Source organism: Telluria sp. AC161 (assembly GCF_979258535.1).
The window spans coordinates 1652186-1765996 of the sequence record NZ_OZ409861.1; the positions used below are offsets into that span (position 1 = coordinate 1652186).

The following is a 113811-nucleotide window of genomic DNA, read 5'->3' on the forward strand; positions in this document are numbered from 1 at the left end:
TTTGAGCGTCTCGACGATCTTCTTCAGGTCGGGATTGGTGATCTCGCTGCTGTCGAAGCTGCGCGGCAGCATGATCAGTGCGCCCTGGGGAATGGCGCCGGTATTCGCCGCTGCCGTGTTGTCGGCCGAGGTCGCAGGAAAGACATAGGCAGGGCTGTTGAAGCCATTGGCCAGGCCATTTTTCGTCAGTGACATCGCCAGCGCATGCGGGTAGGCGGCCAGACCATCCTTGATTTCATGCTTGCGAATCAGGCCAGCCGACGCTGGGATGCCCACTGCCCGTGCGCCCTGGTAATAGTGCGCGGGATCGCCCCAGCCATTGCCGGACAGCTTGCTCCACGAGTACAGCGCTGCCGTCCAGCGGCCATCCTTCTGTTTCAACTGCCAGAACGAATGGATGGTCTGCGTCACCGGGTCGACGATGTCGGCATGGCCATCCGTGCCCGAGGCAGGCAACACCCCCGCAGGCCAACGGGGCAGGGTGATGACGCGGTTGCCGCCATTGTCCGGGTCGGCAACCCCCACCGTATGCGCGTCGGTGGAGCCAGGCCCGACGATGGTCATGGGCTTGTCCGTCGTCGACGCCAGGAACACGCCTGTCGAATAGGCACCCGACGCGACGGTAGGGAAGTAGCTCGACCGGGGAATCACGAACGTGCCGAACGTCGGATTGACAGGCCGCGCATTCCATAACGACGTGGCTGCGTAAGGGCGCAGATAACTGCCAAACGGCGCAGCGCTTGCGCTTGCACTCGTACCTGCGGATGCTTTTGCCGCGCTTGCGTGCGCCACGGTGGCGTCATGCACGGATGCCCCGAGGGGGGCGGCTTTTCCCTGCACGGGCAGGTTGCCGCTTGCCGGTGCTGCGTCGGACAGGCCGCCGTGCCGGCTGGTGGCGGGGCCGGCGCCGTCGCAGGCAGCCAGCACCGTACAGACCAGGGGCGCAAGCAGGCGCAGCATCAGCGCATTGGGTGGAAATATCATGGGGATCCCGTCAGGTTGTGGTGGCGGGCGCCATGGCGCCCGCCTGTCAGGCCGGGCACCGTCAGACTGCTACCGGCGCCTTGATGCCAGGATGCGGGTCGTACCCGGTGATCTCGAAATCGTCGAAGCGGTAGTCGAACAGCGAGTCCGGCTTGCGCTTGATGACCAGTTGCGGCAACGCGCGCGTCTCGCGCGACAGTTGCAGGTCGACCTGCTCCATGTGGTTGGCGTACAGGTGGCAATCGCCCCCGGTCCAGATGAAGTCGCCGACTTCCAGGCCCGCCTGCTGCGCCATCATGTGGGTCAGGATCGCATACGAGGCGATATTGAAAGGTACGCCCAGGAAGATATCGGCGCTGCGCTGGTACAGCTGGCACGACAGCTTGCCGTCGGCCACGTAGAACTGGAACAGCGCATGGCAGGGCGGCAGCTTCATCGACGGCACGTCCGCCACGTTCCAGGCCGAGACGATCATGCGGCGCGAATCGGGCGTGGTGCGGATCTGCTCGAGCACCTGCGCGATCTGGTCGATGTGCTCGCCGGTGGGCGTTGGCCAGTTACGCCACTGGTAACCGTACACGGGTCCCAGATTGCCATCGGCGTCGGCCCATTCATCCCAGATCGACACGCCGTTTTCTTTCAGGTACGCGATATTGGTCGAGCCCTGCAGGAACCAGATCAATTCATGGATGATCGACTTCAGGTGCACTTTCTTGGTCGTCAGGAGCGGGAAGCCCTTCTGCAGATTGAAGCGCATCTGGTAGCCGAATACCGAGCGGGTGCCGGTGCCGGTGCGGTCGGTTTTGGTGGCGCCATGCTGCTGGACATGGCGCATGAAGTCGAGATATTGGCGCATTGCGGGTTGTGTGATGAAGGAACTAACAACCCGTCATTCTATCATCCGGTGCAAACGGGGTCGCTCGGGGTGCCGTGGCCGGTAGCCGGTGGCGCAGCCAGGCGATCGGCAAAACGCTGCAACGCCAGGCGCAGCGCGTCATCGGGCATCGCCAGCAGGTTGTCACCAACGTAGATTTCGACGACGCTGGTGCCGGGCAGCGCGCCATGGGCGGCGCGGTTGTACATCCAGATACCATGCTCGGCCGCCAGCGCGTCGCGGATTGCCAGTGCGGCCTCGCGGGATACGGGCAGGTGAAGATGCAGCATATTCGCCTGGGGCGCGGCCGGGTTCACGCGAATCGCCGGGTGCGCGCGCAGCGCGGCATACAATTGCTGCGTGCGCCTGAAATAATCGGGCATGGCCGCCAGGCGTGCATCGAAGTCCATCGCGGCGGCCACCACATACGGTGAGCGGTGAATCACATTGCCGCCCTGGCGCCGGAACCATTCGGCGCAGCGCGCCACAAACTCGCTGCTGCCGGCCAGCATCGCGCCGCCCAGGCCACCGAGGCCCTTGTACAGCGATACGTACACCGAATCGAAGCCAGCCGCGATCTGCGCCACGCTGCGGTCATAGCCAGCCGCCGCTTCCCACAGGCGCGCACCGTCCATGTGCAGATGGATGCCGCGCTCACGGCAGCCGCGCTTGATCGCTTCGAGTTCGTCCCAGGGCGAGAGCTGCCCGCCAATCTCCCGCATCGGAATCTCCAGGCCCACGGCGCCCAGGCGGTCCGGCACGTCCAGCAGATCGGTGGCCGTCCATGGCCGGTGCCGGTCGCCCACGGGCAGTGCCTGGAAATGGTCGAGTAACTGGTAGTTCGCCCGTTCATGGACGAAGATGTGCGAGGTCGGGTGCAGCGCCACCAGGCGGCTGGCGCGCTCGAGGCAGGCCAGGCGCAGCGCCGTCATCTGCGCCATCGTGCCGCTGACGCAGAACACGGCGGCCTCGAAGCCGAGCGTGGCCGCCACCTTGGCTTCAAAGGACTGGATCAGGTCGCCATTGCCATACACGTCGTGATCGATGTCGTGCTGCTCGCACCAGGCAGCCATCGCTGCAAAATGTTCGGCAGGACGGCGCTGGCGATGGCCGGGGAAGATGGTGTGGCAGCGGCGCTGCAGGGCGGATTCTGACAAGGGGCACTCCGAAGGAACAGGAACGCTACTCTACACCGCGCCGGGCCGGCACAGAAAGCGCCCGGCCGGATGCCGGGCGCCGCATGGTCAATCAGCTGTGGGCCAGCGCCGGGCGGCGTGGCGTCGATGCAAGCGCATCGTGGCCGGGATTTGGGCCGTCTTCGGCCAGGCGGAAGCTGCGCACCGAGCGGGCGAGGGCGTCGGCCTGCTCGTGCATTGCCTGCGCCGCGGCGCTGGCTTCTTCGACCAGTGCCGCATTCTGCTGCGTGGTCGTGTCCATCTCGACGACGGCGCGGTTGATTTCCTCGATGCCCTGGGTCTGCTCCTGGCTGGCGTTGCTGATCTCGGCCATGATGTCGGTGACGCGCTGCACGCTCGTGAGCACTTCCTGCATCGTGGTGCCGGCTTGCGCCACCAGCGCGCTGCCGGCGCCCACTTCCTGGTTCGACGCGTCGATCAGGCCCTTGATTTCCTTGGCCGCTGCGGCCGAACGCTGCGCCAGGTTGCGCACTTCGGATGCCACGACTGCAAATCCGCGACCCTGTTCACCGGCGCGCGCTGCTTCGACGGCGGCATTGAGTGCCAGGATATTGGTCTGGAACGCGATGCCATCGATGACGCTCGTGATGTCCGAAATCTTGCGCGACGCAACCGTGATCGAATCCATGCGGGCGACCACTTGCGAGACAGTGTCGCCGCCTTTCTGCGCCACGCTTGACGCGCTGCGGGCAAAGTCATTCGCCTGACGCGCATTGTCCGCGTTCTGGCGAACGGTCGTGGTCAGCTCGTCCATTGACGACGCGGTCGTGGCCAGGCTGGCGGCTTGCTCTTCGGTGCGGCTGCACAGGTCGAGGTTGCCGGTCGAAATCTGCTGCGAGGCGGCGGCAATGTGCTCGGCGCCATCGCGCACTTTGCCGACCACGCCCGACAGGTTCTCGCCGATCTCGTTGATCGCCACCGTCAGGCGACCGATTTCATCGTTGTTGCGTGGCGCGATCCGGGCGGTCAGGTCGCCGCCGGCAATGCGGCGTGCGATGTCTTCGACGGCGGCCAGGGGGCGCGTCACGGTCGAACGCACCAGCAGGTAGAGCAGGGTGGCCAGCACGCCCAGTGCGCCCAGGCCCAGCAGGATGAAGCGGTTGCGCAGTTCCGTGGCGGCAGCTGTGATCTCGTCGATATAGGTGCCGCCGGCGATCACCCAGTTCCAGTCTTTCATGTAGCTGTAGGCCGCGAATTTTTCGCGCGAGGCGCTCTCGCCCGGGTTCTGCCAGTCGTAGCGGACGGTGCCTTCCTTCTTCTCCAGCATTTCCTTGACGAACTCGTGGCCGTTGGCCGACTTGCTGTCGAGGATATTCTTGCCTTCGCTCTTCGGGTGCACGAGCAGGTCGCCGTAGGTCTTGCCAGGCGCTGCCGACAGCACGTAGAAGTAGCCGCTGTCGCCGACCTTGATCGCACCAATGCGTTCCTTCAGGAAGGCGATGTCCTGGCTGATGTTCACGCCCACGTAGAGTGCCCCGACGACCTTGCCGGCGGCGTCGCGCACCGGCTCGTACTGCGTGATGAACTGCTTGCCGAACAGCGAGGCCAGGCCGACATAGGTGCGGCCTGCGCGCAGCGCGGCGTAGGCCGGCGCGCTCTTGTCCAGGGCCGTACCGACGGCGCGGTCGCCGTTTTCCTTCTTGACCGACGTGGTCACGCGCACGAAGTCGTCACCGGCGACGGCGAATACGGTGGCGTTGGCGCCGGTGCGTTCGGTGAAACTGTCGGGGACGGCGAAGTCGAGGTTCAGGGGCTTGCCGTCCAGGCTCAGGGTCGGTACCTGGCGGCCGCCGATGTCCACGGTGGTTGCCTCGTCGAGCGCATATGCGCCCGGCAGGCCGGCGCTGAAGATGCGGCCGAAGCTGACGGCCTGGCTCGACACGGTCTTGTTGAACAGTTCGACCGTGTTGGCCACGCCTTTGAGCTCGCTCGTCACGCTTTCCATGGCGCGCTGTTCCAGCATGCTCGATGTGGACAGCGTGATCGTGCCGATCAGCACGGCGATGATGACGCCTGCTAGGGCGAAAGTAACGGCGCTGATGCGGGTGCCTACGCTCCAGCTGGCTAAACTATATTTTTGGTTGCTCATGGAAGTCGAGTGATGATGGAGGGTATAACCCCGGATCATACGCCCCAACCTTTTCCTAAGGCAATATTTAGTGAGTTTTAGCAGTCTTTTGCGCTGTGTCGATACAACGCTGCAACGGAATGTGACGAGAAGTTACGATTCCGTTGCCAACACCTGCAATACTCTTGGCGCTTCGGTCAGGCCGCCACGGGCGCATGCGCCTGAAACTGCAGCGCAGCCAGGTTCGCGTACACGCCGCGCAGCGCGACCAGTTCGTGGTGCGTGCCCATCTCGACGATTCTGCCGCCATCAAGTACGACGATACGGTCGGCGCGCTGCACCGTCGCCAGGCGGTGGGCGATGATGATCGTGGTGCGCCCGATCATGGCCGCTTCGAGTGCCCGTTGCACGAGGCGTTCCGATTCGGCGTCGAGCGCACTGGTGGCTTCGTCGAGCAGCAGCAGCGGCGGGTTCTTCAGCAGTGCGCGTGCAATCGCGATGCGCTGGCGCTGGCCGCCCGACAAACGCACACCGCGCTCGCCCAGGAACGAGCGGTAGCCTTCCGGCAGGCGCTCGATGAATTCGTGCGCGGCCGCCATGCGCGCCGCCGCGATCACTTCGTCGTCGGTGGCGTCGGGGCGGCCGTAGCGGATGTTTTCCATCGCGTCGAGCGAGAACACGACCGTATCCTGCGGCACGATGCCGACCGCGCCCCGCAGCGTCTGCAGCGTCAGGTCGCGCACGTCGACGCCGTCGAGGCGGATGCTGCCCGATTGCGGATCGTAAAAGCGCAGCAGCAGCTGGAACAGCGTGGTCTTGCCGGCGCCGGACGGACCGACGACCGCCACCGTTTCGCCTGGCTGGATCTCGAGCGCCAGGTGCGACAGCGCCGCTTCCTGCAGGCGCGATGGGTAGGCGAAGGTGACGCTGTCGAGCGTCACGCGCGCGCCATTGGCGGTACGCGCAGGCAGGGCAGCCGGGTGGGGCGGATCCTGAATATCCGAGCGCGCGCCCAGCAGTTCGAGCAGGCGCTCGGTGGCGCCGGCGGCGCGCTGGGCGTCGCCCATCACTTCCGACAAGGCGCCGACCGAACCGGCGACGATGCCGGCGTACAGGATGAACTGCCCCAGCTCGCCGCCAGTCATGGTTCCGGCAATCACGGCGTGCGCGCCCAGCCACAGCACGAACACGATCGCCCCGAAGATCAGCACGATGGCCAGGAGCGTGAGCGTGGCGCGTGCGCGGATGCGGCGCATGGCGGTGGTGAAGGCGCTTTCGACTTCGACGCCAAAGCGCCCGGCCTCGTAGCCTTCACGCGTGAAGGCCTGCACGGTCGGCATGGCGTTGAGGATTTCACCGGCGACGGCCGATGCATCGGCGATGCGGTCCTGCGAATCGCGCGACAGCTTGCGCACGCGGCGGCCGAACAGCACGATCGGCAGCACGACCAGCACCAGCAGGCCAAGAATGATCGACGTCAGGCGCGGGCTGGTGATGAACAGCATCACCAGGCCACCGATGAACAGCAGCGTGTTGCGCAGCGCGAGCGAGATGCTGGTGCCGACGATCGCCTGGATCAGCGTCGTGTCGGTGGTCAGGCGCGACAGCACTTCGCCGGTGCGCGTGGTCTCGAAAAATTCGGGACTCTGGCGCACCACGTGCCGGTACACGGCGCTGCGAATGTCCGCCGTCACCCGCTCGCCGAGCCACGAGACCATGTAGAAGCGCGCGGCCGTGGCTACTGCCAGCACGGCGGCCACGCCGAACAGCGCCAGAAAGGTCGCATTGACGTTCTCGATGCCGCGCGCGGTGGCCGAGGCGCCGAAGCCCAGATCGATCATCTGCTTGAACGCTGCCGGAATGGCCAGCGTGGCGCCGGCCGCGAACAGCAGGGCGATGCCGGCCAGGATGAACTGGCGCCGGTAGGGCGCCATGAACGGGATCAAGCCCTTGAGGGTCGAGAGGCTGCTCTTGCTCGGGATGTCTGCGTCGGGGGAGGCGGTGGAGCTGGTGGTACGCGTCGTCATCGTGTCTTCGTGGGATTCTTATAATTTCATCGGCTGCACATAGCCGGTCATCTCGAGGTAGCCGCGGCCGACGCGGCGCCCGTTCTGCTGGATCGTGACTGCGCCTTCCCAGTACACGGCGCCCGTCGAGCGGCGCGAATCGAGTTCCTGGTCGTTCTGCAGCGGGACGATCTGCCATACCTGGTCGCCGGTGGTGATCGTGGTGGCGATCGGGTAAGTCGCCTGCGTGCGCGGGGACGTCCACAGCGTCTTCGGCGTGAACGTGATCTGCTCCGGCGCGTAATGCGTGACCTTGCCTGCCTTGTCGCGCCGGGTGGCGTGCGCCCATAGTTTACCACCTTGCTTGTCGCGGATCTGGAAAGCCATCAGCGCGCCGCCGTCGTCGAGGTTGGCACCAACCCAGTTCCAGCCCACGGCGTCAGGCTGCAGGGCTTCGCTCGACCACTCGTGATCGAGCCAGGCGCTCCCGGTGACGGCCGTGGCGGCCATGCCGGCGCGGCCCACGCTGCCCGTGACGGCCAGTTGCGGTTCGCTGTAGTAGTAGCTGGCATGCTGCGCGCTCGGGCCCTTGCGCGAGTAGCCGCCCTGGCCCTGTGCCAGCACCGGTTGCGTGGGGCGCAGACGCAGTTCCAGCGTCAGCTGGTTCGAGCGGATGGTGACGCGGTAGGTGCCATCCTGGTCGCGCACCATGCGCCAGTCGTCCAGTTTCAGGTCGGTGTTGCCGGGGCGGGCCCAGGCCAGGCCGAAGCCTTCGCGCGCGCTGCGCTGGTCGTGCACGAGGCGCCCGACCGCCGGGTCGGACAGCGCCGCGTGGCCGATCACCAGCTGGCGCGGCGTGAAGTGGCTCGGATTGGCGCCGTCCACGCCCGTGCGGCTGCGAAAGAACGTGACCTGGAACCCCAGCGGGCGCTTGTCGGGCGTTTCGACCCAGCCGGTGACGTACCACCATTCGGTGCGAAACTCGGGATGGGCACCGTAGTCGCGCGGGAACGTCAGCGCCGCGCCGGGCGTGACGGGGGCAAACACGGGCGGTTCGGCGCGCGCTGGCAGCGCCAGCAACGTCAACAGCGACAGCAGTACACCCAGGATGAAACGCATTACCAATCCTCTCTGACAGCGCGCACCGGACCGCTTGATAAGGCCTGGCGGCCTGACACGAGCGCGGTGGCGATGGACGCGATCACCAGCACCGCGGCCACGCTGCCCAGCAGTGGCCATGGCAGGTGCAGGCCCATGGTCCAGTGGAACGACTGCGGGTTGATCACGAATACCAGGATCAGGCTGATGGTCAGCCCGAGCACGAAACCGGCGATGACGCCCAGGCCGGTGAGCAGGCCGCCTTCGAAGGCGAGCAGCTGCAGGACCTGGCGCCGCGTGACGCCGACGTGGCGCAGCATACCGAATTCTCGCGCCCGTGCCAAAGTCTGGGCCGAAAAACTGGCCGCGATGCCCGATAGCCCGATGGCGATCGCGATCGCCTCCAGCAAGTACGTGACTGCGAAACTGCGGTCGAAAATCTTCAGGCTCGCGGCGCGGATGTCGCCCGGGCGCATGAAGGTGAGCGCCGCGCCGAATGGCAGCGCGCGCAAACGGGTTTCCAGCGCTTCCGCGTCGACGCCGTCGCCGGTCCACAGCGCCGCATCGGTGACATCGCCTTCGCCGGTCAGCTTGCGGTAGTCGGCCAGCTGGATGACGACCGAGCCGCTCTGGTTGGCGTAATCGCGCCAGGCGCCGGCCACAAAGAACGGCGTCTCGGCGCCTCCCAGCGGCAGGCGCAGCATCTGGCCGACGCGCGCGCCATACAGATCCAGCAGCGCCTCGGACACCCAGGCCGGCCGCGCGCCGGCAGGAATCGGCGCGCTGGCGCCCACCAGATACAACAGGCGCGCCGGATCGCGCACGTCGATGTCGCGCGCGATGACGACGACCGGTGGCCGCCCGGGCGCGAGCGACACGCGCCGCGTGCGCAGGAACTGGATCTGCTGCACGCCAGGCAGCGCCGTCAAGGCAGCCTGCTGCGCCGGGCTCAGGTAACCGGTACCGCCGGCATCCAGCGTGCGCACATACAGGTCGGCCGGCAGGATGTGGCCCATCCAGTCGTCGACCGAGACCCGGAAGCTCGAGACCATGATCCCCATCGCCACCATCAGGCTGAAACTGGCCAGGATGCCGCCCAGCGCAATCGAGGCCTGGCCTGGCGCATTGGCCAGGCGCCCGAGCGACAGCGCCAGCACGGGCAGCGGATGCCGCTTCTTTGCCAGCAAGCCTTCGAGCGCGCGGAACGTAACGGCGGCAAAGCGCGGCATCAGGCCGATGCCGCCCACGAGCAGCAACGCGATCGCCAGGTAGCCAAACAGCGGCAGCTCGAACACGGGCGGCGCAAAGGCGAACAGCGCGGCGATCGCCAGACAGGCAAGCGACGGCCAAACGCGCGCCAGGCGCGATAGCGGCGCTTCGTCGGCGCCGGACTTGATTGCCACGGCCGGCCGGGCGCGCGCCGCTTCCCATGCCGGCGCCAGGCAACCAAGCAAGGCCACACCCAGGCCCAGCCCGAAGAAGACGACGGCGGCGCCCGGCGTGAACGCCACCTGCGGGCGAATGCCGGGGAAATAGCCGGCGCCGAGGTCGCCGCCAAAATAATGCAGTGCGGTGGCGGCCAGCGCGTAGCCGGCGCCAATGCCCAGCAGGCTGCCGGCCACGCCCAGGCTCGCGCCTTCGAGCAGCACCTGACGCAGCAACTGGCCCCGTTCGAAGCCCAGCACGCGCAGCAGCGCGAACTGGCTGCGCCGGCGCATGACGGACAGCGCCTGGGTCGAGAATACGAGGAAGGCGCCGGTAAACAGCGCCACCAAAGCCAGCACCGTCAGATTGACGCGGTAGGCACGGCTCATGTTGGACGTGCGGCTTTCCTGGTCAGCGTCGTTCGGCTGGCCGACCGTGAAGCGGCCCGGCCAGGTGCGCTCGAGATCGGCCGCCAGCGCGCGCTGGAACGCGGCGCGGTCGACGCCGCTGCGCAGCTTGAGGTCCACGCGCGAGAGCTTGCCGACGCGTTCGAGGCGCCACTGCAGCGCGCCGATGTCCATCACGGCCAGGCGCTGGCCGCTGCGCGCCCGCTGCACGGGGCCGGCCACGCGCAGCGCGATGACGCCGGTGCCCGCGCGCAGATTCAGTGAGTCGCCACGCCGCTTGCCCAGCCACGCTTCGGCGGCAGGTGACAGGAACAGCGCATCGTCGGCCAGCACGTCCAGCATACGGCCGTTGCCCGGCACACCGGTCAGGTCGGGCGAGATGAAGCCGGCGCGAAAGGCATCGATGCCGATGATGCGCAGCGGCGTGTCCTGGCCCGGCATGCCGGCCTGCACCTCGAGAATGGGGGCGGCCACCGCGACGTCCGGGTGGCTGGCCAGCTGCGGGTACACCGCTTCGTCGAACAGCAGCTCGCGCCCCTGAACCTGGATATCCGCCTGGCCCGACAGGCTCTTGACGGCGGCCGAGAATTCATTGAAGGCTGCGGCGTTGATCAGGTGGATGGCAAAGCCCATCGACACGCCAACGGCAATCGCGGCAATCGCGACGAGCGCGCGGACCGGGTGCGCGCGCCACTCGCCGAGCAGCAGCCAGCGCGTGAGCCGGCTCAACCCGGGCATTCGACCGCCAGTGTTTCAGACATGCGGCGCGCCTTGATGCGGGCGATGGCTTTTGCCGCATCGGTGCTGCGCGTCAGGTCTTCGTCGGCCCAGCGTGCCTGCAGACGCAGCTTGTCGCAGCGCTTGCGCAGGGCCAGCGCGGCACGCGCGGTGCGCTCGAATTCATGGGCATCACGTTCAGCTTGCACTGCGCGTGTCCGGTCGATGGCTGCCAGTGCGGTGCGGGCAGCGGCCAGGCGCGCGGCCTGCACGGGATCGGGCTGCGGGGCAGGCGGCAGCGCGAGCGGCGCGCCGGCGCCACGGCAGGGGTGGTCAGCGTAACTCACGTGCGCTCCGTCATGACATTTATAGACCGCGCCGGCCGTGGCCAGCCGGCACACGGCGCAGCACGCCGCACACAATACAAGGCAACATAGGCACCACGGGCAACGCATGGCAGGCTCCCGGTCATAGTATTTTCCCCGGATTCATGATGCCCAGCGGGTCGAGCGCGGTTTTGATGGCACGCATCATGCCAAGTTCGACCGGCGACTTGGTGCGTGCCAGTTCGTCGCGTTTCAGCGCGCCGATGCCGTGCTCGGCCGAGATCGAGCCGGCAAACGCCACCACCGCGTCGTGCACGATGCGGTTCACGGCATCTTGCTGCAGCAGGAAGGTGTCGTGCGCAACGCCCGGTGGCGGCGCCACGTTGTAATGCAGGTTGCCATCGCCCAGGTGGCCGAACGTGACCAGCACGCAGCCCGGGAACGCCCGGTCGAGCGCAGCGTCGGTGTGCGCGATGAAATCCGGAATCGTCGAGACCGGCAACGAGATGTCGTGCTTGATGTTCTTGCCGGCCGCCGCCTGCGCCAATGGGATGTGTTCCCGCAGGCGCCACAGGCCAAGCGCTTGCTGGCTGGATGTTGCCACGACGGCGTCGCGGGCGATGCCGTCTTCCAGCGCGGCGCCGATGCCGGATTCGAGCAGCGCCTGCGCATGTGCCTCGGATTCATTGCTCGACAATTCCACGAGCGCATACTGCGGGTGGCGCGTGGCGAACGGTTGTGGCAGGGCAGGGAACTGTTGCGCGACCAGGTCCAGGCACACAGCCGACATCAGTTCGAAGCCGGTGAGCGCCGCGCCGCAGCGCGCCTGCAGCAAATTCAGTAGTGCCAGCGCCTGGCGCGGCGAGTCCAGCGCGACAAGGGCTGTGAGCACGCCGCGCGGCGCCGGAAACAGTTTCAACACCGCGGCTGTGATGACGCCCAGCGTGCCTTCGGCGCCGATGAACAGGTCGCGCAGCGCGTAGCCCGTGTTGTCCTTGCGCAGACCGCGCAAGCCATCCCAGACGGCGCCCTCGGCGTTGACGACTTCGAGGCCCAGGCACAGGTCGCGCGTATTCCCGTAGCGCAGCACGGCAGTGCCGCCGGCATTGGTCGACAGGTTGCCGCCAATCGTGCACGAGCCTTCGGCGGCCAGCGACAGCGGATACAGCATGCCGGCCCCGGCGGCGGCGGCCTGGATGTCGGCCAGGATGCAGCCGGCTTCGACCGTCATGGTACGGTTGGCCGGGTCGATCGCGCGGATGCGGTTCAGGCGGCGCAGCGACAGCACGATCGCGTCGCCCGATGTATCGGGCACGCTGCCCATGACCAGGCCCGTGCGGCCGCCTTGCGGGACGATGGGGGCACCGGCGCTGGCGCACAGGCGCACGATTGCAGCGACCTGATCGGTGTCCAGCGGCAGTACGACAGCGCGTGCGCGGCCACTGTAGCGGCCGCGCCAGTCGGCCAGGTAGCCCGCCATGTCGGCCTGATCCGTGATGACATGGCCGACGCCCACGATGGAGCGCAGCCCTTGCAGGAAGGCGACCGCTGACTGGTCAACCATGCGGGACTTTGACCTTGTCCAGCAATTCCTTGGCCATGCGCTGCGCTTCCTTCTTGAACGGGCGCAGGTACAGCAGGGCGCAGACGTAGAACACGACCACCAGCACGACTTCACCGATGGCCATCTGGCGCGACAGCGGGTTGGTATCGGCCCAGGCCCGCACGGCGCCTTCGGCAAAGTAAATCAGGATCAGCATCGACGACCATTGCAGCGTGTACAAGTCGCGCTTGATGACGCCGCGCAGCGGCAGCAGCAACGGCAGCGCTTTCAGTGCCAGCAGCCAGCTGCCCGGCTGGAGCGGTGCGACGAACGCTTCCCACGCCACCAGCCAGCCGATCAGCCAGACCAGGCTGAGTACCGCGCCGATATGAAAGACTCTGCCTTTGCCCATTATTGACCTTCGTGCAGTTTGAGCGCCGCGGTTGCCAGGCGGCGACCAAGCGCGATCGACAAGGCGCGCTCGTCCTCGGTGATGGCGCGTTTGCCATCGACGCCGGCCCAGTGGGTGGCGCCGTACGGGCTGCCGCCGCTGGCGGTGTTCATCAGTTCGGGATGCGTGTACGGCAAGCCCATCACGAGCATGCCGTGGTGCAGCAGGGGAATCATCATCGACAGCAGTGTTGCCTCTTGCCCGCCGTGCAGGCTGCCGGTGGACGTGAACACGACCGCCGGCTTGCCTGACAGCGTGCCATTGACCCACTCGGCGGCGGTGCCGTCGAGGAAGTACTTCATGCTCGAGGCCATATTGCCAAAGCGCGTGGGCGAGCCCAGCGCGAGGCCCGCGCATTCGGCCAGGTCGGCCGCTTCGACATACGGCGCGCCATCTTCGGGGATGGACGGCGCAGTCGCTTCTGCCACCGATGACACACCGGGCACGGTGCGCAGGCGCGCCTCGGCGCCGGGGACGCTGTCGATGCCCTGGGCGATCAGCTCTGCCAGCTTGCGCGTGGCGCCGTGGCGGGAGTAGTACAAAACCAGGATGCTCAAAGGGTTCGTGTTCATCCTTGGTATTATAGTGCGCTTTGTTGAAGTGACATGCCCGGGTTGACGCCCAATTCGTGGCCTGAATCGGGTATTTCCATGGCCATGCCGAACCAATCGCCGCAGCATCCTTCCCACACCGTTACCGACAGCGCCGACGGCAGCCTCGAGCGCAGCCTGACGCGGGCCGAGGCCAAGGATCTGGTGCGCTTTGCGCTGCGCCGCCTGCGCGAAGAGCGCCTGCCGCAGGTTGCCGGCAGCCTGACCTTTACGACCACGCTGGCGCTGGTGCCGCTGCTCACGATCGTGCTGGCCATTTTCACGATGTTTCCGGCGTTCGGCCAGGTACGCACGATGGTCGACGCCTGGTTCGTGCAGAACCTGATGCCGCCGGCCATCGCTAGCACGATCAGCGGCAACCTGACGCAGTTTGCCAGCAAGGCCAAGGGCCTGTCGGCGCTGGGCGCCGTAGCGCTGCTGTTTACGACGGCCGCGACCATGAGCCTGATCGAGCGGGTCTTCAACCAGATCTGGGGCGTGCGCCAGCCCCGTCCGTGGACCCAGCGCCTGCTGGTGTACTGGGCCCTGATCACGCTGGGTCCGATCCTGTTCGGCGCCTCGCTCAGTTTCACGTCACAGCTGGTGGACGTCACCGGTGGGCTGGAGCGCGATGCCAGCGTGCTGGCCACGCTGGCCTTCACGCTGGCATCGATTGCCGCGACGACGGGTGGCTACACGTTGCTGTACGTGGCGGTGCCGAATCGCCATGTCGCCTGGCGCGACGCGTTCTGGGGCGCGCTCGCCGCCGCGATCGCGTTCGAAGTCGCCAAGCGCGTGTTTGGCCTCTTCATCCGCCAGTTTCCGACCTACGCGATCATCTACGGCGCGCTGGCCGCGCTGCCGCTGTTCCTGGTCTGGATCTATGTCACCTGGATGATCACGCTGGTGGGCGCCTTGCTAACGGCGGCACTGCCGGTCGTCAAATACGAACGCTGGTGGTACCAGGCCGCACCCGGCGGCGCCTTCGTCGACGCGATGTCGGTGCTGAAAGTCCTGCACGGCAGTGCAAAGTTGAGTGGCACGGCGCTCGTGTCCGGCAGCACCATCCGCCATCACACGCGCATCGGTTACAACGAACTGGCGCGCCTGCTGCACCGGATGGTGGCCGAAGGCTGGGTCGGGCGCGTGCACGACCAGGCGCCGGCGAAGATCAGCTGGCGCCACACCAAGCGCGCCAGTCAGGAGCACTGGGTGCTGCTGGCTGACCCGGATACGCTGCGCCTGGCCGACGTGTATCGCCTGTTTGTGTTCGACTTCGCGGTGGAGGAGGCCGTGCAGCGCGAAGAAGAGGCCAGCCCCGATACCGCCCTGTCGCTCGACACCGGCGCGCTGGCGCGCCGGGTCGAAGAGGCGGTCGAGGCCGGGCTGGGCGAAACGCTGCGCGAGCATTTCGGCGACTCTGGCGATGCCGGGGACGCCGACGCCGACGCCGACGTGGATGCGACTGCTGCGCCGGTCAGCTGATCAGTCGTTCAGCCTGCGCCAGCAGCGCGTTCGACACCGCCTCGGGCGCTTCCTGCATCATCGCGTGACCCGTATCGACCGTGACGATGGTTGCATGGGTAATCGCGTCAGTCAGTGCACCAGCCTTGCGCGGCGGCGTCATCTTGTCCTGCGTTCCCTGCAAGAACACGACCGGACAGGTCACTGCGGTGGCGGCCGTCATGCCGTTGGCGTACGCATTGCACGCGGCCAGATCGGTGTGCAGCAGCGGCTCACTGCTACCGGCTGCCAGGCGCTGCATCATGTCGCGTGCGGCGTCGGCAACTGACGGGTCGCTCGATGCCGCATGCGACCAGGTCACGACCATGTCAATGGCGGCCTGCTGATCGTCCAGCGCCGTGGCGAGCAGGGCGTCGGCCACCTTTATCGGGAACGTGGCGCCCAGCAAGGCCAGGCCGGCGGCGCGCTGCGGCGCCCGGGACGCCGCTTCCAGCGCGACCAGCGCACCCATGCTGTGACCGGCCAGCAGCGCACGCTCGACGCCCGCCGCATCGAGCAGGGCGATCAGCCAGTCGGCCAGCGCCTCGACCGAGCGCAAGGCCGGCCCGTCACTGCGCCCATGGCCGGGCAGATCGGGCGCCAGCACGGCAAAGCCGCGCGCGGCGAGCGCCCGGCTTTGCTGTGCCCACACCGCGTGGTCGTTCAAGGCGCCGTGCACCAGCACGACCGTGGGCAGCGCCGGGTCGAACGGGTTGTCGCCGGTATGGCAAAAGGCGGTATGCCCGTCGATCGTGAATTGCATGTCAGATAGCCTGTCTGGATGGAAGAGCGCCATCCTAGCAGCGTTGGCCGTTTGCGCAATCTGCACTGCACCATTCTGCGGCCGTGCCCGCACCTTGAGGTGGCGCAATGCTGGATTTTTTACCGGGCATAGGCTACAGTCGGCGTTATGCCTTATACAAATTTATCCAACAGCAGTATTGACCGCGCGGGGGTGGCCAGCATGAAAGTTTCGGAAATCCTGCAAGTGAAGGGCAATATCCTGTACACCGTGACGCCCGACCAGCCCCTGGTCGAGGCCGTAACCACGATGTCCGAGAACGATATCGGTTCGCTCGTCGTCATGGAATACGGCGATCTGGTGGGCATGCTGACGTTCCGCGAAGTGCTCAAGACGCTGCACGCCAATGGCGGCGCGGTGGGCGCCGGCACGGTGCGTCGTCACATGGACGACAGCCCGATCACCGTCACACCGGAGACTGAAGTCAACGAGGTACGCCGCATCATGCTGGAAAAGCATGCACGCTATCTGCCCGTGATGGATGCACGCACGCTGCTGGGCGTGATCTCGTTCTACGATGTGGCGCGCGCCGTGCTGGAAGCGCAAAGCTTTGAGAACCGCATGCTCAAGGCCTATATCCGCGACTGGCCAGCCGAGCAGAACGCGCCGGACTGACCATGTCACCGGTCACGCCGTGCGCGTGACCGGCTCACCAGCCAGCCAGGCCAGCAGCGCCTCGGGCGACAACGGCCGCGAATACAGGTAGCCCTGGGCTAGCGGACAACCGAGTTCGCGCAGGATCTGCGCCTGGCGCTCGTCTTCCACCCCTTCTGCAATCACCGACAAGCCCAGGTTGCGGCCCAGCTGCACCACCATCTGCGCGATGCTGCTGCCGCGCGCCGAGCCGGTAATCTCGGTGACGAACGTGCGGTCGATCTTGAGCCGGTCCACTTGCAGCCGCTGCAGGTGCGACAGCGATGAAAACCCGGTGCCGAAATCGTCGATCGCGATCGACACGCCGGTGCGCTTGACGTGCGCGAGCTTTTCCACGAGCGCGGCCGGCTCTTCCATGGCCATCGATTCCGTGATCTCCAGTTCGATGAAGTCGGGCGGCGCGCCCGTATCGGCAAGCGCGCGGCGCAGCATGTCGAGAAAGTGCGGATGCCGCAGCTGCACCTGCGAGACATTGACCGACATGGTAAATGCCGTGTGACCGGCGGCGCGCAGGCGCAGCAGCTCGGTGCAGGCCTCGCGCAGCACCCATTCGCCGATCTCCACGATCAGGCCCGAGTATTCGGCAATCGGGATGAAGCGGTCGGGCGGGACGAGTTTGCCATCCGGCTGACGCCAGCGCAGCAGCGCCTCGGCGCCAATGGCGCGGTTGGTGGTCAGGTCGATCTGCGGCTGATAATCCAGAAACAGTTCGCCGCGCTGGAAGCCGCTGCGCAGCGCATGCATCATGCGCACCCGCTCGCGAATCTCGACGCCCATGCTGCGCGAAAAATAACAGTGGCCGGCGCGCTGCTGCAGCTTGGCGCGCTTGAGCGCGATGTCGCCATCCTTGAGGGCATCGGCACCGCTGCCATCGTGCTCGCGCAGGCAAACGAGACCCAGCGTGGACGACACCTGGACGTCCTGGCCATCGATGTGGAACGCGTCGAGAAACAGCTTCTGCAGCGCGGCCGGCTGGACCAGCTCGGCACCGCCCAGCACGCAGAAGATGTCGCCGCCGATGCGGCCGATATGCAGGGCCGGTGCGAGACCAGGCGCGACTGGGGACGCCAGGCGCGTGCACAGGCGCCGGGCGACGGCGGCCAGCAGCAGGTCGCCGAAGCGGTGCCCGAGTGCGTCATTGGTTTCTGCGAAGTGGTCGATGTCGACCAGCGCCAGCACAGCGTCGCTGTCGGCGCCCGCGGCCAGCGTGGCGTCGATCAGCTCGATCATGCGCGTGCGGTTGGGCAGGCCGGTGAGCGGATCGTGGAACGCCGACTTGTTCAGGTCGGTCACCAGTTCGCAATTGTCGAGGCTGACGGCCACCATGCCGCAAAAGACCTTCAGCAGGCGCGTCTCGACGTCGCTGATCGGGCGTTCAAGCGGCATGCAGGCCACGAAATCGCGTCCGGCCTTGCCGGGGAAGAACAAGGTCAGCATGCCGTCGTCGGTCGTGCAGCCGCGCTGCGCGATCGTGCGCTCGGCGGCCAGCGCGAGCCGGGTCACGTGCGGATCGTCGTACTGCGCGCCGAGTTCGCAGCCGTCGAGGTCGCGGCTGTCGCCGCAGGCGGCCACCACGCATAGCGCGCCGACTGCGCCAGTGCCATCGCTGAACTCCCGCGTGCAGAGCACGCCGTCGACCGGCTGCCCGACCAGCCCGGCAGCCTGGGCCAGGATGCCGTATGCCACGTCGCGCACGCCGTGCAGTGCCATCAGCTGCGCGCAAGCGGCGACGATGCGCTCCATGCCGATCCGGTTGGCTTCGAGCGCGCAGAGTTGTTCGTACGAGCGGATGGCGGCGGCCACAGCGGTGTAGAGCTTGGTGCGGGTCAGTTCTGACTTTGTGCGGTAATCGTTGATGTCATAGCCGCGGATCGCCTCCATTTCGGGCGCATAGCCAGGCTGGCCGGTACGCAGGATGATGCGCACGTCATGCAGGTCCAGCTCTTCGCGGATGCGGCGCACCAGTTGCAGGCCGGCGTCAGCGCGCTCCATCACGACGTCCAGCAGGATGACGGCGATGTCGTTTTCACGGCCCAGCAGTGCGAATGCCTCGGCGGCCGAGTAGGCATGCAGGAAGGCCAATCCACGGCCCTGCATGACGACGTTGTCCAGCGCGAACGTGGTCGTCGAATGCACATCGGCATCGTCGTCGACAATCAGGATGCGCCACGGTGCCCGTCTGCCGGTGTCGACGGCATCGACTTCGTCGGCAAAGACGAGGTCATCCATCATGGGGTCCTGCAATGGGTCGGCGGTCGGCGTCGAAGCTGGCATGTGCTACGTCTCCAGGGAGGCTTGGCATGTATACGTCAAGTATATAGGCATTTGTAAATAGGAAAGGAAGCCAGCGGTTGTTCAACAGTGATATATCTTGGTAAATATAGCCTGATAGAAACATTTTGGCGAGGGTCGATTGCAGATTGTCCGTTTCTGCTCCCCGGATCGCCTGTTAAAATGCTTTTTCGATCAAACCGCACCCCTTCATATCCATGTCCGGCAATACATTTGGCAAGCTGTTTTCCGTCACCACTTTTGGCGAATCGCACGGTCCCGCGATCGGTTGCGTCATCGATGGCTGCCCACCCGGCATGGCGCTGACCGAAGCCGATATCCAGGCTGACCTTGACCGCCGCAAGCCCGGCACGTCGCGCCACGTCACGCAGCGCCAGGAACCCGACCGGGTCGAGATCCTGTCCGGCGTCTACCAGGGCGTTACGACCGGCACGCCGATCGCGCTGCTGATTCGCAACGAAGACCAGCGCAGCAAGGATTACGGCAATATCGCCGAGAGCTTCCGTCCCGGCCACGCTGACTATACGTACTGGCACAAGTACGGCGTGCGCGATCCGCGCGGCGGCGGGCGTTCATCGGCGCGCCTGACGGCGCCGGTGGTGGGCGCGGGCGCCGTCGCCAGAAAATGGTTGCGCGAGCAGTACGGCACCGAGTTCCTGGGCTGCATGCGCGCGCTGGGCGACATCGACGTGCCATTCGACGGCTGGGAGCACGTGCACGCCAATCCTTTCTTTGCCGCCACGGGCGACGCCGCGCTGCTGGCGCGCATGGAAGATGCAATGGATCAGTTGCGCCGCGACGGCGACTCGATCGGCGCGCGCATCGACGTCATCGCGCGTGGCGTGCCGGTGGGCTGGGGTCAGCCGATCTATGACAAGCTCGATGCCGACATCGCCTACGGGATGATGGGCATCAATGCCGTCAAGGGCGTGGAAATCGGCGCCGGTTTTGCCTCGGTGGCGCAGCGCGGTTCCGAGCATGGCGACGAGCTGACGCAAGAAGGGTTTATTGGCAACCATGCCGGTGGGGTGCTGGGCGGGATCTCGACGGGACAGGACATCACGGTGTCGCTGGCGATCAAGCCGACCTCGTCGATCCGGGTGCCACGCCGTTCGATCGACAAGGAAGGCAATCCGGCGCTGGTGGAAACCTTCGGGCGCCACGACCCGTGCGTGGGCATCCGGGCAACGCCAATTGCCGAAGCGATGCTGGCGCTGGTGCTGATCGATCACGCCCTGATGCACCGCGCGCAGTGTGGCGACGTGAAGGTCGCTACGCCCCGCCTGACGTAACCGTCCGTAGCCGGGGTGGCCAGCACGGCCCCCGGTTGCTCAGACGCGGGTCGCGCTCGCGTCGATCTGGTGACGTCGCTCTACCGTGCGCACAACCAGTGTGCGCAGCTCGTTGAGCAACCCGAACTCCGTCTGGCTCAGGATCACCTGGGGATAGGTGCCATCCCAGTCGCCATAAATGAAGCCGGCCGGCTGGCCGTGCGCGCACAGCGGAATCACGATGAAGCAGCGCGCCTCCGACAGCGTGTCCTTCCACCAGTCCGGCAGCTTGGCCGCGAACTTGGCGTCATGCGCATTCTCGATGAAGATCACGCGGTCGCTCGCCAGCGCCGCGTGGAAGACGTTCGCCTCATAGGTGTCGTCGAAGGTCAGATCCGGCTGCAGCGCCTTGGCATTCTCGCCCAGCGCCAGGCGCGCCGCGTAGCGTCCCTCGCGCCGGTTGCGCAGGAAGGCAAACGAGCGGGTGAACGACAGCCCCTCGTGCATGGTTTCCAGCGCCAGCGACATCATCTGGCCGGCGGTGGCGTCCGGGCCCGCGTCGCGCATGTCGGCCACGCCGCCCATCAGGATCTGGTTGCCGGCGATGCGCTCGCGCGTGGCCGCGGCCAGGCGCGCCCGTTTCTCGGCCGGCCGGGCCAGCGGCGCGATCGACAGATCAGCCGCCGCTTCGATCCGGGCCCGGTCGATCGAGGCCAGGATGCCGGCCGGCGAAATGCCCAGCATCGGGGCGAACTGCTCGGCCAGTTCGGCCACCTTGTCGGCGCCGGTCGCGTCGTCCGCCCACATTGCATCGGCGGCGCGGGTCGACATCGTGCCCAGCGCCGCCAGCCAGTCATCGTGGTCGAAGGCTTCGCCCCGTTCGCCCGGTTCGACCCGGCGCATGCCGGCCACCAGGTTGCCGGGCAGGCCCCAATGGGCCGCGGTGGCGCGGCCCAGTTCCTCGAGATGCAATCCGAGCACGTCATGGGCGGCCGCCGTGTCGTCGCCGCCCGCCGCCCCGGCCTGGATCAGGGCCCAGCGCTCGGGCATGTAGAACGTGATCATCATGCGGCCCAGCGAGTGCAGGATCGAGCAGACCACGGCTTCTTCGGGATTGCGCACCTGGGCGCCGGTGGCCAGTTGCTGCGCCACCATCCCGGCCAGCACGGCTTTTTCCATCTCGATGTGCGCGATCTCGGTGTCCGGCGTGCTGCGCCCGAGTTCCTCGATCAGTTTCAGCCCCAGCGCCAGATGGCCGATGCTTTCGGTGCCCAGCACCAGCACGGCCCTGGAAATCGTGTTGACGTGCTGGCCGAACGCCGCGTACATGCTGCTGTTGGCCAGGCGCAGGACCTTCTGGGTCAGCACGGGGTCGGACAACACGGTCTGCGTCATCGAGAATTCGCGCTCGTCCTCGCCGCGCATCGACGCCAGGATGGCATTGATGGCCTTGGTAAAGCCGGGCATGTCGCCCTGGCGGCGAATGCGTTCCCACAGCAGGGCGAGAGTGGCTTGCGCTTTCGCCGAGCGCGCGGTGGTGATTGGTGTGGTCATGGTTTCCCTGTCCGGGTGTCGGCCGGCAGAAGAGCGGTATAAAGGTTTTCCTTGAGGGCCGTGACGGCCACGTTGGCCGGCATCGGCTTGCCCGTCAGGTAGCCCTGGACATAGTGGCAACCCTGTTCGTCCAGCCAGGCCAGCTGGTCTTCGGTTTCGACGCCTTCGGCCACGACGGCCAGGCTCAGGTGGCGGGCCAGGTCGAGCACGACCTTGCAGATGGCGGCGTCCTTGTGAGAGCCGGGCAGGTCCTTGACGAATGCGCGGTCGATCTTGAGCACCGAAATCGGGAAGCGCTTCAGGTAGGCCAGCGACGAGTAGCCGGTCCCGAAATCGTCAATCGCGATGCGTACCTTGCGCTCGACCATTTTTTCCATGACGGCCTCGGCGTGGGCCGGATCGACCATCAGCGTGCCTTCGGTAATTTCGAGCACCAGCTGGTGCCCTTCGGCGCCGGACATCGCCAGCGCGTCGTCGAGCTCGGACAGAAACCGGTCGCTGCGGAACTGGCGCGGGCTGATGTTGACCGAGATATACAGCTCGCGGCCCGCCACTTCCTGAAACTGGCGGATCTGCATGCAGGCCGCCTTCAGTGCCCAGGCGCCCAGCAGGTTGATCAGGCCATTGTTTTCAGCAATCGGGATGAAGCGCACCGGCGGCACCATGCCAAGCGTCGGGTGCTTCCAGCGCATCAGCGTCTCGAAGCCTTCGATGACTTTCGTGCGGGCGTCGACGATCGGCTGGTAATAGAGCAGGAACTCGCCTTCGCGCACTGCCTTGAACATGGCCGCCTCGAGCGAGATGTCGTGCTCGGGCGGGCCCTGGTCGCGCGGGCTGTACAGCACCGTACGGCCCTTGCCGGTTTCCTTCGCGCGCGACAGGGCGGCGTCGGCCAGCGTCACCAGGCGCACCTCGTCTTCGGCGTGCTCCGGGTACACGGTCACGCCAATCGAGGCGCCCAGGTAGATCGTGTGGCCACCCGTCTCGAACGGCGACTGCAGCGTGGCCATCAGGCGCCCGGTGACGAGCTTGATCTGGGCCTCGCTGAAGGTGCCCGGCAGCACGGCCACGAATTCGTCGCCACCGACGCGCGCCAGCGTATCGCTGTCGCGCAGAACCCGGCGCAGGCGCGTGGCGGCCATTTGCAGCACGGCGTCGCCCAGCGGGTGGCCCAGGCCGTCGTTGACCTTCTTGAAGCCGTCCATGCCGATCGCGACGACCGAAAAGCCCTGACCGGACCGGCGCGCATTCGAGATCACGACGCGGATGCGGTCGGCCAGCAGCAGGCGGTTCGGCAATTCGGTCAGTGCGTCATGGGTCGCCATGTGGCGCAGCCGCTCTTCGGTCGCGTGCTGCGATGACATGTCGCGCCCGATCACGAGGATTTGCGCATCGTCGCCGGTGGTAAGCTGGGCAATGCGCAGTTCGAACCAGATGTCACGCTCGCCGCTGCGAAAGCGCGCTTCGACCAGCGCGGCTTCGTGCGCCGTTGCGGCGCCGTCCAGTGCGTGGCGCAAGGCCGCCTGGTCGACGTCGTGCACGAGCGAGACCAGCGAACAGCCCGGCGCATACCCGTGCAGGCGCTGGGCACGGGTGCCTGCGGCACGGATTACCCCACTTGAAGCCACCCGGAATACGGCGTCGCCCGCGCTTTCCAGCAGACCGTCGAGCAGCGTCGCCGGCGGCAGGTGCGCCGTTGGCGGATGGGAAGCTGCGGAAGGTGGGGTCAGCATGGTCGGTCAGGGCTCTCGTTTCGCGGCATGCTCAAACCATGCCGATATCATCTTGTTATCCGTGCCGGGCAACAAACCAGGGACGAGTCTATCACTGAAAAATTCCGTACTGCATCAGAATGAGCAACGTACGGTGCGTTCGCTGCCCCGACCGCGCGTGCGCGCGCCTGCACGCTGGCAGGCAAGCCCGTCATCTGCGTATTGTCGCTGATTATTGCTGAGTAGAAAATATCTATCGCTTAATTTAATGCTTTAATGCAACCAGATTTGTGTCATCGTGAAACATTCATGCGCTGGACCAGACGACAGGCGTCATCCGGCAACAGGGACGGGGCAGCAGAACGGCTGACGGGCAGGGCGGTGCAGGCGGTCAGCTGCTTCGCGCCGGGGGCGTCGACCCAGAATTATTTCGGCGGGAGCCGGGACAAACCACGTTGTGCCTGTGATAATGCTGGCTTACAAGCTTCATCGACTGCGTCGAGCCCCGCCATGAACCAAGATCCGCGCTTCCCGAACCTCTTCATCCTGAACCACCCGTTGATCCTGCACAAGCTGTCGCACATGCGCGAGCACGACACGTCGACGCGCACGTTCCGCGAGCTGCTGCGCGAGATCACGCTGCTGATGGGTTACGAGATCACGCGCGACTTGCCGCTGACGACGCGCCAGATCCGCACGCCGCTGGTGACGATCGATGCGCCGGTAATCGCTGGCAAGAAGCTGGCCGTGGTGCCGATCCTGCGCGCCGGTATCGGCATGAGCGATGGCCTGCTGGAGCTGGTGCCATCGGCGCGCGTCGGGCACATCGGCGTGTTCCGCGATCCTGATACGCATGAGCCGGTCGAGTACATGGTCCGCTTGCCGGACACGACCGATCGCACCTTCATCCTGTGCGATCCGATGATTGCCACTGGCAACTCGGCGGTGCATGCGATCGATGTGCTGAAAAAGCGCGGCGTGCCGGACGAGCAGATCCTGTTCCTGGCGCTGGTCGCCGCGCCCGAAGGCATCCAGGTGGTGCAGGACGCGCATCCGAACGTCAAGGTCTACGTCGCGTCGCTGGACTCGCACCTGAACGAACACGCCTACATCATCCCGGGCCTGGGCGATGCGGGTGACCGTATCTTCGGCACCAAGTAGGCGGCATGACCATGACGCAGCCGGCTGACCAGCAATTCTTCGCCCGCTTGGCCGAACTGAACGACAAGTTCGCGGCGCGCCTGCCATCCACGTTCGGGCGTCTGGCGCAGTTGTCGCAAGAGCTCGCACCAGCCGGCGCGTCCGGGTTCGACCCGGCCGGGCCGGCCGGTGAGCTGCAGGCGATGCTCCACACGCTGGCCGGTTCGGCAGCGACCTTCGGGTTTCGCGGCCTCGGTCATCACGCGCGCCTGCTCGAACAGCGGCTGCGCGTACTGCGGGCGTTCGATGCCGTCGCCGCTGGCGAGTGGCAAGCCTGGCGCGCCGAGCTCGACGACTATATTGCCGCTGTGCTACGCGACCCCAAGGCACTGACCTGAACTACCGGCAGCGCAAGCCGCGCGCGCAATTGTCGAGCACACCGGAATTTGATCAAGCGCAAACAAATTAACCGTCCTTGCCTCTATTCTTTGCTGCATACCGAATTAAAAAATCCCGCTGTCGTATTTATTGGCATCAGGAATCGTAGGGCTACTTACGTATTTTTATTCAACGAACAGGGCATGCGCGAGAAATATTCGGTATAATGTGGGATCGTTGGGTTCGAGGTAGTAGTGCAGTCTGTCTGTCATTTCTTTCTTGCTTCTTCAAACGATCTAAAACGGGCGCAAGCCCAACTAACCGAAATAGGAAATTGTAATGGCAACTGGCATCGTTAAATGGTTCAATGACTCGAAGGGCTTCGGCTTCATCACCCCTGATGAAGGCGGCGAAGATCTGTTCGCGCACTTCTCGGCTATCCAGAGCAACGGCTTCAAGTCGCTGCAGGAAAACCAGCGCGTCTCGTTCGACGTGACCACCGGCCCTAAGGGCAAGCAAGCCTCGAACATCCAGCCTCTGTAATCGCCTAACAGGCGTTGCGAGACCAAAATCCCCGGAACTGCCGGGGATTTTTTTCGTCTGTACCTTGCGTGTTGTTGCCTGGGGCCGCGCGTCAGCGTTGGCGCCAGTAGTCGGGCGCCGCATAACTGCGACGCAGAAAGTCAACAAAGGCGCGGATGCGCAGTGGCAGATGGCGGCGTTGCGCGAACACGGCGTGGATGTCGTTGCCGGGCGCCGCGAAGGCGTCCAGCACCGTGCACAGTTCGCCACTCGCAATCTGCTCGCCCACTTCCCACATCGAGCGCCACGCCAGGCCCTTGCCGGCCAGCGCCCACGCGTGCAGCACGGCGCCGTCGTTGCACACCATATTCCCGCTGACTTTGTGCGTGACGGGTTTGCCGTTCTCGAGAAAGGTCCAGCCGCGCTGGCTGCCTTCGCTGCTCATTGCCAGGCAGTTGTGGCGCGCCAGGTCCGCTGGTGTGCGCGGCGTCCCGTGGCGCTTCAGGTAAGCAGGCGCGGCAACCAGCACGCGTCCGTTGTCGGCCAGCTTCACGCCCACCAGGTTCGAGTCGCCCAGGCGAGCGATCCGGATGGCGACGTCGACGCCATCGCCAACCAGGTCGATGACGCGGTCGTTCAGGTTCAGGTTGACCGTGACGTCGCGGTGCTCGGCCAGGAACGAGGGCAGCAGCGGCGCGACGTGCTGGCGGCCAAAGCCGGCCGGGGCCGACACCGTCAGGTGGCCCGACGCCCGACCGCTGCGCTCCGAGATCGCCGACTCCGCCTCGTTGACCTCGGCCAGGATGCGCTGGCAATCTTCGAGAAACGCCACGCCCTCGTCGGTCAGGACGAGCTTGCGCGTCGTCCGGCGCAGCAGCTTGACGCCCAGCCGGGCCTCCAGCGCGTCGAGCCGGCGCCCGATCATCGCCGGTGCAATGCCCTCGGCGCGCGCCGCGCCCGACAGGCTGCCGCGCGCCACGACCTCGACAAAGGTGGCCATCTGGGTGAACCTGCTCATGCAAACGATCCTGTTGCTGGCGTTGATTTAATACAAAAACACACAGATGAAGTGCGTATTTGTCTCGTTTAGCGTTACGCGGGTGAATATACTGGATGCCAACAGGAACGCCAAGCAGGGCCCGTCCCGGCGCAGCGTCGCACGTGATTTTCATTCATCTTCAGGAGTCGATATGTCCCTCAGCATCCCCCAAGGCATGGAAATTTCCGGCACGATCCAGCCGGCCTACGAGCAGATCCTGACGCCCGATGCGCTGGCGCTGGTGGCCACGCTGACGCGCGCATTCGAGCCGCAGCGCCAGGCCTTGCTGGCCGCGCGTGCCGAGCGGGCAGCGCGTTTGGACGCCGGCGAGCGCCCGGATTTTTTGCCCGAGACCGCGGCGATTCGCGACGGTGACTGGCGCATCGCGCCGATTCCCGCCGCGCTACATTGCCGCCGCGTCGAGATCACGGGCCCGGTCGAGCGCAAGATGGTCATCAACGCGCTGAACTCCGGCGCCGACAGCTACATGACCGACTTCGAGGATTCGAACACGCCCAACTGGGATAACCAGATCAGCGGCCAGATCAATCTGTTCGATGCGATCCGCAAGACCATTTCGCTCGAACAGAACGGCAAGTCGTACCGCCTGAACGACAAGGTCGCCACGCTGCTGGTGCGCCCGCGCGGCTGGCATCTCGATGAAAAACACGTACTCGTCGATGGCAAGCGCGTCTCGGGCGGCATCTTCGATTTCGCGCTGTTCATGGTCCATAACGCGAAAGAATTGCTGGCGCGGGGCGCAGGCCCGTATTTCTACCTGCCCAAGCTCGAGTCGCATCTGGAAGCACGGCTGTGGAATGACATCTTCGTGATGACGCAAGACCTGCTCGGCATCCCGCAGGGCACGATCAAGGCGACGGTGCTGATCGAGACCATCCTGGCCGCGTTCGAGATGGACGAAATCCTGTATGAGCTGCGCGAGCACAGCGCCGGCCTGAACGCGGGCCGCTGGGATTACATTTTCTCGTGCATCAAGAAGTTCAAGCGCGACAGCGATTTCTGCCTGGCCGATCGCGCGAAGGTGACGATGACGGCGCCGTTCATGCGCGCCTACGCGCTGCTGCTGCTCAAGACCTGCCACGCACGGGGCGCGCCAGCGATTGGCGGCATGGCCGCGCTGATTCCGATCAAGAACGACCCGGAGAAAAACGAGATCGCGGTGGGCGGCGTGCGCAACGACAAGGCGCGCGATGCGACCGACGGCTACGACGGCGGCTGGGTCGCGCATCCGGGGCTGGTGGGCCTGGCGATGGAAGAATTCACCAAGGTGCTGGGCGAGCGGCCGAACCAGTTCGACAAGCAGCGCCCCGATGTCGTCGTGACTGCCGCGCAACTGCTCGACTTCAAACCGGAAGCGCCGATTACCGAAGCGGGCCTGCGCTACAACATCAACGTCGGCATCCACTATCTGGGCGCCTGGCTGGCCGGCAATGGCTGCGTGCCGATCCACAATCTGATGGAAGACGCCGCGACGGCCGAAATCAGCCGCTCGCAAGTATGGCAGTGGATCCGGTCAGCCAAGGGCGTGCTGGAAGACGGGCGCAAGGTCACGGCCGAGATGGTGCGGGCGATGATTCCGGAAGAGCTGGAAAAAGTGAAGCAGGTGGCGGCCGATGGCACGCATGCGAGTTACGAGCGCGCCGCCACCATATTTGAAGAGATGTCCACGGCGGATGCGTTCGCGGAATTTTTGACGCTGCCGCTGTACGAAGAAATCTGACGCCCCATCAGAACGTATTCTTGCATTCCCGCAGCGCCGTAAAGACCTCGAGCGGCGCTGCACCTTCAGCCACACGCCCGGCAGCGACCAGGCTGCGCACGATCGGCGCGCTCGTCGTGCGCAAAAACGGGTTGGTGGCTTTTTCCAAAGCGATCGTTGAAGGAATGGTCGGCTGGCCAGCGGCGCGGCTGGCCCCATCAACCTCCACGCGCGCAGCCAGTGCCGTATTGGCGCCATCGACCGCCTGCGCAAACGCCAGGTTCGACATCGTGTATTCATGCGCGCAGTACACCAGCGTCTCGTCGGGCAGCGCTGCCAGTTGCGCCAGCGACGCGGCCATCTGCGCCGGCGTGCCTTCGAAAAGGCGCCCGCAGCCCGCGCCAAACAGCGTGTCGCCGCAGAACAGCCAGGGCGCATCTGCGTCGCGCCGCACATAGGCAATGTGCCCCAGCGTATGCCCTGGCACGTCCAGCACGTCGAGTGCCAGACCAATGCCCGGCACGGTGATGCGATCGCCCTGCATCAACGGATGCGTCACCAGATCGATCCCATCGTTCTTCGGTCCGAACACCGGCACATCCCATTCGGCCAGCAGGGCGGGCACGCCACCGATATGGTCAGCATGATGATGGGTGAGTAGAATGGCAGTCAGGCGCAGGTCGTGCGCGGCCAGCGCCGCGCGCACCGGTGCTGCGTCGCCCGGGTCGACGACGGCTGCATGCGTGCCGTCGTGAACCAGCCAGAGGTAATTGTCTTTGAAGGCCGGCACTGTCAGTACCGACAGGGCCGGCTGCCGTGGAGGTGTCATGGTCATGTGTATGGTCAAGAGGTGGCATGGATAGCGCTGCCGAGAAATCCATTATAGCGCTCGACAACTGGCTGCAATCGCCAGCGGGCGCGTACGTGCGCGCGTTCGAGCAGGCCTGCCTCGAAGAATTGACGGCGGATATTTTTGGCTACAACGCGCTGCAGATCGGCGTGCCGCAACTCGATGCGCTGGCCGCCAGCCGCATGCCCAACCGGTGGCAGGTTGCCACGCGCACGTCGAATGCCGACGAGCTCGCGTTCGCGTCAAACGGCCGCCAGATTGCGGCCGCGGCCGATTTCACCGAGCTGCCGTTTGCGTCGAGCAGCATCGACCTCGTCGTGCTGCCGCACGTGCTCGAGTTCACCGCCGAGCCGCACCAGGTCTTGCGCGAAGTCGAGCGCATCCTGATTCCCGAAGGGCAGGTGATCATCTGCGGCTTCAATCCGGCCAGCCTGTGGGGCATGCGCCAGGGGATCGGGCGTGTCACGCGCAATGGCTACTTGCCGGACACGGGCGAATTCATTTCTATGCCGCGCCTGAAAGACTGGCTAAAATTGCTCAACCTGAGCGCCACGCGCAGCCACTTCGGCTGTTACGCGCCACCTTGTCGCACCGCTCATTGGCTGAGCCGCTTTGCGATGATGGAATCGGCCGGCGGGCGCTGGTGGCCGTATCTTGGCGCCGTCTACGTTGTGCATGCGATCAAGCGCGTCAAGGGGATGCATCTGATCGGCCCCGCATGGAACAAGAAAACCAGCAAGCGACCGGCGGCAGTGCCGGCAGCGAACCGCATTGAACGAATTGAAAGTGAATAGCAGGGCATGAGCGACTTAACGAGCACAACAACGAGTGAAGTAAAGAGCGACACCAGCCCGACCCGGGTCGAGATTTTCAGCGACGGTGCCTGCAAGGGCAATCCGGGCACGGGCGGCTGGGGTGCGCTCCTGGTGTCGAACGGGCACGAAAAGGAAATCTTCGGCGGCGAGCTCAACACCACCAACAACCGCATGGAATTGCGCGCCGTGATCGAAGCGTTGGGCGTGCTGAACCGGCCATGCGAAGTCGTGCTGCACACCGACAGCCAGTACGTCCAGAAAGGCATCTCCGAGTGGATCCACGGCTGGAAGGCGCGTGGCTGGAAGACAGCGGCGAAAGAGCCCGTCAAAAACGAAGACCTGTGGAAGGCTCTCGACCTGGCCCAGCAGCAGCACGCCGTCGAATGGCGCTGGGTGCGCGGCCACAATGGCCACCCGGGCAACGAGCGGGCCGACGTGCTGGCCAACAAGGGCGCTGCATCGGTACGGCGCTGAGCAGCCGCTGCTGAGCATCCCGCCGCCGCAGTTGTTATACTGCGCCCGCACCCACTTTGAAGAATTGCACCATGCGTCAGATCGTTCTCGATACCGAAACCACAGGCCTGAACCCCCGCACCGGCGACCGCGTCATCGAAGTCGGCTGCGTTGAAATTTTCAACCGCAAGCTGACCGGTAATAACTACCACTGCTACATCAATCCCGAGCGCGAGTCGGACGAGGGCGCGCTGGCCGTGCACGGCCTGACCACCGAGTTCCTGAGCGACAAACCGAAGTTCCACGAGATCGCGCACGAACTGCGTGACTTCATCCAGGGCGCGCAGGTCATCATCCACAACGCGCCGTTCGACCTGGGTTTCCTGAACGCCGAGTTCACGCGCATGGGCCTGCCGCCGTTCGTCCAGTATTGCGACGGCGTCATTGACACGCTGGTGCAGGCGAAAGAGCTGCATCCCGGCAAGCGCAACTCGCTTGACGCATTGTGCGATCGCTACGACATCTCGAACGCGCACCGCAAGCTGCACGGCGCGCTGCTCGACTCGGAGTTGCTGGCCGATGTGTATCTAGCGATGACGCGCGGCCAGAATTCGCTGACCATGGATGTCGAAGAAGAAACGAGCAACGATGGCGAGGCGCTCGAGATCGTGCCGCTGGGCGAGATCATCGTCGTGGCGGCCAGCAGCGATGAACTGGCCGAGCACGATACGGTTCTGGCGGGCTTGGACAAAAGTGTGAAGGGCAACTGCGTCTGGCGGACTTACGCTGCCTGATAATGTGCGCAGACGATGTGCGCTGATTACGCGGTGCAGGGGTGACGCCAAGAAAATTTTGTGCCATAATATGCCTCGCTTCGGGAGGTTAGCTCAGGGGTAGAGCACTGCATTCACACTGCAGGGGTCGCAAGTTCGAAACTTGCACTTCCCACCAAGAATTTTCAAGGCCAGCAGAAATGCTGGCCTTGTTCGTTTCTGCGCAGGTTTTTTACGGTGCGCCGCGCGGATTCGCGCAGTCGATTGCCATTTGGCATAATTTATCGGCTGTGGCATAATACGGCCTCGCTGGGAGGTTAGCTCAGGGGTAGAGCACTGCATTCACACTGCAGGGGTCGCAAGTTCGAAACTTGCACTTCCCACCAACGAATATGGTTGACCAAAAAAGGCTTGCACTTCACTGTGCAGGCCTTTTTTGCATTCTGCCTCCCGCTTTGCGCTGGCCAGCCAGCCCGCCCGCAATCCGGCCAACTCTCAGGCATCTTTTTGACACGAGTAATTGTCAAAAAAACGCGGTCAAACAGGCCGCATAACGACCGGAATTCAACCGCGCCCGTGGCTTCGCCCTGTACACTTGTCGTACAACCACGCGGCATGCGCTGTGCCTTCAGGCACGTGCCGGCATCCGAAACATTCAAGTAACGAAGCTTTCATGGTGAATGGGCATTACCAACCCTGGCTGGTCGCCGTCTCGATTCTGGTCGGCATACTGGCGTCGTACACCGCACTGAGTCTGGCCATGCGCGTCAGGCAGGCGCAGCGGCGTGCACGGTACGTCTGGGTGGCCGGCGGGGCCATGGCCATGGGCAGCGGCATCTGGGCCATGCACTTCGTCGGGATGCAGGCATTTCGCCTGCCGCTGCCGATCGGCTACGACACCACGACGACCTTTGTCTCGTGGCTGTTGCCGGTGGTAGCGTCCGGCCTCGCTCTCTGGCAACTGCGATACCGCACGGTGCGCCCGCGCCATCTTGTCGCCAGCGCGCTGCTGATGGGCCTTGCCATCAATGCCATGCACTACACCGGCATGGCCAGCATGCAAATGCATCCTTCGATCACCTATTCGCCGTGGCTGTTCGCACTCTCGGTCGCGATCGCGATCGGCGCGTCGGCGCTGGCGCTGCAGATCGGCATGCGCATGCAGGAGGGCGCTCGTTCGCGCCGCACGCTGCAACTGGCGGCCAGCGTCGTCATGGGCGGCGCGATCGCCGGCATGCATTACACCGGCATGGCCGCCGCGCACTTTGCGCCGGGCAGTGTCTGTGGCGCGGCGTTGGTGGGCGTCGACCAGGATTACCTGGCGGCGCTGGTAACGATCACGACAGTGGCGCTATTGAGCATCACGCTGCTGGCAACGATTTTCGATGCGCGTCTCGAGGAGCGCAACCAGACGATCGCGGCCTCGCTCGTGGCAGCGGCCGAGCGTCAGAAGCTGTTCCTGATCGAGCAGCAGGCGCGCCTCGACGCAGAAAACGTCAGCCAGATGAAGGATGATTTCCTGGCCACGCTGTCGCACGAGCTGCGCACGCCGCTCAATGCCATGCTCGGCTGGTCGCAATTGCTGCTGCAGGGCGGGCGCGATGACACGTCGCTCAAGCGGGGCCTCTCCACGATCGAGCGCAACGCGCGCGCGCAGTCCGAACTCATCGAAGACATGCTCGACATGAGCCGCCTGCTGGCCGGCAAGGTGCGCATTGACAACGTGCCACTGTCGCCCCCGGACTTCATCAACGCCGCGCTCGATACGACGCGGCCGGCAGCCCTGGCGCGCCAGGTGACGCTGGTCGGCGATCTCGACGCCGGGGCCGGACGCATCCTCGGCGACAGCGGCCGCATGCAGCAGGTGATGGTGAACCTGCTGTCCAATGCCATCAAGTTCAGCGAGCCGGGCGGTGTCGTGACGGTCACACTGCGCACCCTTGAGGACGCCAGCGTGATCACCGTGCAGGATACCGGCGCCGGCATCCCTGCCGCGTTCCTGCCATTCGTGTTCGACCGTTTTCGCCAGGCCGATGGATCGTCCTCACGGCGTCACGGCGGCCTGGGTCTGGGGCTGGCCATTGCGCGCCAGCTGATCGATTTGCAGGGCGGCACGCTGAGCGTGGCCAGCGCGGGCGAAGGGCAGGGGGCAGCCTTCACGCTGCGCATGCCGCTGGCAAGCGGTTGCGCGCCGGCGTCCGCGGTAGCAGCCCCTGCGCCAGGCTTGCCGCTGACGGCGCTGGCACTGCAGGGCCTGACGGTGCTGGTGATCGACGACGCGCTCGACTCGCTCGAACTGGTGCAGGCGGTGCTGGCGCCCAGCCAGGCCAGGATCCTGACCGCCACCGGCGCCCAGGAAGCACTGCACCTGATCGCGCTGCACCGGCCCGACTTGATCATCAGCGACATCGGCATGCCGGTCATCGACGGGTTCGACTTCATCCGCAAAGTGCGCGCCTTGCCGGACCGCCTGATCGCCAGCGTGCCGGTGATCGCGCTGACCGCGTTTTCGCGCAAGGAAGACGAACAGAAGGTGCTGGCGGCAGGGTTCGATGAATTTCTGGCCAAGCCACTGGTGCCGGCGGCGCTGCTGCAGACCGTGGCGGCCGTCAACGCACGCCGCACGCCGCTGCCGGTCTAGGTCCAGGCCCAGGTCTAGTCCAGGTCTACCTTCAGGCCGCCACGCCCGGCAACACCAGGTCGAGTTGCAGGGCGCCTTCCGGACGCCGCAGGCCCGCCACGATATATGCACGGTTGCGGCCCGCTTCCTTGCCCTTGTACATGGCGCGATCGGCCAGGGCAATGGCTTGCTGCCAATCCATCGACGGCGCCGGCGTCTCGTCTTCACCGATCGCAAACGGCAGCGCCACGGCGCCGGCCGTCGCACTGATCGCCAGCAGCGTGCCGTCGGTCAGCCGCACCGGCGCGCTGGCCAGCGCATCGAGGATGCGCTGCACCAGCAGTGGCCGCTGCGCCGCTGTGACGCCCTGCGAATACACGAGGAATTCTTCACCGCCCCAGCGCAGCACCATGTCCGACTCGCGCAGCGTGGCGCGCAGGCGCTTGCCCACTTCGACCAGCACGGCGTCGCCGGCCGCGTGGCCATAGTCGTCGTTGATGCGCTTGAAATGGTCGATGTCGAGCAGCGTGAAGCAGTCCGCGGCGTCCGGCTGCGGCGCCGCTTCGCCGGTACGGCTGCGCATGCGGTCCTGGAACGAGCGCCGGTTGTGCAGGCCGGTGAGCGGGTCGTGCGCCGAATGGTGGGCCAGCTCGGCGTTCAGTTCGGACAGGCGCTGGCCGGTGCGTTCCGATTTGCGGTACAGCCACAGCACGCCAGCGCACAGCAACAGCGCCAGTGCGGTCCCCAGCGAGGCGGCCGTCTGCACCAGTGTGCGGTGACGCAGTTCGGCGTCCTTGGTGGCGTTTTCCAGGCGCAGACTGTCGATCTGGGCAACGCGCTCGCGCGACTTGAACTGTTCTTGCAGCGCCGAGATCGCCTTGTTGCGGTCATTCACGGCCAGTTGCTGCATGACGGCGTCGCGCTCGCGCAGCGTGGCGAGGGCCTCCTTGAACCGGCCGGCCCGCTCCAGCGCCTGGCTTTTTTCGGCCAGCAGGCGCCCCAGCGTGGACAGGGCGCCGGCCCGGCGCATCGCGGCGCTGACCTCGTCGACCAGGCGCATGCCTTCCTGATAGCGGCGCTGGCCGAACAGCGCAAAGCCAAGGTTCGCTGTCGCCATCTGCAGGCTGATCCTGTCTTCGCTGTCCCTGGCAGGGATCAAGGCGGCGCGCGCGGCCGTTTCAGCCTCGGCGTAGCGGCCCAGTTTGAGGTAGGCGTTGGCCATATTGCCCAGCACATTGGCCTGCACCGATAGCAGTTGATGCGTTTGCGCCAGCCCGAGCGCCCGCTCGAGCGCCACCAGGCCGGCGGCGGGCTGGTCTTGCGTGATCAGCGCGCGGCCTTCGAAGAACGACGCCGCCGCATCCAGCCGCGGCGGCAGGCTGGTCTTGCTGGCGCGTACTTCGCGCAGCGTATCGAGCGCGCGCACGGGATCGCGGGCATTGACGTACATGCGCGCCATGGCCAGCAGGATGTCGGCTTTGCGCGGGCTCCACAGGTCGGGATGGTTGTTGACCAGTTCGAGCGCGGGCAAAAAGCGCTGCAGTGCGCGATCGTACTGGCCGACGGCGCTGAAGGCGGCGCCTTGCAGTGCATCGAACCCGGCCTTGAATTCCAGACTGTCGAGATCACGGTAGCGGCCGCCCAGCGTTTCCAGCAAGGCCAGCGCCGCGGCGGGATCATTGTTTTCAATCAGCCGATACACGCGGCCCAGGCTGGCCAGTGCCAGGTTGCGCGGATCGTGCGCAGTCGTGGCCAGCTTGATGATCTGTTCGTTGGTCTCGTATGCGTCGCGGTAATTGCCGCCATCGACCTGCACCCGGCGCAGCAGGAACAGGTAACGGATCCGCACCGCATAGGGCGCCCCGGCGATCAGTGCCGGGCCTTCCTGCACCAGGAGAGTGCGGGCCTGCGCATGATGTTGTTCCGCGATGACGGCAATGTCGTCGAGGCGCGACGCCGGGTGCGGTGCTGCCAGTGCGCCGCCCAGCACCAGTGTGAAGCCGCAGGCCACCAATGCACGGTGCATTCCAGTCCACCTCGACGCGTGCGCGGGCAGTCCGGTAATCAAGTGTCCTGGGGTGACATTCATGGCGGGGAGAGCAGCGGTGTCCAAGCGGCGGGAGGCGGCCCATACGAGATGGGGCGGTGACTACTACCCATTATCGAATGTTGCCCTTGGGAAATCAAGAACGGTCGACGCCAGCGCGCTGTTTACGCAACGTTCGTTTGGATTTGCCAGCGGGCACGTAAATTGCACTTGTTTCCGCAGATTGCTTTGATTCGAGACAACATTCTGGTTATATTGGCACACCTGCGAAAAAGCTGGAGACGACAGGTACAAGCAGCGGCGGTTTCAGGTCAGGCAAGCCGGCCCACCAGGCAGGATCCCGGGAGTGCGCCCGCCCATCAGGCAGGCGCAGGAATGACAAGACGCGGGACCACACCATTATTTGATTGGAGAACACGTAGTGAGTATTTTTAGAACCAAGAATCTGGATGCGATGATCGCCGCAAGCGCCAAGCCGGGCGGCCTCAAGAAAGTGCTCGGCCCGACCGACCTGATCCTGCTCGGCATCGGCGCCATCGTCGGCACCGGTATCTTCGTGCTGACCGGCACCGGCGCCGTCACGGCCGGCCCCGGCCTGTCGCTGTCGTTCGTCATCGCGGCCATGGCGTGCTGCTTCGCCGCGCTGTGCTACGCCGAATTCGCCTCGACCGTCCCGGTCGCCGGTTCCATCTATACCTACAGCTATGCCACACTGGGCGAATTCGTCGCCTGGATGATCGGCTGGGACTTGCTGCTCGAATACGGCCTGGCCACCTCGACCGTTGCGGTCGGCTGGTCGGGTTATTTCCAGTCGCTGCTGTCGGGCTTCGGCCTGGTGCTGCCTGACGCGCTGACCGCCGCCCCCGGCGCGCGCCCTGGCGTCGAGACCCTGTTCAACCTGCCAGCGTTCCTGATCATGATGGCCATCACGTTCCTGCTGTCGCTCGGCATGCGCGAGTCGGCCCGCCTGAACAACGTGATGGTGATCATCAAGATCAGCGTCGTGCTGCTGTTCATCGCGGTCGGTGTGGGCCACGTCAAACCGGAGAACTGGCAGCCGTACATGCCATACGGCATGACGGGCGTGATGAGCGCCGCCGCGCTGGTGTTCTTCGCCTTCATCGGCTTCGACGCCGTCACGTCGGCCGCCGAGGAAGTCAAGAATCCGGCGCGCGACCTGCCGATCGGCATCATCGGTTCGCTGATCATCTGCACCATCCTGTATGTCGTGGTCGCTGCGATCATGACCGGCATCGTGCCGCACATGGACTTCAAGGGTGTCGACCATCCGGTGTCGCTGGCGCTGCAAGTTGCCGGTGAGGACTGGGTCGCCGGCTTCGTCGACCTGGCTGCGATTCTGGGCATGAGCACCGTGATGCTGGTGATGGCGTATGGCCAGACCCGCATCCTGTTCGCGATGTCGCGTGACGGCCTGATGCCGGCGCGCCTGTCGAAGGTACACCCGAAATACGGCACGCCATTCTTCGCGACCTGGCTGGTGGGCATCATCTTTGGCCTGATCGCCGCCGTGGTGCCACTGACGGTGCTGGCCGAGCTGGTCAATATCGGCACGCTGGCCGCGTTCACGCTGGTCTCGATCGCCGTGATCGTGCTGCGCAAGAAGCGTCCTGACCTGCCACGTGCGTTCCGTTGCCCGGCCGTGCCTTTGATCCCGATCCTGGCGATCATCTTCTGCCTGGTGCTGATGTCGTTCCTGAGCTGGCATACCTGGGTCGCGTTCGCGATCTGGCTGACCATCGGCGCAATCGTCTACTTCGGTTATGCGCGCAAGCACTCGTTGCTGAATAACACGCCACAGTAAGCTGTTTTGCGCCCCTGCCAGCGCGGGGGGCTTCATGGTAGGCTCTCGTTGGCGACGCTGTCATGGCGTCATGTGAACGAACAGCAAAGGAAACAATCATGAGTGCCATCGTGCTGGGTGGGGGCGACGCCCTCCTGATCGTCGACCCGCAGGTCGACTTCCTTCCCGGCGGTAGCCTGGGCGTCCCGCAAGGCGACGCCGTGCTGGCCCCGATCAATCGCCTGATCGACCTGTACCGCGCGCATGCGCTGCCGGTGTATGTGTCGCGCGACTGGCATCCTGCATTGCATTGTTCGTTTGCCGACCAGGGCGGGCCGTGGCCCGTGCACTGCGTCGCGGGCAGCGATGGTGCGCGCTTTGCCGACGCGCTGCAGCTCGATGACGCCGTGGTCGTCTCCAAGGCCACCACGGTTGACGTCGATGCCTATTCGGCGTTCAACGGTACCGGCCTGGCCGACACGCTGCGCGAGCGCGGCATCCGGCGCCTGGTCGTATGCGGGTTGGCGACGGATTATTGCGTACTCAATACGGTGGTCGATGGGTTGGCGGCGGGGTTCGAGGTGTTGCTTGCAACAGAGGCCATGCGCGCCGTGAACGTCAATACGGGGGATGGCGAGCGTGCGCTAGCGCGCATGCTCGATGCCGGTGCCATGCCGGTACAACTGTCCAACAGTGGTCTGATTCCAGAGCAGGCGCTGGGCGCAGCAGCGTAATGACCTGCGTCACTCGATAATATTTTTGTAATCCCTATCTTACAGGCCGACAGCACGCCTACCGATTCTCTCGACATGCCTGAGCACGGATAATGCGGTACCGTCCATAGAACGCATTTCAAGAATCGAGACATGAGCCCAATGCTGTTAGCCGACGCGCCAGGCGTCCAGAGTGCCCCGCTGCCTACCGGCCACGGTGCCAGGAATCTGTACTTCTCGCTGTATGCCGACCCGGCAGCGCAGCCTGATGCCGCCAAGTCGTTCATCGACGACCAGATCGCGCTCGCACGCGAGCTGCCGGTCGACCTGCCATCGAACATGAATGACCTGCAAGCGTGGATCGAAGAGCGCGCCGACATCGTCGGGCAGGAATACCGTGAATACCTGGCTGCCCGCAAGAACGGTGCACCGCGCCGCTACTTCAGCACCCGCGCCCATGCGCTGTACTTCATCAAGGGCGTGGCCCCGACCAAGCTGGTCGACGGCGCCTGGCTGTATGGCCTGGTGCGCCAGTGGGATGACGTTGCTTTCCACCCGCTGATCAAGACCTACCTCGAAGAGCTGGGTGACGGCTTGCCGGACAAGAACCACGTGACGCTCTATCGCAAGCTACTGGCCACGCACGGCTGCGACAGCTGGGCAGGCTTGAGCGACAGCCACTTCCTGCAAGGCGCACTGCAACTGGCGCTGGGTCATAACGCTGAGCATTATCTGCCGGAGATCATCGGGTACAACCTCGGCTACGAACAATTGCCGCTGCACCTGTTGATCACGTCCTACGAGCTCAACGAACTGGGCATCGATCCGTATTACTTCACGCTGCACGTGACGGTTGACAATGCCGGCAGCGGCCATGCCCGCAAGGCCGTGCAATCGGTCCACGATCTGATGCCGCGCGTGGGCGACCGCGATGCCTTCTGGCAGCGCGTCGTCAATGGCTACCGCCTCAATGAGCTGGGCGCGAGCACGACATCGGTGATCGGCGAATTCGATCTGCAGGAAGAACTGGTCAGCATCATGGCGGCCAAGAGCATCGTCGGCAAGAACATGCACTCGGACTACTGCCGTGTGGCGGGACGCTCGGTCAACGACTGGCTGGCCGAACCCGCACAGATCCCCGCATTCCTGGCTGCGCTCGAAGAAGCCGGCTGGATCAAGCGTGGTGAAGCGGTCGAGCACAGCCGCTTCTGGCGCCTGGTCGAAGGCGAGCGCGCCGAAATGTTCGGTGTCTTCAATGCCTACGAATTGCAAGTGCTGCGTGACTGGATCACGAGCCACCCGGACGGCGGGCAAGCTGCCGGCCCGCGCGTGCTGACCGCCCGCGCCCGCCAGCGCACGCTCGACCAGCATGGCCTGGGCACGGAGCGCGGGACTGCGTTCCCGGTGCGTGGCCTGATCCGCCGCCATACCGGCACCGATGCGCAGGACACGGGCAACGAACTGCGCGTGCTGGAACAGCAGGTTGCTTCCAGCAGCGGCAAGCAGGAAGCGATGGCGCTGCTGTCGCGTTTGCTGTCGCCCGAAGTGCACCACACCACGGTGGGCCTGATGGCCACCCGGATGTACACGCAACTGTTCGACGCTTGAGGCGTCCGCACAGTGCACAAAGCGGCCGGTACACGTAGAGAGCGTGTGCCGGCCGTCGCTTCATCAACACGATAACAAGGGAACACCAACGTGCAAATCCTGGAACAACGCTTTCTGCGCGGACCGAACGTCCACGCCGATTCACCCTGCCTGCTGTCCGTCGTCGATCTGGAAGACCTGTACGGCCTCTCGACCCGGGATATTCCCGGCTTCAACGATGCATTGCTAACCCTGTTGCCGGCACTGCGCGGCGAGCGTTTGTCCGATGGCGCCACGGGCGGCTTCGCGCAGCGCCTCGCGGCCGGCACCTACCTGGGCCGCGTGATCGAAACCGTCGCCCTCGAGCTGCAATCACTGGCCGGCGCACCCGCCACCTTTGGCCGCACGCGCCCGGTGAATGGCCATCCAGGCCAGTTCCGCGTGGTCGTTGCGTACACCTGTGAAAAGCTGGCCGAGCCGGCATTCGATCTGGCGGTGGACCTGGTGACGGCGCTGGCGCGCGGCGAAGCGTTTGCACTCGAGCCACGGCTGGAAGAACTGCGCGGCATCGCCGGGCGCTATGCGATCGGCACCAGCACGGCGGCCGTGCTGGCGGCGGCGCACGAGCGAGGCATCCCGACCCAGCGCATCACCGAAGAAGCGAACCTGTTCCTGCTCGGCTGGGGTGTGCGGCAAAAGCGCCTGCAAGCAACGACGACGGGCGAGACCAGCTTCATCGCGGTCAAGATCGCCAGCGACAAGCAGTTGACGAAGGCGCTGCTGAAGGAAGCCGGCGTGCCGGTGCCCGAGGGCGACGTGGTCACGACCGTCGAAGCAGCGCAGCGCGTGGCGCGGCGCCTGGCGGTGCCGGTCACGCTCAAGCCGCTCGACGGCAACCAGGGCAAGGGCGTCACAGTCGCTTGCGCGACACCCGAAGACGTGGCGCTGGCCTTCGAATTTGCCCGTGGTTTCGGCCGGCGCGTGATCGTCGAACGCCATGTCGAAGGACGCGATTACCGCGTGCTCGTGGCCTGCGGGCGCGTGGCCGCCGCCTCGTGCCGCCGCCCGGCGCACGTTGTCGGGGACGGCAACCTGACGGTGCGTCAGCTGGTCGAGATCGAAAACGCGAACCCGGCGCGCGGCGCGGGTCATGCGACCATCCTGACCCGCATCACGCTCGATGAACACGCAAACGACATGCTGGCGCGCCAGGGTTTTGATGTGGACAGCGTGCTGCCGGTGGGCGTCACCGCCGAATTGCGCGGCAATGCGAACCTGTCGACCGGCGGCACCGCCGAAGATGTGACCGACCAGTTGCCGGAATCGACGCGCCTGCTGTGCGTGCGAGCCGCCGCCAAGATCGGCCTGGACGTGGCCGGCATCGACATCGTCTGCAAGGACATCGCGCAGCCGCTCGCAGCGCAGCGGGGCGCCGTCATTGAAGTGAACGCCGCACCGGGCATCCGCATGCACCAGTACCCGAGCGCCGGTGAGCCGCGCGATGCTGGCGACGCCATCGTCGAAGGCTTGATGGGCAATACGGACGGGCGCATTCCCGTCATCGCACTGACCGGCACCAATGGCAAGACCACCACCACCTTGCTGGTCGCGCACGCTGCGCGCATGGCAGGCAAGGTGACGGGCGTGACGACGACCGAGGGCGTCTTCATCGACGGCAAGCAGGTCGTCAAGGGCGATTGCACCGGCTACTGGTCGGCGCGCACGGTGCTGGGCGCACCGGAAGTCGAGGTCGCCGTGCTGGAAACGGCGCGTGGCGGCATCCTCAAACGGGGCCTCGCGTTCGATTGCTGCGACGTGGCGATCGTGCTGAACATCGCGGCCGATCACCTCGGTCTGGATGGCGTGGACACGGTCGAAGATCTGGCGCAAGTGAAGGCCGTGGTGGCGCAGTCGGCTTCGAAAGCGGTCGTGCTCAACGCCGAAGACGCGCTGTGCGTGCAGATGGCGCGCCGCATCAAGCCGGGCGCTGAAGTGCTGTTCTTCTCGATGGATCCGGAAAGCCCGGTGATGCTCAAGCACTTGGAAGACGGCGGGCGTGGCGCGTATCTGCAAGATGGCGCGGTGGTGCTGGCCGATGGCCACAGCCAGCAAGCGCTGCTGCGGGTGGAAAGCATGCCGATCTCGTTCGGCGGCCTGGCACGCTTCAATATCGCCAATGCATTGGCGGCCGCCGCCGGCCTGATGGCCGCCAATTTCAACCATCTGCACATCGCCGCGGGCCTGTCGACGTTCGTCTCGAACGGCCGCACGAATCCGCTGCGCACGAATATGTTCGATGTGCGCGGCGTGACGGTCATCGTCGACTACGCGCACAACCCGGCCGCCTACGCCGCCATGGCCGATATGGCACGGGGCATGCTGCCCGGTCAATTGATCGGCATCGTGACAGCGCCCGGCGACCGCCGCGACACGGACCTCGAGCAGGTTGGCCGCGTCTGCGGCGAGCGTTTCGACGAGCTGGTGGTCTACGAATCGCAAAGCCGCGGCCGCGAGCCCGGCGAAGCGGTCGACCTGATCCTGTCCGGCGCCGAAGAAGTGGTCGGCATTAGCGATACGCTGCACCGCGAACTGGACGTCGGCAACGCGATCCGCCTCGGCCTGAGCTTGTGCAACCCGGGCGACGTCCTGATCTTCGCCTGCGGCTCATCCCTGCAAGTGTTTATCGACGCCATCCGCATGACCGACCCCGAAAGTGCCGCCCTGATCGCCGCCCAAACGGCCTAACCCAAAGATCCCGAACAATTAGGGTCAGAGTAGAATTATTGAGCAATTGCTCCGGATTTAAACAGACTCAGCTAATCGAGTCCGTTCAATCTGGAAAAGTTATCAAACAATTCGACCCTGACCCTAATTGTTCATTTTCTAATGGCAAATCTGCGGCAAACGATTTAATTAGGGTCAGAGTAGAATTGTTGAGCAATTTCTCCCAAATTTAGCAGTCTCATCTTATGCAGGCTTGCTGATTCGAAAAAGTTGTCAAACAATTCGACACTGACCCTAATTGTTCAGTTTCTTTGGTCAGAGTCGTACTGCAATGATTAATTGGGGTCAGTGTCGAATTGTTGGGTAATTGATTCGGGGCACTGACGGTGCGAAAAAAAACGACCCTTTTGGGGCCGTTTGTCGTTGGGGATCAGATTGCGGCGGCTTCGATTTTATTTGCCAGTTCCGGGCGGGTGGGGCGGAGGGCTTCCGTAAGTTCGGAGATCGATGAACCGCAGCCGAAGACCAGGACGTCGCCCGGGACGCAGCGTGCCAGGCCCAGTCGGATGGCGCAGTGGACGTCGTGCTCGATCTGCAGGTGGTCTGGCGCAATCTTTGCCAACTGGGCGCCACGGGCGATGAGTCGTGCGGATTCGCCCTTGGCGCGGCCACGCGCTTCGCTGTCGTAGACGACCAGTTCGTCGAAGCCAGCGGCGCAGGTGCGGCCGATGTCGATCAGGTCGGCGTCGCGGCGGTCGCCCGGTGCAGCTACGACGCCGACCAGGCGGCCGGCCGTCATGGCGCGTGCCATCTCGGCCAGCGCGGCGTAGGCAGCGCAGTTGTGGGCGTAGTCGACAACCACCGTCACGCCGTCGACATCGTACAGGTTCGAGCGCAGCGGATTGTGCTTGCTGTCGGAGACGAACCCGCGCAAGCCGGCGGCGATGTCGCGGTTGCCCAAGCCGCTGGCCATCAGCGCTGCCGCTGCTGCCATCGCGTTGGCGATGTTGTAGCGCGCACGACCGCCCAGCGACACGGGCATGTCGCGCACGTCGAGCAAGGCCTCGTGCCGCATGCCCCCGGCCAGCACGATCGTCGAATCCTGCAGGTACACGCCGCGGCCACCATGTTCGATGTGCGGCACCAGGACCGGGTCTTCTGCGTCCAGCGCGAAATAGATGATCTCGACGCCGTCGGCCAGCGTGTCCGCCATCTTCACGCAAAGGGCGTCTTCGGCATTGAGCACCACCGCACGTGTCGCCCTGGCCGCGACGACCGCCTTGACCCTTGCCAGATCCTCGATCGTGTCGATGCCATCCAGCCCCAGGTGATCGGCCGAGACATTCAGCACCACCGCCACGTCGCAGCGGTCGTACGCCAGGCCGCGCTTGAGGATGCCGCCGCGCGCCGTTTCCAGCACGGCGAAATCGACCTGGGGCGAACCAAGCACACTGCGCGCCGAATGGTAGCCAGTACAGTCGCCTTCATACGCCAGCTGCCCGTCCAGGTACACGCCGCTGGTCGTCGTGACGCCGGTGCGCAGGCCGGCGAGGCGCACCACGTGCTCGATCAACAGGCTCGTGGTGGTCTTGCCGTTGGTGCCCGTCACAGCGACCACGGGAATGCGGCCGTCGCCGGCACCGAACATAGCCTCGACGATGGCGTCACCCGCATCGCGCGGCGCGCCGCGGCTCGGGTACTGGTGCATGCGGATCCCCGGCGCGGCATTGACTTCGATGACGCCGCCGCGCTGATCGCGCAAGGGCAGGGCGATGTCGTCGCAGATGATGTCGATGCCCGCGATGTCCAGGCCGATGGTGCGGGCGGCGCGGATGCAGATGTCGCGCGTTTCTTCCGGCAGCAGATCGGTCACGTCTTCGGCGGTACCGCCAGTGGACAGGTTGGCGTTGCCCCGCAGGTCGGCGCCGATGCCGGCCGTGAGCACCGTATCAAGCTCGTAGCCCTGGCGGGCCAGCGTCTCGAGCGCCAATGCGTCGAGCGGAATCTTGGTCAGGATGTTCGTGTGCCCGTCGCCCCGTGCCGGGTTGCGGTTTTCAAGTTCAACCAGCTCGCGGATCGTCGAGTGGCCATCGCCCGTGACGCCTGGCGGGCGCCGCCACGATGCCGCGGCGATGCGACCGCCCGTGACCAGCACGCGGTAGTCGCGTCCACGCAAGTACTGTTCGACGATCACGCGCCGACCGTGCCGCCGCGCGTGCTCGAAGGCCCGTTCGACGCTGTCCGGCGTGGCGCAATCGACCGTCACACCCTTGCCCTGATTGGCGTCCAGTGGCTTGACGACCACCGCGCAGCCCAGGCGGCGTGCGACGCGCTGGGCGGCCGTGCTCGTCGTCACGACCTCGCCGCGCGGCACCGGCACGCCTGCCTGCGCGAGCAGCGTCTTGGTCAGGTGCTTGTCGCTGGCGATGCTCACCGCGATCGAATTGGTGGCGCCGGTGATCGTCGCCTGCAAGCGCTTCTGGCGGCTGCCCCAGCCCAGCTGGAACAGGTTCGCGTCGTCCGTCAGCCGGCGCGACGGAATGCCGCGCCGATGCGCCGCATCGAGCACGGCGCCGGTGCTGGTGCCGATCACATGCTCTAGAGCGATCTCGCGCAGCGCCGCCACAGCGGCATCGAGGTCGAACGGTTCATCGCGCGTCAGCGCAGTCAGCAGCTTGACGCCAACCCGCAGCGCTTCGCTCGCGACCTGCTCGACGCCGTAGCCGCACACGATGCGCCGGCACTGTTCATGCCCCGTGACCGCCAGCGTCGCACCTTGCACGCCGGGGGCGGCCGCAAGGCGCTGCAGTTCCATGATCACGGGTTCGAGCGCGTCGACAGGCAGGGCATCGTCAGACAGCCGCACAGCCGCCGCCGCGGGCAGCTCCGGCATCAGCGCCAGCAGGCGCGCACCGAAGCCACGGCCCTTCGTAGTCAGATTGTCGACGACCGCCATCAGGCACGGCGTTTCGGCATACAGGTTCGGGCCCCGCAGCAGGCGCTTTTCGATCACTTTCATGAGAGAGGCGTGCGCTTCGTGACGATCTGCAGGAAGTCCAGCAGCGAAGCGGGAATGCGCCTGCCCACCTGTTCATCGCCAATTGGCAGCGAATACTTGGCGCCGGCCGGCAGCAGGTGCAGGCGCACGTCAATCAGTTCCGGAATCGCCCGGTCCTTGATCTCGGCCACGTTGCTGCTCATCGAGCGGCCGTCGACGACGGTCACCGCGCCTTCGCCCAGCACCTCGATGCCCACACCCCGCTCGATCACGAGCGCCGTGTCTTCATCGATGCCGATGCCTTGCAGGTACGGGTTCTGCGCGACGATCGACAACAGGCGCGACAGACGCTGGCGCTCCGAGAAATGCTGGTCGACGACGACGCGATGCAAAAAGCCCAGGCCTGCGCCCAGGCTGACCGAGCCTTTTTCGGGCAGCAGGTCGGTGCGGCCTTGCGCGAGCATGTGGCCCGACATCGCCGAGGCACCGGCGCTGGTACCGCCGATGGTGGCGCCGCGCACTTTGAGGGCCGCGTGCATCTCGGCGTCCAGCGCCGTGCCGCCGATCAGCGCGAGCAGGCGCTTCTGGTCGCCGCCCGTCATGAAGATGCCATCGGCTTCCGCCACCTGGCGCACGAAGTTCTCGTCGTTGGCGTCGTCGCGGCTCGTGATTTCGAGGTGGCTGTGCCGGGTCACGCCCAGTGCGCCGAAGGCATCATCGTAGATGTGCCACATTTCGTCGGCGATCTGGCTGGCGGCCGTGATCACGACGATGCGCGCGTCGGGGCCGCCGGCCAGCTCGACAAAGCGCGACAGGATCTGCATGTCATGCTGGCGGTCTTCATGGCCGCCGATGATGACGAGGTGGCCGTTGCGCGGTACGTTTTGTGTTGGATTCATCGTTGTACCATTTTCGAAGTGGGCATATCACTGTTGCTGAAGGCGCCGGCGTCCGTGCGGCTCACCGCAATCAGGCCGACCTTGATGTCCGGGGTGAACAACGCGACGCCACGCTGCAGCGCATCGCCAAGCGGGATGCCATCGGCAATCCAGCCGTACACGGTGCGCGCCAGCAGATGGCGCACGATCTGCTCACCGATGCCGGTGGCGGCGACGGCGCCTTCCGGGCCGGCAAAAAAGCCGCTGCCGATGATCGGTGCATCGCCGACGCGGCCCAGCAGGGCCGGCGCCGAGCCGCCGCTCGAACAGGCCACGGCAAAATGACCGTCGGCGCCGCGCACGACGGCGCCAACGGTGTCGCAGGCCACGCCTTCGGGCAAGCGCACCGGCGTATTGTAATTCCAGTAGTGGTCGATCAGGTCGCGGTCCAGGCCCGGCATCACCGGCATCGAGCCGGCCAGTTGCGCCAGCAGCTTGCGGTGCGCCGTGCGCTGGCGTTCCGTCACCGGAGCGGCGTCCGGCATGCCGATCGTGCGCGCGAAGCGGCTGGCGCCTTCGCCTACGAGCAGCCAGTGCGGCGTGTCGGCCACCGCGCGCGACAGGCGCACCGGGTTCTTCACCGACTGCACGCAGGCGACGGCGCCAAGGCGGCCGCGCGTGTCCATGATTGCCGCGTCCATTTCGACTGTGGCGCCATCCAGGCCCAGCACCGAGCCGCTGCCGGCATTGAAGCGGCCATCGTCTTCCATTGTGGTCACGGCGCCGATGGCGGCGTCGAGTGCGTCGCCATTGATTTCCAGTTGCGCCAGGGCGCGGCGCGCGGCGAGCACGCAACCGTCTTCATGGTCGCGCGACGTGCCGGCCCCGCCGTGAACAACGACAGCGCCAGCGTGGGGGGTATTGCTCATGCGGTCAATCTTTCTGCTTTATTGTTGTCGTGGCCAGCGTACAGCACCGGCAGTGCATTGCCGGGCGATTATCCGGTGTTCACCCATGACGCCATATCGGTACGCCTGCCGCCTCCCTGTAAGAGCTTGCTTACAGCAGGAAGCGGGAAGCGATACTTGACGGAATCTGTTACCATACCGCCCCTTCAAGATAAAGGTTCCTATGGTGCACGCTTGCGGCGTTGACTTCGGCACGTCAAATTCCACGGTCGGCTGGTATCGGCCCGGCATGATGCAATCCGCCCCGACGGCGCTGTTGACCCTCGAGGACGGCAAGCCCACGCTGCCGTCGGTGGTGTTCTTCAACGCCGACGACGACCGCGTCAGCTATGGCCGCGCCGCGCTTGCCGAATATCTCGAAGGCTACGAAGGCCGCCTGATGCGCTCGCTGAAAAGCCTGCTGGGCACGAGCCTGATCGATGGCCAGACCGAGGTCGCGGGCCGTTCGGTCTCGTTTCGTTCGCTGCTGGCCCAGTTCATCGGCGAGGTCAAGCACCGCGCCGAAACACAGGCCGGCCAGCCGTTCCAGAGCGCCGTGTTCGGCCGCCCCGTGTTCTTCATCGACGACGACGCCCAGGCCGACCAGCTGGCCGAAGATACACTGCTCGACGTGGCGCGCTCGGTCGGCTTTCGCGACATCGGCTTCCAGTACGAGCCGATCGCCGCCGCCTTCGATTACGAATCGCGCATCGACCGCGAAGAACTGGTCCTGATCGCTGACATCGGCGGCGGTACGTCCGACTTTTCGCTGGTGCGCCTGGGCCCCGAGCGCGCCGGCCGGCCCGATCGCCGCGACGACATCCTGGCCAACGGCGGCGTGCACATCGGCGGCACCGATTTCGACAAGTACCTGAGCCTGGCGAGCGTCATGCCGCTGCTCGGCTACGGCAGCAAGCTGCGCTCGGGCGCCGAGATCCCGTCGAGCTACTACTTCAATCTGGCCACCTGGCACACGATCAACCAGGCTTACACACGCAAGAGCGTGACGCAACTGGCCGACCTGGCGCGCGACGCGGCGGAACCGGCCCGCATCGCGCGCCTGCAGAATCTGATCGAAGACCGCGCCGGCCACTGGCTAGCGATGCAGGTCGAGGGCGCGAAGATTGCGCTGTCCGACGCCGACATGGTCAAACTGCAGCTCGATCGCCTGTCGCCACCCGAGTCGCTGGACATCGCGCGTGCGCAGTTCGAAGCGGCGATTGCGCAGCTGGTCGAGCAGGTCGCCACCACCGTCGGCAAGCTGTTCGCCGATGCCGGCGTGCGCCCTAGCGATGTCGACACGGTCTTTTTCACCGGCGGTTCGAGCGGCGTGGGCTTGCTGCGCGCGCGGATTGGTGCGATGGTGCCGGATGCGCGCCGCGTCGAGGGCGATCTGTTCGGCAGCATCGGCACCGGCCTGGCGCTCGACGCGCTGCGCAAGTTCGGCTGACACCCCGCTGGAAACGCACACAAAGGAGCAAGGATGAGTATGTACGACCGACCGCTGGTGATGCTTGACTTCGAGACCACCGGCCTGTCGCCCGACATGGGCGACCGCATCACGGAAGTAGCGGCACTGCGCATCGTTGGCGGCGAGGTGACCGAGCGTTATGTCTCGCTCGTCAATTGCGGCGTGCGCGTGCCGTCGTTCATCACGGCCCTGACCGGGATCACCCAGCAGATGGTCGACAGCGCGCCGCCTTCGCACCAGGTCGTGCCCGAGCTGCTCGACTTCATCGGCGGCGACGTCCTGTCGGCGCACAACGCCAGCTTCGACGAAAAGTTCTTGAAGGCCGAAGGTGCGCGCCTGGGCCGCACGACGCAGCACGTGGGCCTCGTGTGCTCGCTGAAACTGTCGCGCCGTCTGTTCCCGGGCCTGGTCAGCTACAAGCTGGGCCAGCTGTCGAGCCAGCTCGGCATTCCTTTTGTCGGCACCGCCCACCGGGCCGAGGCCGACGCCCAGGTCGCGGCCGACGTGTTGCTGCATGCTGCGCGGCATCTTGGGCGTACCTGCGGCATCGAGCGCGTCGAGCCGAGTCTGCTGGTCTCGATCAACAAGGTCGCTGCCGCCAAGATCCCGGTATTTCTTGAAAAATACGCGGCCACCGTGCGCGAACGCCGGAAGGCTGTCGAGGCGCATTGCAACTGATGGCAACTGATGGCAACTGACCTTGCCTGACATCCTGATTGTGCGCTCGCAAACCGCGTAGCCCCGATCTACTTAAACTTTTGGCAATGGAATCGGCTGCGCCTGCGGCCGTTCGCACGACTTGCCGAAAGGATCTGGATGAGCTCCGACCATGCCGCCCGCGCCGGCGCCGCGACGTTCTCCTGGTATCACCGCGCTGCCTGGCAAGGCAACCCGTACGCCCAGTTCAACCTGGCGCAGCTCTACCTGCGCGGCCACGGCGTCGAGCGCGACGACACGCAAGCTGCCGTCTGGCTGGCGCGCGCCGCCTCGCACGGCCTGGCCTATGCCCAGAACCATCTCGGCGCCTTGCACTACAGCGGCCGGGGCGTGCCGCCCGACCACGCGCTCGCTGCCCGCTGGTTCCGCCGCGCAGCGCAGCAGGGCGATCGATCGGCGCAATACAATCTCGGCCTGCTGTACCGCAAGGGGCGTGGCGTGACGCTGTCGCATCCCACTGCACTGAGCTGGTTCTACCGGGCGGCGGAGCAGGGCATGGCGCGTGCGCAGGCGCAGCTGGCGCATGGCTATCTGCACGGGCTGGGCGTCACGGTCAGCCATCCGCTGGCGATGGCGTGGTACCGCAAGGCCGCCTTGCAGGGGCATGTTGCCGCGCAGGTCCAGCTGGCGCATATGTACGCGCGGGGTCTTGGCGTGACGGCCAGCAGTGCGCGCGCCCTGTACTGGTACCGCCATGCAGCGGGCGCCGGCAATCCCTCGGCCAGGCGCGCCCTAGGCCTGATATAGCCGTCGCTGGCGGGCGGTTTGCACTGTTCCCGTTTCGCGCTATGATGCCCTGCGGCCACAAGCCGACCTCATCATTCACAGACCGAGAACAACATGCACATGAAACTTGCCACGCTTGCCGCCGTGTTGGCCACGAGCTTCGGCGCCAATCCGGCGCTCGCACAGAGCTGTTCCACCAAAGGCACCGGGCCGACCTATCCGGTGACGAAGAAAGTCGACCAGACGGACAATTACCACGGCACCGTCGTCGCCGATCCGTACCGCTGGCTCGAAGACGCCAACAGCGCCGAAACGAAGATGTGGGTCGACGCCCAGAACAAGGTCACCCAGGCCTACCTGGCCGCGATCCCGCAACGCGAAGCGATCCGCCAGCGCCTGACGCAGTTGTGGAACTACGAGCGCTACAGCGTGCCGGGCAAGGAAGGTGGCCGCTACTTCTATACGCGCAACGATGGCCTGCAGAACCAGGCGGTCCTGTACACGCTGAAAAACCTGAATGACGAGCCGCGCCTGCTGCTCGACCCGAACAAGCTGGCCGCCGACGGCACTGTCGCCCTGGCCGGCACCGAAGTGAGTCCCGACGGCAAGCTGCTGGCGTACAGCATCGCCGCGTCGGGCTCGGACTGGAACGAGATCAAGCTGCGCGACATCGAGACCGGCAAGGACCTGCCGGACCACATCAAGTGGGTCAAGTTCTCGAGCACGGCCTGGACCAAGGATGGCAAGGGCTTCTTCTACAGCCGCTACGACGAGCCGAAGGAAGCGACCAAGCTGGCCGACGTGAACTACTTCCAGAAGCTGTACTACCACCGCATCGGCACCCCGCAAAGCGCCGACACGCTGGTGTATGACCGCGCCGACCAGAAGGAATGGGGCTTCGGCGGCCGTACCACGGACGACGGCCGTTACCTGATCATCACCACCACCAAGGGCACGGCGCCGAAGTACCGCGTGTCGTACAAGGACCTGTCGAAGCCGGACGCGAAAGTGGTCGACCTGATCGACAACTTCGACGCCGGCTACGACTTCATCGACAACGTCGGCAGCGTGTTCTACTTCAGCACCGACCGCAAGGCGCCCAAGAAGCGCATCATCGCGATCGACGTGAGCAAACCGGCGGAGTCCAACTGGAAAGAGATCGTCGCCGAAAGCGCCGACACGCTGGCCGGCGCCGACATCGTCAACAACCAGCTGGTGCTCGAATACCTGAAGGATGCCCGCAGCGTCGTGCGCGTGGTGTCGCTCGACGGCAAGCCGGTGCGCGAGATCGCGCTGCCGGGGATCGGCACCGTCGCCGGTCTGTCGGGCAAGCGTGGCGACACCGAGACCTTCTATTCGTATACCAGCTTTACCAGCCCGACCACGATCTACCGCCTGAACATGACCACCGGCCAGAGCACCGTGTTCCGTCAGCCGAAAGTCGCGTTCAATCCGGCCGACTATGAAACGCGCCAGCAGTTCTACACGAGCCGTGACGGCACCAAGGTACCGATGTTCATCGTGTCGAAGAAGGGCCTGAAAATGAACGGCCAGAACCCGACCTACCTGTACGGCTATGGCGGCTTCAACATCTCGCTGACGCCCGCCTTCTCGCCGGCCAACCTGGCGTGGATGGAAATGGGCGGCGTGTATGTCGTGGCCAATCTGCGCGGCGGTGGCGAATACGGCGAAGCCTGGCACCAGGCCGGCACCAAGCTGCAGAAGCAGAACGTGTTCGACGACTTCATCGGCGCGGCCGAGTGGCTGGTGGAGAACAAGGTCACGTCGCCGCAGAAGCTGGCCATTGGCGGCGGCAGCAACGGGGGCCTCCTGGTCGGCGCTGCCACCACGCAGCGCCCGGACCTGTTCGCAGCCGCGATTCCGTCGGTGGGCGTGATGGACATGCTGCGCTTTCACAAGTTCACGATCGGCTGGGCCTGGACCTCGGACTACGGTTCGTCCGAGAACCCGGATGAATTCAAGGCGCTGGTCAAGTATTCGCCGCTGCACAACCTGAAAGCCGGCACCTGCTACCCGGCGACGATGGTGACGACGGCCGACCACGATGACCGCGTGGTCCCGGCGCACAGCTTCAAGTACGCCGCTGCAGCCCAGGCAGCGCAGGCCGGCAGCGCGCCGATCCTGATCCGCATCGACACCAAGGCGGGCCACGGTGCGGGCAAGCCGACGAGCAAGCAGATCGAGGAAGTCGCGGATCGCTGGGGCTTCCTGTCGCGCGAGCTGCACATGAATGACGCCGCCGTGACGGGCGCCGGCGCCAAGTAACACCGGGCAGATGCAAACAAGGCCGCCGGAGCGATCCGGCGGCCTTGTTGTATTGTGCAGCTGTTTCTATCGGTGCACGACCACCAGGACCGCCTTGGCCTCGGTCTTGCCCGTATTGCGGATCACGTGGTTCTGGTCGGCCGGGTAGCGCGCTGTCGCGCCATGCCTCACCTTTTTCTTTTCCGGTCCCACTTCCAGTTCCACGGTCCCGGTGATCACCGTCAGGTGCTCGCCCGTCCCGGGATCGTGCGCCTGCGACGCCAGTTCGCCACCGGGCGCCAGCGTCAGCTCATACCATTCATACTTGCCTGCCAAATCCATCGGACCGAGGATGCGCAGGCAATAGCCGGCGTGCGCGCCGGGCAGGGTGGGGATTTCATGCGCATCCACCAGCCGGATGAGTTCCGTCGGGCGCACTTCGGACGACAGCAGTTCGCCAATCTGCACGCCCAGCGCATTGGCCAGGCGCCAGGTGATGGCGATGGTGGGGTTGGCTTTCTCGCGTTCGATCTGCGACAGCATCGATTTCGACACGCCGGCAATGCGCGACAGGTCTTCGAGCGTCAGGCCACGGGCCAGGCGCAGGCGTTGCAGTGTGGCGCCGACTTCGGGTGGCGCGTTGTTGGTTGAAATTGTATTCATTGCCGCATAAGGTGTTGAGGACCGGCTTGCCAAGTCCATTGGGCGCGGGTAATATCCACTATATTGAATCTTTGTTCGATATACAGGATAAGTCTTCTACATCGAACAAACCCACGGTACAGCATCCGCCAACTGCCGGTCAAGCCGGACCATCCACGGAACAGGAAAAACACCATGAGCGACCAGACTTTCTACAGCGGCCTGCAGCAAAAACTCGACACCTTGCGTAGCGACGGCTTGTTCAAGCCAGAACGCGTGCTGGCTTCGCGCCAGGGCGCCGAAGTGGTCGCGCAGGATGGCCGCACCCTGATCAATATGTGCGCGAACAACTACCTGGGCCTGGCGGGCGACCCGCAAACCCAGCAAGCCGCTGCCGCTGCGCTTGAAAAGTATGGTTACGGCCTGTCGTCGGTGCGCTTCATCTGCGGTACGCAAACCGTGCACAAGGAACTGGAAGCGGCGCTGTCGACATTTCTGGGCACCGAAGACACGATCCTGTACGCCGCCGCGTTCGACGCCAACGGCGGTGTGTTCGAGCCGCTGTTCGACGAGAACGACGCGATCATCTCGGACGCGCTGAACCACGCGTCGATCATCGACGGCGTGCGCCTGTGCAAGGCGGCGCGCTACCGCTACGCCAACAACGACATGGCGGACCTCGAAAAGCAGCTGATCGCCGCCACCGAAGCGGGCAAGCGTCACAAGATCATCGTCACCGACGGCGTGTTCTCGATGGACGGCACGATTGCCCAGCTGGACAAGATCGTCGCACTGGCCGAGCAGTACGGCGCGCTGACCATGATCGACGAGTGCCACGCATCGGGCTTCATGGGCGCGACCGGCCGCGGCACGCACGAACACTGCGGCGTGATCGGCAAGATCGATATCATCACCGGCACGCTGGGCAAGGCCCTGGGCGGCGCGATGGGCGGCTTCACGTCGGGCAAGAAAGAAGTGATTGAGACGCTGCGCCAGAAATCGCGCCCGTACCTGTTCTCGAACACGCTGGCACCGATGATTGCCGGCGCCTCGCTCGCGGTACTCGAGCGCATCTCGAAGTCGACCGAACTGCGCGACCGCCTGATGGAGAACACGGCGTACTTCCGCGCCGAGATCGAGCGCATCGGTTTTACCATCAAGCCGGGCACGCACCCGGTGGTGCCGGTGATGCTGTTCGACGCGCCGGTCGCGCAGCAATTCGCCGCGCGCATGTTCGAACTGGGCGTGCTGCTGTCGGGCTTCTTCTATCCGGTGGTGCCGATGGGCCAGGCGCGCGTGCGCGTGCAGCTGTCGGCTGCGCACACCCGTGAACAGCTGGACATCGTGCTCAAGGCATTCGAACAAGCCGGCCGCGAGCTGGGCATCATCAAGCAACAATAATAAATAATCAGTAAGTAAACCGGCAAGGAATCACAGCATGGAACGCATCCTCATCATCGGCGCCAATGGCCAGATCGGCAGTGAACTGGTCAGCGCGCTGGCCGAGCGCCACGGCGCGCAGAACGTCATCGCGTCGGACATCGGCGAGAACAACCTGTACGGCGCCGCGCGCTACACCCGCCTGAACGTGCTGGACAACGATGCGCTGGCAAGCCTGATCGCCGCCGAAGACATCACCCAGGTCTACCAGCTGGCCGCCATGCTGTCGGCCACCGGCGAAAAAGCGCCGCTCAAGGCCTGGAGCCTGAACATGGATGGCCTGCTCAACATCCTCGAAATCGCGCGTGAACGGGGCGAGGCCGGCAAGCCACTGAAAGTCTTCTGGCCATCGTCGATCGCGGCCTTCGGCCCGAACACGCCGGGCGAACAGACGCCGCAGTTCACGATCATGGACCCGACCACGATCTACGGCATCAGCAAGCTGGCCGGCGAGCGCCTGTGCGAGTACTATCACAGCAAGTATGGCGTGGACGTGCGCAGCATCCGCTATCCCGGCATCATCAGCTACAAGTCGCCACCGGGCGGCGGCACCACCGACTACGCGATCGCGATTTTCCACGCGGCGCTGCGCGGCGAGACGTACGAATGCTTCCTCGGCCCCGAAACCACGCTGCCGATGATCTATATGCCCGACGCGATCCGCGCCACCATCGAACTGATGGAAGCGCCCGCCGAACAGGTGGCGATCCGTTCGTCGTACAACGTGGCCGGCGTTTCGTTCAATCCGCGCGAACTGGCCGCCGCGATCCAGAAGGCGCGTCCTGATTTCGCCATCGCCTACGCGCCGGACAGCCGCCAGCAGATCGCCGATTCGTGGCCGAAAAGCCTGGACGACAGCCGCGCGACGGCGGACTGGGGCTGGCAATCCCGCATCGGCATCGATGAAATGGTCGATTCGATGCTGGCCAATATCGATGTCGGCATCAAGGCGGCAGCGTAAGACCTCGCCTCAATAATAAAAAAGCAGGAGACACAAGATGGACATGAGCGTGTTTGATTTGTTCAAGATCGGCATCGGCCCGTCGAGTTCCCACACGGTGGGCCCGATGGTCGCGGCGCGCCGCTTTCTTCTTGAAAGCGGCATGCTGGACGAGGCGGTTGGCGTCGAGGCGCACCTGTACGGTTCGCTGGCGCTGACGGGCGTCGGCCACGCGACCGACAAGGCGGTGATCCTGGGCCTGATGGGCGAGACACCGCAGGAGCTCGATCCAGCGTCGGTCGACGACAAGCTCGATCTCGCTGCGCTTGATGGACAGATCGCACTGCTGGGCATCAAGACCGTGCCATTCGACGCCCGTGTCCACCTGGTTTGGCACAAGGCCTCGACGCTGCCCGAGCACCCGAATGGCATGCGCTTCGTGCTGCAACTGCGTGACGGCAGCATCATCGAGCGCATCTATTACTCGGTCGGCGGTGGCTTCATCACGGCGGCCGGCGAAGCCCAGGCGCGCACTCTTGAGCCCGTCGGCACGCCGGTGCCGTACCCGTTCGACACGATGGTGCAATTGCTCGAGCATGGCCGTACGCACGGCCTGACGATCCCGCACATGCTGCGCGCGAACGAGCGCGTGCGCATGACCGACGCTGATCTGGATGCCGGCCTGGATCGCCTGTGGCGCGTGATGCGCGACTGTATCTGCCAGGGCCTGAAGACGGAAGGGCGCCTTCCGGGTGGCCTCAATGTGCGCCGCCGCGCGGCCGCGCTGTGGAAGCAGGCGCAGGAAACCCAGCCCCAGAATGCCTTGCCGCACGACGCCGTGCAGCAGGTCAGCCTGTACGCGATGGCCGTCAACGAAGAAAACGCCGCCGGTGGCCGTGTCGTCACGGCGCCGACCAACGGCGCGGCCGGCATCATCCCGGCCGTGCTGCGCTACTACGCGGAGGACTGCCGCCCGATCGATCCGCAGCGCGGCGTGCGCGACTTTTTGCTCACGTCAGCGGCCATCGGCATGCTGTGCAAGAAGAACGCCTCGATTTCGGGGGCCGAAGTGGGCTGCCAGGGCGAGGTCGGCGTGGCGTGTGCGATGGCGGCGGCGGGCCTCGTGGCGGCGCTGGGCGGCACCAACGAGCAGATCGAGAACGCGGCCGAAATCGGCATCGAACACCATCTGGGCATGACCTGTGACCCGATCGGCGGCCTGGTGCAGATCCCGTGCATCGAGCGCAACGGCATGGGCGCGATCAAGGCGATCACGGCGGCGTCGCTGGCGCTCAAGGGCGATGGCGTGCACTTCGTGAGCCTGGACAGCGTGATCGAGACGATGCGCCAGACGGGTGCGGACATGCAGGTCAAGTACAAGGAAACGTCGCTGGGCGGCTTGGCCATCCACGTTGTGACGGTCAATCACGCCGCCTGCTGATTTACATGGGTTCGGCAATGGCGCAGTCAGCATTACGTATTGATGACTCTGATTGCGATATGCAGCAATTGTTCTGGTGAACATACTCTCTCGCCATCCAGAGCCCAGCGCCAACCCAGATAGTTGGCGAGATAGCGCGACGCCACACCGCGAAAGCCCCGCAACCAATCCTTGAAGCGCTGATGATAGGCATTCACGTTTTGCACGTGAATGGCCAGGCTGCCCAGGCGCCTGGCCCGTACGCCCGCACGCAGATTGACGGTCTCGTGCGTGATCCCGTGCTTGCGTGCAAAAGCCCTGTAGGCGACATGGCTGTCGCTGACCAGAAAGGACTGGGGATCGAGTCTGGGCAGCAAATCGCGTTCGAGCTGCGCGGCCGTCAATGCGCCGCGGCCCGTGACGGCATCGATCGTGCGTCCGTTGCGGTCACGCGCCACCAGAATACAGTCGAGTTCTCCGGAAATGCCGGGCCTGGCGGCGCGGCCACCCCGCCGCCGCGCGGGCCGGTCGAGTGCGCGCGAACCTTTCTGCGATTCGAGCAGAAAGGTTTCATCGGCTTCGACGATGCCATTTAGGCGCGTCGGCCGGTCGAGCTTGATCCAATGCAGGAAGCGGTGGCGCCAGCGGAACGCCGTGTTGCGGTGCACGCCAACCCGGTCTGCCGCCTTGCGTACAGGCAGTGAGTCGAGCAGAACTTGTGAATACGCGAGCCACTTGGCCTTGTGCCTGAGCCTCGCCAGAGGCGTGCCGGTGAGGTCATTGAAGGTGCGTCCGCAATCGCAGCACCGGAAGCGTTGCAGGTCGTTGGCGAACCCGTGGCGGTTACAGCGCACGCTGCCACAGCGGGGGCAACAGCGGCCCGGCGACCTGGCGTGCGCGATGAGTGCGACGACCTGGTCGAGCCCGGCGGCAGGATGCAAGGCATCCAGCACCTGCCGGCGCTGCGGGACGTTCAGCAATGGCAAGTTGGCGAACCAACGCGTGAAACGGGGTGCTTTCATGCTCGACTCCTGGCGCTGACGACAGGGGTTGGACCACGAAAGTGCTCATCAGTTCACAGCTCGGCACTATTTAACGTTGACTGCGCCTCGGCAATCGTTGGGCGGCCAGCGTATCGGCCGCCCAATTTTATTAGGTAATATGACTTTTTTGCAGCACAGCATACAATTTCTCTGGCTCCCACTATAATTGACGATCCACCCGAGCCAACTGGATCTACAACCGTATGCACTATGTGTCCACCCGCGCGACGAGCGCGTCCGCAGCACGCAATCCCGAGAACTTCTGTGACATCCTGCTCGGCGGCCTCGCCCCGGACGGCGGCCTGTACCTGCCAGCCGAGTACCCGCAGGTCACGAGCGCCGAGCTTGACGCATGGCGCACGCTGTCGTACGCCGACCTGGCCTTCGAGATACTGCGCAAGTTTGCCACCGATATCCCGGATGCCGACCTCAAGGCCATCACCACGCGCACCTACACGCCCGCCGTGTACTGCAACGCGCGTGCCGGCGAGTCCGCTGCCCAGATCACCCCGCTGCGCGTGCTGGAAGACGGCCGCAATGGGAAGCTGATCCTGCAGGCGCTGTCGAACGGCCCGACGCTGGCGTTCAAGGACATGGCGATGCAGTTGCTCGGCAACCTGTTCGAGTATGCACTGGCCAAAAACAGCGATGAACTGAATATCTTCGGCGCGACTTCGGGCGACACCGGCAGCGCCGCCGAATACGCGATGCGCGGCAAGAAGGGCGTGCGCGTGTTCATGCTGTCGCCGCACGGGCGCATGAGCGCATTCCAGACCGCGCAGATGTTCAGCCTGCAAGATCCGAACATCTTCAATATCGCCGTGAAAGGCAACTTCGACGATTGCCAGGACCTGGTCAAGGCCGTGTCGAACGACCTGACGTTCAAGGCGCGCCAGAAGATCGGCACCGTCAATTCGATCAACTGGGCCCGTGTGGTGGCGCAGGTCGTGTACTACTTCCGCGGCTACCTGGCGGCGACCACGAGCAACGACCAGAAGGTCTCGTTCACGGTCCCGTCCGGTAACTTCGGCAATATCTGCGCCGGTCACATCGCCCGCATGATGGGTCTGCCGATCGACAAGCTGGTGGCCGCCACCAACGAAAACGACGTGCTCGACGAATTCTTCCGCACCGGCGTGTACCGCGTGCGCAAGGCAGCCGAGACGTTCCACACGAGCAGCCCGTCGATGGATATCTCGAAGGCGTCGAACTTCGAGCGCTTCGTGTACGACCTGGTCGGGCGCGACGCCGAGCGTACGCACGCGCTGTTCCGCAAGGTCGACACGCATGGGGGCTTCGACCTGTCCGGCAAGCCGGGCAGCGATGGCGATGAATTCAAGCAGGTGGCGCGCTTCGGCTTCGCCTCGGGCCGCTCGACGCACAACGACCGCCTCGACACGATCCGCGACGTGGCCGACGACTACGACATCACCATCGACACCCACACCGCCGACGGCATCAAGGTCGCGCGCGAGCACATGGCGCCGCGCGTGCCGATGATCGTGCTGGAAACCGCGCTGGCCGCCAAGTTCAACGAGACGATCCTCGAAGCGCTGGGCACCGATGCCGAGCGTCCGGCCGGTTTCGACGACATCGAGGCACTGCCGCAGCGCTACGTCGTGATGCCTGCCGATGTCGCGCAAATGAAGGCGTACATCGCCGACCACACGGGGCTGTAGCATGAACGCACCAGGACAACGACCGCCGATGCTGACGGTGCGCGAGGCGCTGGACGTGCTGCTCGCCGCCGCGCGCCCCGTGACGGACATCGAGACGATCCCCACGCTGGACGCCAACGGCCGCGTGCTGGCGGATGTCCAGCTGGCCACCATCGACGTGCCATCGGCCGACAACACGCAGATGGATGGCTACGCCGTGCGCGCCGCCGACTGCGCGAGCGGCGAGGCGACGCTGCGCGTGGCCCAGCGCATCCCGGCCGGCCACGTTGGCCAGCCACTCGAACCCGGTACGGCAGCACGCATCTTTACCGGCGCCCTGATTCCACCGGGTGCCGACGCCGTCGTCATGCAGGAGCAATGCGAGGCCGCGGACGATAACGTCACCGTGCGCCACGCGCCCGCGGACGGCGAGTGGATTCGCCGCAAGGGCGAAGACATCGGCACCGGAAGCGTGATCCTGACGGCAGGCACCCGTTTGCGCAGTCAGGAACTGGGGCTTGCCGCTTCGGTGGGCCTGGCGACGCTGCCCGTGCACCGGCGCCTGCGTGTGGCCGTGTTCTTCACGGGCGATGAACTGGCGATGCCGGGCGAGGTGGCAGCGCAGGATCTGGCGCCCGGCGTGATCTACAACTCGAACCGCTTTACGCTGCGCGCGCTGTTGGAAAACGTCGGCTGCGAGATCACCGACTTCGGCATCGTGCCCGACACGCTGGCTGCGACGCGTGCCACCTTGCGCGACGCTGCGCAGGCGCATGACCTGATCATCACGTCGGGCGGTGTGTCGGTGGGCGAAGAAGACCATATCAAGCCGGCCGTCGAGGCGGAAGGGCGCCTGTCGATGTGGCAGATCGCCGTCAAGCCCGGTAAACCGCTGGCGTTTGGCGAGGTACGCCGTGAGGTCGAGGCCAACGCGGGTGACGCGTTCTTCATCGGCTTGCCGGGCAATCCCGTATCGAGCTTCGTCACCTTCCTGCTGTTCGTGCGGCCGTTCCTGCTGCGCCTGCAGGGCGTGCGTGGCCAGGTCGAGCCGCGCAGCTATTTGGTGCGCGCCGATTTCGACCTGCCCAAGGGCGACCGCCGCAATGAATTCCTGCGCGCGCGCTTCAATGCCGGCGGTGGGCTCGAACTGTTTGCGAACCAGGGTTCCGGCGTGCTGACGTCGACCGTGTGGGGCGATGGCCTGATCGATAACCCGCCGGGCAATGCGATTGCCGCGGGCGACCTGGTGCGCTTCATCCCGTTCGCCGAACTCCAGCATTAGGATAGTCATGAAGATCAACGTGAAGTATTTTGCTGCGCTGCGCGAAGCAGTCGGTACGGGGCAGGAACAGCTGGACCTGCCCCCTGACGTGGCGACCGTGGGCGCGGTGCGTGAATTGCTGCGCGCGCGCGGTGGCGCCTGGGCCGAGGCGCTGGCGCCCGAGCGTGCAGTACGCATGGCCCATCAGCAAGTGATGTGCGACGGCACCACACCCGTGGCGGCCGGCGCTGAAGTGGCGTTCTTCCCGCCCGTGACGGGCGGGTAAGCATTCACAAGGTCAGATCGCGGCGATCGACTGCTCGGCCAGCGCCATCAGTTTGGCGCAGTTGCTGTTGCGGGCCGCGAAATCCTTCCACGCCGTATTGCGGGCGACTTCCTGCCAGCCGCGCAGCGCGTCGGGGTTCAGGTCGACCACGCGCGCGCCAACGCCGCGGTACACGGTGGCGACTTCGGCATCGTCCATGCGCGCCGAATTCATCGCGAACTTTTCCAGATCGGCACCCACCGTCATCACCGCCTGCTGCTGCGCCTTGGTCAGGCGCTCGAACACGGTGCGCGACATCAGTAGTGGCTCGAACATGAACCAGTACGAACCGGCGCGCGCCGTCGTCAGCGAACGGGCGGTTTCTTGCAGGCGGAACGAGATCAGCGACGTTGATGACGTCAGTGCCGCGTCGAGCGCGCCGCTGCGCAGGGCGTTGTAGATTTCATTGGATGGCATGTTGACGACCGTGGCGCCGGCGTTTTGCAGCAGCATGTCCATCTCGCGCGAGCCGCCGCGTACTTTCAGGCCACGCGCGTCTTCCGGGGCGATGATCGGGTCGCCGCGCGACGCGACGCCACCGGCCTGCCAGATCCAGCTGACGATGACCAGGCCCTGTTCGCCAAGGATCCGCGACAGTTCACGCCCGACCGGTGCATTGCGCCAGCCGTAGCCCTGTTCGTAGGATGTGACCAGTGCCGGCATCAGGCCGATATTGGCTTCCGGCGCCTCGGCGCCCGCATACGACAGCGGCACCAGTGCCATGTCGAGCTTGCCGCTGCGCAGCGCGCCGAATTGCGCGCCCGGCTGCATCATGGTCGAGTCCGGATAGATCGAGAACTTCACGCCACCGCGCGTGCGCTTTTCAACATCGGAAGCGAACATGCGGCACAGGCGGTCGCGGAAGTCACCCCGCGCGATGCTGCCGCCGGGGAACTGGTGCGAGATCTTGAGATTGTTGGGCTGGGCCCACGCCGAGCTCATCCAGAGCGGGCTGGTGGCGAGCGCACCGAGTACTGTCCTGCGCGTAGCGAACGATTCGATTTCTACCGACATATACATCCTCCAAGATGTTGTAACGGACTGCCGGGCGAATCGTGGCGTGCCTCGTCGGTGCGGGCGTCATCGTTCGCAGCTGGCCACGACAAGAATATGCCTGCTGCGCGGCATGTCAAGCAGAATATTGCAGATCTGACAAACCGAACATGCTGGAGGAATAGTCTGACCGGTAATCGTCAGCGCGCCTGCTCATCCTTGCAGACAGCGCAGCCGATCCCGCGGCTGGCCTGGCGCCAGCGCGAGCCGACGAAGATCGCCGCTGCCGCGGCCGACCAGGCCAGCGTCGCGGGCCAAGTGGCGGCCAGGCTGTCGCCGCGCATCAGGTCGACGGCGGCGAGCAGCAGGAACATGGTGCCGGCGGCCAGCAGGAACTGGCCAATCCAGTAGGTGACAGGGCGCATGGAAAACTCCTTATCAACGACGGTCGAAAAAGCGGCGCAGGATGCCGGCCAGGGCCAGTGGCTGGTCAATCATCAGGAAGTGCCGGGACGGCGCGATCGGCACCACCTCGACCGAGGGAATGCCCTCGACCAGACTGCGGTAGTGCGCGACCTTGTCGTCGGCCGTCATGGTGTCCTGCGCCCCATCGTACTGGTAAAACGGCGCCACCACCAGCACCGGCGCGGTGATCTTTTCCAGGCCCGGACGCAGGTCGAGCGCCAGCGCGTCGGCCACGTAGGCGCCGACGGCGGCGCGGTCGCTGCGCAGCAGCAGTGGCGTGATGTCGTCGGCCTTGCCGATGTCGAGCACGCCCTGGCCGCGCATGTACTGGCGCTGCTGGGCGGCCCAGGCGTTGGGGTCGGCGACGGCCATCGTGTCGCGCACCCGCTGCGCCGCTTGCGGGCGCTGTGCGGGCGGCATGTTTTCAGTGCCGGGGAACACCGGCAAGCCATCGAGCGCCACGACGCCGCCGATGCCGTTGCCCAGGTCCTGCGCCACGGCGTAGGCGAGCGTTCCGCCGAGGCTGTGGCCGACGAGGATCGGCTTGTTCAGCTTGCGCTGCGCGATCAAGCCCTCCAGCGCGGCGCGTGCGCCTTCGAAGGGTTCGCCAGTGGGCGCGGGACGGCCGTCGAAGCCGGGCAGCGTCACGACATACAGCGTGAACTCGTCCTTGAACTGGCGGATCACGTCCTGCCACACCCACGGGCCGCTGGCCAGCCCAGGAATCAGGATCACCGGGCGGCCCTTGCTGCCATGGCGCTCGACCAGCAGCGCGCCGGATTCGAACGTTTCGGCCGGCTTGATGCTGGCGGCAAAGCGGTTCGCGCTCTGGGTTGCCGGGGCCGCAGACTGTGCTTGGGCGGCGGCAAAGGGGGCGGCGCCAAGCGCCAGGGTCAACAACAGTGCAGCTTTCATGCGGTCTCCTGATCAGGTGTGAAGATGGCTTCGACCGGCAGGCCGAACAGCCGGGAAATGGCAAAGGCAAGGGGCAGGCTGGGATCGTAACGGCCCGTTTCGATCGCGTTGACGCTCTGGCGCGAGACGTCCAGGCGCTCGGCCAGGTCGGCCTGGCTCCAGCCCTGCGTGGCGCGCAGTTCGCGGATACGGTTTTTCATCGCGTCTGCAGCCTCTCGTGCACCGAGCGTACCAGGCAGACGAGCATGGTCGCGCCACACAGCACCATCCAGACCGAGAACATCGACAGGCGCGGATAGCCGGCGGTTTCAAGGAAGCCGTAGCTGAAGGTGAGGCCGGCGGTCAGGCCGGCGGCCAGCGCGAACGATTCGAGCAAAAAGCGGCGCAGGTATTCGTCGACGCGGCCCAGATGACGCGCGATCGCCCACAGCGCCAGGCAGAAGCCGATCATCGGCGAGAGCAGCACCAGGATGCGCAGCAGGCCCTCGTCCATTGGCCTGCCGAAGCGGATGGAGGCCATCAGCAGGACGGCATAGACCAGGAACGCGCCGGCCATCTCGCGCAGGTATGCCGTGTGGACCCGCTTCTCGTGCTTGCTCGCAGCCATCTGGTGCCTCTCTTGGTTAGTAAAGGATGCTTTACATCGTAGGCCCGTTATTTTGTGATGTCAAGCATCCTTTACAGCGTTTTTTGGGACGGGAAACCGACTACAATGCGGGTCCCGCTTTTTCTCGTTCGTCATCATGACTCAGCCCGCCAATTCTGCCGTTTCGCCCCGTGTCGTCGTGATCGGCGGCGGTCCTGCGGGCCTGATGGCGGCCGAGACACTGGCAGCAGCGGGCGTGCAGGTCGACGTTTACGACGCGATGGCCAGCGTCGGGCGCAAGTTCCTGCTGGCCGGGAGGGGCGGCATGAACATCACGCACTCGGAACCGTATGCCGATTTCGTGGGGCGCTACCGCGACCGCCAGGTGCACGTGAACGGCTGGCTCGAAGGGTTCGATGCCGACGCCGTGCGCGCCTGGATCCATGATCTTGGCATCGAGACCTTCGTCGGCACGTCGGGCCGCGTGTTCCCGCTCGAGATGAAGGCCGCGCCGCTGCTGCGTGCATGGCTGCACCGCCTGAAGGAAAGCGGCGTGCGCTTTCACATGCGCCAGCGCTGGTTCGGCTGGCAGGATGGTCAGCTGCGCTTTGCCACGCCGGACGGCGAACGGCTGGTCGAGGCCGACGCGACGATCCTGGCGCTGGGCGGCGCGAGTTGGGCGCGTCTGGGCTCGGACGGCGCCTGGGTGCCACTGCTGCGCGAGCGCGGGGTCGAGGTGGCGCCGCTGGTCCCCGCGAACTGCGGGTTCGACACCGGCTGGAGCGCGCATTTCAGCAGCCGCTTTGCCGGCGCGCCGCTGTTGACGGTGGCGGCCGGCGTGCGCGGTGCGGACGGTGCCATCGCCTGGCGCAAGGGCCAGTTTGTCGTCACGGCAGGCGGCGTCGAAGGCAGTCTGGTGTACGCGTTGTCGGCACCGCTACGCGACGCGATCGCGCGTGATGGCACGGCCACGCTGTGGCTCGACCTGGCGCCGGATCACAGTGCGCAGCGGGTGTTCGATGAGGTGACGCGCGGGCGGGGTTCGCGCTCGATGGCGAGCCATCTGCAAAGCCGGCTCGGGATCAAGGGCGTCAAGGCGGGCCTGCTGCATGAGTGCCTGTCGAAAGAGGACTATGCGGATCCGGCGCGGCTGGCCGCTGCGATCAAGGCGCTGCCGGTGACCCTGCTGCGCACGCGCCCGATCGACGAGGCGATCAGCAGCGCGGGCGGTGTGCAATTCGATGCGATGGACGGGACCGGCACCATGCTGCGCGCGCTGCCCGGCGTGTTCGTCGCCGGCGAAATGGTGGACTGGGAAGCGCCCACCGGCGGCTACCTGCTGACTGCCTGCTTTGCCAGCGGACGTGCCGCGGGGCGGGAGGTGCTGGCCTGGCTGGATGCTGCACAGCGGTGACATTCCGTGAATTAGTCGGGGCGCATGCTTGGTAAGATAAGCGCTTCATCAGCGTTTCGCGCCACGGCCCCTTCATGACTTCTTTTCGCGTGCTGACGCTCGCAATCCTTCTCGCCGCTACGCATGTTGCCGGCGCCCCGAGCGCCCGTGCAGACGTCGGCTGTGGCCAGCCGTGTCGTGGCCTGGTGCTCGAAGCGCAGGCGCTGGAAGGGCGCGCCCGCTACCAGGAAGCGCTGACGAAGTACAAGGCGGCCGAACAGGCCGATCCGACTGCCTCGATCCCACTGTCGCTGGCGGCGGGCCTGGTGCTGAAACTCTCGACGGTGGCGCCGCAGGACAAGGCACCGCAGCTGCGCGACATGGCGCGCGCGCTGGCCGAGCGGGCAACGCTACTGGCAGCCGACGATCCGGTGGCGCAGGAAGTCCTGCGCATGCTGGACGATCCGGCGCCACCGCCGCTGCGTCAGCCGAACGCCAGGGCAGCGAAGCTGATGGCCGAAGGTGAGGCGGCGTTCGCGCGCCAGGACATCAAGGCCGCGCTGGCAAAGTACGAGGCGACGATGCTGGCCGATCCGCAGTATTCCAGCGCCTGGGTCGCCGCTGGCAACTGTCATTATGTGCAACGGGACTGGAACGGCGCCGAGGCGCTCTTTCGCCAGGCCACTCTGATCGAGCCGCACAATGCGCAGGCCTGGCGCTACCTGTCCGATGCGCTGTTCTACCAGGACAAACGGGGCGCAGCCGAGGCGATGCTGTACAAGGCCATCGAGGCCGATCCGTCGCAGCGGCCCAACTGGAGCAAGCTGGCCAGGTACCGGGCCGGCGCCGGCTTGCCACTGAAGGCGCTGGGCCTGCGCCGCGGCGTGCGCGTGGCGCAAAACGCGGACGGGAAATACGTGATTAGTCTCGATTCGCAAACGGATGCCGAGAAGACGCCTGATCACGCGTTCCGGCTGGCGCTGGGCATGACCGAAGTTGCGCTGCGCACCGGCGACAAGGGTAAGCGCAAGTCGGCGTTCGAGATCGAGCTGGAAACGTGGCGCCAGGCCTTGAAGATCGCGGACGAGGCCGAGGCCAATAGCGGCGAAGGCATCCTTGATCCGGGCCTGCTGCAGGTGCGGGCGCTGGCGCGCGAAGGGCAGCTCGAACCGGCGATCCTGCTGCTGATGTTCCGTCAGGCGTACCGGCCGGCGCTGCAGGCGTGGATGGCCACCAATCCGGGTGGGGTCAAGTATTTCATCGACCGCTATGGCGTGATGCCTTGAGCATCCTGCAGCCGGGCGCTGGCATCCCGGGCCGGCGGGTATAGTCGATGCCATGCCTTCTTCTTCCCGTTATCCGAACACGCCGGACGGCCGCTATTTTGTCGTCAAGGGGCGCCTCTGGCGCAGCAGCAATCCGCATCTGGCGCCGGACGAGCGGCAGCAGCTGGTCAATGGGCTGATGGATGCACGGCGGCAGGTCGGGGCGGCGCTCAAGGCGCGCGATGAGGCGGCCGAGCGGGCGGCCCGCGCCGGTGTCGACGAGGCCAAGCGGGCGCTGGGAGAGCGCGGGCCGGTCTGGTGGACCGATGGCGCGCCCGATTACAACCGGCGCATGGTGGTCAATACGCCGTATGCGGTGTGGTATGCGGGGCTGGACGGCGTGGAGTCCGGGACTTTGCACGCTTCCGCGTGACGTTCAGTCGGTGACCTTGCCCCGCAGCGCCTTGGTCTGGCTGCTGCGCGTCTTGCCGTCGAGCCGCCGCAATTGCGAGCCGCGTGTCGGCCGGGTGGGGCGGCGCGTGACGGGCACGATCGCCGCCTTGTCGACCAGCTCCTGCAGGCGCCGCAGCGCGTCTTCCTTGTTCTGTTCCAGACTGCGCGATTGTTGCGCCTTCAGTACCAGCACGCCTTCGTGCGAGATGCGCGTGTCGCGCAGCGCCAGCAACCGCTCCTTGACCGGCTGTGGCAGCGACGACGCCGGAATGTCGAAGCGCGCATGCACGGCGCACGAGACCTTGTTGACGTTCTGCCCGCCCGGGCCCTGGGCCCGGATGGCGCTGAATTCGACTTCGGCTGGATTGATATAGGGAGTGAGTGCGGCCATCTTGGTCCTGGTTTGGTCCTGGTTGCAGGATGCGCCGTGCAGGTTCGCAGCAGCAGGCGCATTGTAAGCGCTGGCGCGCCGGCCTGCTGCCTGCCGTGTCCGCGACGCGAAAAATGGGCGCGCGGCCTGCAACGATTGTCAAAAGCGACGACAATACCGGCCTACTTTCATTTGCACGGTCCCTGTCATGTCCAATTCTTCCACTCTGTCGATGGCGCCCCGCGTCGACCTCAATGTGCGCCCGCTTGGCGTGGCGTTGTTCCTGCTCGTGCTTGGCGCGTGGTATCTCGCGCAGGCAGTGAGCGGGCGCCAGTCGGCGCTGTACATCGTCGGCGCGCTGCTCGGCGTGGCGCTGTACCACGCAGCCTTTGGCTTCACGTCGGCCTGGCGCGTGTTCATTGCCGACGGCCGCGGCGCCGGCCTGCGCGCGCAGATGGTCATGCTGGCCGTCGGCGTGGCGCTGTTCTTCCCTGCGCTGGCCGCCGGCACGCTGTTCGGCACCCCGGTGACGGGCCTGGTGCAGCCGGCCGGCACGTCGGTCATCTTCGGCGCGTTCATTTTCGGCATCGGCATGCAGCTGGGCGGCGGTTGCGCGTCCGGCACGCTGTACACGGTCGGTGGCGGCAGCACGCGCATGATCGTCACGCTGCTGTTCTTCATCATTGGCTCATTGATCGGCACGGCGCACATGCCGTTCTGGACCTCGATGCCGCAACTGGCCCCGCTGTCGGCCGTCAAGGAACTGGGCCTGGCGCCGGCGCTGGCGCTGAACTGGGGCATCTTCGCGCTGATCGCGTTCATCACGATCGTCGTCGAAAAGCGCCGTCACGGCAAACTGGTCCCGGCACACGTGCAGCCACCGCATCGCTCGCCATGGCTGCATGGCCCGTGGCCGCTGCTGGCCGGCGCGCTCGCGCTGGTGGTGCTCAACTTCGCGACGCTGGCGCTGTCCGGTCGCCCGTGGGGCGTCACATCAGCGTTCGCACTGTGGGGTGCGAAAGCGGCTGCAGTGATGGGCATCGATACGGCCAGCTGGGCGTACTGGTCCACGAAAGCCAACGCCGCCGCACTGGCCTCGCCAATCTCGCAGGACGTGACGTCGGTGATGGATATCGGCATCGTGCTGGGCGCGATGCTGGCAGCGGCGCTGGCCGGCCGCTACGCGCCAGTCTGGCGCCTGCCAATGCGCTCGCTGATCGCCGCCATCGTCGGCGGCCTGCTGCTGGGCTACGGCGCCCGCCTGGCCTACGGCTGCAATATCGGCGCCTACTTCAGCGGCATCCTGTCGGGCAGCCTGCATGGCTGGCTGTGGCTGGTCGTCGCCTTCATCGGCAACGTCGTCGGCACCCGCCTGCGCCCCTTCTTCGGCCTCGAAGTCGAGCGCCTGAAACCCACCGCCTGCTAAGCAAAAAGTAGGGTCAGTGTCGATTTATTGAGCAATTGATTCACTGAAGTTGTCAAACAATTCGACTCTGACCCTAATTATCCAAAAGACAATTGCCCAACAATTGGGGTCAGAGTCGAATTATTGAGCAACTGATTTACTGAAGTTGTCAAACAATTCGACACTGACCCTATTTGTGGGGGGTTATTCTTCGTAGGTGACGCTGCCGCTGCCGGTGCGGCTGGTGCTGCGTTCGGCGGGGTTGCCGTAGACTTCGACGTCGCCGCTGCCGCTCAGGGTGATGCGGATGGTGTCGCGAGCCTGGACGACGCTGTCGCCGGAGCCGGTCTGGCTTAGCGTGACTTCGCTGGCGCGCAGGTGTTCGGCGTCGAGGCGGCCGGAGCCTGTCGTGTCGGCTTCCAGCGCGCGGGTGGTGCCGGAGACCGTGATGCTGCCGGAGCCCATCAGGCGGGTTTCGACGCGGTCCATCGCAGCGCCGCCATTCACGTCGAGGTCGCCGCTGCCCGTCAGGCCGACCGTGGCGTCGCGGTAGCGGCCATTGAAGCGCACGCTGCCCGAACCGTTGAGCTGGACGGCGATCGCATCGCCCGAGAAGCCGTTGATCGTGCTGTCGCCGCTGCCTTCGATCGTCACCGCTGTCAGCACTGGCAGCACCAGTTCGACCACCAGCGGTTCGCGGTGACGCAGCACCATGCCGCGGATGCCGATGCGCAGGACTTTGCCGTCGCCCGTGACCTCGACATTGCCCAGCATGCGCTGCTCGCCGCTGACCCGCAGCATCGGCGTGGCGCCGTAGCGCAGGTTCAGGTCGATGGGGCCGTCAAGTTCGACGACCTCGACGCCGGCCGGCACCGGGCGCGTATCCTGCGCGACGGCGCGACCTTCGGCGGCGCTGACCGTGCCGCTGGCCTTGAGCATGCTGTAGCTGAGCGCCACGAGCACGGCTGCCAGCAGCAGCAGGCTGAAACCCACTTTCATCAATGAGCGCATGGCGGCTATCCCCTCAACAATGACATGTTCATGTTCACGTAGCGGCGGATGCCGGCGATCGTGTACTTGCTGAACACCAGCGACAGCAGGAACAGCGCGATACCCCCCAGGATCAGCCCGCACCCGAGTACCACCTGCGTCGTGCGCGAATCGGGATCGAGGTCGGTCGTGATCTGGATGCGCCGTTCGGCCACCGCCTCGGCGCCGCGCAGCACGCGCGAACGCTGATGCCGGTTCTCGCTGTCGGCGGCCGATCCACCGTCACCGGCCTCGGGGCGCAAATCCGGCCTCAAAACCGGCTCTTCATACACCTGGATGCCATGCTCGCCGATCGACACGCGCGTCTGCGTTTCGCTCGCGCCGTCGTTGTTCGTCATCTCCAGGCGGCTCAGCGGGGCACTCAGCACCAGCTCGTTCGAGCCAGCCAGGCCGCTGGCGGTCACGGCAATACCCGACACATAGACGCCAAACGCCGACATGTACAGCGCCATCAGCAGCGACGCAAACACTGCCGCCGGAATCAGCATGAACAGGTTGAACACCAGCAGGCCAAAGCCCGACACGACGGTGCGTGCCACGGAGCTCGCCGGGGGCGCCGGCTTGTGCGCCAGCTGCGCGAAATGGGCATTGGTCCGCAGCGTCAGCGCGACGTCGCGCGGGTCGCCGAGTTCCCTGGCCACATCCTGTTCGGATCGTCCGACTGCTGCGCCGTCGACGAAGCGCTGCTCGTACCACGCGAGCGTCTTGGCCTGCACGTCGGGCGGCAGCCCCATCAACGCGCGCTTGAGCGCGTCGAGGTAGTCGAGCTTGGAGAAAAAGTACGCCATACGATCCGCGCCGGCCTAGTGATGACCGAGGACCGGAATCGCACCGATCGCGCTGGCCGTGCCGGGGGCGCCGCCGCCGATCAGTTCCGGCATGACGAGTACGAGCGTGCTGGCCGCCACGAGAAGCAGCAGGGCGACCGTTCGCAGTCCGAGTCGGGGTGTCATGGTGGTGTCCATCAGGGGTGTTTCGATGGTGTCACTGTACGGTGCCGGCCGCCGCTGCACCATCGCCGTGCGACAGGCTGCGCTTTTCGCGGGGCAGGGCGCCGTAGGCGAGGATGGCCGTCGCCGCCCTTTGGCCGCTGCGCACGGCTGTTTCGAGCGTCGCCGGGTAATCGCTGGCCGTGTAGTCGCCCGCCAGCACGACGCCGGGGAGCGGCGTAACGTTGCCTGGCCGGACCAGGCCGGGCGCGCAGGTGAACGTCGCGCGCTTTTCCGTGATCAGCTGGGTCCAGACTGGCATGGCCAGTTCGGGCCGGCCGAAGTCGTGCGCCAGTTGCGCCGCGATGGCGCCCGCGAGCGCCTCACGCGGCAGCGCTGCGGCCTCGGCGGCGGCGCTGACGACGACGGCAAACACGCCATCCTGACCAGGATCGAGCTGGGCGCGGTCGAACACGAACTGGCCCCAGCGGCCCGCCTGCGGATCGTCCAGCAGCGCGCAGAACGGCAGATCCAGGCGCGTGCTAGGCGCATATTGCAGGTAGCAGGTAGCGATCGGCTCGTACGTGAAACCATCCAGTTGCGCGCTCAGTGCGGCGCAGTCGGCAAACGGCGCCAGCAGCGTAGCGCTGGCGGCTGCCGGTGTGGCCAGCACGACGGCATCGACCCGTTCTTCGCCCGCGCCCGTCGTCAGGCACCAGCCATCGCCATCCACGTTGCGCGCAAGCGCCGCAACCTTGACGCCAGCGCGCACTGTGTGACCTTCACGCGCCAGCCAGGCACCGGCAGGCTCCGGAAACAGCGCGCCCATCGCCACGCGCGGCAACAGCATGTCGGACGCCGCGCGCCGGCTGGCGCCCAGGCTGTCGCGCAGCACGGCCAAAAAGACATTCGCTGACGCGCGCTCGGGCGGCGTATTGAGCGCCGCGATGCACAGCGGGCGCCACATCAGTGTCGTGAGTCGCTCGGTCTGGTCGAAGCGTTCAAGCAGTTCGGCCACTGTGCAATCGACGTCCAGCGCCCAGCCCATCCAGCGCCCGGCGCTGTTGAAGCGGGCCAGCGCGAGCTTGTCGGCGCGGGCCAGGCCCTTCGCGCGCAGCAGCGCGAACGCCAGATGCAGCGGCGCTGGCAGGCGCGGTGCGACGAAATCCATGCCGGCGCCACCGGGCGGATAGCGCATCTGCACCGGCAGGCGCAGCAGCGCCGCATCGGGATCGACGCCCACCTGGCGCAGCATGCGCAGCGATTCGGCATACGCGCCCAGCAGGATGTGCTGGCCGTTGTCCAGCGCCAGACCGCGCACGTCGACCCCGCGGGCGCGCCCGCCAAGGGTGCGCGCCGCTTCGAACAGGATCACATCCGCGCCCTTGCGCGCCAGCGTCACAGCCGCCGCGCAGCCGGCCCAGCCTGCGCCGGCGACTGCAACGCGCAGCCTAGGTGCGGACATACGTCTTCCACGCCAGCCACAGCTTGCGCAGCGGCGTGAGCGAGATGCGCTGGTTCAGCACGTGGTAGCCGTCGCGCTGGATTTCATCGAGCAGCGTGCGGTAGATCGACGCCATCATGAGGCCCGGGCGCTGGGCGCGCCGGTCTTCCTTTGGCAGCAGGGCCAGCGCTTCGTCGTAGATGGCTTGCGCGCGCTTGGCCTGGAACGCCATCAGTGCTTCGAATTTCTCGCTGTGCTGGAGCTTGAGCAGGTCGTTCGCCGTCACGCCGAACTGCTGGAGCTCGTTCACGGGCAGATAGATACGGCCCTTGCGCGCGTCGTCGCCCACGTCGCGGATGATGTTCGTCAGCTGGAACGCGAGGCCCAGTTTTTCGGCATACGCCAGCGCTTGCGGATTGGTGTAGCCGAAAATACTGGCCGACAGGATGCCCACGACGCCCGCCACGTGCCAGCAATAGCGCTGCAGCCCCGGGTAATCGAGGTAGCGGCTCTGGTCGAGGTCCATCTCCATGCCGTTGACGATGGCCTGCAGGTGTTGTTCTTCCAGCTTGTAGACCGCGATATGGGGCTGCAGAGCCAGCATCACCGGATGCGTCGGGGTGCCCGCATACATCTTCGAGACCTCGGTGCGCCACCAGGCCAGCTTGATGCGGGCGACCGAACCGTCGGTGGCTTCGTCGACCGTGTCGTCCACCTCGCGGCAAAAGGCGTACAACGCCGTGATCGCGCGCCGGCGTTCGGGCGGCAAAAACAGGAAGCTGTAGTAGAAACTGGAGCCGCTTTGAACGGTCTTTTGCTGGCAGTATTCGTCTGGAGACATGAAAATCGTCGTGGAGTGCTGGTTGGGCGGCTGCGGCACGGCTGTGCCGTCAGGCGAGCATTCTAGCAGGGTAGACAGCGCAGCCGGCGATGTGCGCCGTGACTTTTACATGCGCAGTGCGCCCCAGCCCACGGCGACCCAATCGGCGGGGCCCAGGGTCGGGCGGCGCCGGTGCACATCGTAACCGGCGCGCTCGATCCGGTCGAGGATGCGCAAGCCACCCTGGACGATCATGCGCAGCTCCCAGCCGATGCGGCCCGGCAGCCGCCTGGCCAGTGGCGCGCCCGACAGCATCAGGGCGCGGGCGCGCTCGACCTCGAAGCGCATCAGGGCCTGGAACGGCGCATCGACGATGCCCGCCTTCAGGGCCGTTTCGCTGACTTTGAAGCGCGCGAGGTCTTCCAGCGGCAGGTAGATCCGGCCCTTGGTCAGGTCGATCGCGACGTCCTGGATGAAATTGATCAGTTGCAGCGCGCTGCAGATCGCATCCGAGTCGCGCAGATTGACCGCGTCATCGGCCTCGTACAGGGCCAGCATCAGGCGCCCGACCGGATTCGCCGAGCGGCGGCAATAGTCGAGCAGACTCGCGTATTCCTGGTAGCGCGGCGTGACGACATCCTGCCGGAAGGCCGACAGCAGGTCACGCATGGGCTCGACCGACAGCCGGTACTGCGCCACGACATGGGCCAGCCGCGCGAACATCGGCTCATCGGGAACGCTGCCAGCCTCGATGCGGTCCAACTGCTGGTCATAGTCTCGCAGCGCCGCCAGCCGTTCACCGGGCGCGGCGTCGCCTTCGTCGGCCAGGTCGTCGGCACTGCGCGCAAAGGCGTAGATTGCCTCGACCGCCGGCACCAGGCGGCGCGGCATCAGAATCGACGCAACAGGAAAGTTCTCGTAGTGATCAACAGCCATGTTTAGAGGGAAGACGCTAAAGTCGTCACATTGTCTATTTGCATGATTATAATTGCTGAATTACAAACTGGCGCCAACGAAGCACTCCACGCGCCGCCAGCTTCGGCTTGAGACGCCGCATGCCCAGTCAAAGGATCACCACCGTGTTTGTCCGATTTTCTTCCCCAACCTTGCGGGCGGCCGTGGTCGCCTTCTGCGCTGCCGGCGCCCTGGCCGCGTGCTCCAAGCCGGCGCCGCCGGTCGAAGATATCCGTCCGGTGCGGGTGATCCAGCTGGTGGCCGATGCGGGCGCCGAGCGGTCGCAGTTTTCAGGCGACGTGCGGCCGCGCTACGAGTCGCAACTGGGCTTCCGGGTTGGCGGCAAGATCATCGAACGCAAGGTGGACGTGGGCGCGACCGTCAAGCGCGGCACGGTGCTGATGCGACTCGACCCGCAAGACATCCGGCTGGCCGAAACCCAGGCACGCGCCACGCTGCGCGCCGCCGACACCGAGCGCGAACTGGCCGCTGCCGACTACCAGCGGCACGTCAATCTGCGCTCCCAGAATTTCGTCAGCCAGGCCGTGCTCGACGCCAAGCAAAGCGCGCTCAAGGCCGCCCAGGCCAATGTCGATGCGGCGCGCGCCGGCTTGCGCGGCCAGTCGAACCAGGCCGATTACACGACCCTTGTTGCCGACGTCGATGGCGTCGTCACGGCGATCGATGCCGAAGTAGGGCAGGTCGTCCAGGCTGGCACGCCGGTGGTGCGCGTGGCCCGCACTGCAGAAAAGGAAGTCGTCATCGGCATCCCCGAAAACAAGGTGGACGAGTTGCGCCAGTCGGCCGACGTGGTTGTGCGCCTGTGGGCCGATGCAGAGCAGACCATTCCGGGCAAGATCCGCGAAATCGCGCCGATGGCCGATGCCGCGACCCGCACCTATACCGTGAAAGTTGCGCTGCCCGCCCGCGCCGATGCGCGCCTGGGAATGAGCGCGACGGTGGAGCTGGCCACGGGCGCGGCAACCACCGGCGGCCTGCGCGTGCCGTTGACCGCGCTGGTGAACAACAAGGGCGCGAGCAGCGTCTGGGTCGTCGACAACGGCGCCGTCAAGCTCGTGCCGGTGCAAGTGGCGGGCCAGGTCGATAACGATGTGCTGGTATCCGGCGCCGTGCGCGCCGGCCAGAGCGTGGTCACGGCCGGCGTGAACCTGCTCAAGCCAGGCCAGAAGGTGCGCATCCTCACCGCCGATGTCGCGCGCCGGGCGGACGCCGAAGCCGCGATGACGGCCAACGGCGGGGCCGCACGATGAAGGGCTTCAACCTGTCGCGCTGGGCGCTGGAACATATCCCGCTCACGCGCTTTCTGATCGCGGCGTGCCTGCTGTTCGGCATCCTGAGCTACTTCGAGCTGGGCCAGGACGAAGACCCGCCGTTCACCTTCCGCGCGATGGTCGTGCGCGCCGTGTGGCCGGGCGCCACGGCGCTGCAGATGGCCGAGCAGGTCACCGACCCGCTCGAGCGCAAGCTGCAGGAAACGCCTTACGTCAACACGATCCGCAGCTTTTCCAAGCCCGGTGAAACGACGATCCTGATCGAGCTGCGGGAATCGACGCCGCCCAAGGAGACCAGCGCCGCGTGGTACCAGGTACGCAAGAAAATTGGCGACATTACCGCAACGCTACCGCAGGGCGTCATCGGCCCGTTCTTCAACGACGAATTCGGCGACACATATGGGTCGATCTTCGCGCTGTCGGGCGACGGCTTCACCTATGGCGAAATGCGCGACTACGCCGACTTCGTGCGCCAGCAACTGCTGCGCGTGCCGCTGGTGGCCAAGGTCGAGCAGTTCGGCGTGCAGAACGAAAAAGTGTATATCGAGTTTTCCAGCAAAAAATTCGCCCAGCTCGGGGTGCCGTTCGAGCAGATCGTGAACCAGATCGCCACACAGAACGCGGTCGAGGCCAGCGGCGTACTGGTCACGCCGACGGATAATCTGTCGGTGCGCGTGACGGGCGCGCTCGGCACGCTCGACCAGATCGAGGCGCTGCAGCTGCGCGTCGGCGGCACCACGTTCCGCCTCGGCGACTTCGCCACCGTCAAGCGCGGCTACCAGGACCCGCCGGCCGACAAGATGCGCTTCAATGGCAAGGAAGTCATCGGCCTGGGCGTGTCGATGGAAAAGGGCGGCAATATCATCACGATGGGCAAGGGGCTGGCCGAGACGGTGGCCCGCATCCGCGCCCAACTGCCGGTCGGGATCGAGCTCGAACGGGTGGCCGACCAGCCGCAGGCCGTCAAGGAGTCGGTCGGCGAATTCGTCAAGGTGCTGATCGAAGCGGTCGTGATCGTGCTGGTCGTGTCGTTCCTGGCCCTGGGGCTGCACACGAAGCCCAAATGGCGCATCGATATCTACCCGGGCCTGGTGGTGGCACTGTCGATCCCGCTGGTGCTGGCCATCACGTTCCTGGCCATGCGCATGCTCGACATCTCGCTGCACAAGATTTCTCTGGGCGCGCTGATCATCGCGCTGGGCCTGCTGGTGGACGACGCCATTATCGCCGTCGAAATGATGGTGCGCAAAATGGAAGAAGGCCTGTCGCGCTTCGAAGCCGCGACCTTCGCCTACACGTCGACCGCCATGCCGATGCTGACCGGGACCCTGATCACGGCGGCAGGCTTCCTGCCGATTGGCCTGGCCGAATCGGCCGCCGGCGAGTATACGTTCACGATGTTCTCGGTCAACGGGCTGGCGCTGCTGATCTCGTGGGTGGTGGCGGTGATGTTCACGCCGTACATCGGTTTCATGCTGCTCAAGGTCAAGCCGCACGCCCACGGCGAGAGCGGCCACGACGTGTTCGATTCCCCGGCGTATCAGCGCTTCCGGCGCATCGTGACCTGGTGCGTCGAGTGGCGCAAGACCACCATTGCGCTGACGCTCGCCGTGTTCGCGCTGGGCATCTTCGGCTTCAAATTCATCGAGAAGCAGTTCTTCCCGGATTCGAGCCGGCCCGAGTTGATGGTTGAACTCTGGTCGCCCGAGGGCACGAGTTTTGCCGCCAACGAGGCAACCGTCAAGCGCTTCGAGGCGTTTCTGGCGCAGCAGGAGGGCGTGCGCAGTGTGACGAGCTATGTTGGCACCGGCAGCCCGCGTTTCTATCTGCCGCTGGACCAGATCTTCCCGCAGTCGAACGTCTCGCAGGTGGTCGTGCTACCGGTCGATACCAAGGCGCGCGACGCGCTGCGCCTGAAGATCGTCGACATCTTCAAGCACGATTTCCCCGAAGTGCGCGGGCGCGTCAGGCTGCTGGCCAATGGCCCGCCGGTGCCGTACCCGGTGCAGTTCCAGGTGCTGGGGCCGGACATCGGCGTCGTGCGCGGGATCGCCGACCAGGTCAGGGCGACGCTGCTGGCTAATCCGAACACGCTGGGCGTGAACGACAACTGGAACGAATCGATCAAGGTGCTGCGCCTGGACCTCGACCAGGACAAGCTGCGCGCGCTGGGCGTGACGTCGCAGGCCGTGCGGCGCGCGGTCAACACGACGCTCACCGGCACAGCGGTCGGGCAGTTGCGCGAATCGAACCGCCTGATCGACATGGTCGTGCGCCAGCCACTGGAAGAACGCTCGACCATCACGCGCCTGTCTGAAACGCTGGTGCCAACCACCGGCGGGCAGGCCGTGACGATTGGCCAGGTGGCGCGCGTGCGCTTCGTCTGGGAGCCGGGCGTCGTCTGGCGCGAAGGCCGCGAGTGGGCGATCATGGTCCAGGCCGACGTGGTCGACGGCATTCAGGGGCCCACCGTGACGGCGCAAGTCGACAAGCAATTGACCGAGCTGCGCGCGAAGCTGCCGGCCGGCTACCGCCTGACGATCGAAGGCGCCGCCGCCGACAGCTCCGAAGCCGAGGCGTCCATCGCGGCCAATGTCCCGCTGGTGCTGTTCATCGTGTTTGCGCTGCTGATGCTGCAATTGCACAGCTTCTCGCGTTCGCTGCTGGTGTTCCTGACCGGCCCGCTTGGCGTCGCAGGCGCCGCGATGGCGCTGCTGATCCTCGACCGGCCGTTCGGCTTTGTCGCGAATCTGGGTGTGATCGCGCTGTTCGGCATGATCATCCGCAATTCGGTGATCCTGGTCGACCAGATCGAGCAGGACATCGCCACCGGCAGCCATCCGTGGGATGCGATCATCGAAGCGGCCGTGCGCCGCTGCCGACCGATCCTGCTGACGGCCGCCGCGGCGGCGCTGGCGATGATCCCGTTGTCCCGCTCGACGTTCTGGGGCCCGATGGCGGTGGCCATCATGGGCGGCCTGATGGTGGCGACGGCATTGACACTGTTATTCCTGCCGGCCTTGTATGCGGCGTGGTTCCGCGTGAAAAAGCCGGCAGGGGCGGGCGGCAAATGAATGCACCTACCCCCGCACTGGAAAAAATGATGCCCAATAGTGTCAGAAATTCCAGTAAAATAATCGATTGAAGTTGTAGCCCCTAAACAATGGAGTGCAGGGCGGCCGGGTTCTACTGTCGGGCGCCCTTTGTTTTTGAGGCGATATTGCAATCCTGAGCGAGGATGGCGAAATTGGTAGACGCACCAGGTTTAGGTCCTGACGCCAGCAATGGTGTGGGGGTTCGAGTCCCCCTCCTCGCACCACGAATAATTATTTTTTTGGACGATTTTTACAATGGCAACTGCAGTCGAAACCCTGGGTAAACTCGAACGTCGCTTGACGATCTCTTTTCCGGTCGCTGACGTCCGCACTGAAGTCGAGAAGCGCCTGAAACAGCAGGCCAAGACCGCCAAGGCGCCTGGCTTCCGTCCGGGCAAAGTGCCGCTCAAGATGGTCGCTGCCCAGTACGGCTACCAGATCGAATCGGACGTGCTCAACGACAAAGTTGGCCGCGCATTCAACGAAGCCGCTGTCGCCAACGAACTGCGCGTTGCCGGTTTCCCGAAAATCGAGCCAAAAGACGACGCCCCTGAAGGCGTCCTCGAATTCAACGCCACCTTCGAAGTCTACCCAGAAGTCGTCATTGGCGACCTGGCAGCCGTTGAAGTCGAAACCGTCGTGACCGAAGTGTCCGACACCGAAATCGACAAGACCATCGACATCCTGCGCAAGCAGCGCGTGCACTATCACACCAAGGGCGAGCAGGGCGAACACGGCACCGGCGGCGAGCCAGTCGCAGCCGAGGGTGACCGCGTCACCGTCGACTTCGTCGGCACGCTGGACGGCGTCGAATTCGACGGCGGCAAGGCCGAAGATTACGCGTTCGTGCTGGGCGAAGGCCGCATGCTGCCCGAGTTCGAAGCCGCAACGATCGGCCTGAAAGTCGGCGAAGCCAAGACCTTCCCACTGGCGTTCCCTGAGGACTACCATGGCAAGGACGTCGCCGGTAAAACCGCCGAGTTCACCATCACGCTCAAGGCACTCGAGTGGGCGCACATGCCTGCCGTCGACACCGAGTTCGCCCAGTCGCTGGGAATCGAAGACGGCTCGATCGAGAAAATGCGCGAAGACATCAAGGTGAACCTGGAGCGCGAAGTGCGCGCCCGCGTCAAGGCCCGTAACAAGGAAGCCGTGATGGATGCTCTGGTCAAGGCCACCGAACTGGACGTGCCGACCGTGATGGTCGAGCAGGATTCGGAGCGTCTGGCCGAAATGACCCGCCAGGACATGGCACAGCGCGGCATGGACGTGGCCAAGCTGCCATTCCCGTCCGAGATGTTCAAGGACAAGGCCGAGCGCCGCGTCCGCCTGGGTCTGATCCTGTCGCAACTGGTTGCTGACAACGATCTGCAAGCCACGCAAGACCAGGTGAAAGCCCAGATCGAAGATTTCTCGCAGAGCTACGAAGACCCGAAAGAAGTCCTGAAGTACTACTTCAGTGATCGTCGTCGTCTGGGTGAAGTCGAAGCCCTTGTATTGGAAGAAAACGTCGTCAACTACGTACTTGGCAAGGCCAAGGTCTCGAACAAGACCGTCGCTTTCGATGAACTGATGGGCAGCGTCCCACAGGCTTAAGAAAAGCAGGCCGGCCCCTCGAGGCCGGCTTTTTTCAATGGCCCATTTGACCAACCCCTAACAAGGAACGAGACAGGTATGATGCACAATCCAGCACTGGATACACAGGCACTCGGCTTGGTGCCGATGGTCGTCGAGCAAAGTGGTCGCGGCGAACGCGCCTACGACATTTACTCGCGCCTCTTGAAAGAACGCGTGATTTTCCTGGTCGGTCCCGTCAACGACCAGATGGCCAACCTGATCGTCGCCCAGATGCTGTTCCTGGAAAGCGAAAATCCTGACAAGGATATCTCGCTCTACATCAACTCGCCGGGCGGATCGGTCTCGGCCGGCCTCGCGATCCTGGACACGATGAACTTCATCAAGCCCGACGTCTCGACGCTGTGCACGGGTCTGGCGGCCTCGATGGGCGCCTTCCTGCTGGCCGCCGGCGCCAAGGGCAAGCGTTTCTCGCTGCCGAACTCGCGCGTCATGATTCACCAGCCATCGGGCGGTTCACAGGGCATGGCCTCGGACATCGAAATCCAGGCCAAGGAAATCCTGTACCTGCGCGAGCGTCTGGCCCGCATCATGTCCGACAACACCGGCCAGAGCATCGAGCAGATCCACCGCGACACCGACCGTGACCGCTTCATGTCGGCCGAAGAGTCGGTGGAGTATGGGCTGATCGACAAGGTCCTCACGCACCGCGGTTAAGAAATTGCCCGAGCATCCAGCGCGATGTTGGAAAAAAACGCCCGGACGCGAACACGTTCGGGCGTTTGTTTTTTATTTCGGGTAGCATGTTCGCATGCGCGCCAGTTGCGCCCTTGGATTCGCCCTTGTTGCGTTTCCGGTTAAGCGTTATATTCATAGCAATTCAATAGAGTCCTGCCCCCATGTCAGAGAAAAAATCCTCCAGCGGCGAAAAACTGTTGTACTGCTCGTTCTGTGGAAAGAGCCAGCACGAAGTCAAAAAGCTGATCGCAGGACCGTCCGTGTTCATCTGCGATGAATGCATCGACTTGTGCAACGACATCATCCGCGATGAAACGTCGAACGTCGAAACGGTCACGGGCACCAAGTCCGACCTGCCGACGCCCCTTGAAATCACCGAACTGCTTGACCAGTATGTGATCGGTCAGCAAACGGCCAAGCGCATCCTGTCGGTGGCGGTGTACAACCACTACAAGCGCCTCAAGCACCTGGGCAAGAAAGACGAAGTCGAACTGGCCAAGAGCAACATCCTGCTGGTGGGCCCCACCGGCTCCGGCAAGACGCTGCTGGCCCAGACGCTCGCACGCATGCTGAACGTGCCGTTCGTGATCGCCGATGCGACCACGCTGACCGAAGCCGGCTACGTCGGCGAAGACGTCGAGAACATCATCCAGAAGCTGCTGCAGAGCTGCAACTATGAGGTGGAAAAGGCGCAGCGCGGCATCGTCTACATCGACGAGATCGACAAGATCTCGCGCAAGTCCGATAACCCGTCGATCACGCGCGACGTGTCGGGCGAAGGCGTGCAGCAGGCGCTGCTCAAGCTGATCGAAGGCACGATGGCGTCGGTGCCGCCGCAGGGCGGGCGCAAGCACCCGAACCAGGACTTCGTCCAGATCGACACGACCAACATCATGTTCATCTGCGGCGGTGCGTTCGATGGCCTGGCCAAGGTGATCCAGAACCGTTCAGTCAAGAGCGGCATTGGTTTTGGCGCCACGGTCAAGAGTCTCGATTCCGGCTACAACGCCGAGATCCTGCTCGAAGCCGAACCCGAAGACCTGATCAAGTTCGGCCTGATTCCCGAACTGGTCGGCCGTCTGCCCGTGGTGGCTGCCTTGTCCGAGCTGACCGAAGAAGCGCTGATCCAGATTCTGATCGAACCAAAGAATGCGCTGATCAAGCAATATTCGAAATTGCTGGAAATGGAAGGCGCAGAACTGGAGATTCGTCCGGCAGCGCTGCATGCAATTGCGAAGAAAGCACTGGCCCGTAAAACCGGCGCACGTGGCCTGCGTTCGATTCTCGAACATGCGCTGCTTGATGTAATGTATGAATTGCCAGGCCAGTCGAATGTCGTGAAAGTCGTGATCGATGAAAATACGATCACGAACGGCGCGAAACCTTTGCTGATTTACAGCGAAACGGCAAAAGCTTCGGGAGAAAACTGAAAAAAATCCGGGCGCAAGCGACAAATTGCTTGCCGCACGGATTCAACTCGGTACAATCAATCTCAATAAGAGATCCCGGCTTCATTCGAAAAGCCACTCGCGGTACGCCGTGTGGTGGCTTTTTCATTTTCCGAGAGTCTTTTATTGGAACGGCTATATGCTCTGACAAGTCGGTTTTCTTTTACTTACAGAATATATTTTTGCCGGACGGTCTTGTGTTTTGGCTGTCCAGTGCCCAAGTTCAGAACACGCTTTTTATAAGGTATGCCATGACAACTTCGAAATTAACCGAGCAAACGACGCTGCCACTTCTGCCGTTGCGCGATGTGGTTGTGTTCCCGCATATGGTGATACCTCTGTTCGTTGGCCGCCCTAAATCGATCAAGGCTCTGGAAGCCGCGATGGAGCAGGGCAAAAGCATCATGCTGGCCGCCCAGAAGGCCGCCGCCAAGGACGAACCGTCCGCCGCAGACATCTACGAGATCGGCTGCGTCGCCAATATTCTGCAGATGCTGAAACTCCCCGACGGCACCGTCAAGGTCCTGGTCGAGGGTTCGCAGCGCGCACGTATCGATACGATCAATGACGGCGCCACGCACTTCACGGCGCAACTGACGCCGGTCGAATCGGAAATCGGCGACGACTCCGAGGTCGAGGCGATGCGCCGCGCGATCGTGCAGCAGTTCGACCAGTACGTCAAACTCAACAAAAAGATTCCACCAGAAATCCTGGCCTCGCTCGCCGGCATCGATGACGCAGGCCGCCTGGCCGATACCGTCGCTGCGCACCTGCCGCTCAAACTCGAGCAGAAGCAGGTGATCCTGGAGATCTTCAACGTCGCCAAGCGCCTCGAGCACCTGCTCGGCCAGCTGGAAGGCGAGCTGGACATCCTGCAGGTCGAAAAGCGTATCCGTGGCCGCGTCAAGCGCCAGATGGAAAAGTCGCAGCGCGAGTACTACCTGAACGAGCAGGTCAAGGCGATTCAGAAAGAGCTGGGCGAGGGCGAAGAGGGTGCCGACATCGAGGAACTCGAAAAGAAAGTCGTCGCTGCCAAGATGCCGAAAGAAGCCATGGAAAAAGCCCAGGCCGAAATTCGCAAGCTCAAGCTGATGTCGCCGATGTCGGCCGAAGCCACCGTCGTGCGCAACTACATCGATACGCTGGTGTCGCTCCCATGGCGCAAGAAGTCGAAGGTCGCGATCGATCTGGCCAGCGCCGAAGCCGTGCTTGAACAGGATCACTATGGCCTGGACAAGATCAAGGAACGCATCCTGGAATACCTCGCAGTGCAACAGCGCGTCGACAAGCTGAAAGCGCCGATCCTGTGCTTCGTCGGTCCTCCGGGCGTCGGCAAGACATCGCTCGGCCAGTCCATCGCCCGCGCGACGAACCGCAAGTTCGTGCGCATGGCCCTGGGTGGCGTGCGTGACGAAGCCGAAATTCGTGGCCACCGCCGCACTTATATCGGTTCGATGCCGGGCAAGGTGCTGCAATCGCTGGCGAAAGTCGGCGTGCGCAACCCGCTGTTCCTGCTCGACGAGATCGACAAGATGGGCGCCGATTTCCGTGGCGATCCGTCGTCGGCCCTGCTCGAGGTGCTGGACCCGGAACAGAACCACACGTTCTCGGACCATTACCTGGAAGTGGACTTCGACCTGTCGGACGTGATGTTCGTGGCGACCTCGAACTCGTACAACATTCCGCCGGCGCTGCTGGACCGTATGGAAGTCATTCGTCTGTCGGGTTACACCGAAGACGAAAAGACCAGCATCGCGCTGCGCTACCTGTTGCCGAAGCAGTTGAAGAACAACGGCCTGAAGGAAGAGGAAATCAAGGTCGAAGAGACCGCGATCCGCGACATCATCCGTTACTACACCCGCGAAGCTGGCGTACGTTCGCTCGAGCGCGAAGTGTCGAAAATCTGCCGCAAGGTCGTCAAGATGCTGCTGCTGAAAAAGCCGGGTACCGGCGCCGACAAGCGCGTCATCGTCAACGGCAAGAACCTGGACAAGTTCCTGGGCGTGCGTCGCTATGACTTTGGTGTGGCCGAGAAAGACAACCAGGTCGGCCAGGTGGTCGGTCTGGCGTGGACCGAAGTCGGTGGCGATCTGCTGACGATCGAAGCCGTCAACGTGCCAGGCAAGGGCGCCATCATCCGCACCGGTACGCTGGGCGATGTGATGAAGGAATCGATCGAGGCAGCCCGCACCGTGGTGCGCAGCCGCGCCGCACGTCTCGGGATCAAGAACGAGGCGTTCGAGAAAGCCGACATCCACATCCACGTGCCGGAAGGCGCAACGCCGAAGGATGGTCCGTCGGCCGGTATCGGTATGACGACGGCGCTGGTCTCGGCCTTCACCGGCATCCCGGTGCGCGCCGATGTGGCGATGACGGGCGAGATCACGCTGCGCGGTGAAGTCCTGCCGATCGGTGGTTTGAAAGAGAAACTGCTGGCAGCGCACCGCGGTGGCATCAAGACGGTCTTGATTCCCGAGCAGAACGTGAAGGACCTGGCCGAGATTCCGGACAACGTCAAGAACAAGCTCGAGATCGTGCCGGTGCGCTGGATCGAGAAAGTGCTGGAGATCGCGCTGGAGCGTCAGCCGCAGCCGCTGGTGGAAGATCCTGCAGTGGCCGTCGCGCCAGCGCCGGTGGAAGCCAAGCCCGAAGTGGTCAAGCATTAAATCGTATCGAGCTGCTTGCAGCTTCCTGAAACAGGCGCCCGTGTGGCGCCTGTTTTTTTGGCTCAGTCAGCGTTATCTGTTGATGACACTGATGGCAATACTAAGCAATTGTTTTGGCGAAAGAATTCGCGCACCATCCAGCGCCCAGCGCCAGCCCAGATAATTGGGTAGATAGCGCGACGCGACGCCACGAAAGCCCTGCAGCCAGGTCTTGAAACGCTGGTGGTAGGCATTCACGTTCTGTACATGGATGGCAAGATTGCCTAGCCGCCTCGCACGCACCCCGGCGCGCAGATTGACCGTCTCGTGCGCGATCCGATGCTTGCGTGCAAAGGCGCGGTAGGCAGCATGGCTGTCACTGACCAGCAAGGCCTGCCGGTCGAGCCTGGGCAGCAAGTCGCGTTCGAGTTGCGCAGCCGTGAGCGCACCTCTGCCAGTCACGGCATCGATGGTGCGCCCCTCGCGATCGCGCGCGACCAGGATGCAGTCCAGTTCACTGGAAATGCCCCGTTCGGCAGCGCGGCCGCCGCGCCGACGCGCTGGCCGATGGAGCGTACGCGAACCTTTTTGTGATTCGAGCAGAAATGTTTCGTCAGCCTCGACGATGCCATTCAGGAGCGCGGGCCGGTCGAGCTTGACCCAACGCAGGAAGCGGTGTCGCCAGCGAAAGGCGGTGTTGCGGTGGACGCCGACCCGATCTGCGGCCTTACGCACGGGGAGTGAATCGAGCAGCACCTGCGAATACGCGAGCCATTTGGCCTTGTGCCTGAGCCGCGCCAGCGGCGTGCCGGTCAGGTCGTTAAAGGTGCGGCCGCAGGCACAGCAGCGGTAGCGCTGCAAGTCATTGGCGAACCCGTGCCGGTAGCAACGCGCGCTGCCGCATCTGGGGCAGCAGCGGCCTGGTGCTCTGACCTCATCGATGAGTGCAACCACCTGATCGAGCCCGGCTGCAGGATGCAGAGCATCGAGCACTTGCCGGCGCTGGGGCTGGTTCAGCGAAGGCAGTTTTGCGAACCAGCCCTTGAAACGCGGCGCTTTCATGATTGACTCCTGACCCGGGGACAGGAGTTGGACCACTGGAGCGCTCGTCAGTTCAAAGCTTGTCTCTATTTAACGCTGACTGCGCCTTTTTTTTGGCTGTCGCCATGGCGCGGCTTATGCCACAGATGAACCTGCGTTGACGCGGGCTCGCTTGACAGCGTCATGTTGCCCTTGTTTAATACGGCCTGCACTTTTGCAGCAGCGGCGCGTGTGCGTCACGAACGGGAAACGAGGGAACGAGTGAACAAGACAGAACTGATCGAAGAAATCGCGAAGTCCGCGGACATTACCAAGGCATCGGCAGCGCGTGCCCTCGACGCCGTCATCGACGCCGTGACCGAGACCCTGAAAAAGAATGACAGCGTTACCCTGGTCGGCTTTGGCACCTTCACGGTCGGCGAGCGCGCCGCACGCACTGGCCGCGATCCGCGCACCAAGGAGCCCATCAAAATCAAGGCCGCACGCGTCCCGAAATTTAAGGCTGGTAAAGCGCTGAAAGATGCTGTAAACTAATGCCTTCTTCGCGGTGACAAGCGAAGGAAAGCAGCAGGGGTTGTTGTGTAGTCCCTGATGTTCGTTGGTGTGTTTTTTGCTGGAGCGGTAGTTCAGTTGGTTAGAATACCGGCCTGTCACGCCGGGGGTCGCGGGTTCGAGTCCCGTCCGCTCCGCCACAAAAAACGCACAGACACCATGTCTGGAGCGGTAGTTCAGTTGGTTAGAATACCGGCCTGTCACGCCGGGGGTCGCGGGTTCGAGTCCCGTCCGCTCCGCCAGAATATAGTAGTATGGGATGCCTCACGGGGCAATCCCGCTAGAAGAGGCGAACGCGAGTTCGCCTTTTTTTTTTAACTTGTGCTGTTATTGCATTCTCAACCTTGAATGGCTGACCATGTTTGAATTTATTCGGAACAACAAGCGTTGGATGTACGGGATCCTGCTTCTTTTGATCGTCCCATCGTTCGTGTTTGTCGGTTTGGAGAGTTACCAGAGCAACGATGCCGGCACCCACGTCGCCACCGTTGGCGGCGAAAAGATCTCGCGCCAGGAGTGGGAAGATGCGCAGCGTCGCCAGATCGACCAGGCACGCCAGATGATGGGTGCCCAGTTCGACCAGAAGATGTTCGAAACGGCCGAAGCGAAGAAAACGATCCTGAATAATCTGGTCGGCGAACGCGCCATCAGCACCGAGATCGCCCGCTCGCACATGAACGTCAGCGATGCAACGCTGCAAAAGACCATCATGGAGATCCAGCAGTTCCGCCAGCCGGACGGTGGCTTCGACATGGAAGGCTACAAGGCCGCTCTGGCAGCGCAAGGCATGACGCCGGCGATGTTCGACCAGCGCCTGCGCCGCGACCTCACCGTGCAGCAGCTGACCGGCTCGATCCAGGCCACCGCGTTCGCACCGCGCAGCGTTGCAACGCGCCTGTCGAACATCAACGACCAGGAGCGTGAAGTGCAGGAGATCGTGTTCCCGATCGCGACCTACCTGCCGCAGGTGAAAGTCACCGATGCGATGGTCAAGGCGTACTACGACAAGAACGCAACGCTGTTCCAGATTCCGGAGCAGGTCAAGGCCGAATACGTCGTCTTTAACGCTGCCACCGTCGAAAATCAGGTGCAGGTGTCGGACGCCGAAATCAGCGACTTCTATAACAAGAACCTCAAGAACTACACGACGCCCGAGCAGCGCAGCGCCAGCCACATCCTGATCACGGTGGCCAAGGATGCAAAGCCAGCCGACCAGGCTGCGGCCAAGACGAAAGCGGAAGCCGTGCTGGCGCAAGTGCGCGCAGCCCCGGCCAATTTCGCCGCGATTGCCAAGGCCAATTCGCAAGACCCGGGCTCGGCCCAGGCTGGCGGCGATCTGGGCGTGGTCGAGAAGGGTCTGTTCGTCAAGTCGGTCGAAGACGCGATCTATGCGCTGAAAGAGGGCGAAACGAGCGGCCTGGTGCAGTCCGAATTCGGCTGGCACATCATCAAGCTGAACTCGATCAAGCCGGCCACGCAAAAGTCGCTCGACACTGCGCGTGAACAGATTGCAGGCGACCTCAAGAAGCAAAAGATGGCTTCCAAGTACACCGAGCTGGCTGGCGTGTTCACTGAGACCGCGTATGACCAGTCGGACAGCCTGAAGCCGGTGGCCGACAAGCTCAAGCTGCAGATCCAGACCGTCGACAACCTGACCCGCACGCCGAATCCGGCGCTGGGCGATGCACCGTTCAACAACGCCAAGTTCCTGACTGCGCTGTTCGGCAACGACGCACTGAAGAACAAGCGCAATACCGAAGCCGTCGAAGTCGCGCCAAGCGTGCTGGTGGCAGGTCGCGTCGTTGAACTGCGTCCGGCGGCCAAGCGTCCGCTGGCCGAGGTCGAGGCGCAGATTCGTCAGCGCGTGACGATCGAGGAAGCGGTGCGCCTGGCACGTCAGGCCGGCGAAGCCAAGCTGGCGGCAGCCAAGGCAGCGGGCGACGCAACCGGTTTCGGCGCTCCTGTAACGGTCTCGCGCACCACGAAGCCGACGATCAACCAGGCAGGTGCGATTGCTGTGCTCAAGGCTGATGCCACCAAGCTGCCGGCCTATGTCGGTGTCGATGTGCCGGGCCAGGGTTACGCGGTCTACCGCATCAACAAAGTCTCGCAGCCTGCGCAGCTCGATGCGGCGCGCCGCAAGCAGGAAGCTGATCAGATCGGCAACATGATGGGCCAGCAGCAGATGGTCGATTATGTCGAAGCGCTGAAGGTCAAGGCCAAGGCCAAGGTGACGGCCACGCCGTCGCAGCTGGGCACGAATACCGACGCGCAGTAAGTCGTCGCCCCTTCGTTCCCGATCGAAAAAAGCCCGGCTGCGCAAGCAGCCGGGCTTTTTTGCGATGTGCTTAACCGACCCGGCGGACGGCATCTGCAACACTGGACGGATCAGCTACTTTTACTCATGAAGGGACCGTTCCAATGACCACCGCCACCACGAGCCGTCAGCGCGCCCAGGACCTGGTTGCGCGCATGACCGAGGACGAGAAGTTCGCCTGGCTGTCCGGCCCGATGGCCATTCCTCTGACGGACGAGCTCAAAGCGCAGGGTGCCATCGGCTCGGCCGCGTTCTATCCTGGCATCCCGCGCCTGGGCATCCCCGCGATGCAGCAGGCCGACGCCAGTCTCGGGATCAGCAATATCGGCGGCGTGCGCCCGGGCGACCATGCGACGGGCCTGCCCAGCTCGCTGCTGTTGGGCGCGACCTTCAACCGCCAGCTGGCACACGACAGCGGCGCGCTGGTCGGACGCGAGGCGAAGGCCAAGGGCTTCAATGTACAGCTCGCAGGTGGCGCGAACCTGATCCGCGAACCGCGCGGCGGCCGCAACTTCGAATACATCAGCGAAGACCCGCTGCTTACCGGCGAACTTGCCGGCCACGCGGTCGCCGGCATCCAGGCCCAGGGCGTCGTCTCGACCGTCAAGCACTTCGTCGCCAATGGCCAGGAAACGGGCCGCGTGATGGTCAGCGCGAACCTGGCCGAAGCGGCGCTGCGCGAATCCGACCTGCTGGCGTTCCAGATCGCGATAGCGATCGGCAAGCCCGGCGCCGTCATGCCCGGCTACAACCTGGTCAATGGTCACTATGCGTCCGAAAACGCCTTCCTGCTGCAGCAGGTGCTCAAGGATGAATGGGGATACGCTGGCTGGGTCATGTCGGACTGGGGCGCCACGCATTCGACGGTCAAGGCGGCGCTGGCAGGCCTTGACGTGCAATCAGGCGCCAATCTCGACGACGCACATTATTTTGGCCAGGCCCTGCGCGATGCGGTACGTGACGGCCAGGTGCCGCAGTCGCGCATCGACGATATGGTGGCGCGTATCCTGACAAGCCTGATCGACGTCGGCGCACTCGACGCAGAGTCAATTGACGACCGCACGCAGCCGATCGACTTCAGTCAGCACAAGCTGATCGCGCAGCGCCAGGCCGAAGAAGGCATCGTGCTGCTCACCAACCGGAACGCGACGCTGCCGCTACCGCAGCGCCTGGCCCGGTTGCTCGTCGTCGGCGAGCATGCCGACCATGGCGTGCTGTGTGGCGGTGGTTCGTCGGCCGTGACGCCCATCGGCAGCCTGCAGCTGCCTGGCACCAGCATCATGGGGATGGACGTGGCCAAGGTCGTCCAGCCATCGTCGCTTATCACCGCAATCAAAGAGGAAAGTGCCGCACGCGACGTTGTGTTCGTCGACGGCACCGATCGCCAGCAGGTACTGGACGAAGCGCGCAAGGCCGATGCGGTGATCGTGTTTGCGCAGGAGTGGCGCTCGGAAGGTCTCGATGCCGTGGGTCTCTCACTGCCCGACGACCAGGATGCGTTGATCGAGGCCATCGCCGGCGTCAACCCGGCAACGATCGTCGTCATCCAGTCGGGCGGCCCCGTCACGATGCCGTGGCGTGACAGCGTGGCCGCGATCCTGGCGGCCTGGTACCCGGGATCCGGCGGCGGGCCGGCCGTGGCGGGTGTGCTGTTCGGGCGCATCAATCCCTCGGGCCGGTTACCTGTGACGTTCCCGGCCAGCGAGGCGCAGTTGCCGCGCCCCGCGCAGATCGATCCGGAAACGACGACGTCCAACCCGGCCACGCCGCGCAAGGGCGGCATCATCGCGCTCGACTACGATATCGACGGGTCGGATGTCGGCTACCGCTGGTTCGCGCGCGAAGGCCACGAGCCGCTGTTTCCGTTCGGGTTCGGCTTGTCGTACACGACGTTTGCACTGAGCGGTCTGCACGTGAATGTCGACGGGCGTTACACCGCGAGCGTTGCGGTGGCCAATACCGGCGCGCGTACGGGCGCGGTCGTCGTGCAGATCTATGTCGCCAAACCCGGCCCCGACGGCTTCGTGAAGCGCCTGGCCGGGTTCACCAAAACGGTATTGGCAGCTGGAGAGCGCGCCAGCGTCGAGATCGACCTCGAGCCGCGCATCCTTGCACGCTACCGTGTGGGCGGCGACGCGCCGGGCTTCGTCATCGAGCCCGGCAACTACCGTGTGTGGGCGGCGCAGCACGCCGGCGACGACGCGCTCTGGCAGGATGTCTCGATCGACGAGGCCCGCCGCATCGCCCCGTAGCCTCAGGCCGTCGCGTCGTGCAGGCGCCGCGCCGCGGCCAGGAAATCGCCGGTGCCAATATCGGCCAGTTCCACCACCTGCGCCTGCGGATACTGGACGAAGTTGCGGTCGATCGAGCGCAGGTAGGCCGGGTCGTAGTGCTGCACCAGCAGCTCATCGACCAGCGCCGGCAGCGCGCCGCCTTGCGCCATCGCCTGCCAGTCACCGATCTTCGCGCGGCCATGCACCAGCGTCAGGTGCGTCAGCTGATCGGCCAGCACGGACGGATCGGCGCAGAAGTGCTGGTAGTCTTCCATCAGCAGGCGCACGCGCGCGGGGCGCGCCAGTTGCAGGTCGATGCAGGGCGCCGCGCGCATGCGCACCATCACCGCATCCGGCACGCGCAGGTTGCCGACCTTCTTGCTCTCGGCTTCGACGAACACGGGGCGGGTCAGGTCGAAGCTGCGCAGCTTGGCCAGCACCCGCGTCTCGAACATCTTCTGGCTTGGCTGTGGTTCGTTCGGCAAGTGGCCCAGCACCGAGCCGCGGTGCGCGGCCAGTTGTTCCAGGTCGAGCACCTGCGCCCCGATGCCGTCGAGCGTTTCGAGCAGGCGGCTCTTGCCGCTGCCGGTAGGGCCGCAGACGACGCGGAAATCGACGGCAGGCGGCTCGGCCAGCGCCGCGCTGACCCACGCGCGGTAATTCTTGTACCCGCCGTCGAGCTGCGCCACGGGCCAGCCGATGCGCGCCATGATCAGCGCCATCGCGCCACTGCGGTTGCCGCCGCGCCAGCAATACACCAGCGGGCGCCAGTCGCGCGGCTTGTCGTGAAACAGCGTGTCGATGTGGTGCGCGATATTGCGCGCGATGATCGGCGCGCCGGCCTTCTTGGCGTCGAATGCGCTGGTCTGCTTGTACAGCGTCCCGACCAGGATGCGTTCGTCGTTGTTCAGCACCGGGCAGTTGATCGCGCCGGGGATATGGTCGAGTGCGAATTCGGCTTCGCTGCGCACGTCGATGATGGCGTCGAATTCACCGAGGCGCGGGAGCAGGGCGTCGAACCCTGCGACTTCCGGGTACTTCATGGTTGCTTCACCATTTTCTCGAACGTCGGCCAGATATTGTTCAGGATGATCGGATGCGCCTGCGCGGTCGGATGCAGGCGGTCTTGCTGGAACAGGGCCGGCTTGTCGGCCACGCCTTCAAGCATGAACGGCACCAGCGGCGACTTCGTCGACGTCGCCACGGTCTGGAACATGCCGAAGAAGCGCTCGGTGTAGGCGCGCCCGTAGTTCGGCGGCATGCGCATGCCCACCAGCAGCACGCGTGCTTTTTGCGCCTGCGCTGCGGCGATCATCGCGCGCAGGTTCGCTTCGGCCGACGGCACGGGCAAGCCGCGCAGGCCGTCGTTGGCGCCCAGTTCAATCACGACCAGGTCCGGCTTGTGCTGGCCCAGCAGGGCGGGCAGGCGCGCCTTGCCGCCGCTGGTGGTCTCGCCGCTGATGCTGGCGTTGACGACCTTCGCGTCGATTTTTTCGCTCTTCATTTTTTGTTCGAGCAGCGCGACCCAGCCGGCGCCACGGGCGATGCCGTATTCGGCCGACAGGCTGTCGCCCACCACGAGGACGGTTTTTGGTGCAGAATAAGCGTTCGCCGTCGCCGCCAGGGACAGACTCAATCCCAGTGCAGCGCCGACAATTAATTTACCGAGAACTGCGTTCTTAAGAAAAGCAAGCATGCGTGATCATCCCGAGGCATTCAAAAATGACGTCACTGACGTCGGTGTAATGACAGGCCGGCCGCCCGCAATTGAAGTCAGCGGCTTGTCGAAGAAGGTCGCAGACGCCAGCGGCGAGCTGACCATCCTGCAAGAGATTGATTTTACCGTGCAACCGGCAGAGACGCTCGCGCTCGTCGGCGCTTCCGGCTCCGGCAAGTCGACGCTGCTTGGCCTGCTGGCAGGCCTGGACACGCCATCGTCCGGCACCGTGCGCCTCGATGGCACCGACATCTTCGCGCTCGATGAAGACGGTCGCGCTGCGTTTCGCAAGGCCAAGCTGGGCTTCGTGTTCCAGTTGTTCCAGTTGCTCACGCACCTGAACGCGCTCGAGAACGTGATGCTGCCACTCGAATTGCGGGGCGAATCCGGTGCACGCGAAAAGGCGGCCGACATGCTGGGCCGCGTCGGCCTGGGCAGCCGCCTGAAGCACTATCCCAAGTTTCTGTCAGGCGGTGAGCAGCAGCGCGTTGCGCTGGCGCGTGCTTTTGTCACGCAGCCGCCGCTGCTGTTTGCCGACGAACCCACCGGCAGCCTCGATGCGGCCACCGGCGAATCGATCATTGGACTGATGTTCGAACTCAATCGCGAGCGCGGCTCGACGCTGGTGCTGGTCACGCACGATCCTGGCATGGCCGCGCGTTGCGGCCGGACGATCACGATCGCCGCCGGCCGCCTCGTCAAATAAATAATCAGCTGCCTGCGCGCACCTGCGCGTTGAGTACCTTGCGCATCGCCGCCGGCAGCTCGCCGGCGGTCAGGCCGATCGGCCCCACGCCATCTTCCACCAGCGCGTCGGCTGCTGCGCCATGCAGCCAGGCCGCCGCTGCTGCGGCTTCCTTGCCCGGCCAGCCCTGCGCCAGCAGGGCGCCGCAGATCCCTGCCAGCACGTCGCCACTGCCTGCCGTGGCCAGACCCGCGTTGCCGGTCGGGTTGATTAGCACCGCGCCATCGGGTCCTGCGATCACGGTGCCCGACCCCTTGAGAATCACGACTGCATCCATGCGCTGCGCCAGTTCGCGGGCGCTGGCCAGGCGGTCAGCCTGCACCACCGACACCGTCATGCCCAGCATGCGCGCCGCTTCCAGCGGGTGCGGCGTGAGCACGCTTGGGGCGCTCCGCTGTGCCAGCCGTGCCTGCAGGTCGGGGCTGGCGCCGACCAGGTTCAGCGCGTCGGCGTCCAGCACCAGCGGGCAGTCGCTGTCGAGCGCCTTGGCCACCAGCCGCATTGCATCGACCGAGTCGCCCATGCCCGGCCCGAGCACCAGCGTGCGGCCAAACAGATCCAGGTCGTCGGCCGCGCGGAACATGATTTCGGGCTGGCTGCTGTCGTAGCCGGGCGGCGTGTTGAGCGCCGCAACATACACGCGCCCCGCGCCGGCATACAGCGCGCCGCGCGCGGCCAGCACCGGTGCACCGGCCATGCCGTGCGCGCCGCCGATCACAGCGACGTCGCCAAAGCTGCCCTTGTGCGAGTTCTGGCGGCGCGCCGCGAAGCAGTGCGCAAACGCCGGCAGCCCGTTCATCGATGCCGATGTGGGCGTCGCGCCCGTATCCACGCCGAGCGTGTCCACGCGCACCGTACCCGCGTGATCGCGCCCGTCGGCCGTATGCAGGCCCGGCTTGTCGGCGATGAACGTGATCGTGTGCGTGGCGCGCACCGCGATGCCGTCCGGGCCGATGACGGCGCCCGTGTCGGCGTCCAGACCGCTCGGCACATCCAGCGCCAGGACCGGACAGCGCAGGCCGTCCAGGCCCGCAACCACGTCGCGGTACTCGCCGGCGAGCGCGCGCGTCAGGCCGATGCCGAACAAGCCGTCGACGACGAGCGCCCACTGGCCATCGGGCGGCAGCATGTCGAGCCAGCCGACCGTGCCGGAACGCGCGCGCTCGTAAGCCACAGCGGTTTCGCTCGATGCGTCGTCGTTGCCGTCGCCCGGCAAGTGCAGTACGGTGGCGTTGACGCCGGCTTCGGCCAGGTTGGCCGCCACCTCGAGTGCATCGCCGCCATTGTTGCCAGGGCCGGCCAGCACCAGCACCGGCGCGCCACGCAGGCCATCCGGAGATGCACCCGCTGATGCGCGCAATAACTCGAGCGCGTAGTCGGCGGCGGCCTTGCCGGCACGGGTCATCAAGGTGCCCGGCGCCAGCGTGCTGCTGGCCGCGTGTTCGATGGTGCGCAGCTGCGCGACGGTGTAGAGAGGGTATGCCATGGTTGTTTGCGTGAATGAGAATGCGACCATTGTCGTGCATTCGCGCCAACGTTGGCGCGCCGTCCGCACTACAATGGCTGCCATCATCTGGTCAGCACAGGGAGTGAGTATGGATTGGCAGTTCTGGATCGACCGTGGCGGCACATTCACCGATATCGTGGGGCGCCGCCCGGATGGGCAACTCGTCACGCACAAGCTCCTGTCCGAGCACCCCGAACAGTACCGCGACGCAGCGGTTGCCGGCATCCGTCACCTGCTCGGCGTCGCGGCAGGTGCGCCGCTGCCGGCGGCCGGCATCGAGGCGGTCAAGATGGGCACGACCGTGGCCACCAACGCGCTGCTCGAGCGCAAGGGCGAGCCGACCGTGCTGGCCATCACGCGCGGCTACCGCGACGCACTGCGCATCGCCTATCAGAACCGGCCACGCCTGTTCGACCGCCACATCGTGCTGCCCGAGCTGCTGTATGCGCAGGTGATCGAGATCGATGAACGCGTCGGCGCGCACGGCGACGTCGTGCAGCCGCTCGATGAAGCGGCCACGCGGGCCAGCCTGCAGGGGGCGTTCGACGCCGGCCTGCGCTCGCTGGCGATCGTCTTCATGCACGGCTACCGCTACACGGCGCATGAAGCGGCCGTGGCCAGGATCGCGCGTGCGATCGGCTTCACGCAAGTGTCGGTCTCGCACGAAGTGAGCCCGATGATGAAGCTCGTCGCGCGCGGCGACACCACGGTGGTCGATGCCTACCTGTCGCCGATCCTGCGCCGCTACGTCGACCAGGTGGCTGACGAACTGCCCGGTGTGAACCTGCAGTTCATGCAGTCCAATGGCGGCCTGACGGATGCGCGCGCATTCCAGGGCAAGGACAGCATCCTGTCCGGCCCCGCCGGCGGCATCGTCGGCATGGTGCGCGCGAGCCGGCAGGCCGGCTTCGAGCGCGTGATCGGCTTCGACATGGGGGGCACGTCCACCGACGTCTCGCACTTCGCGGGCGAGTTCGAGCGGGTGTTCGAAACCCAGGTTGCCGGCGTGCGCATGCGCGCGCCGATGATGAGCATCCACACCGTGGCCGCTGGCGGCGGTTCGATCCTGCACTTCGACGGCAGCCGCTATCGTGTGGGGCCGGACAGCGCCGGCGCCAATCCCGGCCCGGCCAGCTACCGGCGCGGCGGCCCGCTCGCGGTCACCGACTGCAACGTCATGCTCGGCAAGGTGCAGGCCGATTATTTCCCGCGCCTGTTCGGCGCGCGTGGCGATGAAGCGCTGGACGTGGCCACCGTGCGCCGCCGCTTCGACGCGTTGGCCGACGAAATCGGCGCGGCGACCGGTGAACGACCCGCACCGGAAGCGGTGGCCGAAGGCTTCATCGCGATCGCGGTGGGTAATATGGCCAATGCGATCAAGCAGATCTCGGTGCAGCGCGGCCACGACGTCACCGACTATGTGCTCACCAGTTTCGGCGGCGCCGGTGGCCAGCATGCGTGCCTCGTGGCCGATGCCCTTGGCATGCAGACGGTGTTCATCCACTCGCTCGCTGGCGTGCTGTCGGCCTATGGCATGGGCCTGGCCGACCAGAGCGCGATGCGCGAGCAGGCCGTCGAAGAGCGCCTGGCAGATGCGGTACTGCCGGCACTGGCCGAACGTCTCGGCGTGCTGGGCGAAGCTGCGCGCGCGCAGTTGCAGGCGCAGGGCGTGGCGCCCGAGCGCATCGCGCTCGTCGAACGCGTGCACCTGCGCTATGAGGGCACCGACTCGGCGCTCGTGGTGCTTGCGGGCGACATGGCAGGGATGACGGGGCAGTTTGAAGAAGCCTACAAACGCCGCTATTCGTTCCTGATGCCGGCACGCGCGCTGATCGTCGAAGCGGTGTCGGTCGAGGCCATCGGCCAGGCCGATGCACCGGCCGAGCAACTGGTGGCGACGACCGCCCCAAGCGGCGAAGCGGCCCCGCAGGACACCCTGCGCATGTACAGCGCTGGCCGCTGGCACGACACCGGTGTCTACGCGCGCGGCGCCCTGCTGCCGGGGCACGCGGTGCGCGGCCCGGCGATCATCGCCGAAGACAATGCGACCACGGTCGTCGAGCCGGGCTGGGAAGCGCGCGTGACGCCGTATGGCCATCTGGTGCTGCAGCGCGTGGAAGCCTTGCCCGAACGGCGCGCGATTGGCACCACGGCCGATCCGGTGATGCTCGAGATCTTCAACAACCTGTTCATGTCGATTGCCGAGCAGATGGTCCTGCGTCTGCAGAACACGGCGCACTCGGTCAACATCAAGGAACGGCTGGACTTCAGCTGCGCGATCTTCGACCAGGACGGCAACCTGGTGGCCAACGCGCCGCACATGCCGGTGCATCTGGGCTCGATGGGCGAGAGCATCAAGACCGTGATGCGCGAGAACGCCGGTCGCATGCATGCGGGCGACGTCTACATCCTGAACGACCCGTACAACGGCGGCACGCACCTGCCCGACGTGACGGTGATCTCGCCCGTGTTCGACGAAGCGGGCGCCGAGATCCTGTTCTACGTCGGCTCGCGCGGCCACCACGCCGACATCGGCGGCACCACGCCCGGCTCGATGCCGCCCGACTCGAGCCACATCGAGCAGGAGGGTGTCCTGATCAACAATTTCAAGTTGATCGACGGGCAGGACGGCGTGCTGCGCGAAGACGCGGCGCGCGCGCTGCTGGTGGGCGCGCGCTACCCGGCCCGCAATCCCGACCAGAACCTGGCAGACCTGCGCGCGCAGGTGGCCGCCAACCAGAAAGGCGTCGAAGAGCTGCACAAGATGGTCGCCCACTTTGGCCTGGACGTCGTGCGCGCCTATATGGGCCACGTGCAGGACAACGCCGAAGAGGCGGTGCGGCGCGTGATCTCGGCGCTCAAGGATGGCAGCTTCCACTACCAGCTCGATAACGGCGCGCACATCGACGTCGCGATTCGCGTGGACGCTGCCGCGCGCAGTGCGGAGATCGACTTCACCGGTACATCGGGCCAGCTGCCGAACAATTTCAACGCGCCGTCGGCCGTGTGCATGGCGGCCGTGCTGTACGTGTTCCGCACGCTGGTCGACGATGAGATTCCGCTCAACGCCGGCTGCCTGAAACCACTGAAGGTGATCATTCCGTCCGGCTCGATGCTCAATCCGCACTATCCGGCATCGGTCGTGTCGGGCAATGTCGAAACCTCGACCTGCATCACCAATGCGCTGTACGGCGCGCTGGGCGTGATGGCGGCGGCGCAGGGCACGATGAACAACTTCACGTTCGGTAACGAGCGCTACCAGTATTACGAGACCATCTCGGGTGGCTCCGGCGCGGGCGACGGTTTCAACGGTACCGACGTGGTCCAGACCAATATGACCAACTCGCGCCTGACCGATCCCGAAATCCTCGAGTTCCGCTTCCCCGTGCGGCTCGAACGGTACGAGATCCGGCCCGGTTCAGGCGGGGCGGGGCGCTGGCATGGCGGGAATGGCGGCGTGCGCCGCATGCGCTTTTTAGAGCCGATGACGGCGGCGATCCTGTCGAACAACCGGATTCACGCGCCGTTCGGCATGGCCGGTGGCGCGGACGCAGAGCGTGGCCGGAACAGCGTCGAACGCGCTGACGGCCGCGTCGAGCAGGTGGGCCATATCGGCAAGATCGACATGGCCGCCGGCGACGTGTTCGTCATCGAGACGCCGGGCGGCGGCGGTTACGGCAAGTCGTAGGATGGGGTGGCATATTGTGGCCGGACCGATCGCCCTGTATGCTGCACCAGCACCGATTTTCACCACATTATTCACCCTACGAGAGAAACCATGAAACGTGTACTGACCTGCTCCGCCCTGGTCGCGGCAATGCTGCTGACGGTGACCGCCTGCAAGCGCGCCGAAGCACCGGCCACCCCTGCTGCTGCCAGCGCCGACAGCACGGCTGCGACGGCCGCGCCGGCCGTCGCCTCGCAACAGATCGACACCGTCGTCGGCACTGGCAAGGAAGCCACTGCCGGCGCGACCGCTGTCGTCAACTACACCGGCTGGCTGTACGAGCCGGCGGCGCCGCAGCAGCGCGGCAAGGAGTTCGATTCGTCGATCGGTCGCGAGCCGTTCAAGTTCCAGCTGGGCGCCGGCCAGGTCATCAAGGGATGGGATGTGGGCGTGCAGGGCATGAAAGTCGGCGGCAAGCGCACGCTGATCGTGCCGGCCGACATGGGCTATGGCGCCGGCGGCGCGGGTCCGATTCCGCCAAACGCCACGCTGGTGTTCGAGGTCGAACTGCTCGACGTGCTTTAATTCGCAGCCGGCGCCGGTGCCTTTGCCGGCGCCGGTGTTTTTTCGGGCGCCGGTGCTGTCTGCAGCGCTGGCGCCGGCGTCAACGGCGGCGCCACGGTGGTCCGGCGCGGTGGACTCGCCACCGCTTCCTGCTTGGCTCCCGGTGCTTCGCGATCCCGGATCCGGTACCAGGCAAGGCCTAGCAGCTCATAGGTTGCATACCACGAGCGCCGCATGCCTTCTGCGCTTGGCAGCCACGCATCGAATCCGTAATTCGGGTTGTAGACGAACATCGTTGGCGCCTCGACCACCTCGAGGCCCTCGCGCTCGAACACATTGCGCGCCCGGTGCATGTGCATCGCATCGGTCACGAGCAAAATCCGTTTGATCCCCGCCGGGCGCAGCAGCACATTGCTGTAGATGGCATTCTCGCCGGTGTCGCGCGAGCGCCGCTCGATCCACTTGACCGGCACCCCGAAATCCTCGCGCAGCGCCCTGGCCATCGCATCAGCCTTGGTGTATCCCATGTCGATCCTGGCCGGATCGACACCGCTGCCGCCATTGCCACCCGTAACCAGAATGGGCAGGCCTGTGCGCCGCTGCAGGTGCGCGCCGTAGCGCAGGCGCGCCAGTGCCGTGTGGTCGGGGATGTCGCGGTTGTCGTATTCGCCTGCGCTACGCAACCGGCCTGCAGCCAGCACGACGATGGCCTGGGCGCCGGCGCTTTCGGGCCGTGCCAGCGGCTTGGTCAACTGCTCCAGCGGTCCGACCAGGAAGCTCGATCCCGCATTACTCGACATGAACGTCAGCAAGGCGAGCCCGGTACCGGCGACGATACGCCCGGCTCTGGGCCGGAAACGCCACAGCAATAAACCCAGCGCGATGATCAGGAACAGGCTGGTGGGAGGCAGGAAGAGGTTGCGGGGAAGGGCGTTGATTAGGTCGAGCAAAATGAAAGGCGATCGGGCCGCTGTAGTAACAATGACATCGACAGTAGACCGTAACTTGTGCAGTGCGTCAAGTTTGCAGGCCTAGGCGCGGTAGCCGACGTTGAGCACGTACAGCTCGAGAGGCATGGCGGCGATGGCCAGCAGCATGGGCAGCATCCACACCAGTTTTTGTGTCCGGCTCATGTACGGTTGTCGTTGCCGCTGTGTGCGATATGCCCGATAGCCGACATACGCGGCCAGCGGCGGCAGGATGAAGACCGTGATGGCGAGCCAAAAGGTCAGCGCCGACAGCAGCGTGAGAAAAAGGGAGAGTAGCGCCATGGTTGTTGTAATGGTGATGGTGGTTATGGTCGCGTTCGTTCAGCCGGCCGCAATCCCGTACTTGCGCCGCGCCGCCTGGTATTCCTCGGTCAGCGTGGCCAGCCGTGGATGCTGCGCATCCTGGGCCCGGATGCCGTCCAGCAGCCCGGCCGCGGTCTGACCCAGTGGATGGTCCCAACCCAGTTCATTGATCTGGCGCAGGATGCCGCCGGCGGTGGCGGCCATCACCTGCAGATTGCGCGGCGCCAGGTGCAGCGCTTCGCGCAGCGTCTGGACCGCGCCGCGCACGTCCCCCATATTGCGTTTTTCGTCGGCCACGCCCAGCAGGATCTGCGCCTGGGCCTTGAGCTGCTGGTCCATGTTCTCCAACAGGTCGGTGCGGCCGGCGTTCACGAAGACCGTCATTGCCTGATCGGGCGAGACCCCGCTGCTGGTGTCGTTCACCACGGTCAGCATCACGCCGGCGGCCTGCTCGTCGAGCCTATGCGCCAGGCAGGCGCGCGCCAGTTCGAGTTTCAGGTTCGATGACAGCGCATTGTTGGCGCGCACTGCCGACACGGCGTTCTGCAGGCCGGCCACGGCCGCGCCGCTGTTGCCGGTCTTGTCGTGCAGGAGCGCGTTGGCATACGCGTGGCAGGCATCGTAGCCCGGGGCCGCGCGCAGCGTGCGTTCGAGGTCGCGGATCGCGCCGCTGGCCTGCAGCAGGTCGCCGCGTGCCACCAGCGTCTTGACCAGGCTGACGTGGTCTTCGGGATCGCGAAACGCCGAGTAGCGCGCCTTGCCCACGACCTGGCGGAACGACGTCTCGGCCACGGCCATGTCGCCGGTGGCCAGTGCGAGCTCGCCCAGCTTGCGCAGGCGCCCCACGACGTGCGGCGAGATGGCCACCGCATCGGCCAGCACGGCCTGGGCCAGTGCCGGCTCGCCGTCCGCTTCGAGGCAGCGCGCGAGCAGGTCGTAGCCGGCCATCAGGCGCGGGTTGGTCGCCAGCAGTTCTTCGAGGATCGCGCGCGCGTCATCACCCTGGCCCAGCGCAAGCAGCGTGCGCGCCAGGCCCAGCGCCGCCCAGCCCAGCGGGCGTTCGGCCAGTACGTCGCGGTAGACGGCGGCAGCCTCGGCATGTTCGCCCAGCGTCGTGTACAGTTCGGCGCGCACGCGTGCGAGGTCGGCCGCGAAGCGCGGCTGCGCCTGGGCGCCGTTGGCGCACGCGAGGATCGCCTCGCGCAGCCTGCCTTGCGCGGCCAGCTGCCAGGCCGGAAGCAGGGCGCCACGCCGATCGAGCGCGCGCTTGATGCGCGTGCTGATCAAATCGACCGTGAACGGCTTGAGCAGGTAATCGGTGGGGGCCAGTTCGGCGGCGCTGACGACCTTGTCGCGCTCGGCCTCGGAGGTGAGCATGATGAAAATGGTCGAGGGCGTAATCAGGCGATGCTGGCGCAGGTCTTCGAGCAGTTGCTGGCCGTCCTGGCCTTCGCCGGCACCGCTGGCCAGGTCGTATTCGCACAGGATGATGTCGAACGCGCGCTGCTGCAGCTGGCGGATCGCTGTGTTGGCATTGACCGCGTGTTCGATCTTCGTGATGCCGGCCAGGCCCAGCATGTTTTGCAGGCTGGTGCGCATGCCCGGATTGGGGTCGACCACCAGCACCGCCAGGTTCGCGTTTTCTTGCATCGTCGCTCTCGTCTGCTCTGGCCGCGTACGCCGGACGGCGCACATCGCAAGATTGTCCACCGTTAAGATACCGGCAAGTGCCGAATCGATCAAGGAAACCGACTCGCTGCGTGCGCGGGGTTCCGGCCGGTCGCCGATGGCGGCCCGGCCAGAGGGGGGAGGCTGTATAATACCGGCCTATCTTCCACCCTAGCAGCGACGCTGCATCAACCGACTGTCCAAGCCATGTTGATTCTGCCGGGTTCCAATGCCCTGTCCGCCTTCCGTAGCCAACGCCTCCTGAGCCAACTGCAAGCTGTCGCCCCGTCGATCGCCGCCGTCCAGGGCCGTTTCTACCATTTCATCGACACCAGCGCGCCTTTGTCCATCGACGATACGTCGCGCCTGTCGGCCATGCTCACCTATGGCGAGCCTGCGCCGGAGACCCTGTACGAAGGCGTGACCGAAGCATTCTTCGTCATCCCGCGCCTGGGCACCATTTCACCGTGGGCCTCGAAAGCGACCGATATCGCGCGCAACTGCGGCATGGGCCACGTCCACCGCATCGAGCGCGGTATCGGCTACACCGTCGTGCTCAAGACCGGCATCCTGGGCAGCAGCTTCGGCGCGCCCAAGAAGCTGGCAGACGACGAGCTGCAGGCGGTCATCGGCCTGCTGCACGACCGCATGACCGATACCGTCCTGCGCAACGCCGACGACGCGCAGCACCTGTTCAATGAACTCGAAGGCAAGCAGCTCGAGAGCATCGACGTGCTGGGTCTTGGCCGCGCCGCACTGGTGCGCGCCAACACCGAACTCGGTCTGGCGATGTCGGACGACGAAGTCGATTACCTGAACGACGCGTTCACGAAGGCGCAGCGCAACCCGACCGACGTCGAGCTGATGATGTTCGCCCAGGCGAACTCGGAGCACTGCCGCCACAAGATCTTCAATGCCGACTGGGTCATCGACGGCGAGAAGCAGAGCATCTCGCTGTTCGGCATGATCAAGAACACGCACCAGCTGAACCCGCGCGGCACGGTCGTCGCCTACAGCGACAACTCGTCGATCATCGAAGGCGCGACCGTCACCCGGTTCTTCCCGCGCGACGGCGAAGAGTACGGCCCGTCGACGGAGCTCGTGCACACCCTGATGAAGGTCGAAACGCACAATCACCCGACCGCGATCTCGCCATTCCCGGGCGCCTCCACCGGCGCCGGCGGCGAAATCCGCGACGAAGGCGCAACGGGCCGCGGCGCCAAGCCGAAGGCGGGCCTGGCCGGCTTCACGGTCTCGAACCTGGTGATTCCCGATGCCGTGCGGCCGTGGGAAAACGCGTCGGACGTGACGGGCCAGGTGCGCTCGGATGCGCTGTACGGCAAGCCGGAACGTATTGCCTCGCCACTGCAGATCATGATCGAAGGCCCGATCGGCGGCGCCGCGTTCAGTAATGAATTCGGCCGGCCGGTCCTGGGCGGCTACTTCCGTACCTACGAACAGAATGTCGGCGCAGCCGGCGCGGTCTACGGCTATCACAAGCCGATCATGATCGCAGGCGGCATCGGCAGCATCTCGGCCGCGCACACGCACAAAGATGAAATCCCGGTCGGTAGCCTCCTGATCCAGCTGGGCGGCCCCGGCATGCGCATCGGTATGGGCGGCAGCGCCGCGTCGTCGATGGCCACCGGCACCAACACGGCCGACCTGGACTTCGACTCGGTCCAGCGCGGCAATCCGGAGATGGAGCGCCGCGCGCAGGAAGTCATCAACGGCTGCTGGCAGCTGGGCGCGCACAATCCGATCATCTCGATCCACGACGTGGGCGCGGGCGGCTTGTCGAATGCGTTCCCGGAAATTGTCAACGACGCCAAGCGCGGCGCGATCTTCAATCTGCGCAAGGTGCCGCTCGAAGAAAGCGGCCTGGCGCCGAAAGAGATCTGGTCCAACGAATCGCAGGAGCGCTACGTGCTGGCGATCGCCCCCGAGAGCCTGGCGAAGTTCGCCGCGCTGTGCGAGCGTGAGCGTTGCCCGTTTGCCGTCGTCGGCACCGCGACCGAAGAGCGTCAGCTGCGCCTGCTCGACGAAGAGCAGGCCGGTGGCCCGAATGCGTCGCCGGTCGACATGCCGATGGACGTCCTGCTCGGTAAACCGCCGAAGATGACGCGCGACGTGCAGCATGTGCAGAATACGTTCCCGCCAATCGACCTGACGGGCATCGAGCTGGTCGAAGCAGCGCGCCGCGTGCTGCAGAATCCAACCGTGGGCGACAAATCGTTCCTGATTACGATCGGCGACCGCACGGTTGGCGGCATGACGGTGCGCGACCAGATGGTCGGCCCGTGGCAGGTGCCGGTGGCCGATTGCGCCGTTACGGCAATGGCCTACGACGGCTTCCTCGGTGAAGCGATGGCAATGGGTGAGCGTACGCCGCTGGCCGTCATCGACGCTGCCGCGTCGGGCCGGATGGCCGTGGCCGAGTCGATCATGAATATCGCGGCCGCCGCGATCGACGACATCTCGGACATCAAGCTGTCGGCCAACTGGATGGCGGCCTGCGGCCAGCCGGGCCAGGACGCCGCACTGTTCGACACGGTAAAAGCCGTCGGCATGGAACTGTGCCCGGCGCTGGGCGTGTCGATCCCGGTCGGCAAGGATTCGCTGTCGATGCGCACGACCTGGAACGACGACGGCGCCGCCAAGGCCGTGATCTCGCCGGTATCGCTGATCGTCTCGGCGTTCGCGCCGGTGGCCGATATCCGTCGCTCGCTCACGCCCCAACTGCGGACCGATGCGGGGGAGACGGCCCTGATCCTGGTCGACCTGGGCCGTGGCAAGAACCGCCTGGGCGCGTCGATCCTGGCGCAAGTCACACAGCAACTGGGTGACTCGGTGCCGGACGTCGATTCACCGGACGACCTGAAAGCGCTGTTCGGCGCGATCCAGGCACTGAACAAGGACGGCAAGCTGCTGGCTTACCACGATCGTTCGGACGGCGGCCTGTTTGCAACGCTGGCCGAGATGGCCTTCGCCGGCCGCACGGGCGTGTCGGTCAACCTCGACATCCTGACGATGGAGAGCGGGCACGGCGCCGACTGGGGCGACGCCAAGAACTGGGCCGGCCAGGTGGCCGAGCGCCGCAACGAAATGACGCTGCGCGCGCTGTTCAGCGAAGAAATGGGCGCCGTATTCCAGGTGCGCGTGGAGGACAAGACGGCCGTCATGAACGTGCTGCGCGAAGCGAACCTGGGCGCTTGCAGCCATATCATCGGCAAGCTCAATGACCGTGGCGCGATCGAATTCACGCGCGACGCAAAGGTCATCTACAACGAAAAGCGCAGCAGCCTGCACCGCCTGTGGAGCGAGACCAGCTGGCGCATCGCGCGCCTGCGCGACAATCCGGAATGTGCGGACGCCGAATACGACCGCCTGCTGGACGAGCACGATATCGGCATGACGCCGAAGATCAGCTTCAACCTGGACGAGAATGTCGCTGCGCCGTTCATCGCGACCGGCAAGCGCCCGCGCGTGGCGATCCTGCGCGAGCAGGGCGTCAACTCGCACATCGAGACAGCCTGGGTCATGCACCAGGCGGGCTTCGCGGCCATCGACGTGCACATGAGCGACCTGATCGCCGGCCGCGCCAAGCTGGACGACTTCCATGGCGTGATTGCCGTGGGCGGCTTCTCGTACGGCGACGTGCTGGGCGCCGGCGAAGGCTGGGCCAAGACCATCCTGTTCAACCCGCAGCTCTCGGACCAGTTCGCCCGCTTCTTTGCGCGCCAGGACACGTTCGGCCTGGGCGTCTGCAACGGCTGCCAGATGATGAGCAACCTGAAGTCGATCATCCCGGGCGCGCAAGCATGGCCGAAGTTCACGCGCAACAAGTCGGAGCAGTTCGAAGCGCGCTTCGGCATGGTCGAAGTGCTGGACTCGCCATCGATCTTCTTCCAGGGCATGGCCGGCACCCACGCGCCAATCGCCATCGCGCACGGCGAAGGCTTCGCCGATTTCTCGCTGACGGGCGACTACGACGCCTCGATCAAGGCGATGCGCTTCGTCGACAACCGTGGTCAGGCGACCGAAACGTACCCGTTTAACCCAAACGGCTCGCCGGGCGGGCTGACGTCGGTGACGACGGCCGATGGACGCTTCACAGTTCTGATGCCGCACGCCGAGCGCGTCTTCCGCGCCGCCGTGCATTCGTGGGCGCCGGAATCATGGGGCGACGAGTCGCCATGGATGCGAATGTTCCGCAACGCGCGCAAGTGGGTTGGCTGATCGGCTGACTGACATGAAAAACGCCTCCTCGGAGGCGTTTTTTTTGCGCCGTAGCACAGCCGGGGTCAGGTCTGACATTCGGACACGACCCCAGCCGTAGGGTGGACGGCTCCGCCGTCCACGCGTCCAACGAACCGCGCCGCGCCACGACATCAAGCCAGTTTGAACGCGTGGGCGGCATAGCCGCCCACCCTACAGCCTGTCGATCACGAAGACGCTGTCGCCAGCGCTCGATGATGCGAGCCGCCATCCCAGGCGGATATAGAACTGCGCGGCTCTGGTGTGCGTTCCGGTGCTGAGTGTCACCCGCCTGAACCCCAGCGAGAACAGCCAGTCCGTTGCCAGCGAGAGCAGCTGCTTGCCCAGCCCTTGACCTTCGAAGCGCGGATCGACGAACAGCGCCCAGATCGATCCGTCGATCCAGTTGGCGTAGCTGAATGCGACCACGTCGCCATCAACAAGCGCCACCCAGCCGCGCCCATCCTTCTCCAGAAAATCGGCATACATCTGCGGCGTGATCCGTGTCGGATCGTGCAAAACATTCTCGGTCACCGCCAGGCGAATGCGGGTCATCTGCGGTATATCGGCGACTGCCGCCTTGCGAAATACGGAATGCATAAACACCAGCCTCCAAATAAAAAGAGCGCACCCTCGGGTGCGCTCTTTGCGGTCAAGCCAGGCAGAGAATTACTGCACTTTGGCTTTCTTGACCAGGGTCTCGCGATAGGCTGCCAGCTGACGCTGCTGCAGGCCTTCGGTGACTTGCTGCTTGACTTCTTCCAGCGCCGGTACCTTGGCTGCACGGACGTCTTCCAGCTTGATGACGTGGTAGCCGAACTGCGACTTCACAGGCGTTTCGGTGATCGCGCCTTTTTGCAGGGCGACCATGGCTTTCGAGAACTCAGGCACGTAGGTGGCCGCGCTGGCCCAGCCCAGATCGCCGCCGTTCTGTGCGCTGCCGTCTTTCGACTGCTTGGCCAGTTCGTCGAACTTGCCGCCGGCTTTCAGCTTGGCGATGATGCCCTTGGCATCGGCTTCGGAGTCGACCAGGATGTGGCGCGCGTGGTATTCCTTGTCGCCGATCAGCGCTTTCTGCTTGTCGTACTCGGCTTTGACGTCGGCATCCTTGACCGGGTTCTTCTTGACGTAGTCCGCCAGCATCGCGTTGATGATGATGCTTTGACGGGCGTTGTCGATGGCCGACTTGACGTCGGCGCGGGCGCCGATGTTCTGCTTGTCGGCTTCCTGGATCAATACTTCACGGCTGATCAGGTCTTTCTTGATCGCTTCGCGCAGGTCAGGGGAGTCCGCAGCGCGGCCCTGGGCCACGACCTGCTTGACCAGCTGGTCGACCCGAGCTTGCGGGATTGCCTTGCCATTGACGGTAGCGGCGTTCTGCGCGAGGGCAGGCACGGCAACGACTGCAATCATGGCGAACAACAGGCTGGCTGGCTTCAAAATCATCGTTGAGATCCTATATAAACTCGAAAAGTATCGCCGCAGGCGACGAATGCCGGCGTGCAGAGCGCGCGCCGGCGACAATACATCTTACTGCACCTTTGCCTTCTTGACCATTTGCTCCTGGAAGTCACGCAGCTTCTCTTGCGCGAGCGTCTCGGAGATCTGTGGCTTGACCTGGTCCATCGGTGGCAGCTTGGTCGCGCGGGTGTCGTCCAGCTTGATCACGTGGTAGCCGGCATTGGTCTTGACCGGCACGTCGGTGATCGCGCCCTTGGCGAGCTTGGTGAAGCCGGCCGCGAATTCTGGCGGCATCGTGTTCGGGGTGACCCAGTCCAGATCGCCGCCGGTGTTGGCCGTGCCGGTGTCCTTCGACGTCTTGGCGACGTCTTCGAACTTGGCGCCGCCCTTGATCTTGGCAATCGCAGCCTTGGCTTCGGCTTCGGTCGTCATCAGGATGTGGCGGACGTGGTATTCCTTGTCGCCCGTCTCTGCCTTGACCTTGTCGTACGCTGCCTTGATCTCGGCATCGGTCACCGGGTTCTTGGCGATGTAGTCGCGGGCCAGTGCGTTGACGACGATCGACTGGCGGGCGCTGTCCATGGCTTCGCGCACTTCAGGCTTCTTGTCCCAGCCTTGCTTGACGGCTTCTTGCATCAGCACTTCGCGGGCGATCAGGTCGTTCTTGACGGCTTCGCGCAGCTGTGGCGTGTCCTGGCCCTGGTTCTGGGCAACGACCTGCTTGACGACGGCGTCGGCGCGTGCCGAAGGAATCGCCTTGCCGTTGACCACTGCGATGTTCTGGGCAAAGGCCGGGGCCGATGCGATGGCAACGAGGGCTAACAGCAGGCGAGCAGGCTTAAAGGTCATGTGTATTCCTGTGACGGGTTTTAACTGGACGAGAGAAGTTCAGGTGGTGTACTTATCTGTTCGATTGTCGGGCAAATTTCTTAAAACTGCCTGAAAACCCGCTTTCAGGACAGCTCGGAAGGCGCGATGGCGTTGATGGCCAGAGCGTGGATTTCCGCCTTGTTGATCATATCGTGCACGGCATCATACACAAGACGATGGCGCATGACCAGCTTGAGGCCTTCGAAGCGCGACGACACGATTTTGACCGAATAATGGCTGCCGCCGGAGGCCGCGCCGGCATGACCCGCGTGCAGGTGCGAGTCGTCGCTGATCTCGAGCAGGGTAGGGGCCAACTCGGCTTCGAGCTGGGCGCGCATGCGTGGTTCGCGATCGCTTTTGTCTGCGCTTTGTTCATTCAGGTTGGTCATGCGTCTTCCTCCTTGATGTATTTGTAGAGCATCATCGTTTGAATCATGATGAAGGCAAAGAATATGGCGGTAAAGCCGAACAGCTTGAAGCTGACCCAGGCACCGGTGTCGTTATGGAAGACCACGAAGGCCATCAACAGGTTCAGCAAACCCATCGCGACGAAGAACGCCATCCAGATGTAGCCGATGCGGTTCCAGAACGGCTCGGGCAGCTTCATGTTCGGTTCCATCACCGAGCGGATCAGGTTCTTTCGATAAAACACTTGCGCGATGAACAGACCCAGTGCGAATGCCCAGTACAGGATCGTTGGTTTCCATTTGATGAACAGGTCGTCGTGGAAATAGATCGTGGCGCCGCCGGCGACGACGATCACGCCCAGCGTCAGCCACATCGCATTGTCGACCTTGCGCCCGCGCGCCAGCAGGTAACCGACCTGGCACACGGTGGCGATGATGGCCACGGCAGTGGCCAGCAGGATCGCCGACTGTGACGGCGGCACGCCGCCGCCCGCAATCAATGGCCCCAGATACTCAACGGCCATGCGATGCGCCCATGCCTGGTTGCTGTCGCCATACTTGTAGACGCCGAAGAACAGCAGGACCGGGAAAAAGTCGAACAGGAATTTCATCGTGCAATCACTCTCAGGCCGGGTCGAACCGCATCGAGGCGGAATTGATGCAATAGCGCAGGCCAGTTGGTGGCGGACCGTCCGGGAACACGTGGCCCAGGTGCGCGTCGCAGACGCCGCAAATGACTTCGGTGCGCACCATGCCGTGGGTACGGTCGGTCTTTTCGATCACATTGGCCGGATCGAGTGCACGGAAGTAGCTTGGCCAGCCGCAGCCCGAGTCGAACTTGGTGTCCGATTCGAACAGTGGCGTGTTGCAGCAGACGCAGCTGTAAATGCCATGCTCGTGGTGGTCCCAGAACTTGCCGGTAAAGGCGCGTTCGGTGGCCGCGTGGCGCGTGACTTCGTATTCCATCGGGTCGAGCTGGTTACGCCATTCGGCGTCGGTCTTGGTGACTTTGTCGGTCATGATGTGGTTTCCTCGTGTCTCGTTGGTGTGTTTATGAAGAGCAGCTTACTTCGAGATGCGCGGCCCAGTCGGGCGGCAGCTCGGCGTAGGCGGCGTTGTCGGGTTGCTCGTCGAACGGGCGCTCGAGCACGGCCAGCAGCTTGTGCACGCCACTGAAGTCGCCGTTCTGAGCCTGTTCGATGGCCGTCTGGGCCAGGTAGTTGCGCAGTATGTACTTTGGATTGACCAGGTTCATCGCCGCGCGCCGGGTCGCGTCGATGCTGTGTTCGCTGCGCAGGCGGGTGCGGTAGATCGCGGCCCAGGCGTCGAACGAGGCGCGGTCGATGAACAGGTCGCGCAACGGTTCATCATGCTCTGGCGCATCCACCTGCAGGTCGCCCAGCAGGCGGAAGAACAACGTGAAATCGGCGTGGTTCGCCTGCAGCAGCTCGATCGTGTCTTCGAACAGCTTGGCGTCGCCATCCTGGCTATCCAGCAGGCCCAGCTTGCCGTGCATCAGGATGTCCATCTGGCGGCCGAATTCGGGCCGGTAGACAGCCAGGGCTTCCTCGGCTACCTCGGGTTCGCCGATCAGCGGCAGCAGAGCATTGCCCAACGCATAGCAATTCCAGTGCCCGACCGGCACCTGGTTGGCATAAGAATAGCGCCCGCCCTGGTCCGTGTGGTTGCAGATGTGGCGCGCGTCGAACGCTTCCATGAAGCCGAACGGGCCATAGTCGAGCGTCAAGCCCAGGATCGACATATTGTCAGTGTTCATCACGCCATGCATGAAGCCCACGGCCTGCCAGTGCGCAATCATGCGCGCGGTGCGGCGCGTGACTTCGGCCAGCAGCGCCGCATAGGGATTGGCCTCGCCGGCGAGTTCAGGATAGAACTGCCCGATGACGTAATCGGCAAGCGTGCGTAGCTCGTCCTCGCGGCCTTGCGACGCCCAGTGCTCGAACGAGCCGAAGCGAACAAACGTCGGCGCCATGCGCGCCACGACGGCGGCCGTCTCAAGCGTTTCGCGGGCGATGCCTTGCGGCGAACCGGTCAGGGACAGCGCGCGTGTCGTCGGGATGCCCAGTGCGGCCATCGCTTCGGAACACAGGAATTCGCGGATCGACGAGCGCAACACGGCGCGGCCGTCGCCCATGCGGGAATACGGCGTGCGCCCGGCGCCCTTGAGCTGGATTTCCATCGGCCCGGTCGGGGTGGCGATGTCGCCCAGCGTGATCGCACGGCCGTCGCCCAGTTGGCCGGCCCAGACACCGAACTGGTGGCCGGAATACACGGCGGCAAGCGGTTGCGAGCGTGGCGCCACCTTGTTGCCGGTGAAGAGCTCGACAAAATCAGGGCGCGCGAGATCCTCGACGGTCAGCCCGATCAGGGCGGCCGCAGGTTGGCTGGCCGCGATGAAATGCGGCGCAGGCAATGGCGTGGGCATCAGGCGCGTGTAAAACGCTGGCGGCAATTCGGCGAAGGAATTGTTCAGTGCAAGTTCGTCGGCAGTGATGGCAGTCCTCGTTGGCGTGGTCGGCAATGAAACGATTTTACCCGACCGCGATATTACGCGTGATCGGGCACGCCGGTTCACGCGCGTTACACCCTGTAACCGCGCCGGTTCAGAAAGGCGTCATGACGCGCTGCATCATCGAATTGCGTTGACGCCGCGCCGCATCGCACATGACACTTTCGACGTTGCTGCTGAGCTTGATAACCCTTGAATCCCGGAGCCCACATGCCTGATTACCCGATGAGTCCCCTGCAAGGCCAGATGATGGATGCACCGCTGCTGGTCTCCGGCATCATCGAATTTGCCGCGCGCCATTATGGCGATGGCGAAATCGTTTCACGCCGCGTCGAGGGCGACCTGCACCGCTACACCTGGCGCGATGCGGCCGCCCGCTCGCGCCAGTTGGCCAATGCGCTGGACAGCCTGGGCATCGCCATGGGCGACCGGGTGGCCACACTGGCCTGGAACGGCTACCGGCACCTCGAACTGTATTACGGCGTCTCGGGCTCCGGCGCCGTGCTGCACACGATCAATCCCCGCCTGCACCCGGAACAGATCGCCTACATCGTCAACCACGCCGACGACCAGGTGCTGTGCTTCGACCTGACCTTCCTGCCGATTGTCGCCGCGCTGGCGCGTACCTGCAAGGGCGTCAAGGCCTGGGTAGCCCTGTGCGACCGCGCAGCGCTGCCACGCGATTCCGGTATCGATACCTTGCTGTGCTACGAAGACCTGATCGGCGCGCACAACGATGTCTATGCGTGGCCGCAGTTCGACGAACGCTCTGCCGCCAGCCTGTGCTACACGTCCGGCACGACCGGCAATCCGAAAGGCGCGCTGTATTCGCACCGCTCGACGGTCCTGCATGCGTACGCATCGGCCATGCCGAACGCGCTCAATGTATCGTCGCGCGACGTCGTGCTGCCGGTGGTGCCGATGTTCCATGTGAACGCGTGGGGCTTGCCGTACTCGGTGCCGCTGTCGGGCGCCAAGCTCGTGTTTCCCGGCCCGGCGCTCGACGGGCGCTCGCTGTACGATTTGTTCGAAGGGGAGGGCGTGACGTTCTCGGCGGGCGTGCCCACGGTCTGGCTGGGCCTGGTCAACCACGTGATCGAACACGATCTGGCGTTCTCCACGTTCCGCCGCACCGTGATCGGTGGCTCTGCCTGCCCACCGGCGCTGATGGACACGCTGATGGACCGCTTCGGCATCGAGGTCGTGCACGCCTGGGGCATGACCGAGATGTCCCCACTGGGCACGGCCTGCACATTGAACAGCGCGCACCAGGCACTGTCGCCGGAGGCGCAGCGCGCCGTACTGCGCAAGCAGGGCCACGCCATCTACGGTGTGGATATGAAGATCGTCGACGATGCTGGTACCGAACTGGCCTGGGATGGCGTGACGTACGGCCATCTGCTGGTGAAGGGGCCGTGGGTCGTGTCCGGCTACTTCCGCGAAGAAGGTGGCAACGTGCTGGTCGATGGCTGGTTCCCGACGGGCGACGTGGCCACAATCGACGCCGACGGCTATCTGGCGATCACGGACCGCAGCAAGGACGTGATCAAGTCCGGCGGCGAATGGATCGGCACGATTGATCTGGAAAACGTGGCGATGGCGCATCCGGCCGTGCTGCAGGCGGCTTGCATCGGCGTGGCGCACCCGAAATGGGATGAGCGTCCATTGCTGGTGGTCGTGCGCCGGCCCGGCATGGACGTCACGCGCGACGCCTTGATCGGC

The 113811-nt window shown here is 65.0% G+C and carries 92 protein-coding genes and 5 tRNA genes (2 of these 97 only partly in view); 48 read left to right on the forward strand and 49 right to left on the reverse strand.

Going from position 1 to position 113811, the window contains the following annotated elements; all coding sequences use genetic code 11:
• From ACZ0AJ_RS07490 to wrbA, 11 genes are all read right to left on the reverse strand, one after another.
• Window positions 1-984, reverse strand: partial view of an Atrophin-1 multi-domain protein gene (locus tag ACZ0AJ_RS07490; RefSeq protein ID WP_499453596.1) — the 5' portion only. The gene continues 615 nt to the left of window position 1, outside the view; only the first 984 of its 1599 coding nucleotides appear in the window; it begins with the start codon at window positions 982-984; its stop codon lies off the left edge, out of view.
• Window positions 985-1045: 61 nt separating this feature from the next.
• A complete protein-coding gene (locus ACZ0AJ_RS07495; RefSeq protein WP_499453598.1) occupies window positions 1046-1840 on the reverse strand; it encodes a thymidylate synthase in 795 nt (264 codons plus the stop codon).
• A gap of 41 nt (window positions 1841-1881) precedes the next feature.
• On the reverse strand, window positions 1882-3015 hold the full coding sequence (locus ACZ0AJ_RS07500) for a threonine aldolase family protein (protein WP_499453600.1): 1134 nt from the start codon (window positions 3013-3015) through the stop codon (window positions 1882-1884).
• Window positions 3016-3106: 91 nt separating this feature from the next.
• On the reverse strand, window positions 3107-5143 hold the full coding sequence (locus ACZ0AJ_RS07505) for a methyl-accepting chemotaxis protein (protein WP_499453602.1): 2037 nt from the start codon (window positions 5141-5143) through the stop codon (window positions 3107-3109).
• A 176-nt stretch (window positions 5144-5319) separates the two neighbouring features.
• Window positions 5320-7149, reverse strand: coding sequence for an ABC transporter transmembrane domain-containing protein (locus ACZ0AJ_RS07510; RefSeq protein ID WP_499453604.1), 1830 nt, complete (start codon window positions 7147-7149; stop codon window positions 5320-5322).
• Window positions 7150-7167: 18 nt separating this feature from the next.
• Window positions 7168-8247, reverse strand: a complete 1080-nt coding sequence (locus ACZ0AJ_RS07515; protein ID WP_499453606.1) for a lipocalin-like domain-containing protein — start codon at window positions 8245-8247, stop codon at window positions 7168-7170.
• Window positions 8247-10796, reverse strand: coding sequence for an FtsX-like permease family protein (locus ACZ0AJ_RS07520; protein ID WP_499453608.1), 2550 nt, complete (start codon window positions 10794-10796; stop codon window positions 8247-8249). The genes ACZ0AJ_RS07515 and ACZ0AJ_RS07520 overlap by 1 nt, the downstream gene beginning before the upstream one ends.
• A complete protein-coding gene (locus tag ACZ0AJ_RS07525) occupies window positions 10784-11122 on the reverse strand; it encodes a DUF4124 domain-containing protein (RefSeq protein ID WP_499454399.1) in 339 nt (112 codons plus the stop codon). The genes ACZ0AJ_RS07520 and ACZ0AJ_RS07525 overlap by 13 nt, the downstream gene beginning before the upstream one ends.
• A 121-nt stretch (window positions 11123-11243) precedes the next feature.
• Window positions 11244-12665: an FAD-binding oxidoreductase gene (locus ACZ0AJ_RS07530; protein WP_499453612.1), complete on the reverse strand. Its 1422-nt coding sequence runs from the start codon at window positions 12663-12665 to the stop codon at window positions 11244-11246.
• The gene (locus tag ACZ0AJ_RS07535; protein ID WP_183552018.1) at window positions 12658-13056 is read right to left on the reverse strand and encodes a DUF2069 domain-containing protein; all 399 of its coding nucleotides are present in this window, start codon (window positions 13054-13056) and stop codon (window positions 12658-12660) included. Before ACZ0AJ_RS07535 ends, ACZ0AJ_RS07530 begins: the two co-directional genes overlap by 8 nt.
• Window positions 13056-13667 carry an NAD(P)H:quinone oxidoreductase gene (gene wrbA, locus ACZ0AJ_RS07540; protein ID WP_499453614.1) on the reverse strand — a complete coding sequence of 204 codons (612 nt, stop codon included), beginning with the start codon at window positions 13665-13667 and terminating at the stop codon, window positions 13056-13058. The genes ACZ0AJ_RS07535 and wrbA overlap by 1 nt, the downstream gene beginning before the upstream one ends.
• Window positions 13668-13745: 78 nt before the next feature.
• Here wrbA and ACZ0AJ_RS07545 point away from each other — a divergent pair, with 78 nt between their 5' ends.
• Window positions 13746-15170: a YihY family inner membrane protein gene (locus tag ACZ0AJ_RS07545; protein ID WP_499454401.1), complete on the forward strand. Its 1425-nt coding sequence runs from the start codon at window positions 13746-13748 to the stop codon at window positions 15168-15170.
• Here the strand turns inward: ACZ0AJ_RS07545 and ACZ0AJ_RS07550 are convergent.
• Window positions 15163-15951 carry an alpha/beta fold hydrolase gene (locus ACZ0AJ_RS07550; protein ID WP_499453618.1) on the reverse strand — a complete coding sequence of 263 codons (789 nt, stop codon included), beginning with the start codon at window positions 15949-15951 and terminating at the stop codon, window positions 15163-15165. The two genes, ACZ0AJ_RS07545 and ACZ0AJ_RS07550, sit on opposite strands and share 8 nt — an antisense overlap.
• Before the next feature lie 201 nt (window positions 15952-16152).
• Between ACZ0AJ_RS07550 and ACZ0AJ_RS07555 the strand changes: the two genes are divergently transcribed.
• On the forward strand, window positions 16153-16605 hold the full coding sequence (locus ACZ0AJ_RS07555) for a CBS domain-containing protein (protein WP_183552023.1): 453 nt from the start codon (window positions 16153-16155) through the stop codon (window positions 16603-16605).
• 12 nt (window positions 16606-16617) lie between these two features.
• Here the strand turns inward: ACZ0AJ_RS07555 and ACZ0AJ_RS07560 are convergent, their stop codons facing one another.
• A complete protein-coding gene (locus tag ACZ0AJ_RS07560; RefSeq protein ID WP_499454404.1) occupies window positions 16618-18918 on the reverse strand; it encodes an EAL domain-containing response regulator in 2301 nt (766 codons plus the stop codon).
• 215 nt (window positions 18919-19133) lie between these two features.
• Between ACZ0AJ_RS07560 and aroC the strand changes: the two genes are divergently transcribed.
• Window positions 19134-20228, forward strand: a complete 1095-nt coding sequence (aroC, locus tag ACZ0AJ_RS07565) for a chorismate synthase (protein WP_499453620.1) — start codon at window positions 19134-19136, stop codon at window positions 20226-20228.
• A gap of 39 nt (window positions 20229-20267) precedes the next feature.
• Here aroC and ACZ0AJ_RS07570 read toward each other — a convergent pair whose 3' ends face one another.
• Window positions 20268-21761, reverse strand: a complete 1494-nt coding sequence (locus ACZ0AJ_RS07570) for an HDOD domain-containing protein (protein WP_499454406.1) — start codon at window positions 21759-21761, stop codon at window positions 20268-20270.
• On the reverse strand, window positions 21758-23494 hold the full coding sequence (locus tag ACZ0AJ_RS07575) for a putative bifunctional diguanylate cyclase/phosphodiesterase (protein ID WP_499454408.1): 1737 nt from the start codon (window positions 23492-23494) through the stop codon (window positions 21758-21760). The genes ACZ0AJ_RS07570 and ACZ0AJ_RS07575 overlap by 4 nt, the downstream gene beginning before the upstream one ends.
• Window positions 23495-23983: 489 nt before the next feature.
• Between ACZ0AJ_RS07575 and upp the strand changes: the two genes are divergently transcribed.
• The 3 genes from upp to ACZ0AJ_RS07590 all read left to right on the forward strand — a co-directional run bounded on the left by upp (window position 23984) and on the right by ACZ0AJ_RS07590 (window position 25534).
• Window positions 23984-24634, forward strand: coding sequence for a uracil phosphoribosyltransferase (upp, locus tag ACZ0AJ_RS07580; protein WP_183552029.1), 651 nt, complete (start codon window positions 23984-23986; stop codon window positions 24632-24634).
• 5 nt (window positions 24635-24639) lie between these two features.
• Window positions 24640-25011, forward strand: a complete 372-nt coding sequence (locus ACZ0AJ_RS07585) for an Hpt domain-containing protein (RefSeq protein ID WP_499453626.1) — start codon at window positions 24640-24642, stop codon at window positions 25009-25011.
• Window positions 25012-25330: 319 nt separating this feature from the next.
• On the forward strand, window positions 25331-25534 hold the full coding sequence (locus ACZ0AJ_RS07590; protein WP_137176112.1) for a cold-shock protein: 204 nt from the start codon (window positions 25331-25333) through the stop codon (window positions 25532-25534).
• Between the two features lie 91 nt (window positions 25535-25625).
• Here the strand turns inward: ACZ0AJ_RS07590 and ACZ0AJ_RS07595 are convergent, their stop codons facing one another.
• A complete protein-coding gene (locus ACZ0AJ_RS07595) occupies window positions 25626-26531 on the reverse strand; it encodes a LysR family transcriptional regulator (RefSeq protein WP_499453629.1) in 906 nt (301 codons plus the stop codon).
• A 172-nt stretch (window positions 26532-26703) separates the two neighbouring features.
• Between ACZ0AJ_RS07595 and aceB the strand changes: the two genes are divergently transcribed.
• Window positions 26704-28293, forward strand: coding sequence for a malate synthase A (gene aceB, locus ACZ0AJ_RS07600; RefSeq protein WP_499454412.1), 1590 nt, complete (start codon window positions 26704-26706; stop codon window positions 28291-28293).
• Window positions 28294-28300: 7 nt separating this feature from the next.
• On the opposite strand, the gene gloB is transcribed toward aceB, so the two are convergent.
• A complete protein-coding gene (gloB, locus tag ACZ0AJ_RS07605) occupies window positions 28301-29101 on the reverse strand; it encodes a hydroxyacylglutathione hydrolase (RefSeq protein ID WP_499453633.1) in 801 nt (266 codons plus the stop codon).
• 26 nt (window positions 29102-29127) lie between these two features.
• On the opposite strand from gloB, the gene ACZ0AJ_RS07610 reads away from it, so the two are divergent.
• The 6 genes from ACZ0AJ_RS07610 (at window position 29128) to ACZ0AJ_RS07635 (ending at window position 33804) form a co-directional block, all read left to right on the forward strand.
• A complete protein-coding gene (locus ACZ0AJ_RS07610) occupies window positions 29128-29916 on the forward strand; it encodes a class I SAM-dependent methyltransferase (RefSeq protein ID WP_183552045.1) in 789 nt (262 codons plus the stop codon).
• Between the two features lie 6 nt (window positions 29917-29922).
• Window positions 29923-30411, forward strand: a complete 489-nt coding sequence (gene rnhA / locus ACZ0AJ_RS07615; protein ID WP_499453635.1) for a ribonuclease HI — start codon at window positions 29923-29925, stop codon at window positions 30409-30411.
• 71 nt (window positions 30412-30482) lie between these two features.
• The gene (gene dnaQ / locus ACZ0AJ_RS07620; RefSeq protein WP_499453637.1) at window positions 30483-31184 is read left to right on the forward strand and encodes a DNA polymerase III subunit epsilon; all 702 of its coding nucleotides are present in this window, start codon (window positions 30483-30485) and stop codon (window positions 31182-31184) included.
• 82 nt (window positions 31185-31266) lie between these two features.
• A tRNA-Val gene (locus tag ACZ0AJ_RS07625) sits at window positions 31267-31341 on the forward strand.
• Window positions 31342-31474: 133 nt separating this feature from the next.
• Window positions 31475-31549: transfer RNA gene (locus ACZ0AJ_RS07630), tRNA-Val, on the forward strand.
• Between the two features lie 287 nt (window positions 31550-31836).
• Window positions 31837-33804, forward strand: coding sequence for an MHYT domain-containing protein (locus tag ACZ0AJ_RS07635; protein ID WP_499453639.1), 1968 nt, complete (start codon window positions 31837-31839; stop codon window positions 33802-33804).
• A 31-nt stretch (window positions 33805-33835) separates the two neighbouring features.
• On the opposite strand, the gene ACZ0AJ_RS07640 is transcribed toward ACZ0AJ_RS07635, so the two are convergent.
• On the reverse strand, window positions 33836-35809 hold the full coding sequence (locus tag ACZ0AJ_RS07640; RefSeq protein ID WP_499453641.1) for a GGDEF domain-containing protein: 1974 nt from the start codon (window positions 35807-35809) through the stop codon (window positions 33836-33838).
• A gap of 442 nt (window positions 35810-36251) precedes the next feature.
• Here ACZ0AJ_RS07640 and bcaP point away from each other — a divergent pair, with 442 nt between their 5' ends.
• From bcaP to cphA (ACZ0AJ_RS07660), 4 genes are all read left to right on the forward strand, one after another.
• Window positions 36252-37652 (forward strand): branched-chain amino acid transporter BcaP, encoded by a 1401-nt coding sequence (gene bcaP / locus ACZ0AJ_RS07645; RefSeq protein ID WP_370660794.1) that lies wholly within the window; start codon window positions 36252-36254, stop codon window positions 37650-37652.
• Window positions 37653-37750: 98 nt separating this feature from the next.
• Window positions 37751-38365 (forward strand): isochorismatase family protein, encoded by a 615-nt coding sequence (locus ACZ0AJ_RS07650; protein WP_499453644.1) that lies wholly within the window; start codon window positions 37751-37753, stop codon window positions 38363-38365.
• A gap of 132 nt (window positions 38366-38497) precedes the next feature.
• The gene (locus ACZ0AJ_RS07655) at window positions 38498-39952 is read left to right on the forward strand and encodes an iron-containing redox enzyme family protein (RefSeq protein ID WP_499454416.1); all 1455 of its coding nucleotides are present in this window, start codon (window positions 38498-38500) and stop codon (window positions 39950-39952) included.
• 90 nt (window positions 39953-40042) lie between these two features.
• Window positions 40043-42676 carry a cyanophycin synthetase gene (cphA, locus tag ACZ0AJ_RS07660; protein ID WP_499453648.1) on the forward strand — a complete coding sequence of 878 codons (2634 nt, stop codon included), beginning with the start codon at window positions 40043-40045 and terminating at the stop codon, window positions 42674-42676.
• A 409-nt stretch (window positions 42677-43085) separates the two neighbouring features.
• Here cphA (ACZ0AJ_RS07660) and cphA (ACZ0AJ_RS07665) read toward each other — a convergent pair whose 3' ends face one another.
• The 3 genes from cphA (ACZ0AJ_RS07665) to ACZ0AJ_RS07675 are packed head-to-tail and all read right to left on the reverse strand — an operon-like array spanning window position 43086 to window position 47460.
• Entirely contained in the window at window positions 43086-45674 is a 2589-nt protein-coding gene (gene cphA, locus ACZ0AJ_RS07665; RefSeq protein WP_499454418.1) for a cyanophycin synthetase, read from the reverse strand.
• Window positions 45671-46552, reverse strand: coding sequence for a cyanophycinase (locus ACZ0AJ_RS07670; RefSeq protein WP_499453652.1), 882 nt, complete (start codon window positions 46550-46552; stop codon window positions 45671-45673). The genes cphA (ACZ0AJ_RS07665) and ACZ0AJ_RS07670 overlap by 4 nt, the downstream gene beginning before the upstream one ends.
• A complete protein-coding gene (locus tag ACZ0AJ_RS07675; RefSeq protein ID WP_499453654.1) occupies window positions 46549-47460 on the reverse strand; it encodes an isoaspartyl peptidase/L-asparaginase in 912 nt (303 codons plus the stop codon). Before ACZ0AJ_RS07675 ends, ACZ0AJ_RS07670 begins: the two co-directional genes overlap by 4 nt.
• A 202-nt stretch (window positions 47461-47662) precedes the next feature.
• Here ACZ0AJ_RS07675 and ACZ0AJ_RS07680 point away from each other — a divergent pair, with 202 nt between their 5' ends.
• The 4 genes from ACZ0AJ_RS07680 to ACZ0AJ_RS07695 all read left to right on the forward strand — a co-directional run bounded on the left by ACZ0AJ_RS07680 (window position 47663) and on the right by ACZ0AJ_RS07695 (window position 52678).
• Window positions 47663-48928, forward strand: a complete 1266-nt coding sequence (locus ACZ0AJ_RS07680) for an Hsp70 family protein (RefSeq protein ID WP_499453656.1) — start codon at window positions 47663-47665, stop codon at window positions 48926-48928.
• 39 nt (window positions 48929-48967) lie between these two features.
• Window positions 48968-49627: a 3'-5' exonuclease gene (locus ACZ0AJ_RS07685; protein ID WP_499456758.1), complete on the forward strand. Its 660-nt coding sequence runs from the start codon at window positions 48968-48970 to the stop codon at window positions 49625-49627.
• A gap of 138 nt (window positions 49628-49765) precedes the next feature.
• Window positions 49766-50413 carry a tetratricopeptide repeat protein gene (locus tag ACZ0AJ_RS07690; protein WP_499454421.1) on the forward strand — a complete coding sequence of 216 codons (648 nt, stop codon included), beginning with the start codon at window positions 49766-49768 and terminating at the stop codon, window positions 50411-50413.
• A 93-nt stretch (window positions 50414-50506) separates the two neighbouring features.
• The gene (locus ACZ0AJ_RS07695; protein ID WP_499453662.1) at window positions 50507-52678 is read left to right on the forward strand and encodes a prolyl oligopeptidase family serine peptidase; all 2172 of its coding nucleotides are present in this window, start codon (window positions 50507-50509) and stop codon (window positions 52676-52678) included.
• A gap of 66 nt (window positions 52679-52744) precedes the next feature.
• On the opposite strand, the gene ACZ0AJ_RS07700 is transcribed toward ACZ0AJ_RS07695, so the two are convergent.
• Window positions 52745-53320 (reverse strand): helix-turn-helix domain-containing protein, encoded by a 576-nt coding sequence (locus ACZ0AJ_RS07700; protein ID WP_499453664.1) that lies wholly within the window; start codon window positions 53318-53320, stop codon window positions 52745-52747.
• Between the two features lie 174 nt (window positions 53321-53494).
• Here ACZ0AJ_RS07700 and kbl point away from each other — a divergent pair, with 174 nt between their 5' ends.
• The 3 genes from kbl to ACZ0AJ_RS07715 are packed head-to-tail and all read left to right on the forward strand — an operon-like array spanning window position 53495 to window position 57120.
• The gene (gene kbl / locus ACZ0AJ_RS07705; protein ID WP_499453666.1) at window positions 53495-54700 is read left to right on the forward strand and encodes a glycine C-acetyltransferase; all 1206 of its coding nucleotides are present in this window, start codon (window positions 53495-53497) and stop codon (window positions 54698-54700) included.
• Between the two features lie 37 nt (window positions 54701-54737).
• On the forward strand, window positions 54738-55700 hold the full coding sequence (locus ACZ0AJ_RS07710) for an NAD-dependent epimerase/dehydratase family protein (protein ID WP_499453668.1): 963 nt from the start codon (window positions 54738-54740) through the stop codon (window positions 55698-55700).
• A 37-nt stretch (window positions 55701-55737) separates the two neighbouring features.
• Window positions 55738-57120, forward strand: coding sequence for an L-serine ammonia-lyase (locus ACZ0AJ_RS07715; RefSeq protein ID WP_499453670.1), 1383 nt, complete (start codon window positions 55738-55740; stop codon window positions 57118-57120).
• Between the two features lie 32 nt (window positions 57121-57152).
• On the opposite strand, the gene ACZ0AJ_RS07720 is transcribed toward ACZ0AJ_RS07715, so the two are convergent.
• Window positions 57153-58121, reverse strand: coding sequence for an IS1595 family transposase (locus tag ACZ0AJ_RS07720; protein ID WP_499453672.1), 969 nt, complete (start codon window positions 58119-58121; stop codon window positions 57153-57155).
• 224 nt (window positions 58122-58345) lie between these two features.
• On the opposite strand from ACZ0AJ_RS07720, the gene thrC reads away from it, so the two are divergent.
• The 3 genes from thrC to moaD are packed head-to-tail and all read left to right on the forward strand — an operon-like array spanning window position 58346 to window position 61347.
• Entirely contained in the window at window positions 58346-59821 is a 1476-nt protein-coding gene (gene thrC, locus ACZ0AJ_RS07725; RefSeq protein WP_499453674.1) for a threonine synthase, read from the forward strand.
• 1 nt (window position 59822) lies between these two features.
• Window positions 59823-61082 (forward strand): molybdopterin molybdotransferase MoeA, encoded by a 1260-nt coding sequence (locus ACZ0AJ_RS07730; RefSeq protein ID WP_499454425.1) that lies wholly within the window; start codon window positions 59823-59825, stop codon window positions 61080-61082.
• Window positions 61083-61089: 7 nt separating this feature from the next.
• Entirely contained in the window at window positions 61090-61347 is a 258-nt protein-coding gene (moaD, locus tag ACZ0AJ_RS07735; protein ID WP_499454427.1) for a molybdopterin converting factor subunit 1, read from the forward strand.
• A gap of 12 nt (window positions 61348-61359) precedes the next feature.
• On the opposite strand, the gene dctP is transcribed toward moaD, so the two are convergent.
• The 5 genes from dctP to ACZ0AJ_RS07760 all read right to left on the reverse strand — a co-directional run bounded on the left by dctP (window position 61360) and on the right by ACZ0AJ_RS07760 (window position 64366).
• Entirely contained in the window at window positions 61360-62400 is a 1041-nt protein-coding gene (gene dctP, locus ACZ0AJ_RS07740) for a TRAP transporter substrate-binding protein DctP (protein ID WP_499454429.1), read from the reverse strand.
• Window positions 62401-62579: 179 nt separating this feature from the next.
• Complete coding sequence (locus ACZ0AJ_RS07745; RefSeq protein ID WP_499453680.1) at window positions 62580-62804, reverse strand: hypothetical protein; 225 nt, start codon at window positions 62802-62804, stop codon at window positions 62580-62582.
• Between the two features lie 13 nt (window positions 62805-62817).
• Window positions 62818-63759, reverse strand: coding sequence for an alpha/beta fold hydrolase (locus ACZ0AJ_RS07750; protein ID WP_499454431.1), 942 nt, complete (start codon window positions 63757-63759; stop codon window positions 62818-62820).
• Window positions 63756-63959, reverse strand: a complete 204-nt coding sequence (locus ACZ0AJ_RS07755; RefSeq protein WP_183552114.1) for a helix-turn-helix transcriptional regulator — start codon at window positions 63957-63959, stop codon at window positions 63756-63758. The genes ACZ0AJ_RS07750 and ACZ0AJ_RS07755 overlap by 4 nt, the downstream gene beginning before the upstream one ends.
• On the reverse strand, window positions 63956-64366 hold the full coding sequence (locus ACZ0AJ_RS07760) for a hypothetical protein (protein WP_499453684.1): 411 nt from the start codon (window positions 64364-64366) through the stop codon (window positions 63956-63958). Before ACZ0AJ_RS07760 ends, ACZ0AJ_RS07755 begins: the two co-directional genes overlap by 4 nt.
• A gap of 136 nt (window positions 64367-64502) precedes the next feature.
• Here ACZ0AJ_RS07760 and ACZ0AJ_RS07765 point away from each other — a divergent pair, with 136 nt between their 5' ends.
• The 3 genes from ACZ0AJ_RS07765 (at window position 64503) to ACZ0AJ_RS07775 (ending at window position 67436) form a co-directional block, all read left to right on the forward strand.
• Window positions 64503-65759: a TIGR03862 family flavoprotein gene (locus tag ACZ0AJ_RS07765; RefSeq protein ID WP_499454434.1), complete on the forward strand. Its 1257-nt coding sequence runs from the start codon at window positions 64503-64505 to the stop codon at window positions 65757-65759.
• Between the two features lie 74 nt (window positions 65760-65833).
• Window positions 65834-67024, forward strand: coding sequence for a tetratricopeptide repeat protein (locus tag ACZ0AJ_RS07770; protein WP_499453686.1), 1191 nt, complete (start codon window positions 65834-65836; stop codon window positions 67022-67024).
• A gap of 52 nt (window positions 67025-67076) precedes the next feature.
• Window positions 67077-67436: a hypothetical protein gene (locus tag ACZ0AJ_RS07775; RefSeq protein ID WP_499453688.1), complete on the forward strand. Its 360-nt coding sequence runs from the start codon at window positions 67077-67079 to the stop codon at window positions 67434-67436.
• A 3-nt stretch (window positions 67437-67439) separates the two neighbouring features.
• On the opposite strand, the gene arfB is transcribed toward ACZ0AJ_RS07775, so the two are convergent.
• Complete coding sequence (gene arfB / locus ACZ0AJ_RS07780) at window positions 67440-67847, reverse strand: alternative ribosome rescue aminoacyl-tRNA hydrolase ArfB (protein WP_499454437.1); 408 nt, start codon at window positions 67845-67847, stop codon at window positions 67440-67442.
• Window positions 67848-68034: 187 nt separating this feature from the next.
• On the opposite strand from arfB, the gene ACZ0AJ_RS07785 reads away from it, so the two are divergent.
• Window positions 68035-69252 carry a YeeE/YedE family protein gene (locus ACZ0AJ_RS07785; RefSeq protein ID WP_499454439.1) on the forward strand — a complete coding sequence of 406 codons (1218 nt, stop codon included), beginning with the start codon at window positions 68035-68037 and terminating at the stop codon, window positions 69250-69252.
• Window positions 69253-69435: 183 nt separating this feature from the next.
• On the opposite strand, the gene ACZ0AJ_RS07790 is transcribed toward ACZ0AJ_RS07785, so the two are convergent.
• From ACZ0AJ_RS07790 to hpnC, 6 genes are all read right to left on the reverse strand, one after another.
• The gene (locus ACZ0AJ_RS07790) at window positions 69436-70242 is read right to left on the reverse strand and encodes a GIN domain-containing protein (RefSeq protein WP_499453690.1); all 807 of its coding nucleotides are present in this window, start codon (window positions 70240-70242) and stop codon (window positions 69436-69438) included.
• Between the two features lie 5 nt (window positions 70243-70247).
• Window positions 70248-71069, reverse strand: coding sequence for a DUF1700 domain-containing protein (locus ACZ0AJ_RS07795; protein WP_499453692.1), 822 nt, complete (start codon window positions 71067-71069; stop codon window positions 70248-70250).
• Window positions 71070-71084: 15 nt separating this feature from the next.
• Complete coding sequence (locus ACZ0AJ_RS07800) at window positions 71085-71234, reverse strand: hypothetical protein (RefSeq protein WP_332532663.1); 150 nt, start codon at window positions 71232-71234, stop codon at window positions 71085-71087.
• A 31-nt stretch (window positions 71235-71265) separates the two neighbouring features.
• Window positions 71266-72675 (reverse strand): hydroxysqualene dehydroxylase HpnE, encoded by a 1410-nt coding sequence (hpnE, locus tag ACZ0AJ_RS07805; protein WP_499454442.1) that lies wholly within the window; start codon window positions 72673-72675, stop codon window positions 71266-71268.
• Entirely contained in the window at window positions 72662-73495 is an 834-nt protein-coding gene (gene hpnD / locus ACZ0AJ_RS07810) for a presqualene diphosphate synthase HpnD (protein ID WP_499453694.1), read from the reverse strand. Before hpnD ends, hpnE begins: the two co-directional genes overlap by 14 nt.
• Before the next feature lie 105 nt (window positions 73496-73600).
• Window positions 73601-74410: a squalene synthase HpnC gene (gene hpnC / locus ACZ0AJ_RS07815; RefSeq protein WP_499453696.1), complete on the reverse strand. Its 810-nt coding sequence runs from the start codon at window positions 74408-74410 to the stop codon at window positions 73601-73603.
• 119 nt (window positions 74411-74529) lie between these two features.
• Between hpnC and ACZ0AJ_RS07820 the strand changes: the two genes are divergently transcribed.
• The 7 genes from ACZ0AJ_RS07820 to lon all read left to right on the forward strand — a co-directional run bounded on the left by ACZ0AJ_RS07820 (window position 74530) and on the right by lon (window position 85242).
• On the forward strand, window positions 74530-75699 hold the full coding sequence (locus ACZ0AJ_RS07820) for an efflux RND transporter periplasmic adaptor subunit (protein WP_499453698.1): 1170 nt from the start codon (window positions 74530-74532) through the stop codon (window positions 75697-75699).
• Complete coding sequence (locus ACZ0AJ_RS07825; protein ID WP_499454445.1) at window positions 75696-78794, forward strand: efflux RND transporter permease subunit; 3099 nt, start codon at window positions 75696-75698, stop codon at window positions 78792-78794. The genes ACZ0AJ_RS07820 and ACZ0AJ_RS07825 overlap by 4 nt, the downstream gene beginning before the upstream one ends.
• Window positions 78795-78952: 158 nt before the next feature.
• Window positions 78953-79039 (forward strand) — tRNA-Leu (locus ACZ0AJ_RS07830).
• 31 nt (window positions 79040-79070) lie between these two features.
• Window positions 79071-80411: a trigger factor gene (gene tig / locus ACZ0AJ_RS07835; RefSeq protein ID WP_258837882.1), complete on the forward strand. Its 1341-nt coding sequence runs from the start codon at window positions 79071-79073 to the stop codon at window positions 80409-80411.
• Between the two features lie 78 nt (window positions 80412-80489).
• Complete coding sequence (gene clpP, locus ACZ0AJ_RS07840; RefSeq protein WP_307732379.1) at window positions 80490-81107, forward strand: ATP-dependent Clp endopeptidase proteolytic subunit ClpP; 618 nt, start codon at window positions 80490-80492, stop codon at window positions 81105-81107.
• 182 nt (window positions 81108-81289) lie between these two features.
• On the forward strand, window positions 81290-82558 hold the full coding sequence (clpX, locus tag ACZ0AJ_RS07845; protein WP_499453701.1) for an ATP-dependent Clp protease ATP-binding subunit ClpX: 1269 nt from the start codon (window positions 81290-81292) through the stop codon (window positions 82556-82558).
• Between the two features lie 269 nt (window positions 82559-82827).
• Window positions 82828-85242, forward strand: a complete 2415-nt coding sequence (gene lon, locus ACZ0AJ_RS07850; RefSeq protein ID WP_183552144.1) for an endopeptidase La — start codon at window positions 82828-82830, stop codon at window positions 85240-85242.
• Between the two features lie 72 nt (window positions 85243-85314).
• Here lon and ACZ0AJ_RS07855 read toward each other — a convergent pair whose 3' ends face one another.
• Window positions 85315-86283 (reverse strand): IS1595 family transposase, encoded by a 969-nt coding sequence (locus ACZ0AJ_RS07855; protein ID WP_499453703.1) that lies wholly within the window; start codon window positions 86281-86283, stop codon window positions 85315-85317.
• 240 nt (window positions 86284-86523) lie between these two features.
• Here ACZ0AJ_RS07855 and ACZ0AJ_RS07860 point away from each other — a divergent pair, with 240 nt between their 5' ends.
• The 5 genes from ACZ0AJ_RS07860 to ACZ0AJ_RS07880 all read left to right on the forward strand — a co-directional run bounded on the left by ACZ0AJ_RS07860 (window position 86524) and on the right by ACZ0AJ_RS07880 (window position 91383).
• A complete protein-coding gene (locus ACZ0AJ_RS07860) occupies window positions 86524-86796 on the forward strand; it encodes an HU family DNA-binding protein (protein WP_332532657.1) in 273 nt (90 codons plus the stop codon).
• A gap of 81 nt (window positions 86797-86877) precedes the next feature.
• Window positions 86878-86954: transfer RNA gene (locus ACZ0AJ_RS07865), tRNA-Asp, on the forward strand.
• A 25-nt stretch (window positions 86955-86979) separates the two neighbouring features.
• A tRNA-Asp gene (locus ACZ0AJ_RS07870) sits at window positions 86980-87056 on the forward strand.
• A 116-nt stretch (window positions 87057-87172) separates the two neighbouring features.
• The gene (locus tag ACZ0AJ_RS07875) at window positions 87173-89092 is read left to right on the forward strand and encodes a SurA N-terminal domain-containing protein (RefSeq protein WP_499453707.1); all 1920 of its coding nucleotides are present in this window, start codon (window positions 87173-87175) and stop codon (window positions 89090-89092) included.
• A 143-nt stretch (window positions 89093-89235) separates the two neighbouring features.
• Window positions 89236-91383 (forward strand): beta-glucosidase, encoded by a 2148-nt coding sequence (locus ACZ0AJ_RS07880; RefSeq protein ID WP_499454449.1) that lies wholly within the window; start codon window positions 89236-89238, stop codon window positions 91381-91383.
• A gap of 2 nt (window positions 91384-91385) precedes the next feature.
• Here the strand turns inward: ACZ0AJ_RS07880 and mnmH are convergent, their stop codons facing one another.
• The gene (mnmH, locus tag ACZ0AJ_RS07885) at window positions 91386-92447 is read right to left on the reverse strand and encodes a tRNA 2-selenouridine(34) synthase MnmH (RefSeq protein WP_499453709.1); all 1062 of its coding nucleotides are present in this window, start codon (window positions 92445-92447) and stop codon (window positions 91386-91388) included.
• A complete protein-coding gene (locus ACZ0AJ_RS07890) occupies window positions 92444-93100 on the reverse strand; it encodes an arylesterase (protein ID WP_499453711.1) in 657 nt (218 codons plus the stop codon). The genes mnmH and ACZ0AJ_RS07890 overlap by 4 nt, the downstream gene beginning before the upstream one ends.
• Window positions 93101-93149: 49 nt before the next feature.
• Between ACZ0AJ_RS07890 and ACZ0AJ_RS07895 the strand changes: the two genes are divergently transcribed.
• Window positions 93150-93827: an ABC transporter ATP-binding protein gene (locus ACZ0AJ_RS07895; protein ID WP_499456759.1), complete on the forward strand. Its 678-nt coding sequence runs from the start codon at window positions 93150-93152 to the stop codon at window positions 93825-93827.
• 4 nt (window positions 93828-93831) lie between these two features.
• Here the strand turns inward: ACZ0AJ_RS07895 and ACZ0AJ_RS07900 are convergent, their stop codons facing one another.
• Window positions 93832-95352 (reverse strand): NAD(P)H-hydrate dehydratase, encoded by a 1521-nt coding sequence (locus ACZ0AJ_RS07900; RefSeq protein WP_499453713.1) that lies wholly within the window; start codon window positions 95350-95352, stop codon window positions 93832-93834.
• A gap of 109 nt (window positions 95353-95461) precedes the next feature.
• Here ACZ0AJ_RS07900 and ACZ0AJ_RS07905 point away from each other — a divergent pair, with 109 nt between their 5' ends.
• Together ACZ0AJ_RS07905 and ACZ0AJ_RS07910 are read left to right on the forward strand one after the other, a co-directional pair.
• Complete coding sequence (locus ACZ0AJ_RS07905) at window positions 95462-99061, forward strand: hydantoinase B/oxoprolinase family protein (RefSeq protein ID WP_499453714.1); 3600 nt, start codon at window positions 95462-95464, stop codon at window positions 99059-99061.
• A 90-nt stretch (window positions 99062-99151) separates the two neighbouring features.
• Window positions 99152-99625, forward strand: coding sequence for an FKBP-type peptidyl-prolyl cis-trans isomerase (locus ACZ0AJ_RS07910; RefSeq protein WP_499453715.1), 474 nt, complete (start codon window positions 99152-99154; stop codon window positions 99623-99625).
• Here ACZ0AJ_RS07910 and ACZ0AJ_RS07915 read toward each other — a convergent pair.
• The 3 genes from ACZ0AJ_RS07915 to ACZ0AJ_RS07925 all read right to left on the reverse strand — a co-directional run bounded on the left by ACZ0AJ_RS07915 (window position 99622) and on the right by ACZ0AJ_RS07925 (window position 102546).
• Window positions 99622-100554, reverse strand: coding sequence for a YdcF family protein (locus tag ACZ0AJ_RS07915; RefSeq protein WP_499453717.1), 933 nt, complete (start codon window positions 100552-100554; stop codon window positions 99622-99624). The two genes, ACZ0AJ_RS07910 and ACZ0AJ_RS07915, sit on opposite strands and share 4 nt — an antisense overlap.
• A gap of 81 nt (window positions 100555-100635) precedes the next feature.
• Entirely contained in the window at window positions 100636-100875 is a 240-nt protein-coding gene (locus ACZ0AJ_RS07920; RefSeq protein ID WP_499453719.1) for a hypothetical protein, read from the reverse strand.
• A 39-nt stretch (window positions 100876-100914) separates the two neighbouring features.
• Window positions 100915-102546 carry a response regulator gene (locus ACZ0AJ_RS07925; RefSeq protein WP_499453721.1) on the reverse strand — a complete coding sequence of 544 codons (1632 nt, stop codon included), beginning with the start codon at window positions 102544-102546 and terminating at the stop codon, window positions 100915-100917.
• 225 nt (window positions 102547-102771) lie between these two features.
• On the opposite strand from ACZ0AJ_RS07925, the gene purL reads away from it, so the two are divergent.
• Window positions 102772-106803, forward strand: a complete 4032-nt coding sequence (purL, locus tag ACZ0AJ_RS07930) for a phosphoribosylformylglycinamidine synthase (protein WP_499453723.1) — start codon at window positions 102772-102774, stop codon at window positions 106801-106803.
• A 192-nt stretch (window positions 106804-106995) separates the two neighbouring features.
• Here purL and ACZ0AJ_RS07935 read toward each other — a convergent pair whose 3' ends face one another.
• The 7 genes from ACZ0AJ_RS07935 to ACZ0AJ_RS07965 all read right to left on the reverse strand — a co-directional run bounded on the left by ACZ0AJ_RS07935 (window position 106996) and on the right by ACZ0AJ_RS07965 (window position 112101).
• Window positions 106996-107421 (reverse strand): GNAT family N-acetyltransferase, encoded by a 426-nt coding sequence (locus tag ACZ0AJ_RS07935; RefSeq protein ID WP_499454453.1) that lies wholly within the window; start codon window positions 107419-107421, stop codon window positions 106996-106998.
• Between the two features lie 69 nt (window positions 107422-107490).
• Window positions 107491-108267, reverse strand: coding sequence for a peptidylprolyl isomerase (locus ACZ0AJ_RS07940; RefSeq protein ID WP_183552185.1), 777 nt, complete (start codon window positions 108265-108267; stop codon window positions 107491-107493).
• Between the two features lie 84 nt (window positions 108268-108351).
• Window positions 108352-109131, reverse strand: a complete 780-nt coding sequence (locus ACZ0AJ_RS07945) for a peptidylprolyl isomerase (RefSeq protein WP_499453726.1) — start codon at window positions 109129-109131, stop codon at window positions 108352-108354.
• Between the two features lie 104 nt (window positions 109132-109235).
• The gene (locus ACZ0AJ_RS07950; RefSeq protein WP_499453727.1) at window positions 109236-109541 is read right to left on the reverse strand and encodes a BolA family protein; all 306 of its coding nucleotides are present in this window, start codon (window positions 109539-109541) and stop codon (window positions 109236-109238) included.
• Window positions 109538-110170: a septation protein A gene (locus tag ACZ0AJ_RS07955; RefSeq protein WP_183552196.1), complete on the reverse strand. Its 633-nt coding sequence runs from the start codon at window positions 110168-110170 to the stop codon at window positions 109538-109540. Before ACZ0AJ_RS07955 ends, ACZ0AJ_RS07950 begins: the two co-directional genes overlap by 4 nt.
• 13 nt (window positions 110171-110183) lie before the next feature.
• Window positions 110184-110579 carry a peptide-methionine (R)-S-oxide reductase MsrB gene (gene msrB / locus ACZ0AJ_RS07960; RefSeq protein WP_183552199.1) on the reverse strand — a complete coding sequence of 132 codons (396 nt, stop codon included), beginning with the start codon at window positions 110577-110579 and terminating at the stop codon, window positions 110184-110186.
• Window positions 110580-110610: 31 nt separating this feature from the next.
• Window positions 110611-112101 (reverse strand): protein adenylyltransferase SelO, encoded by a 1491-nt coding sequence (locus ACZ0AJ_RS07965; RefSeq protein ID WP_499453729.1) that lies wholly within the window; start codon window positions 112099-112101, stop codon window positions 110611-110613.
• A gap of 198 nt (window positions 112102-112299) precedes the next feature.
• Between ACZ0AJ_RS07965 and ACZ0AJ_RS07970 the strand changes: the two genes are divergently transcribed.
• Window positions 112300-113811 carry the 5' portion of a 3-(methylthio)propionyl-CoA ligase gene (locus tag ACZ0AJ_RS07970; RefSeq protein WP_499453731.1) on the forward strand. It continues 156 nt past the right edge of the window, so only the first 1512 of its 1668 coding nucleotides appear in the window; its start codon is at window positions 112300-112302; the stop codon falls past the right edge of the window.

What these genes read in the sequence shown, in the direction of transcription:
- ACZ0AJ_RS07495 (WP_499453598.1), bottom strand. Translation starts at nt 1,840, where the DNA reads ATGCGCCAATATCTCGACTTCATGCGCCATGTCCAGCAGCATGGCGCC.
- ACZ0AJ_RS07505 (WP_499453602.1), bottom strand. Translation starts at nt 5,143, where the DNA reads ATGAGCAACCAAAAATATAGTTTAGCCAGCTGGAGCGTAGGCACCCGC.
- ACZ0AJ_RS07510 (WP_499453604.1), bottom strand. Translation starts at nt 7,149, where the DNA reads ATGACGACGCGTACCACCAGCTCCACCGCCTCCCCCGACGCAGACATC.
- ACZ0AJ_RS07515 (WP_499453606.1), bottom strand. Translation starts at nt 8,247, where the DNA reads ATGCGTTTCATCCTGGGTGTACTGCTGTCGCTGTTGACGTTGCTGGCG.
- ACZ0AJ_RS07520 (WP_499453608.1), bottom strand. Translation starts at nt 10,796, where the DNA reads ATGCCCGGGTTGAGCCGGCTCACGCGCTGGCTGCTGCTCGGCGAGTGG.
- ACZ0AJ_RS07530 (WP_499453612.1), bottom strand. Translation starts at nt 12,665, where the DNA reads ATGGTTGACCAGTCAGCGGTCGCCTTCCTGCAAGGGCTGCGCTCCATC.
- ACZ0AJ_RS07535 (WP_183552018.1), bottom strand. Translation starts at nt 13,056, where the DNA reads ATGGGCAAAGGCAGAGTCTTTCATATCGGCGCGGTACTCAGCCTGGTC.
- wrbA (WP_499453614.1), bottom strand. Translation starts at nt 13,667, where the DNA reads ATGAACACGAACCCTTTGAGCATCCTGGTTTTGTACTACTCCCGCCAC.
- ACZ0AJ_RS07545 (WP_499454401.1), top strand. Translation starts at nt 13,746, where the DNA reads ATGGCCATGCCGAACCAATCGCCGCAGCATCCTTCCCACACCGTTACC.
- ACZ0AJ_RS07550 (WP_499453618.1), bottom strand. Translation starts at nt 15,951, where the DNA reads ATGCAATTCACGATCGACGGGCATACCGCCTTTTGCCATACCGGCGAC.
- ACZ0AJ_RS07555 (WP_183552023.1), top strand. Translation starts at nt 16,153, where the DNA reads ATGAAAGTTTCGGAAATCCTGCAAGTGAAGGGCAATATCCTGTACACC.
- ACZ0AJ_RS07560 (WP_499454404.1), bottom strand. Translation starts at nt 18,918, where the DNA reads ATGCCAGCTTCGACGCCGACCGCCGACCCATTGCAGGACCCCATGATG.
- aroC (WP_499453620.1), top strand. Translation starts at nt 19,134, where the DNA reads ATGTCCGGCAATACATTTGGCAAGCTGTTTTCCGTCACCACTTTTGGC.
- ACZ0AJ_RS07570 (WP_499454406.1), bottom strand. Translation starts at nt 21,761, where the DNA reads ATGACCACACCAATCACCACCGCGCGCTCGGCGAAAGCGCAAGCCACT.
- ACZ0AJ_RS07575 (WP_499454408.1), bottom strand. Translation starts at nt 23,494, where the DNA reads ATGCTGACCCCACCTTCCGCAGCTTCCCATCCGCCAACGGCGCACCTG.
- upp (WP_183552029.1), top strand. Translation starts at nt 23,984, where the DNA reads ATGAACCAAGATCCGCGCTTCCCGAACCTCTTCATCCTGAACCACCCG.
- ACZ0AJ_RS07585 (WP_499453626.1), top strand. Translation starts at nt 24,640, where the DNA reads ATGACCATGACGCAGCCGGCTGACCAGCAATTCTTCGCCCGCTTGGCC.
- ACZ0AJ_RS07590 (WP_137176112.1), top strand. Translation starts at nt 25,331, where the DNA reads ATGGCAACTGGCATCGTTAAATGGTTCAATGACTCGAAGGGCTTCGGC.
- ACZ0AJ_RS07595 (WP_499453629.1), bottom strand. Translation starts at nt 26,531, where the DNA reads ATGAGCAGGTTCACCCAGATGGCCACCTTTGTCGAGGTCGTGGCGCGC.
- aceB (WP_499454412.1), top strand. Translation starts at nt 26,704, where the DNA reads ATGTCCCTCAGCATCCCCCAAGGCATGGAAATTTCCGGCACGATCCAG.
- gloB (WP_499453633.1), bottom strand. Translation starts at nt 29,101, where the DNA reads ATGACACCTCCACGGCAGCCGGCCCTGTCGGTACTGACAGTGCCGGCC.
- ACZ0AJ_RS07610 (WP_183552045.1), top strand. Translation starts at nt 29,128, where the DNA reads ATGGATAGCGCTGCCGAGAAATCCATTATAGCGCTCGACAACTGGCTG.
- rnhA (WP_499453635.1), top strand. Translation starts at nt 29,923, where the DNA reads ATGAGCGACTTAACGAGCACAACAACGAGTGAAGTAAAGAGCGACACC.
- dnaQ (WP_499453637.1), top strand. Translation starts at nt 30,483, where the DNA reads ATGCGTCAGATCGTTCTCGATACCGAAACCACAGGCCTGAACCCCCGC.
- ACZ0AJ_RS07635 (WP_499453639.1), top strand. Translation starts at nt 31,837, where the DNA reads ATGGTGAATGGGCATTACCAACCCTGGCTGGTCGCCGTCTCGATTCTG.
- ACZ0AJ_RS07640 (WP_499453641.1), bottom strand. Translation starts at nt 35,809, where the DNA reads ATGCACCGTGCATTGGTGGCCTGCGGCTTCACACTGGTGCTGGGCGGC.
- ACZ0AJ_RS07650 (WP_499453644.1), top strand. Translation starts at nt 37,751, where the DNA reads ATGAGTGCCATCGTGCTGGGTGGGGGCGACGCCCTCCTGATCGTCGAC.
- ACZ0AJ_RS07655 (WP_499454416.1), top strand. Translation starts at nt 38,498, where the DNA reads ATGAGCCCAATGCTGTTAGCCGACGCGCCAGGCGTCCAGAGTGCCCCG.
- cphA (WP_499454418.1), bottom strand. Translation starts at nt 45,674, where the DNA reads ATGAAAGTGATCGAAAAGCGCCTGCTGCGGGGCCCGAACCTGTATGCC.
- ACZ0AJ_RS07670 (WP_499453652.1), bottom strand. Translation starts at nt 46,552, where the DNA reads ATGAATCCAACACAAAACGTACCGCGCAACGGCCACCTCGTCATCATC.
- ACZ0AJ_RS07675 (WP_499453654.1), bottom strand. Translation starts at nt 47,460, where the DNA reads ATGAGCAATACCCCCCACGCTGGCGCTGTCGTTGTTCACGGCGGGGCC.
- ACZ0AJ_RS07680 (WP_499453656.1), top strand. Translation starts at nt 47,663, where the DNA reads ATGGTGCACGCTTGCGGCGTTGACTTCGGCACGTCAAATTCCACGGTC.
- ACZ0AJ_RS07685 (WP_499456758.1), top strand. Translation starts at nt 48,968, where the DNA reads ATGTACGACCGACCGCTGGTGATGCTTGACTTCGAGACCACCGGCCTG.
- ACZ0AJ_RS07690 (WP_499454421.1), top strand. Translation starts at nt 49,766, where the DNA reads ATGAGCTCCGACCATGCCGCCCGCGCCGGCGCCGCGACGTTCTCCTGG.
- ACZ0AJ_RS07695 (WP_499453662.1), top strand. Translation starts at nt 50,507, where the DNA reads ATGCACATGAAACTTGCCACGCTTGCCGCCGTGTTGGCCACGAGCTTC.
- ACZ0AJ_RS07700 (WP_499453664.1), bottom strand. Translation starts at nt 53,320, where the DNA reads ATGAATACAATTTCAACCAACAACGCGCCACCCGAAGTCGGCGCCACA.
- kbl (WP_499453666.1), top strand. Translation starts at nt 53,495, where the DNA reads ATGAGCGACCAGACTTTCTACAGCGGCCTGCAGCAAAAACTCGACACC.
- ACZ0AJ_RS07710 (WP_499453668.1), top strand. Translation starts at nt 54,738, where the DNA reads ATGGAACGCATCCTCATCATCGGCGCCAATGGCCAGATCGGCAGTGAA.
- ACZ0AJ_RS07715 (WP_499453670.1), top strand. Translation starts at nt 55,738, where the DNA reads ATGGACATGAGCGTGTTTGATTTGTTCAAGATCGGCATCGGCCCGTCG.
- ACZ0AJ_RS07720 (WP_499453672.1), bottom strand. Translation starts at nt 58,121, where the DNA reads ATGAAAGCACCCCGTTTCACGCGTTGGTTCGCCAACTTGCCATTGCTG.
- thrC (WP_499453674.1), top strand. Translation starts at nt 58,346, where the DNA reads ATGCACTATGTGTCCACCCGCGCGACGAGCGCGTCCGCAGCACGCAAT.
- ACZ0AJ_RS07730 (WP_499454425.1), top strand. Translation starts at nt 59,823, where the DNA reads ATGAACGCACCAGGACAACGACCGCCGATGCTGACGGTGCGCGAGGCG.
- moaD (WP_499454427.1), top strand. Translation starts at nt 61,090, where the DNA reads ATGAAGATCAACGTGAAGTATTTTGCTGCGCTGCGCGAAGCAGTCGGT.
- dctP (WP_499454429.1), bottom strand. Translation starts at nt 62,400, where the DNA reads ATGTCGGTAGAAATCGAATCGTTCGCTACGCGCAGGACAGTACTCGGT.
- ACZ0AJ_RS07745 (WP_499453680.1), bottom strand. Translation starts at nt 62,804, where the DNA reads ATGCGCCCTGTCACCTACTGGATTGGCCAGTTCCTGCTGGCCGCCGGC.
- ACZ0AJ_RS07750 (WP_499454431.1), bottom strand. Translation starts at nt 63,759, where the DNA reads ATGAAAGCTGCACTGTTGTTGACCCTGGCGCTTGGCGCCGCCCCCTTT.
- ACZ0AJ_RS07755 (WP_183552114.1), bottom strand. Translation starts at nt 63,959, where the DNA reads ATGAAAAACCGTATCCGCGAACTGCGCGCCACGCAGGGCTGGAGCCAG.
- ACZ0AJ_RS07760 (WP_499453684.1), bottom strand. Translation starts at nt 64,366, where the DNA reads ATGGCTGCGAGCAAGCACGAGAAGCGGGTCCACACGGCATACCTGCGC.
- ACZ0AJ_RS07765 (WP_499454434.1), top strand. Translation starts at nt 64,503, where the DNA reads ATGACTCAGCCCGCCAATTCTGCCGTTTCGCCCCGTGTCGTCGTGATC.
- ACZ0AJ_RS07770 (WP_499453686.1), top strand. Translation starts at nt 65,834, where the DNA reads ATGACTTCTTTTCGCGTGCTGACGCTCGCAATCCTTCTCGCCGCTACG.
- ACZ0AJ_RS07775 (WP_499453688.1), top strand. Translation starts at nt 67,077, where the DNA reads ATGCCTTCTTCTTCCCGTTATCCGAACACGCCGGACGGCCGCTATTTT.
- arfB (WP_499454437.1), bottom strand. Translation starts at nt 67,847, where the DNA reads ATGGCCGCACTCACTCCCTATATCAATCCAGCCGAAGTCGAATTCAGC.
- ACZ0AJ_RS07785 (WP_499454439.1), top strand. Translation starts at nt 68,035, where the DNA reads ATGTCCAATTCTTCCACTCTGTCGATGGCGCCCCGCGTCGACCTCAAT.
- ACZ0AJ_RS07790 (WP_499453690.1), bottom strand. Translation starts at nt 70,242, where the DNA reads ATGCGCTCATTGATGAAAGTGGGTTTCAGCCTGCTGCTGCTGGCAGCC.
- ACZ0AJ_RS07795 (WP_499453692.1), bottom strand. Translation starts at nt 71,069, where the DNA reads ATGGCGTACTTTTTCTCCAAGCTCGACTACCTCGACGCGCTCAAGCGC.
- ACZ0AJ_RS07800 (WP_332532663.1), bottom strand. Translation starts at nt 71,234, where the DNA reads ATGACACCCCGACTCGGACTGCGAACGGTCGCCCTGCTGCTTCTCGTG.
- hpnE (WP_499454442.1), bottom strand. Translation starts at nt 72,675, where the DNA reads ATGTCCGCACCTAGGCTGCGCGTTGCAGTCGCCGGCGCAGGCTGGGCC.
- hpnD (WP_499453694.1), bottom strand. Translation starts at nt 73,495, where the DNA reads ATGTCTCCAGACGAATACTGCCAGCAAAAGACCGTTCAAAGCGGCTCC.
- hpnC (WP_499453696.1), bottom strand. Translation starts at nt 74,410, where the DNA reads ATGGCTGTTGATCACTACGAGAACTTTCCTGTTGCGTCGATTCTGATG.
- ACZ0AJ_RS07820 (WP_499453698.1), top strand. Translation starts at nt 74,530, where the DNA reads ATGCCCAGTCAAAGGATCACCACCGTGTTTGTCCGATTTTCTTCCCCA.
- ACZ0AJ_RS07825 (WP_499454445.1), top strand. Translation starts at nt 75,696, where the DNA reads ATGAAGGGCTTCAACCTGTCGCGCTGGGCGCTGGAACATATCCCGCTC.
- tig (WP_258837882.1), top strand. Translation starts at nt 79,071, where the DNA reads ATGGCAACTGCAGTCGAAACCCTGGGTAAACTCGAACGTCGCTTGACG.
- clpP (WP_307732379.1), top strand. Translation starts at nt 80,490, where the DNA reads ATGATGCACAATCCAGCACTGGATACACAGGCACTCGGCTTGGTGCCG.
- clpX (WP_499453701.1), top strand. Translation starts at nt 81,290, where the DNA reads ATGTCAGAGAAAAAATCCTCCAGCGGCGAAAAACTGTTGTACTGCTCG.
- lon (WP_183552144.1), top strand. Translation starts at nt 82,828, where the DNA reads ATGACAACTTCGAAATTAACCGAGCAAACGACGCTGCCACTTCTGCCG.
- ACZ0AJ_RS07855 (WP_499453703.1), bottom strand. Translation starts at nt 86,283, where the DNA reads ATGAAAGCGCCGCGTTTCAAGGGCTGGTTCGCAAAACTGCCTTCGCTG.
- ACZ0AJ_RS07875 (WP_499453707.1), top strand. Translation starts at nt 87,173, where the DNA reads ATGTTTGAATTTATTCGGAACAACAAGCGTTGGATGTACGGGATCCTG.
- ACZ0AJ_RS07880 (WP_499454449.1), top strand. Translation starts at nt 89,236, where the DNA reads ATGACCACCGCCACCACGAGCCGTCAGCGCGCCCAGGACCTGGTTGCG.
- mnmH (WP_499453709.1), bottom strand. Translation starts at nt 92,447, where the DNA reads ATGAAGTACCCGGAAGTCGCAGGGTTCGACGCCCTGCTCCCGCGCCTC.
- ACZ0AJ_RS07890 (WP_499453711.1), bottom strand. Translation starts at nt 93,100, where the DNA reads ATGCTTGCTTTTCTTAAGAACGCAGTTCTCGGTAAATTAATTGTCGGC.
- ACZ0AJ_RS07895 (WP_499456759.1), top strand. Translation starts at nt 93,150, where the DNA reads ATGACAGGCCGGCCGCCCGCAATTGAAGTCAGCGGCTTGTCGAAGAAG.
- ACZ0AJ_RS07900 (WP_499453713.1), bottom strand. Translation starts at nt 95,352, where the DNA reads ATGGCATACCCTCTCTACACCGTCGCGCAGCTGCGCACCATCGAACAC.
- ACZ0AJ_RS07905 (WP_499453714.1), top strand. Translation starts at nt 95,462, where the DNA reads ATGGATTGGCAGTTCTGGATCGACCGTGGCGGCACATTCACCGATATC.
- ACZ0AJ_RS07910 (WP_499453715.1), top strand. Translation starts at nt 99,152, where the DNA reads ATGAAACGTGTACTGACCTGCTCCGCCCTGGTCGCGGCAATGCTGCTG.
- ACZ0AJ_RS07920 (WP_499453719.1), bottom strand. Translation starts at nt 100,875, where the DNA reads ATGGCGCTACTCTCCCTTTTTCTCACGCTGCTGTCGGCGCTGACCTTT.
- ACZ0AJ_RS07925 (WP_499453721.1), bottom strand. Translation starts at nt 102,546, where the DNA reads ATGCAAGAAAACGCGAACCTGGCGGTGCTGGTGGTCGACCCCAATCCG.
- purL (WP_499453723.1), top strand. Translation starts at nt 102,772, where the DNA reads ATGTTGATTCTGCCGGGTTCCAATGCCCTGTCCGCCTTCCGTAGCCAA.
- ACZ0AJ_RS07935 (WP_499454453.1), bottom strand. Translation starts at nt 107,421, where the DNA reads ATGCATTCCGTATTTCGCAAGGCGGCAGTCGCCGATATACCGCAGATG.
- ACZ0AJ_RS07940 (WP_183552185.1), bottom strand. Translation starts at nt 108,267, where the DNA reads ATGATTTTGAAGCCAGCCAGCCTGTTGTTCGCCATGATTGCAGTCGTT.
- ACZ0AJ_RS07945 (WP_499453726.1), bottom strand. Translation starts at nt 109,131, where the DNA reads ATGACCTTTAAGCCTGCTCGCCTGCTGTTAGCCCTCGTTGCCATCGCA.
- ACZ0AJ_RS07950 (WP_499453727.1), bottom strand. Translation starts at nt 109,541, where the DNA reads ATGACCAACCTGAATGAACAAAGCGCAGACAAAAGCGATCGCGAACCA.
- ACZ0AJ_RS07955 (WP_183552196.1), bottom strand. Translation starts at nt 110,170, where the DNA reads ATGAAATTCCTGTTCGACTTTTTCCCGGTCCTGCTGTTCTTCGGCGTC.
- msrB (WP_183552199.1), bottom strand. Translation starts at nt 110,579, where the DNA reads ATGACCGACAAAGTCACCAAGACCGACGCCGAATGGCGTAACCAGCTC.